Source organism: Rhizobium sp. YIM 134829 (genome assembly GCF_046546455.1).
Map to the genome: position 1 here is coordinate 56,623 of NZ_JBKHKI010000002.1, position 110,755 is coordinate 167,377.

Here is a 110,755-nt window from a genome sequence, read left to right on the forward strand (position 1 = left end):
TCCGTCGCGACCCAAAGCCGTCCTGCGGGGTCGAAGGTAATATTGTCGGGACAGACGAACCAGCCGTTTTCCGATGTCTCCGGATGGAAGCTCGCCTTGGTCGCGGGATCGCCCGGGTTTCCGGCAAGCACGAAGAGATCCCATTGATAGACCTCGGCCGTGTGGTCGGCCTCATTGCCGCGTCCGCCGGGCGGGATGAGCTCGACGATATGGCCCCACAGATTCTCGGGCCTTGTATTGGCCGGGTTCAGCTTGTCCTGTTCCCGCTTTTTGTTCTTGGTCATCACCGCATAGACGCGGCCGGTCACCGGATTGGTCTCCATATCCTCAGGCCGGTCCATCGGCGTCGCACCGACGGCATCAGCCGCCAGGCGGGTTTTCAGCAGAACCTCGGCCTGCGAGCCGAAGCCGTTCTCTGCAGTCAGCGGCCCCTGCCCGTGCTCGAGCGGCAGCCAGTGCAGCGTCCCGTCGGCGTCGAAGCGGGCGACGGAGAGCGTGCCGGCATCGAGGATGTCCCGCCCGGTTTCCGGCTTGGCGGGATCGAAGACACCCGCACTGACGAAGCGATAGGTATATTCGAAATAGTCGTCGTCCCCCATATAGACGACCACCCGGCCGTCCTTGTTGAGCACGACGGTCGAGGCTTCATGGCTCATTCGCCCGAGCGCGGTGCGCTTCACCGGGGTCGAGGTGGGATCATAGGGATCGATCTCGACCACCCAGTCGAAGCGGTTCGGCTCGTTCGGCTCCTTGCTCATGTCAAAACGGTCGTGGAAACGGGCGCGGCCGTAGATGTCGGAGCCGTCGAAGCCGTAGCGCTCGAGGACGGCGGCGATCGGCGAACCATCCGGCTTGCCACCGAAGGTGTCGGAGGCGCCCTCCTCGCAGGTCAGCACTGTGCCCCAGGGCGTGACGCCGCCGCCGCAATTGTAGTTCGTGCCCTTGACGAGGCGCCCTTCCGGATCCGCCTTGGTCTTGACGAGATCATGACCCGCAACCGGACCCGACAGCCGCATCTCGGTCTCGAGCGTCAGCCGACGGTTAAGCGGGCTGTCGGCCACGGCCGTCCAGCGTCCGCCCTCGAACTTGACCTCGAGGATCGAGTGGCCCATGGCCGCCATGCCGAAGGCGACCTGCTCGGCCGTCATCCGCGAACCTGCATCGTCCTCGGTCATGCCGGGGAAGATGACGTTGGGGGAGATATATTCATTGTTGACGCAGAGTAGCCCGTGGTCCGAGCGCCCCGAACCCTTGGGCAGCGGCATGAAGGCGATGTAGTCGCAATTATAGCCGAAGCGGCGCTCCTGTTCGGAGGCGGTCGGCACCGTCCCGTCAAAGGCAACGGCGCCGGCGGTGAGCGGATCGCCCCAGCGGGCGACGACATCGGCGCGGTAGCCCGGCGCGACGGCCATGTCCTTGTCATAGACACGCTTGAGCTCGGTGAAGCCGAGCGTCGAAGCGGCGGAGGCCGCAAAACTCTCGCCGGCAAAAAGCGACCCGACGAAGCCTGAGCCTGCGAGGCCGGCCAGCCCCGCGGCCGAAGCCTTCAAAATATCGCGCCGGGACGCGCGGGTGGCGATGATGTCGCGGATTGCTGGAGATACGGTATTCGGACGCTCAGCCATGGGGCGCTCCTTCGGCCAGTGGACTGGCGTCTTGATTAGCGCGAGGCGATGACAGGCCGGCGACAGAAAGGGGGCGCGAACGCCCCCTCCTCGGATTAGACAGGATTGTTGAACGTATCGCAGGCGGAAAGTTGCCCGCTGTCGAAGCCGCGCTTGAACCAGGTGGCGCGCTGCTGCGAGGTGCCGTGGTTAAAGCTTTCCGGCACGACATAGCCCTGGGTGCGCTTTTGCAGCGTGTCGTCGCCGATCTGGGTTGCGGCGTTCAGCGCTTCTTCGAGATCGCCCTGTTCGAGCAGGCCCTTCTGCTGGGTGTATTTACCCCAGATGCCGGCATAGCAATCGGCCTGTAGCTCGGTGCGCACGGACAGTGCGTTCGAATCTGCTTCGCTTGCGCCCTGGCGCTGTTCGGTAACGGCCGGCAGCGTGCCGAGCAGGTTCTGCACATGGTGCCCGACCTCATGAGCAACGACATAGGCCTGAGCGAAATCGCCGGACGCGCCGAAGCGCTGCGACAGTTCGTCGAAGAAGGTAGTATCCAGATAGACCTTCTGGTCGCCTGGGCAGTAGAAGGGTCCGGAGGCAGCGGACGCCTGGCCGCAGGCGGACTGGACGGCGCCGGTGAAGAAGACCAGCGTCGGCTCGCGATAAGTCTGGCCATTGGCCTGGAAGATGCCGTTCCAGGTGTCTTCGGTTTCGGCAAGCACGGTGCGGATGAACGCCTTGGTCTCGCCCTGTTCCGGCGTATCGGCCTGCTGGCTCTGCTCATAGCCGGCGGGTGCGACGCCGCCGCCATCCAGCACCTGCATCAGATCGATGCCCATGGCGCGGAAGACGAAATAGATGACGACGAGGAAGATGATCGTGCCGATGCTCAAGCCGCCGCCGCGGCCGGTTCCCATCGGAAGGCGGATCGGCCCGCCACGCCCGAAACCGCCGCGCACGGGTCCCTGCCCGCTGCGATCCTCCACATTGCTCGACTGGCGACGGCCTCTCCATTCCATGCTGGTTCACTCCCGGGTTCAAGGTGCATGAGCGTGTTGCGCGGCGATATAACGCGCCGATCACGCAAATGTATCCCTGAGCGAACTGAAGCAGAGAGTGACGGAAGACAACCGGCTTTGAAGCAGACGTCTAGGCGTCGGCTTACCGGACGCGGGCCCGGCGCTCCGCCAGGCGGAACAGCAGCAGCGCAAAGACGACCGCGGCGACGAGGAGCGTGATCAGGGCGGCAGGCTGCGGCGGCCCTGAAAAGAGCACGGCATGCATGCGCCGTCCGGGCGCAAGGGTGAAGAGACCGGCGCCGAGGATGGCCGCCGCATAGAGAATGCGCACCTGCGTCCGATGGCGGCGGATATCGCCCCGCCGGGCCGCGGAAACGGCCTGCCAGCAGGCGGACAGCGTCAGGACGGAGAGAAGATGGATGGGGCTGAAGCCGAACAGGACGCCGGGCCTGTCATGGATGAAGAAGCTGAGCAGCGCCGTCGTCGCCATCAGGCCGATCCAGACCCGCCCGCCGCGCTTGTGCCAGCGCGTGCCCTTGCGCCCCGCCATCAACAGGGCACCGAGAAGGGCAGCGGGAATGACGGTCAGGACATGGGCCAGAACGACCGGCGGGGCGGAAAGCAGCGGCTCCAGCGTCATGCACACAATATTCCGACGGTTGACAAGCCTTCTTACATTAGCATTCCCTTTCACGGCTGCAACCGATCGAACGTCGGCGAAACGGCCAATCACGCGAGGAAGCCGATCGTCGCTTCCGACGTTCCCACTCGTCAGGCGAGCAGCACGCTCATTCTCGCAAAAGCTGTTGCGGCACCGTGCTTTCCGCGCCCCGACGGAGCGGTCCCAACCCTCTCCCCAGATTTCTCCGGCGACCTTGAGATAAGGGGTTTTCCTCCCGATCCACTTTCCCTATAAGCCGCTTCTAGCCTGAAACAGCCGAGACTGCGCCACCGGCCGACGGACCACACCGTCGGGGCCGGTTTTCCGTGCAGAGTGATTAGCGGAAGTGAACCCATGCCCAAGCGCCAAGACATCAAGTCCATCCTCATCATCGGCGCGGGACCGATCGTCATCGGCCAGGCATGCGAGTTCGATTATTCCGGCACCCAGGCCTGCAAGGCGCTGCGCGAGGAAGGCTACCGGGTCATCCTGGTCAATTCCAATCCGGCGACGATCATGACCGATCCCGGCCTCGCCGATGCGACCTATGTGGAGCCGATCACCCCGGAAGTGGTGGCGAAGATCATCGCCAAGGAGCGCCCCGACGCGCTGCTGCCGACCATGGGCGGCCAGACCGCGCTCAACACCGCGCTCTCCCTGAAGCGCATGGGCGTTCTCGATCGCTACAATGTCGAGATGATCGGCGCGAAGCCCGCGGCGATCGACATGGCGGAAGACCGGGCGCTGTTTCGCGAGGCCATGGCACGCATCGGCCTCGAAACCCCCCGCTCCATGCTGGCCAACGCCACCGACATCAAGGATGCCGACCGCAAGAGCCATGAGGTCGAGCGCCAGAAGCTGAAGGACAGCCTATCGGGCGATGCGCTCGACACCGCGCTCGATGCGCTGGAAAATCAGTGGAACCTCGGCGAGACCGACCGCAAGCAGCGCTATATGAGCCATGCCATGGCGATCGCCGCTCAGGCGCTCGACCATGTCGGCCTGCCGGCCATCATCCGTCCTTCCTTCACGCTCGGCGGCACCGGCGGCGGCATTGCCTATAATCGTTCGGAATTCTTCGAGATCGTCTCCGGCGGCCTCGATGCCTCGCCGACCACCGAAGTGCTGATCGAGGAATCGGTGCTCGGCTGGAAGGAGTATGAGATGGAGGTCGTTCGCGACACGGCGGACAATTGCATCATCATCTGCTCGATCGAGAACATCGATCCGATGGGCGTCCATACGGGCGATTCGATCACCGTCGCTCCCGCGCTGACGCTGACGGACAAGGAATACCAGATCATGCGCAACGCCTCGATCGCGGTGCTGCGCGAGATCGGGGTGGAGACCGGCGGCTCGAACGTGCAGTTCGCCGTCAACCCCAAGGATGGCCGGCTGGTCGTTATTGAAATGAACCCGCGCGTTTCGCGCTCGTCTGCGCTTGCCTCCAAGGCCACCGGTTTCCCGATTGCCAAGGTCGCTGCCAAGCTCGCCGTCGGCTACACGCTGGACGAGCTCGACAACGACATTACCGGCGGCGCGACACCCGCCTCCTTCGAGCCCTCGATCGACTATGTTGTCACCAAGATCCCGCGCTTCGCCTTCGAAAAATTCCCCGGCGCCTCGCCGGTGCTGACGACGGCGATGAAATCGGTCGGTGAGGTCATGGCGATCGGCCGGACCTTCGCCGAGTCGCTGCAGAAGGCGCTGCGCGGGCTCGAGACCGGCTTGACCGGCCTTGACGAGATCGAGATCCCCGGCCTCAACGACGGCGAAGGGTCGCGTGGCGCCGTCCGGGCCGCGATCAGCCGGCCGACGCCGGACCGCCTGCGCATGGTCGCCCAGGCCCTGCGGCTCGGCATGTCGGAAGCCGATGTGCATGATGGCTGCAAGATCGACCCCTGGTTCATCGCCCAGCTGAAGGCGATCGTCGACATGGAGGCCCGCATCCGCGAGCACGGCCTGCCGCAGGACGCCAAGAACCTGCGCATGCTGAAAGCCATGGGCTTCTCGGATGCGCGGCTCGCGACGCTGTCCGGCAAGCGGCCGAAGGAAGTGGCGGAGCTCCGCAACAGCCTCGACGTGCGCCCGGTCTTCAAGCGCATCGACACCTGCGCCGCCGAATTCGCCTCCCCCACCGCCTATATGTATTCGACCTACGAGACACCCTTCGTCGGCCAGGCCCGCTCGGAAGCCGAGATCTCCGACCGCAAGAAGGTGGTGATCCTCGGCGGCGGCCCGAACCGCATCGGCCAGGGCATCGAGTTCGACTACTGCTGCTGCCACGCCGCCTTCGCGCTGAAGGATGCCGGTTTCGAAGCGATCATGATCAATTGCAATCCGGAGACGGTCTCGACCGACTACGACACCTCCGACCGGCTCTATTTCGAGCCGCTGACGGCCGAGGATGTCATCGAGATTTTGAAGGCCGAGCAGGAAAAGGGCGAAGTGGTCGGCGTCATCGTCCAGTTCGGCGGCCAGACGCCATTGAAGCTCGCCGAAGCGCTGGAGAAGAACGGCATCCCGATCCTCGGCACCGCGCCAGATGCGATCGACCTTGCCGAAGACCGCGACCGGTTCCAGAAGCTTCTGATGAAGCTTGATCTGAACCAGCCGAACAATAGCATCGCCTATTCGGTCGAGCAGGCGCGCCTCGTCGCCTCCGAGATCGGCTTCCCGCTGGTCGTGCGCCCCTCCTATGTGCTTGGCGGCCGGGCGATGCAGATCATCCATTCGGAAGGCATGCTGCAGAGTTACCTGCTCGACACCGTGCCGGAACTGGTGCCGGAAGATATCAAGCAGCGCTATCCGAACGACAAGACGGGGCAGATCAACACGCTGCTCGGCAAGAACCCGCTGCTCTTCGACAGCTATCTCACCAATGCGATCGAGGTGGATGTCGACTGCCTTGCTGATGGTTCGGACGTCTATGTCGCCGGCATCATGGAACATATCGAGGAGGCCGGTATCCATTCGGGCGACAGCGCCTGCTCGCTGCCGCCGCGCACGCTGTCGGAAGAGCTGCTCAACGAGCTGGAGCGCCAGGCGAAGGCCATGGCCAAGGCGCTGAAGGTCGGTGGCCTGATGAACGTGCAGTTCGCGATCAAGGACGGCACGGTCTATGTGCTGGAGGTCAATCCGCGCGCTTCGCGCACCGTGCCCTTCGTCGCCAAGACCATTGGCGCGCCGATCGCCAAGATCGCCGCGCGCGTCATGGCCGGCGAGACGCTGGAGGCCGCGTTCGCGGCCTATGGCGAAAAGCCCGATCCCCGTGCGCTGAAGCACATTGCCGTCAAGGAGGCGGTTTTCCCCTTCGCGCGTTTCCCCGGCGTCGACATCCTGCTCGGGCCGGAAATGCGCTCCACCGGCGAGGTCATCGGGCTCGATACCGATTTTGCGCTTGCCTTCGCCAAGGCGCAGCTCGGCGCTGGCGTCGATCTGCCGCGCGAGGGCACGGTCTTCGTCTCGGTGCGCGACGAGGACAAGACGCGGGTTCTGCCCGCCGTCCGCCTGCTGGTCGAGTCGGGCTTCAAGATTCTGGCAACCGGCGGTACCGCCCGCTACCTCGAGGAAAATGGCCTCACCGCCACCAAGATCAACAAGGTGCAAGAGGGCCGGCCGCATATCGAGGATGCGATCCGCAACCGCCAGGTCCAGCTCGTCATCAACACGACCGATAGCAACAAGGCGATCTCCGACTCCAAGTCGCTCCGCCGCGCCACGCTGATGCAGAAGGTGCCCTACTATACCACCATGGCCGGCGCCGAAGCTGCCGCCGCGGCGATCAAGGCGCTGAAGGCCGGCAATCTCGAGGTGCGGCCGCTGCAGAGCTATTTCTGAGAAGATGCTGAAAAGGATCACTTATCCCAAACATGCGCTGACCGTTATTGACCAGCGCTAACTCGAATTGGAATGGGTCGTGTCCACGATCAGGCATCCTGATTGGAGAGAGCCAGACAAGCGGGATCCGCAAGTGGAGCGAAGGTTCAAAGCTACTCCAGCCTAGGGTGGGCGAGTGCTGCGCATTGCTTGTGTTGAAAGTGCCGCGGAGATTCATGGGATCTCGGCCTTCATTGACCGAAATGCGAGGCTGCTGGCATGAACCCGATCGTTGAATATGATCCTTCCGTTTATGCCGCCTCTATCCGGTTTTCGAGCGAAGCTGTGATCGAGAGTGCAGAGGTCGCCGAGGACATTGTGCTGGATTATGACGAGGCTGGCCGCATTGCGGGCATGGGAGTCCTTGATGCGACCAAGCATCTCTCGCCCTCGATACTGAAAGTTGCGTGACGTCAGTTGCGACGAATCCCTTATCTCGCTTGTCCCCTTCTGCCCGACGGGACCACATCGCCCATGATTTTGCTGCACCGCATGAAATTCTGCATTGCGGAACACCCTAATACAGCGTTACCTTGATCCTGCAACGTGGAGGGGTCTGCGATGGGTGGTGCTGCAGCTGGAGATGCTGGGGAGACGGCGCTTCCCACCTATAGCCGGGCGTCCTTCATCCTCGATCCCGCGCAGGACTGCGACATGATCATGCAGGGCGGGATTACCTCCGGCCTGGTCTATCCCTTCGCCATCCTGAAGATCGCGACGCGCTACCGCTTCCGCTCGATCGGCGGCACCTCGGCCGGCGCGATCGCTGCCGCCTTCGCGGCGGCTGCTGAATATGGGCGCCAGTCCGGGCGGCCGGAGGCCTTCGTCACGCTGCAGGACTATGCCCGAGACCTGCCGAACTGCCTTTCGACCCTGTTCCAGCCGAGCCCGGATGTGGCACCAGCGGCCAAGCAGCTGGCGTCCTTTATCCTCCCCGCCAAGTCCAGCACCGGCCTCGTCGCCCGGCTCCGGTCGTGGAAGTGGCTGCCGCTGCTGCTGCTGGCCCTCGTCGGTCTCATCATCGGTGGTCTCGGCGCTTGGTACCTGCTCAACCTTAGCGGCGCCAACCGATCGGGCGCGGTGCTCGGAGCAGTCATGGGCGGCCTGCTTGGCTTGCTTCTGACGCCGATCGGCTGGCTGGGATGGAGGATGGGCTGGCCGCTCTACCGTGCTTTCAAGCGCCTGCCAGCAACGCATTTCGGCTTCTGCACCGGCAAGACCCAGCCAGGCAGCACGGCGCCAGCCTTGACGGACTGGATTCACCGCGCCCTCCAGCACATCGCTTTCGGCGACCCGAACCACCCGACACCCCTCACCTTCGGTGACCTGCGTCAGGTCGGGGCCGACCCGATCCGCCTGCAGATGGTCACCACCAACCTGTCGATGCGCCGGCCACACACCTTGCCGGCTCTCGGCCTCAAGGCGCGGTTTTTGAGGAGCGAATGGCGCGCGCTGTTTCCACACCACGTCCTCGACTTCATGATCGGCAAGGTCGGCGAGCCGGATGGCGAGGACCGTTTCTCCTTCCCGGACGAGGACGCGCTGCCGGTGGTGGTGGCGGTGCGCATGAGTCTCAGCTATCCGCTGCTTTTTACCGCCGTCCCGCTCGAAATGGAGGATTCCCAGCCGGCCGCGCCCGAGGCTGCCGCCGTTCAGGCCGATCATCCGGCACCGTTGCGCAAGGCGCTGTTTTCGGATGGCGGCATCAGCAGCAATTTCCCGATCCACCTCTTCGATGCACCGCTGCCGAGCCGGCCGACCTTCGCGCTCAGCCTCGGCCGCTTGGCGGCGACAAGCAACGCGACGCAGCGCGCCGTTCTGCAGACGGGCAAGGTGGAGGGCACGGGTGTTCCGGTGGAAGAAATCCAGTCCCTCAAGCAATTCGGCTGGCAGATCCTGGGCGCTGCGACCGACTGGCAGGATCAGCTGCTCTCCGAGCTCGAGGGCCAGCGTGACCGCATTGCCCGTATCTATCTCAAGGACGGTGAGGGCGGATTGAACCTGTCCATGGGATCTGCTCAGTCCGAAGCGCTCATGGGGTTCGGGGCCCAGGCGGGCGAGCTTTTCACCAGCTCCAATTTTAGTTTCGACGAGCACCGCTGGCACCGTCTCCTCAGTCTTTACAAGACCTTGGACGCCTACTTGAATGCGCTTTCATTGAAGTGGCATGGTGGTTTCGATCAATGGCAGGCAGGAAAATTGACCGCCGTCGGTGCCAGTTCTCCTCTGACGACGACCGATCGCGCCAAGATCATCAATGATCTGCGGTCCCTGATCGGCCGCGCGGAGGCCAATGCGCTGATCTCGACGTCCATTCCCGACGCCAAGTTTCCGGATCATCTCGGCAAGATGCGGATCGGCCCGGACTCTTGAGGCGGCGCGCCGGCGCCGCCTCGCATGGGCCCAAGGGCCCTGCCGTCCTCAAACCTGCGTCGGCCGGATCGTGCCGACGGACACGGTGCCTTCCACGACACCGCGCGGACCCGTCTCGGCATGGCCGGCCTCCTCCACTTCGATCACCGTATAGAGCTTCTCGTCGCGAAACACGCTGGCCATGCGCGTGTCGGTGCCCTCGGCGGGCTTGGCGTCGATCTCGGTGAAGTCGAGTTCGGCCTCCGAGGCCACGAGCCGGGCGTCCGCCGGCGATTCCGCCCGAACCAGGATTTCGCCCTGGTTCTCGGCCTTGTCCCAGCGCGGATCTTCCGCCCGAGCGACCGGCACCTGCCGATAGAGACGAAGCACCGGCGCCTCGGCTCGGTCATTCGCCGAAGGTGGGAAATGGGAATTGTCTGTCATGTGAATCTCCTCTCGAAGGAACCGGCAATCAGGGACCGGTCTGGCCGCGGCTGGCGGCGCGGGCTTCGGCTCGGGTCAGCGCCGCCTTGAGCACCGACTGGATTTCCTCATTGGCGATCTCCTGTTCGGCGAAACCGACATCGGGAAGCACGCCCGGATCCTCCTCATGATCGGCCACAGTCTCCGTGTCGGCGAGGATGGCGGAAATGAGGGTGCGCCCGTCCTCGCGCTCGGCAAGATGGGTGAAAAGGCCAATAAACAGGCGGCGGTAGGCGTTGAGGCGGGCGTCGATCGTTTCAGGCGACATTGGGTCCATCCGGGTTCTCCTTCTTGCGCTGGCCAACGGCTGATCCGCCGCCTTGGTTCCCCTTGCGCCACCATGGCCGCCAGCGCTTCCCGTACTGCCCATTGGGATGTGACAAGCGCCACGCGAAAAATCTGGCTTCCCGGCTGCGATCTCTGCTATATCTATCGCCCTGCGTTGCAGCCCTCCCCGCCACTCAGCCGGGACGCCGCAGGGTCGTCGGGCCGGAGGCATCGCCGGAACCGATCCCTGGATCGGGCTCAGCGAGTTTGAAGGCAGGACGCTGGATGGTTCCGGAGTTTCCGCTCCGGGGCCTGTTTTCTTTTGCGCCGGGCTCCTTAGGCCCATCGCGGCAGCAGAGCTGCCCGGGCCCGGCGCGCACCGTTGAAGGACTTTGAGAATGGTCGAAAAAGTACCGATGACTGCGAATGGGTTCGTGAAGCTGCAGGAAGAGCTTCGCTGGCGCCAGCAGGAAGAACGTCCGCGCATCATCGAGGCGATCGCCGAAGCGCGCGCCCATGGCGACCTTTCGGAAAATGCCGAATATCATGCCGCCAAGGAAGCGCAGAGCCATAATGAAGGCCGGATCGGCGAGCTCGAGGATTTCGTCGCGCGGGCCGAGGTGATCGATCTGTCGAAGATGTCGGGATCGAAGATCAAGTTCGGCGCCACCGTCAAGCTGGTGGACGAGGACACGGACGAGAACAAGACCTACCAGATCGTCGGCGATCAAGAAGCCGATGTGAAGGCCGGGCGGATCTCCATCTCCTCCCCGATCGCCCGAGCGCTGATCGGCAAGGAAGTCGGCGATTCCATCGAGGTCGTGGCCCCCGGCGGCTCCAAGGCCTACGAGATCCTGGCGATCAACTGGGGCTGAGTAAGCGGCCGGCGCCGCCGGCCCTTGTCATCCTTGCGGAACAGCCGCTGCCTCCGCGCGCCTGCGAGCTGTTCCGCCCCCGCCTGCCTCCACCCCTCTCCGCCCTCTCCCTCAATGACGGACTGCCCGATCAGCACCATGGAGACGCTTGGCGACACCGAGATCCTTGCGCCGCATTTCAAGCGGCGCCTGTCCGGCGTCACCTCGTCGATCATCCAGCTCGTGCCGGCCCAGCGCCGCCATGGCGACAGGGTCGCGACCATCGGCCCCGGGCTGCCCGCCTTTCTCCCGCACCTGCCGCTGACGGCACTGCTTGGCCTGTGGAGCCCGCCGCGCCGGCGCGCCGGCCGCATCTGGCATGCGCGCCGCAATATCGAGATGCTGCCCGGCATCCTGATGCGCGACCTGTTGCGCATGAAGCTGACCTTGCTCTTCACCTCCGCCGCCCAGCGCCGCCATTCTGCCTGGACGCGCTTTCTGATTGGCCGCATGGATGGCGTCGTCGCCACCTCGGCCCGCTCCGGCTCATTCCTCGAAGTGCCACACCGAGTCATCCGCCACGGCATCGATCTCGCCCGCTTCCATCCACCCGCCTCGCCGGAGGATGAGATGGCCGCGACCGGCCTGCCCGGCCGCCACCTGATCGGCTGTTTCGGCCGGATCCGCCACCAGAAGGGCACCGACCTCTTCGTCGATGCGATGATCGCCCTGCTTCCGCGCTATCCAGACTGGACGGCGATCCTCTGCGGCCGGATCACCCCGGAGCATACGGTCTTTGGCGACGCTCTGAAGGGCAAGATCGCTGCCGCTGGTCTTGCGGAACGCATCCTGTTTCTGGGTGAGGTCGAGGATGTGCGGCCATGGTATCGCCGGCTGTCGCTCTATGTCGCCCCGTCCCGTAACGAGGGCTTCGGATTGACGCCGCTCGAAGCCATGGCCTCGCAGACGGCCGTGGTCGCGTCCGATGCCGGCGCCTATGCGGAGATGATCCTCGAGGGCGAGACCGGCGCCGTGGTGCCGGCCGGCGACGGCGACGCCCTCACCCGGGCGATCGAACCCTATCTTGCCGATCCGGCGCGGGCCGAGCTCCATGGCGAAAGGGGCCTTGACCATGTCCGCGCCCACTTCGCCATCGAGCGTGAGGCGGCCGCCCTCTCTGAGGTTTACGAAGCGCTCTTTGCGGGACGTCCAGTCGCCGGCTGAGGCGTCTCCTTCTCCAGACCGGATCGACGCGGCGCAATCCCTGATTGTCTTGCCTGAACCGGTGAATCAGGGAAGCTGCGATGGCTCCCGTTTCCGCTCTTCCGGGCCATATTTTGAGTCAGAAATTTTTAACAATTTTGCCCCTGTGGACAGGTTCGAAAAACCCTGATTGCTGAATCGTTTATCGACTCCCGCTGAATCATTTTCCAAAGCATACAACCGCCCCTCCACCGGTTTTTTACGCTTCAGGGCTGGTCTCACGAGTCGCGCGTTATAGACTGATTTTACAAGATGATTCGGAACGGATCGCAAAGGCCGAAAGCGGGTGACCGCTCCAGGCCAGAGCTGCTCCTCCGATCTCATCGACCCCGTGTCTCTTCCGGTGTGTTGCGTCCTGCGTCGGTCCCGCTGTCTTGCGCGGGCGACGTTCTGCTGCCCGGAGCGATGCCAGCAAGGTGAAGCATGAGCTTGATGGAACTGGAACTGCAACGTCAATCAAACCCGGTCGACATGATCGAGTTCGTAGCTGCCAATAATGACTGGAGCTTCGAGCGCTCGGGTGAGGACGAGATTGCGATGACGGTGGAAGGGCGCTGCGCCGACTATCACGTCTCCTTCGCTTGGATGGAGGAGTTCGAGGCGCTGCATCTCTCCTGCGCCTTCGACATGAAAATTCCGGACAGCCGCGCCAACGAGGCGATCCGCCTGCTCTCCCACATCAATGGCCAGGTCCTGATGGGCCATTTCGATCTGTGGCGGCAGGAAGACGTGGTGATCTTCCGCCAGTCGCTGCTGCTCTCCGGCGGTGCGGAGCCGACCAACCGCCAGGTGGAGGTGCTGCTCTCCAGCGCACTCGATGCCTGCGAGAGCTATTTCCAGGCCTTCCAGTTCGTCGTCTGGTCGGGCATGGCGGCCGAAGCCGCAGTCGAAGCTGCCCTGTTCGAAACTGTCGGCGAGGCATGAGCCGCATGGGCGCAACGACCGGTTCAACCCCCCTCGTTCTCATCGGCGCCGGCAATATGGGCGGCGCCATGCTGGCGGGCTGGTTGAAGAGCGGCCTGCCGGGCGCGGATATTCTCGTGATCGATCCCGGTCCGCGCGAAGCGCTGGCCACCCTGATCGCCGAGAAGGGTGCTGCGCATCTCACGGCTGCACCCGAGGGAGTCACGGCCGGCGTACTCTTTCTTGCCGTCAAGCCGCAGCTGATCGACAGCGTTCTGCCGCCACTGAAGCGGCTGGTCGGTCCGGGTACGGTGGTGGTCTCGGTGGCGGCCGGCAAGACGCTCGCCACGCTCGAGCACCATCTCGGGCCTGCCGCCATGGTGCGGGCCATGCCCAATACCCCCGCCATGATCGGCCGCGGCGTCACCGGTGCCTTCGCCAATGCGCGCGTCACGCCGGAGCAGAAGTCCTCGGTTCATGCGCTGCTGCAGGTCTCCGGCCCCGTTGAATGGGTGGAGAGCGAGGCCGAGATCGACGCGGTGACCGCGCTCTCCGGCAGCGGGCCGGCCTATGTTTTCTATCTCGTCGAATGCATGGCGGAAGCCGGCCGCAAGGCCGGTCTTCAGGCGGACCTCGCCATGCGTCTCGCACGGGAAACCGTCGCGGGGGCTGGTGAATTGCTTCACCAGTCCCCCGATGACGCCGCCACGCTGCGCCGCAACGTCACCTCCCCCGGCGGAACGACGGCGGCAGCTCTGGAGGTTCTGATGGCGGAGGCCGGGATGCAGCCGCTCTTCGACCGCGCCATCGCCGCCGCCAAGACGCGTGCCAGCGAACTGGCAGGGTAAAGCGATGACCGACAGCAAGAGTGCCTCCGAAATCACCTTCGCTGATTTCGAGAAGGTCGATATCCGCACCGGCACGATCGTCGAAGCTGCCGTCTTCCCTGAAGCGCGCAAGCCGGCCTACAAGCTGCTGATCGACTTCGGCCCGGAGATCGGGCTGAAGAAATCCTCGGCCCAGATCACCGCGCATTACACGCCGGAGACTCTGGTCGGCCGCCAGATCATGGCAGTGGTCAACTTTCCCCCCCGCCAGATCGGGCCCGTCCGCTCGGAAGTCCTGACCCTCGGCTTCACCGACGAGACGGGTGCGATCGTGCTTGCCGCGCTGGAGCGGCCGGTGGCGAATGGGCAGAAGTTGATGTAGCATCCCGCTGAGCCGCATAGGCCGTGTTGAACGGAATGCAGCGAACAAGGTGCTTAATCCCGACAGTGGTCATTTCCAGTCCGCGTCCTTTGCAAGCCTGGCTCGACGATCAGATCGGCGAAGGACAATGCGCCTCGATGAGCGATGACGTCTGCACCCTGATCGAAAAAGAACAGGCAAGGACGGCCGCGGTTGCCAAGGTCCAGTCCCTGATCAATGAAGGCCTTGCGAGCGGGATCAGCGATCGCTCACCGGAGCAGATCTTGAAAATGGCGCGTGGAGGGGCTGCATCCCGCCATTCATGACCTGGCGGACAACGCGATCAGCCGACGACGATCTCGCGGCGAGGCTCACGCCGGCACGCGGGCGATGGCACGCAGGCCGCCGAGCGGGCTGTCGGCGAGCGTCAGGTGGCCGCCATGGCTTCGGGCGATGTCGAGCGCGATCGAGAGGCCGAGGCCGGTGCCGCTCGAATCGAGGTTGCGCGCCTCATCCAGCCGGAAGAATGGCTTAAAGACGTCGTCGCGCGCCGATTGCGGAATGCCCGGCCCGTCATCGTCCACCGTCAGCGTCAGCCATTTCTGGCTGTGGCGCGCCTCCACCTGCACCGTGTCGGCATAGCGATAGGCGTTCGAGGTCAGGTTGACGACGAGACGGGTGAAGGCGTTCGGGCGCACCCGCACCTCGTCCTCCCCTTCCACAACCGTGGTCAGGCTCTTGCCATGCAGCTCCGCCTCGGCCGTGAGGCGGATCATCAGGTCGGAGAGGCTGAGCGTGCCCAGATCCTCCTCCGCCTCGCCGCGGGCGAAGGCCAGATAGCCTTCGAGCATGCTCTGCATGTCATTCACATCCTGCTGCAGAGGCTCGAGATCCGGGTTGTCGCCGGCGAGCGCGAGCTGCAGCTTGAAGCGGGTGAGAATGGTGCGCAGATCGTGGCTGACGCCGGAAAGCATGGTGGTGCGCTGTTCGATCTGCCGCTCAATGCGCTCGCGCATCTGAATGAAAGCAAGACCTGCGCGACGGACCTCCTCCGCTCCGCGCGGCGAGAAATCGTCGATCTTCTGCCCCTTGCCGAAACTTTCCGCCGCACGGGCCAGCTGCAGGATCGGGCGGATCTGGCCGCGCAGGAAGAGGATGGCGATGGTCAGCAGCACCAGCGAGGCGCCAACCATCCAGACGATGAAGATATGGGTGTTGGAAGCATAGGCGAGATTGCGCCGGGCGGAGACCCTCAAGACCCGATCGCCGTCGATCTTGATGCGGATATCGACATAGTCCGGGCTGGAGATCGTATCCAGCCAGTAGGGCCGGTCGATCTGGTCCTCGATCTCGTCGCTGAGGATCTGATAGAGAATGTCGAAGAAGGGCTTGCGGGTCGGCAGCGGCAACTCGCCATTGTGCTCGATTGCGATGCGCAGCCCCAGCTTCTCGCGGGCGATCCGCTCGATCGTTGCACCCTGATCGGCGGGCATGGTGTCGATCAGCTGGATGATCGCGGCGATATCCGAGGTCACGGCAGCGGAGAGGCGCTGCGTGACGAGCTGCCAGTGGCGCTCCATGAAGACGAAGGCGATGATCGACTGCAGCAGCACCATCGGGATGATGACGATGAGCAGCGAGCGGGCATAAAGCCCCATCGGCAGGCGGCGACGCAGCCAGCGGCCGAAGCCGGTGCGTGGCCGGCGGCCGCCGATTCGCCGCCGCTCCGGCACACGCTCACCGGATGGGCCCGCGGCGTTGGGCAGGCCGGGCGGGGGCAGCATGGATTCGGCCATCGCCTCTCCTTAATCGACGCTCAGCCGATAGCCGATGCCGCGTACGGTCTGCAGCCAGACGGGGTTGGAAGGGTCATCCTCGATCTTCCGGCGCAGCCGGTTGATCTGCACGTCAATCGTCCGCTCGCCGACCTCGGCATCGTCGCCGACAAATTCGTGGCGGGGGATGGTTTCGCCGGCGCGCTGCGAAAAGAGCATCATGATCTCCTGTTCGCGGTCGGTCAGGCGGATCGGCTCCGGGCCGCGGCGCAGCTCGCGCCGGGTGACGGAAAAGGTGAAGGGTCCGAAGATCACCTGCTCCACCTTCGGCGCCTGGGCGGGCGCATTGCGCCTCAGAATATTGTTGATGCGCAGCACCAGTTCGCGCGGGTCGAAGGGTTTCGGCAGATAATCATCCGCCCCGGCCTCCAGCCCCTCCACGCGCGCATTGGTCTCGGCGAGTGCCGTCAGCATGATGATCGGGACGCTCTTGATGCGCCGCAGGCTCTGGGTCAGCGAAACGCCCGTCTCGCCCGGCATCATCACGTCGACGATCAAGAGATCGAAGTCGATGCCGGCCAGCCGCCGCCGCGCTTCCGCGGCATCGGCGGCCATGGTCACGCGGAACCCCTGATCAACCAGGAAGCGGCTCAACAGGTCGCGGATGCGCCGGTCATCATCCACCACCAGCAGATGCGCCGCATCGTCAGCGATCCGCGTCGTCTTCGTCATGCTCGTCCTCTCCCGCGCTCTCGTCCGCCCGGCCGGCCGCTTCGTCCTCGCCGAGGCGGAGACTGGCAAGGAAGCGGCAGATGACTGGCCGCGCCTGCGGCCCCGCAGCGGCGAGCGCCTCGGCTATGCGGCGCGATTGCGGCTCGGCCAAGGCGCGGGCAAGGCCGCTGCCCTTGGGTGTGGCGTAAAGCTTGCGCTGGCGCCGATCCTCCGGGCCCGCTACCTGGCGAATATAGCCTGAATCGATCAGCTGCTTGAGCACGCGCGCCAGGCTCTGCTTCGTGATCTTCAGCGTCTCCAAGAGGTTGGCCACCGTCATGCCCGGCTCGCGGTCGACGAAATGCAGGACGCGGTGATGCGCCCGCCCGAAGCCGCGCTTCTCGAGAATGACGTCGGGATCGGAGGTGAAGGCGCGATAGGCGAAGAACAGAAGCTCGATCATCTCGTAATCGATCGCCTCCTCGGTCTCCCGCCTCGCCGCCTCTGTCGCCCCTGCCTGCCCTGCCACGCCAATCCCCGTTACTTGCCTGTCCGCACTGTCGCGCGCCGGCCCCTTGATCGTCTTTCTACGCGGTCTGTTCCACCTCTGCCAGAGGCGAGCGAGCAAAGGCCGTGGGTTCTGCCTCACGGTTGAACGGGAGGGGGGCCGCGGCCGCGGCGCAGTGCTGTGTTCCTAAGGTCACACATCCCGTCGCTCACCGCGCCTTATCAAGGATCCGCACCGGTTTTTCGGAACCAAAGCCGGTGGTTTTTCATTGACCCGCCGAACAGACTAGGACCCGTCACATGCATACCGCCGACTTTGATTCCTCGCTCGTTGCCGACCTGCCGAAAGTGTCGCTCAGCCCCGAGCAACAGCTGCGCCCGGTTGTCATCACCGTCATCTGTGCCAAGCTCGCCGTCTTCGCCCTGTTGATGACCACGCTGAACATGCCGCTGCGCCCCGCCCTGGAAACGGCGCCGATCGAAGCCTATGCGATCGGCGACATGCAGCTCGCGGCAATGCGCTGAGGTACCCTTTTCGCCGCCGCAGCAACCGCCTATAGCTCGCTCTCATTCATTCGTTCTCTCAAGGACATGAGGAAAGCCGATGGGCATGTTGCAGGCGGGCGTGATCCCCGTGACGCATTTCGAGCAGAACTGCACGATCCTCTTCGATGCAGAGACCAAGGAAGGCGTCGTCGTCGATCCGGGCGGCGATGTCGAGGTCATCCTGCAGACTGTGCGGGAGAATGGGATCACGCTTCAGGCGATCTGGCTGACCCATGGCCATATCGACCATGCCGGTGGCGCGAAGGAACTCGGCACGGCGCTTGGCCTGAAGATCATCGGTCCGCACAAGGACGACCTACCGCTCCTCGAGCGGCTGGAAGCCCAGGCGGAGCGCTTTGGCCTCGCCATGAAGGTCGAGAATGTCCTGCCCGATCAATGGCTGGACGATGGCGACCAGCTGAGCTTCGGCGAGCATGTCTTCGACGTGCTGCATTGCCCCGGCCATGCGCCGGGCCATGTCGTCTACATCAATCACGCCCAGCGGTTCGCCCACCTCGGCGATGTGCTCTTCCACGGCTCGATCGGGCGAACCGATCTGCCGGGCGGCAATCACCAGCAACTTCTCGACAGCATCCGCACCAAGATCCTGCCGCTCGGTGACGATTTTGGCTTCATCTGCGGCCATGGGCCGGGCGGGCAGATCGGCGAGGAGCGCCGCAACAATCCCTACCTGCGCGGCCTGTAAGAGCCGACCGGACGACGATCGACTCGAAACGAAAGGCCACGCTCGGCAGAGCGTGGCCTTTGCCATTTCAAGAGACTGGAGGTGCCTCAGCCGGCGCGGCAGAAATATTCGCGGCCATCATAGCCGACGAAGGTACCGGAGCGCGGGTCGAAAGAGCGGTAGCGGCGCTCGCAGTAATCATACCAGGCAGGCGTCCAGGGACGAAGGCCGTAGCTCTGAACCACGACGGGGCGCGGGCGATAGACCGGTGCCGGCTCGTAGTAATCGACCGGAGGATCGATATAGACGCGTTCGCCATAGCGCGGCGGCGGCGGAGAGGCGAGCGCGCTGCCGAGCACGACGCCGGTTGCGAGACCAATGGCGCCGAGCGCAAGGCCGTCGCCGCGGTCATAGCCATGGTGGTAGTGGCGCCGGCGCCAGTCATCGGCATGGGCAGGCGAGAGCGCGGGTGCGACCGTCGCCAAAGTCGCGAGAGAAAGAACAGCTGCTTTGAGGAATGTCTTCATGGCGGTGATCCCTATTCGAGAAGCGCAACGACCTCGCTTCATCATGAACAGCATCCTAACGGCATGAAACTGAATGCAGACTGAACAAGAAACCCGGCGGATGGCCGGGTCCGTGGATTGTCGATAGCGCTCAGCCTGAACGGCCCGCCAGTACGCTGCCGGGTTCAAGCAGCTCTCCGGGCCGTTCTCTTGTCTCAGCCGGAAACGTGCAGGTTAACGGCCTTGGGGCCCTTGCCGCGACGATCCGGCTCGGTGTCGAAGCTGACCTTCTGGTTCTCGGTCAACCCGTTCAGGCCGGAAGCCTGCACGGCAGAAATGTGAACGAAGATGTCTGCGCCGCCATTGTCCGGCTTGATAAAGCCGAAGCCCTTGTCGGTGTTGAAGAATTTTACAATGCCAGTCTCGGCCATGCGTCAGGTCCTTTTTCCTCTGCCCGGAAGCGGCGGGCAGCATCACGAAAGTATTGCCCTAGGGGCGTGCGGCAGGCAGGTCTCGAGTGCGAGGAAAGGAACCCGTTATTGCCACCGTGCGAGCCAGAGCCGACCCGGCAACCCGGAGAATTTTGCGTCTCCAGCACGCATCGATTGAAGGTCTTCCCGTGTTCGTAGATTGCCCGAACGGAGTAAGCTTGCTGCGTTTATTTTGAATTGGCAAGCAAAAGTTTCTTGAAAGCAGTGCATGCTTTCGTTTTGTTCAGAATCTACCCAAATAGCTGAATGTGCCTAAAAATTAGAGCGCTCTACAAGACATTGATTCCACATCCGTTCGCTTCAAACACTGCCCAGATTTTGGGCGTCCGACCGCAAATCCGCGGCTCGAAAAAAGCGTATTGGCGCTGCTCATGACAGCGCTGCACAGTGCTTCGCAAGCCAAGTTTAACGCTCGGCTGTTCTATCGGCTGAGTGTTCAAGCCATGCTTGCGTCTGTGCTTGGGAGCGCTGGCGCGTTCTGCCCCGCGATAGGCGGAACACGCGCCGATCGCTTCGCAGACGAGGCTGAGGACGCAACTGCGGTGATGACGGAAGGAGGATCGGCTTTAGCGATCGAGGAACGCGAGCATCTGTGGCGTCGTGCCGGAGGCGGAATCGATGCGGCTCTTCAGCATCAGCCCCTTGCCAACCAGCAGGGCACCGCCGAGCGCGACGAGAATGATCGCAGCGATGACCAGCGTTTCGAGCGGATTGAGGTTGGAGAGGAAGCCGCCATGTTCGCGGGTTTCAGCGGCGTGCGGGTCGGCGGCGGAACGGGAGGCGACCTTACGCGGCATGCGACCGCCCTCCCCGCAGGCCGTCCTCGACGGCCGGGTGGAAACCGCGGACTTGCCAGCGCCAAAGCCCGAAGCTGACCGAAGCCATGGCGGCGACGGCGAGCAGCATGAGGCCAACAAGGATATGCCGATCGGCGGCAAGCGAGAGGGGCGAAACGGGTAGGCGGAAGAGTGGCGGCGTCGCCATGATCGCACTGGTCGAGATCGCGCCGGTCGAGATGGCATCCGGCGCAAGCGTCGAGGCATCGTCCCGCCAGAGGCGCGCCTGTGGCTGTCCGGTGTCCGTCGCCTCGATCATGGCCGGCGGCATGCCGATCGGAAAGACCGTCTCATCGCTTCGGGTCACGGACAGGTCGGCCGCCGCAGCCGGGCCTGACGCCGCAAGCAGAAGGGCCGCCGCCATGCCGAGCGCGCTCTGCCGTCTGAAGGAAGAAGGGCGGGATGAGGGAATGGGCGGCATGATCGGACACCTTTGGGACATCGTCGAAGCGGGCACGGCGGGAGGCTGTAAGAAGACCTGCACAAATCGACCTGATCAGGACGAAATTGGGGCAGTCGGCGCATTTTCCCGTGGCAAAAGCGAGGCTGGGGGAGAATGGGGAAACAATTGATCTTGTTAACAAATTGGAAACAATGCGTGAGCCGCCCGGCGCCCGCTCGGCAAGCCATGCGATGTTCCCGATTCGGCCTCGTTTCATTCGTGTCGGTGATGGCTTTGTTGAATTTGCGTCATGGGCCGGGTCGAAGGCCCGCAGGTGCTGGCTTTCCGCTTGAATTGCGGGGCGAGTTTCGACATACAGCGGAGCGCACGGGCAATGGCGCCCCTGCGCGCGCATGAGCCTCCGCAAGGCTGCGAGACCCATGCCGGTCCCCACTGCACTTTGACAGCCTGCAACCGTTCAGGATCTTGCTCCGATGGCCTTTCTTGCCGATGCCCTTTCCCGTGTGAAGCCCTCTGCCACCATCGCCGTCTCGCAGAAGGCGCGTGAGCTGAAAGCCAAGGGCCGCGACGTCATCGGGCTCGGCGCCGGCGAGCCCGATTTCGACACGCCGGACAATATCAAGCAGGCAGCCATCGACGCCATCAACCGCGGCGAAACCAAATACACGCCCGTCGCCGGCATTCCGGAGCTGCGCGAGGCGATCGTGCGCAAGTACAAGCGCGAGAACAATCTCGACTATACCGCAGCGCAGACCATCGTCGGCACCGGCGGCAAGCAGATCCTGTTCAACGCCTTCATGGCGACCCTGAACCCTGGCGACGAAGTCGTGATCCCCGCGCCCTACTGGGTTTCCTATCCGGAAATGGTGGCGCTCTGCGGCGGCACGCCGGTCTTCGTTGAAACGACCCAGGCCAATAATTTCAAGCTGACGCCCGAGGATCTCGACAAGGCGATCTCGCCGAAGACCAAGTGGTTCATCTTCAACTCGCCGTCCAATCCGTCCGGCGCCGCCTATAGCCATGCCGAACTCAAGGCCCTGACCGACGTGCTCTTGAAGCACAGCCATGTCTGGGTGCTGACCGACGACATGTATGAGCACCTGACCTATGGCGACTTCACATTCGCCACGCCGGTCGAAGTCGAGCCTGGCCTTTACGACCGCACGCTGACGATGAACGGCGTCTCCAAGGCCTATGCCATGACCGGCTGGCGCATCGGCTATGCCGCCGGTCCGCTCGCGCTGATCAAGGCAATGGACATGATCCAGGGCCAGCAGACCTCGGGCGCCTGCTCGATCGCCCAGTGGGCGGCCGTCGAGGCGCTGAACGGCACCCAGGACTTCATTCCGGAAAACAAGAAGATCTTTGAGGGCCGGCGCGATCTGGTGGTGTCGATGCTCAACCAGGCGACCGGGATCGAATGCCCCTCGCCCGAGGGCGCCTTCTACGTCTATCCCTCCTGCAAGGGGCTGATCGGCAAGACCGCACCCTCCGGCAAGGTGATCGAGACCGATGAGGACTTCGTCTCGGAACTACTCGAAGCGGAAGGCGTTGCGGTGGTCCACGGCTCGGCCTTCGGCCTCGGCCCGAATTTCCGCATCTCCTACGCCACGTCGGAAGAGCTGCTCGAAGAGGCGTGCAAGCGCATTCAGCGCTTCTGCGCCGCCTGCAAGTAAGACAAAGGCCGCGCTGCCGCGGCCGCGCATGAAACGAGAGCGCATGAGGCTGGCCCAGCATCAGAGATTGTATCTCTGCTTCTTCCTGTTCGCGGTCAGCCTCGGCGCGCTTCTGGCGCGCATGCCGGACCTGCAGACGGCGCTCGGGGTAACGAAATCCGAGCTCGGCCTGACGCTGATCGGCATGGCGATCGGCGCGCTGATCGCCCTCACCGTCTCCTCGCCGCTGATCGAGCGGCTGGGCTTGAGGGTCACCGCCTCCATCACCATTCTCGGCACCGCCGCCTGCTATGCGCTCGCGCCGTGGATGCCGAACGCGCCGATGGTCTTCGTCGTGCTCTTCATGGCCGGTCTCCTAGCGGGCGCGCTGGAGATCAACCTCAACGTCGAACTCGGACGGATCGAGACCGCGACCGGTCGGGCGGTGATGAACCGCGCGCACGGTTTCTGGAGCCTCGGCTTCTTCGTGACCGCCCTGCTCGCCTCCTTCATCCGTCAGGCCGGCGTGTCGATCGAGGCCCATACGGGCGGCGCCTTCGTCCTCGTCCTGCTGGTCGGTCTGATCGTCCTTTCGGGCCTCAGGCCGACACCGGCGGCGCCAGGCAGCGAGGCGCCGAAAGCCGAGGCCTTCGCCTTCCCGACCCTCGGTCTTCTGCCGCTCTGCCTGATCGGCATCGCCGCCTTTCTCGTCGAAGGCGCCGGCATCGACTGGTCGGCGATCTACATGCGCGACGTCTACCAGTCGGCGCCCTTCATCGGCGGGCTGGGCCTGACGCTCTTCACCTTCTTCATGGCTCTGGTCCGTCTTTTTGCCGACCCGATCGTCGACCGCTATGGCAGCCGCGCCGTCGCGTTCGTCCTGCTGCTGCTCTCCTGTGCCGGGATCGCCGCCGTCTGGCTCTCGCTCCATCCCGCCATGGCGCTGACGGGCTTTGCGATGATGGGCGCCGGCTGCAGCGCGGTCTATCCGCTCGCCGTTTCCGCCGCCGCGCAGCGCACTGACCGGGCCGCCCATATCAACGTCGCAGCCCTCGGCCAGGTGACCTTCATCATCTTCTTCCTGGCGCCGCCTCTGCTCGGCTTCGTGGCAGAACAGGCCGGCATCCGCACCGCCTATCTGATCTGCCTGCCGCTGGTCGTGGCCGCCCTCTTCTGCGTGCCGGCACTGGGCGGGCGTGCCTCCCGCTGATCGAGTTTCGGCGCAAGGGAAGCGGCTACCCCCTCGTTCTAGTCCCGGGCCGCGCGCCCGGCACCATAGGCCAGCAAACCCTCGGCCAGCGCATCATAGACGGCACGGCAGCGAGGATTGGCACGTTGGGTCTCGTGCAGCACGAGATGAACGGGCAAGAGGAATGCGAACTCCGCTTTGAGCACCCGCTCCAGCGCCGGGTCGCGTGCGGCGAGCCGCACCTGGCAGCCGCCGATGCCGAAGCCAGCGCGGATGGCGGCGAGCTGCGCGAGGTTACTGTCTGTCCTGAGCGCGAAATCGATCGAGCCGAACACGGGAATACGGCGCCGCATGGCCTGGATGAAAGCCGTCTCGCGATCGAAGCCGATGATCCTGTGCCGAGCCAGATCCGCCTCCGATTGCGGAACCCCATGCCGCTCCAGATAGCGCCGATGGGCGAAGAGGCCGATTTCCACCGAGCCGAGCGCCCGGGAGACCAGCGCCTCCTGCTGCGGCGCGACCATGCGGACCGCAATATCTGCCTCGTGGCGAAGCAGATCCTCGACCCGGTCCGAAACGGATAACTCGACAACGAGCCGTGGATGACGCTCGACGATCTCAGCAAGGATCGATGGCAGGACTTCAACGGCCATGATCTCGCTGGCCGTGACCCGGACGCGACCGGCCATCTCGCCCGCAGCATCCTCCGCCTGGCGCAGGAAGGCTGCGGCTCGTGTGGCGATCTCCTCGGCGAGCGGCGCCAGCGACAAAGCGGCGGGCGTCGGCGTCAGGCCGGAAGCGGAGCGCAGGAAGAGCGGCGCGCCGACCGCCGCCTCCAGCGCATCGATCTGCCGCCCGACGGTCGGCTGCGTCAGACCCAGGGCGCGGGCCGCAGCGGAGAGCGAGCCCTCCCGCATCACATGCAGGAAGACCCGGTAATGATCCCAGCTGGGCTCCGATGCGGTCATACAAATCTGTATAGCCGCTCTAAATCTTTATGCAATTTTCTTCCTGCCCCGACGGCGTCATCTTTCCCCCATCGAACCACGAAGGAGACGATTGTCATGACACGAATTGGACCGAAGACCACTGCTTTGGTGCTGGGCGCAACGGGCGGCATTGGCGGCGCGGTGATGGAAGGGCTGGTCGGGCGCGGTGCGACGGTGCGGGCGCTGTCGCGCAATGCCGGCGCGGCTGCCGACCGCAACCGCCTCGTCGATTGGCGCCAAGGCGATGCGATGGAGGCTAAGGACGTTCTGGACGCCGCCAAGGGCGTGGACATCATCGTCCATGCGGTCAACCCGCCGCGCTATCGGCACTGGGACCGGCTGGTCCTGCCCATGCTGGAAAACACGATCGCTGCGGCGCGTGCGACCGGGGCGACGATTCTTCTGCCGGGCACCACCTATAATTTCGGCCCCGACGCCTTTCCGCTGATCGAGGACGATGCACCCCAGAACCCGATGACGTCCAAAGGCCGGATCCGAAAGGCGATGGAAGACCGGCTGCGGGCAGCGGCAGACGAGGGCGTGCGCAGCATCGTCCTGCGCGCCGGCGACTTTTTCGGTGCAGGCGCCGGCAACAGCTGGTTTGCCCAGGTGCTGGTCTCGCCGGGTCGCCCGGTCAATACGATCACCCTGCCGGGCGATGCGGGCATCGGCCATCAATGGGCCTATCTGCCCGATGTCGCCGCCGCCATGTTGGGGCTCCTCGACCGGCGCGACAGCCTGAATGCCTTCGAGGCTGCCCAGTTCGGCGGCACCTGGGATGCGGATGGCCTAGTGCTCGCCCGCAGCATCAGCCGGGTTCTCGGCCGGTCGGACATCAAGCTGCGCGGCTTTCCCTGGTGGACCCTGCCCTTTGCAGCGCCCTTCTCCGAAACGGTGCGGGAGATCCGCAAGATGCGCTATCTCTGGCGCCAGCCGGTGCAGATGGACAATGCCAAGCTCATCTCGCTCATCGGCGAGGAGCCGCAGACGCCGCTCGACCAGGCGGTCTATGCCACCCTGCGCGGTCTCGGCTGCCTTCAGCCGGATCATATGGTCCGCCGGGCCGGCGAGCCGCGCGCCTTGCTCGGCTGACCGGGCAGCCGCCTGACATGGAAAGACCCGCGCCGAAGCCGACGCGGGTCGAGAGACGGTGAAGATGCGGTGTTTATTCGGCGGCGATCTGGGTCAGCGTCGGGTAGTCCGTGTAGCCCTTGGCGCCGCCACCATAGAAGGTGTTGTTATCGGGCGTGTTGAGCGGGGCATTCTGCCGCAGCCGCTCGACGAGATCGGGGTTGGCGATGAAGGGCTTGCCGAAGGCGACGAGGTCGACCCGGCCGCTTTCCACAGCCTCGATCGCCAGCGCCCGGTCATAACCGTTATTGCCCATCCAGGCGGCCTTGCCGCCGGCCTGATGATAGGCCGTCCGCAGCGCCTCGAAGCTGAAGGGCGCGCCGTCCTGCTGGAAGTTGCGGTCGCCGCCGGTGGCACCCTCGATCACATGGATATAGGACAGCGCATAGCGGGCCAGGCCCTTGACCACATGGTCGAACAGCGGCTGCGGATCGGAATCCGAGGCATCGTTGGCCGGAGTGACGGGAGACAGGCGGATGCCGGTGCGCCCGGCGCCGATCTCGTCGGTCACAGCCTCCACGACCTCGAACAGGAAGCGCGCGCGGTTTTCGATCGAGCCACCGTAAGCATCGGTGCGCTGGTTGGAGCCCGAACGCAGGAACTGGTCGATCAGATAGCCGTTCGCCGCGTGGATCTCGACGCCGTCGAACCCGGCATCGATCGCCGCGCGGGCGGCACGACGGTAGTCCTCGACGATGCCCGGGATCTCGCTCAGTTCCAGCGCGCGCGGCTCGGAGGTATCGGCAAACTCGCCGGTGCCATCCTCATGGACCAGATAGGTCTTCGACTTGGCGCGAATCGCCGACGGCGCAACCGGCTGGCCGCCATTCGGCTGCAGCGATGTGTGCGAGATCCGGCCGACATGCCACATCTGGACGACGATCTTGCCGCCGGCCTTGTGCACGCCGTCCGTCACCTTGCGCCAGCCCTCCAGCGCTTCCGCCGTGTAGAGGCCCGGCACATCGGCATAGCCCTGGCCCTGATGGCTGATCGGGGTGGCCTCGGTGATGATCAGGCCGGCGCTGGCGCGCTGCTCGTAATAGGTGGCGTTCAGCGTGTTCGGCACGGCGCCCGGCGAACGGTTGCGGGTCAGCGGCGCCATGACGATGCGGTTCGAAAGAGCGATGTCGCCGATGGTGATCGGGTCGAAGAGGGTGGGCATGGGTTTGGTCCTATTGTGGTGGGGAAGATCGGAACGCGTCACAAGGTGGTTCTCAACTCGTCGAGGAAGCGGTCGATCACGGTCTCGTTCCGCTTGTAGAGCACCCATTGGCCGACGCGCTGGGTGGTGACGAGACCTGCACGCTGCAGGCTCGCCAGATGGGCCGAGACGGTGGATTGCGACAGGCCGCAGCGTTCGAACTGGCTGGCACAGACGCCGAGATCGAGCGGCAGGTGCTGGCCGTTGAAATGCGCCTCCGGCTCCTTGAGCCAGCCGAGCATCTCCACCCGCTTAGGATGTGCCAGCGCCTTCAATATGTCGTCCCTGTTCGTCTCGTCGTCGGTCATGTCCATCGTCTCCGAACGATTTATATATCGTTCATAACCGATACGTGGTCTGCGAAGGGACGATCATCAAGGGGCGAGACAAAAAAAAGGACCGTCGGAAATCCGCGGTCCTTGAGATGTGAAGGTTCATAACCTCCAGAGGGGAACAGCAGAAGCGCGACGTGGGAGGGATCAAAGTCGCCAACGCGCCTGCTGTATTTAATATGGACGCACAGAAAAACTTTTCAAGAGCGGACAGTGAAAATCGATTGAAGAAGAAGAGAATTCTCTCGGACATCCGAAAACGCCGGATTACCGAGCAGGACGTTCTCCCCAGGTCGGTGGGCAGAGAGAGGGTCGAAGAGGGCAAAAAAAAGGGCCAGCGCAAGAAGCGCGGCCCATAAGGTGTGAAGGTATCCAACCTCCAGAGGGGAACAGCTGCTGCGGTGGCACTGGGAGGAAAAGCCACCAAAGATGCATCAGCTGCCGTCCATATGCTGGTTTCTTGGGCTGCTCGCAATCAATTCCTGTGCATGACAGCCATGTCTTGGGCGCATCCCTGCTCCAAAAAGCAGCAGAATCCACACTGCACGACGCCACGTCGCTCCGACAATCAAAAGAATGAAGTGAAATCAGGCAATTGCCGGTTGCACGAAATTCGCGCAGTGGCGGCCGCGCCGTCAGAAGTTCCAGTTACGGGCCTTGGCGACGATGAAATCGCGGAAGACTTTGAGCTTGGCGGCGTTCTTCATTTCGTCCGGATAGCAGAAATAGGTATCGAAGGACGGGATGTCGGCGCCGATTGGCAGCTGGATCAGGCCCGGATCGCGCCCGACGATATAGTCCGGCATCATCGCGATGCCGATTCCAAGCAGGCAGGCGCGCTTGATCGAGGTCTGGCTGTTGATCTGCAGATGGGAGACGCGTGGATTGTCGCTGTCGCGCCCGGCGATCTCCAGCCAGTTCACATCGAGCAGATAGTTGGGGGCCGGCTCGCCGAAGGTGATGATCCGGTGATTGTCCAGATCCTCGATCGATTGCGGCTCGCCATGCTTGTTGATGTAGGAGGGCGCGGCATAGAGATGCATATGGACGGTGAAGAGCTTGCGCTGGATCAGGTCCGATTGCTGCGGCTGGCGCAGGCGGATGGCGCAATCGGCATGGCGCATGTTGACGTCCAGCTCCTCATTGTCGAGGATCAGCTGCACCTGCATGTCCGGATAGAGCGCCAGGAATTCCTGCACCTTGTCGGTGAGCCAGCCCTGGCCGAGACCGACGGTCGTGGTGATGCGCAGCTTGCCGGAAGGCTTGTCGGTCGTCTCGGTCAGTTGGACCTTGACGCCTTCGAGCTTCATCAGCACCTCATGCGCGGTGCGATAGAGGATCTCGCCCTGTTCGGTCAGGATCAGCCCGCGCGCATGGCGATGGAAAAGCTTGATGCCGACATCCTGCTCCAGCGAGGAGACCTGGCGGCTGATGGCCGATTGCGACAGATGCAGTTTGTCGGCGGCGTGGGTGAAGGACCCCGCTTCTGCCGCGGCATGGAAGATCCGAAGTTTATCCCAGTCCAGCGGCATCACACCTCCCCTTTGCCAGCGCCGCGCGCTTGAACCACGCGTCTTGAACGCCGTCTCTTGCCGGCCCGCCGGCTCTGCCTATACGCACCGCGATCCACAAGCGCCGCATGACGCGTCGTGCGCGTCCCGATGCCGCCCAGCGCCGTCATCGCTCCATTCGCCCGTCGGACGCTCGGGCGACTATTCAGCCGCAATCGCGACCGGCATATGGCCGGCCAGATATTTTTCCGCCTCCAGCGCCGCCATGCAGCCCATGCCGGCGGCGGTGATCGCCTGACGATAGACATCGTCGGTCACGTCGCCAGCGGCATAGATGCCGGGCACGTCGGTCGCCGTCGAATCGGCGGCTGTCCAGAGATAGCCGTTGGACTTGAGCCGAAGCTTGTCCTTGAAGAGCTCGGTCGCCGGCGCATGGCCGATCGCCACGAAGACGCCGTCGGTCGCCATCTCGCGGGTCGCGCCGGTCAGCGTGTTGCGCAACGTGACGCCGGTCAGCGAGGCCGGGAAAGGCGGCTTGGCCGGCGTGCCGGTATAGGCCAGCACCTCGTGATCCCAGAGAACCTTGACGTTCTCCTTGGCGAAGAGCCGCTCCTGCAGGATGCGCTCGGCCCGGAACGACGCCCGGCGATGGATGACGGTGACGGTCTTGGCGATATTGGAGAGGTAGAGCGCCTCCTCGACCGCGGAATTACCGCCGCCGACCACGAGGACGTCCTTGTTGCGATAGAAGAAGCCGTCGCAGGTGGCGCAGGCCGAGACGCCGAAGCCCTTGAAGGTCTCCTCCGTCTCGATCCCCAGCCACTTGGCCTTTGCCCCGGTGCAGATGATCACCGTATCCGCGGTCCAGTCCGTGCCGCTGTCGGTCGTCAGGCGGAAGGGCCGGACAGTGACGTCGATCGAGGTCACGAGATCATTGACGATCTCGGTGCCGACATGGATCGCCTGCTTGAGCATCTGCTCCATCAGCCAGGGACCCTGCACCGGATCACCGAAGCCCGGATAATTCTCGACATCGGTGGTGATCATCAGCTGGCCGCCCTGCTCCAGGCCGGCGATCAGCACCGGCTGCAGCATGGCGCGCGCCGCATAGATCGCCGCCGTATAGCCGGCCGGGCCGGAACCGATGATGAGCACCTTGGTGTGGCGGGAGGTCATGGTGTCTGATCCTGAAACGGGTCGCGTTGCCGCGCATGGCGGGCCTCAAGAGCCCGATCGTTCCTGCTCATTTATGAGGACAGCCCCCTCAAGTTCAAGCCCATCAGGGCTTTTACCAACAGGCCCGCCTGTTTGCGAAGGCCAAAACCGCTTTTCCCGCCCTGAAACAAGGGTTCCGACGGCATCACGCTCCGCGCCGACCCTCGCGATCGGCAAGGGTCGAGATGGATCAGCGCCGCCGAGGCGAACAGCGGCCCGGCGGACGCAAGCCCGCGGGCGCCAGAGCCCGCAGAGAGCCGGGCCGGACGGCCTTAACTGACGCAATTGTACATGCGTAACCCATAAGATAAAACATTAGAAAGTCTTACATTTTTTAATATGTAGCTTACTAAATTGATTGCCGACATATAAACTCCCGCTCGCGGCCGACGCCGCATGGACGGGAGACATTCTGATGGCATCGGACAGACCACTGAACCGAAAGGTGGTGAAGCTTGCGGTTCAGCTGCTGCGCGGAAGAAGCAGCGCTCATTATTATGACAGGTTTCCCGGCCTCATGCTCCGCCGCGAGGCGGACGGAAGCGGCGCGATCCTTTATCGCGGGCTGAATGCCGGCCGGCTGCTGCCCTCCGATGCGCTGAACCGCTTCGCGGGCGAGGAGATAACCATCGTCGGCTCCGGCCCTTCCGCCGGCCAGGCGGCGTATTCCCGCCTGCCGCCGCGGAGCGCACTGCTGCTGAACGGCGCCCTGGTACTGGCGCCGGCAAGGATCCGCGCGCCCCTTGCGGTAGCGATCGAGGACGACCGCTTCGTCTATCGCCATTTCGACCGGTTCCTCAAGGACCTGGACGCCACCCTCCCCTGCCTCCTCTCCGTCTCCGCGATCCGTGCGCTTCTCGAGCAGGATCGTCATTGGCTAAGCGAGCGGCCGGTGATCCTCATCGACAATATCCTCAAGCCCTATGGCGCACGGCGGCGCCGTCTGGCCGATCTCGCCGGCGCGCCCGACATCCTCGTCAATCCGGCGGGTACGGCGGGCCTGTCGCGCAATCCCGGGCGCGGCGTCTTCCAGGCCGGCAGCGTCGCCGTCTCCGCCCTGCAATTCGCGCTGGCCTGCAGGCCGAGGCAGATCGGCTTCATCGGCGTCGACATCACCAATGCCAGCCAGCCCCGCTTTTACGAAAGCAATGGCGAGAGCGCCTTTTCCGGCATTGCCGATGCGGAAGCCCGCATTCTCGAGCATATGCTTCTGGGCATGCAGCTGGCGGAAGAGAGCGACATCGTGCTCGTCAACTATTCGCCCGTCTCGGCCCTCGCCAAATGCGGCCTACCTTTCAACGATCGGTTGATGAGTGCTTGACGGCCCAGGCGAGTAGCCGGATCTATCACAACCTGTCGCGCAGGCGGAATTTTGTTGCGCGCCACCAGCTCCTCAGGCAGAAGCTCAACCGTCCGAAGTGAACAGGGAACGCGACATCCGTGCTACGCGCCGATCTCGACCAGATCGACATCAAGATCCTGCGTGAGCTGCAGGCCGATGGGCGGATAACTAATGTAGAACTGGCCGCGCGCGTCGGCATCTCGGCGCCGCCCTGCCTGCGCCGGGTGCGGCGGCTGGAAGAGTCGGGCATCATCGAGGGCTATCGCACCGTTCTCAACGGGCCGGCGCTGGGGCTCGATCTCGTCGCCTTCTGCATGGTCGGTCTCAAGCACCAGTCGGACGCCAATCTGAAAGCTTTTTCGGCGGCAACCGCCTCCTGGCCGCTCGTCCGCCAGGCTTGGCTCGTCAATGGCGACAGCGACTTCCTGCTCCATTGCGTGGCGCAGAACCTGACCACCTTCCAGGATTTCGTGATCGAAGTCCTGACGGCCAACGAGCATGTCGATACGGTTCGCACCATGCTAACCATCCGCCAGGTCAAGAAAGTCGGCCTGGTCGAGATTTGAGGCACCATGGACAAGGCCGCCAGCCCAGCGATTGCCCTGTCAGCGCCCTCTATCGCTGAGTTCGTCAGCTCCAAATCTCAAAAGTCAGAACTTTCGCTCGTTCGGCGTGTCATTGCTTACGATAGCAGTGATAATACTTATACCATAATTTAGTATTTTAAAGATTTAAGAATACATCATAGATAGAGGCGGATCACGTCTCCCGCGGATCCCACGCGGGCTTTCGAGCGACACTGGGGTGCATGAATGGGCAAACTTCCTCTCTCGGCTTTCATCATCTGCAAGAACGAGGAGATCTATCTGGGGCCATGCATCGAGAGTCTTGCGAATTGCGGCGAGATCGTCATCGTCGACTCCGGCTCCACGGATGGCACAGTCCCGTTGATCCAGGATTTCATTGCCAGAGGCTGGCCGATCCGGTTCTTCGCCGAGAGCTGGCGCGGCTATGCGGCCCAGAAGCAGTTCGCGCTGGAGCAATGCCGCGAGCCCTGGTGCCTAAACATCGATGCAGATGAGCGGCTCGACACGGCGCTTCGCGATCTTCTCCCGCAGCTCCTCAAGGCTCCGCCCGAGATCGTTGGCTGGCGTCTGGCGCGCCGCCCCTTCCTGATCGGTTACGGCTATACGCCCGAGCATGTCCGCGAACGGAAAAACCTCCGCCTTATCCGGAACGGCCAGGGCGCCTATGATCTGACCCAGGCGGTCCATGAGGGCATCGTGCCCGCCGGCACGGTTCGCAACGCGTCGCGCGGCAGCCTGTTGCATTTCAGGCCGCTTCAGATCGACGAGCAGATCCTGAAGGAAAATCACTATTCGACGCTCAAGGCAGACCAGCGGTTTCGAGGCGGTCGGCGCGGAAGGACGCTCGACCTGATCTTCTCGCCGCCGATCTATTTCCTGCGGCTCTACTTCCGAAACGGTCTCTGGCGCTGCGGCACCTCCGGCTTCATCCAGGCGATGACCGGAGCCGTCTACGCCTTCCTCACCCAGGCAAAGCTGCAACAGCGACAGGCCCTCCGCCATGGTCCAAGCATCGACGACGCGCGCGAAAGATAGACGATGAAGGTCTTCCACTTCCACTTCGGGAAGGACGGCGGCGCCGAGACCTTCTTCGTCCACCTTATCGGTGCGCTGGGGAGAAGAGAGGTCGAGCAGCTGGCTGTGATCCGCAAACAGCGCGCGTGGCGGACAAAGATTGCCCCCTATGCGGAGATCATCGAGTCGAACTTCCGCAATCTGTCGATCGACCGGCTGGCGCTTCCCTTGAAGGTGCGCGCGCTCGCGCGCGAGCATCAGCCGGAAGCGATCATGTCCTGGGCGACGCGGGGCAGCCGGCTGATGCCGCCCTACCGCGCCGGCATCACCCTCTCTCGGCTCGGCGATTACCCCACCCATCTCGGTTATTTCCGCAATACGGACGTGCTGATCTGCAACACGCCGGGCATTGCCGATCACGTGCGCCGGATCGGCTGGACACGCGGCGTCGAGGTCATCTCGAACTTCACGGCGACCGAACCCGTCCCGCCCGCCGCGCGCACCGATCTCAACACGCCGGCAGATGCCCCCGTCGTCATGGCGATGGGCCGTTTTGTGAAGCGCAAGGGCCTGAATATCCTTATCGAGGCCGCCGCCCTTGTTCCCGACATCTACCTGTGGATCGCCGGCGACGGCGAGGAGCTTCCGGCTCTGGAAGCACTGGTCGCGGAGCGGGGTCTCGCGCATCGAACGCGGTTCCTTGGCTGGCGACAGGATACGCGCCCCTTCGTCGCGGCGGCGGATCTCTTCGTCATGCCGTCCTTCCATGAACCCCTCGGAAACGTCATTCTCGAAGCTTGGGCGCAGAAGCGGCCGGTCATCTCGACCCGCTCCGAAGGCCCCTCCTGGTTCATGACGGACGAGGAGAATGGCCTGCTGGTGCCGATTGCCGACAAGGACGCCCTCGCTGGGGCGATCTCTCGGCTTCTCACGGATGCAAGCTTGCGGCGCGGTATTGCGGAGGCCGGCCACAAAGCCCTGATCGACCGGTTTTCCGAGGAGGCGGTGGCGGGCGCCTATCTCGACCTCTTCAAGAGACGACCGGCCTGGCGCTAAGACGGAGCAACTGTCGGCGCGGTGGCCTGTGCGGCCATTCGCATCCGCCCCTCGCAACGCGCCCGAAGGCCGGCCCCAAGCTACCAAGGGTCAGGCCAGGGGAAGCGTCCGGTCGCAAGCCAACCGGCCGGCAAAAAGGGCCCGACGCTGCCGCCGGGCCCTTCTGCAATACAAGTGCTTCGGACTCAGTGCCTATCGCCGATCAGAAGGACGACGGGCTGCCTTCGCCGCCGGCAAGCTTGGCTTCGAGCGCGGCGATGCGGGCGAGCAGCGCGTCGTTTTCCTCACGCGCCTTGATCGCCATCTCGCGCACCACTTCGAACTCCTCGCGCTTGACGACATCCATCGAGTTCAAGAGGCGCTCGGCCTGAGCGCGTGCGGCCGTCTCCACCTCGCGGCGAACGCCCTGTGCGGCGCCGGCGGCATCGGTCATCAGCTTGGCCAGATCGTCGAAAATGCGGTTGGCACCCGTCGTGGTCATGGTCTGTCTCCGGCTTTGATCCGCGATCGTCACGGCTTCTTCCCTTGAGGTAGGAGCCAAGCCTCGGTCTTGCAAGCAAAAACCGGTGAATCATCATTGAGCATTGCTCCGGGCGGCTTGACCCTTCCTGCAGTGCGGGGGATGGTCGCCCCGGGCGCGGCACAGTCTGCTCGGCCCGGCAGGACAATCACGGCCATCCGGTCTCGCGGCACGTCACGTGCCTCGTCCCTGCGGCCCTCAAGCGACGTGGCACAGTTGGAACCCTTCCTCAGTCTCCTCTCGATCCTGCCCTTTCCGGACATCGACCCGGTGCTGATCGCCATCGGCCCGCTGCAGATCCACTGGTATGGCCTGGCCTATGTCGCTGGGATCGTGCTGGGCTGGCTCTATGCCCGGGCCATCGTGCGCAACGCCCCGCTCTGGGCTGGAAACAGGCCTGCGCTCAACGAGCAGGATCTGGACGACTTTCTGCTCTGGGTCGCGGTCGGCATCGTCGCCGGTGGCCGCCTCGGCTATATCTTCTTCTACGATCTGCAGTCGGTCATCGAAAACCCGGTGCGCGCCATCGAGATCTGGAACGGCGGCATGTCCTTCCATGGCGGGCTGATCGGGACCATCCTTGCGATGACGCTCTTTGCTCGCCGCCGGTCGATCCCGCTCTGGAGCCTTTTCGACGTGGTCGCTGCCGTGGTGCCGATCGGCCTGTTCTTCGGCCGCATCGCCAATTTCATCAATGGCGAGCTCTGGGGCCGGCTCTCCTCCGCGCCCTGGGCGATCGTCTTCCCGACTGGCGGCCCTTTTTCGCGCCATCCGAGCCAGATCTACGAGGCCCTGCTGGAAGGCGTCGTGCTGCTCACCGTCCTCGCGCTGCTCGTCTATCGCGGCCGGGCGCTCGCCCGGCCCGGCTTTGTGGCTGGTGTCTTTGCCACCGGCTATGGGCTCGCCCGCATCACGGTGGAATTCTTCCGCGAGCCGGATGCGCAGCTCGGCTACCTCTTCGGCGGCTGGCTGACCATGGGCATGCTGCTCTCGCTGCCGATGGTGCTGATCGGCCTTTGGGCGATCTGGCGCGCGCGCCGAGCCGCGGCAACGGCGGAGACGCCGCGATGAGCACGCCGCTTGCCGAGAAGATCAAGGCGATCATCCGTGCCTCCGGGCCGATCAGCGTCACCGACTTTTTCGCGCTCTGCCTGGCAGACCCCGAACATGGCTACTACAAGACCCGCGACCCCTTCGGCCGCGACGGCGACTTCATTACCGCGCCGGAGATTAGCCAGCTGTTCGGTGAGGTGATCGGCATCTTCCTCGTCGAGGCCTGGCGCCGCCATGGCGAGCCGAGCCCGGTGATCATCGCCGAAATCGGGCCCGGCCGCGGCACGATGATGTCCGACATCCTGCGGGTCATCGAGCGGCTCTCCCCGACGCTCTACGAGGCAGCCAGCGTGCATCTGGTGGAGACGAGCGAGCGGCTGCAGAAGGTGCAGAGCCAGACGCTGGTCGCGCACAAGTTCAAGATCGCCTGGCATGAGAGCTTCGATACACTGCCGGACGGGCTGCTGCTGCTCGTCGCCAACGAGCTGTTCGACGCGATCCCCATCCGCCAGTTCGTCAAGACGTCGCAGGGCTTCCGGGAGCGCCTGGTGGGGCTCGATGCGGAGGATGCTCTCACCTTTGCCGCCGGCGTGGCGACCATCGATCCCGCTCTCCTGCCACCCTCGGCGACGGACGTGCCGCTCGGAACGATCTTCGAAATCGCCCCGGCCCGCGACGCCGTCATGGCGACGATCTGCGCACGGTTGAAAGCCAGCGGTGGATCGGCACTGATCATCGACTACGGCTTTATGGCCACCAATTTCGGCGAGACGCTGCAGGCGGTGCGCGATCATCAGTTCGATCCGCCGTTGCGCCATCCGGGCGAGGCGGATCTGACCAGCCATGTCGATTTCGAACAGCTGGCCCGTCGGGCGGTCGCCGAAGGGTTGCGCATCAACGGACTGACCTACCAGGGCGATTTTCTTCTTGCCATGGGCATCCAGGAGCGGGCCGAAGCGCTCGGCCGCGGCAAGGACGCCGGCATTCGCGAGAGCCTTCAACAGGATGTCGACCGGCTGACCGGCAGCGGCGACGGGCGGATGGGCGAGCTTTTCAAGGTGCTGGCGGTGAGCCATCCCGACGTGGCGCTTGTTCCCTTCCAGCGATAGGTGCGAGGCAGACTGTCCGGACGCGGGCGATTGACAAGCGTCGATGTCGAAGGTCAACATCCGCGCCGAATGATCACGAGGCAAATCACCTCCGCGCGGCAAGCAGCCAACCCTCCCCTTCCAGAACCGCCTCGCGGACCCAGCCACACATCGGCTCTGAGGCGTGCCGCGAGCGACCTTTTTGATCCCGACATTTGATCCTCGAGATGCGGACTCTCCCATGACCGACCTTCCCTTTCCGATCGAAAGCCCGCTGCTGAGCGATGCCGCCGCATCCGTCATTGCCCATGGCTTCTTCACCCGCCAGGGCGGCGTGTCCGAGGGGATCTATGCGAGCCTGAATGTCGGTCTCGGCTCTGAGGACGACCGGGCGTCGGTCGCCGAGAACCGCAACCGGGTCGCCGCCTGGTTCGGCCAGAGGCTGGAGCGGCTCGCGACAGTCAACCAGGTCCATTCGCCCCGCGCGGTCGTCGTTGATGATGCTTATCGCGGCGAGCGGCCGGAGGCCGATGCCCTGGTGACGGCGACGCCAGGCCTGGTGCTCGGCGTGCTGTCAGCCGATTGCGGCCCGATTCTCTTTGCCGATCCACATGCCCAGGTGATCGGCGCGGCCCATGCCGGCTGGAAGGGCGCCTTGACCGGCGTTCTCGAGGCGACGATCGAGGCAATGATCGGTCTCGGCGCCGCGCGCGACCGCATCGCCGCCTGCCTTGGTCCCTCGATCACTGCTGCGCATTACGAGGTCGGCCCCGAATTCGTGGCCCGCTTCCTGGAGGCAGACGAGAGCTATGACCGCTTCTTCACGCCGTCTGCCCGCGCCGGCCATGCGATGTTCGACCTGCCGGGCCTGACGCTGAAGCGCCTGACGGAGGCCGGGGTGAAGGCGGAGACACTCGGCCTCTGCACCTACGTCGATGAGGAACGCTTCTTCTCCTATCGCCGCAAGACCCATCGCAATGAACCAGACTACGGCCGCCAGATTTCGGCCATCAGCATCAGGGAGGCATGACATGGCGCTGCATTTTTCCGACGACGAATTCGCCGAGCGCCTCGCACGCCTGACGGCGGCGATGAAGGAGGAGAAGCTCGACGCGCTGCTGATCTTCGCCCAGGAGAGCATGTACTGGCTCACCGGCTATGACACCTTCGGCTACTGCTTCTTTCAGACGCTCGTGGTGAAGGCCGATGGCTCCATGGTGCTCCTGACCCGGTCTGCCGATCTGCGCCAGGCGCGCCACACCTCGAACATCGAGCGGATCGAGATCTGGGTGGACCGGGTGAACGCCGATCCGACCATGGACCTGAAGACGCTGTTGAGCGAGCTCGACCTGCTCGGCTGCCGCATCGGGGTGGAATATGACACGCATGGCATGACCGGCCGCATCGCGCGTCTCCTCGACAACCAGCTTTCGAGCTTCGGCAAACTCGTCGATGCCTCGCTTCTGGTCGGCCGTCTACGGCTGATCAAGAGCCCGGCCGAGATCGCCCATGTGGAACGCGCAGCAGCGCTCGCCGACGACGCGCTCGATGCGGCCCTGCCTTTGATCGGCCCCGGCGGCAGCGAAGCGGCAATCCTCGCCGCCATGCAGGGTGCCGTCTTTGCCGGCGGCGGCGACTATCCGGCCAATGAGTTCATTATCGGCTCCGGCGCGGATGCCCTGCTCTGCCGCTACAAGGCTGGGCGACGTCGTCTCGATGCCGAGGATCAGCTGACGCTCGAATGGGCCGGCGTCAGCGCCCACTACCATGCAGCTATGATGCGCACCATCGTCATCGGCCCGCCGACCAACCGGCATCGCGAGCTCTACTCCGCCTGCCGAGAAACGATCCTCGCCGTCGAAAAGGTGCTCCGCCCCGGCAATACCTTCGGCACGGTCTTCGACGTGCATGCCCGGATCATGGACGATCGCGGCCTCGCCCGCCATCGGCTGAACGCCTGCGGCTACTCGCTCGGCGCCCGCTTCTCCCCCTCCTGGATGGAGCAGCAGATGTTCCACCTCGGCAATCCGCAGGAGATCCTGCCCGACATGTCGCTCTTCGTGCACATGATCATCATGGACAGCGATACCGGGACCGCCATGTCGCTCGGCCAGACCTACCTCACCACCGACGCCGCGCCACGGCCCCTCTCCCGCTTCGGCCTCGACTTCATCGAGGTCTAAGGCATAATATTAGTATTTTCGAATTCATTTGGAACTGCTATGGTGACGAGGTCGATCTCCTTGACCTCGTCACGGTTCCGTCCTTTCATGTCCAAGATCTTCGATCCAGAAAACAGGTTTCCCGCAGCGCTTGCCGAAAACGAGGGTTTGGGTGGCGGAGGCGGTGCCTCTGCAGCCACGGGCCGGCCGAAACAGGATCCCGACATGCCGAGCAGGGATGAACTCGACGCGAAAGCCGCGACCATCGACGCCAAGCTGAGCGCCACCGAGGCGCGCATCGAAGCGTCGATGAGCAGCATGCGGACCTCGTTTGCCGAGCATACTGCTCATGTCAATCAAGCTCTGACGAGGATGCAGGGTGACGTCTCAGCAATCCAGGTCGAACTCAAGCACATGCCGACCACCTGGACGATGATCACCACCATGGGCGGCTTCTCGGCGGCGGTGGTCGGGGTCATCCTGGGCGTCATGTCTTTTGCCTCAGACCGGTTCGATGGTGGTTTTGCCATGGGGTCCGGGCTGTCCGCGCCCTTCGAGGCGATCCGGGCGGAAAACCGGCAGCTGGTGGCCGAGCAATCAAAACGCATCGACGCCCTCGACCGCAAGCTCGATGTCCTGATCGACGCGGTGCAGCACAATCAGACATCGCAAAAGCCCTGAATTCTCGCCAGGAACGATTCACTGGCAGGTAAGATCCTCGGCCTATCATTCCTCCTCTGGTCCGCCGGGCGGCCGTTTCGGTCGCCTCGTTTCTGGAGGAGATCGGCACGATGCGCATCCTGATCACGCTGACGGCGGGCATTGGCCTTGCAACGGCGCTTGCCGGCTGCAACAGCCTGGATGCGCTGACGCCGCCGGCCGACGTGGGCAGCACCGGCCTTGCCCAATCTTCGCCCCTCAATGACCGCGACATGTCGACCATGGCCGAGCAGCAGCCGGTCGTGCAGGCGGCGCCCTCCGGAGCGATTGCCCGGACTCCGCTGCAATCAAGCAGTGATGCGCCGCACATGGCTTTTTCCGGTGACGGCGGCGGCAACGCCGAGGCCGTGCCCTATGCGACCGGGTCCACACCCTACCGCGACCCGGCCGGATCGCTGGAGGCACAGGCAAGCCAGCTTGCCCATGGCTCCGCCTCGTCAGCACCATCCGAGACGGCGCACGAAAGCATGAATGCCTTCCCGGCCGAGACCGATCCCGTCCGCTCGAGCGAGGGGCGACTTTCTGAAAAGCGCCTGCCGAAGCTCGCCGACGAGGAGACAGCGGAGCCCGCGAGCGAACCGACGACGCCGAAGGCCGAAGCGGCCACCGACACCCCGGCCAAGACCGCGGCGCGCAGTCCGGACGCAGCCGCCGCGCCCGCCAACACCATTCGCTTCCTGCCGATCATCGGCGCGCCCGTAGAGGCCGTGAAGCCGCTATCCGAGGAGCTCGGCGCGGATGCGCGCGCCAACGGCCTGACGATCAAGACGGCAGCCGATCCCGTCAGCCGCCATATGCTGAAGGGCTATTTCTCCGCCTTCAAGGACGGGCGAAAGACGGTGATCGTCTATGTTTGGGATGTGCTGGACGGCGCGGGCAACCGGCTGCACCGCATCCAGGGCCAGGACAGCGTCGAGGCTCCGGGCAAGGACGTCTGGTCCGGCGTGCCGCCGCAGGCGATGCGCGATATCGGCCGCAAGAGCATCGCCGCCTATCTTGACTGGCGCGATGGTCAGTCGGGCTGATCCCTTGCGCACCGATGATTTGGTAAAGCAGCCCGCCTTAACGATGCGCGCGCGACAATCTTTTTCGGATAAAGCCCCGCTATCAGCGGCATAGCGCTTGCATTCGAGTTCAGTGGCGTTATGAAGCCGCAAAGGCCGGCCGCCAGACGCGGGCAAGCCGAAGGCAGACGGAATTTAGCCGGACGGATCAGCGCTCCCACGCAGCCTTCCGGGCGGAGACGGGCGGACCATCGATGAAGGTTTTCGCAGGCAATTCGAACCGGCTTCTGGCCGAAGCGATCTGCAACTATCTCAATCTGCCGCTCGGGCGCGCAACGGTCAGGCGCTTCGCTGACCAGGAAATCTTCGTCGAAATTCAGGAAAATGTGCGCGGCGAGGACGTCTTCGTCGTCCAGTCGACCTCCTTCCCCACCAATGACCACCTGATGGAACTGCTGATCATGATCGACGCCATGCGTCGCTCCTCGGCCCGTCGCATCACCGCGGTCATCCCCTATTTCGGCTATGCCCGCCAGGACCGCAAACCGGGTCCACGCACGCCGATCTCCGCCAAGCTTGTCGCCAATCTCATCACCGAGGCGGGTGCGGACCGCGTGCTGACCCTCGACCTGCACGCCGGGCAGATTCAGGGCTTCTTCGACATCCCGACCGACAATCTCTATTCCGTGCCGATCCTGACGCGCGACATCAAGGATCACTATGCGCTGAGCAATGTGATGGTCGTCTCGCCTGATGTCGGCGGCGTGGTGCGGGCGCGTGCCCTTGCCAAGCGGCTCGACTGTCAGCTCGCCATCGTCGACAAGCGCCGCGAGCGCGCCGGCGAATCCGAGGTGATGAACGTGATCGGTGACGTGACCGGCAAGGACTGCCTTCTGATCGACGATATCGTGGATTCCGGCGGCACGCTGTGCAACGCCGCCGAAGCCCTGCTCAAGAACGGCGCGACCAGCGTCACCGCCTATATCACCCATGGCGTGCTGTCGGGCGGCGCGGTGGCGCGTGTCACCTCGTCCAAGCTCAAGGAACTGGTGATCACGGACTCGATCCAACCGACGACCGCGGTCCAATCCGCCCATAATATCCGGGTGATCTCGACGGCCAATCTGATTGGCGAAGCGATCAACCGGACGAGCCAGGAAGAATCGGTCTCGAGCCTGTTCGACTGACCCAAACTCCGGTTGGACAAGAGCGACCGAGAACGATCCCCACCGCGTTCTAGCGGCCGAAGACCAGCCGCGAATAGCCGAGATAGGACAGTGCCATCGCAGCCGCGGAGCCGACGGCGAGCGCCAGGATCGGCGGCAGCCAGGGCATCAGAAGAAGAAGCGCCGAATAGACGGCGAAGCTGACCGCACTGGTCGCCAGGCCGACGCCGCCATAGCGCCCGCCTTCGGCTGCGAGAGAGCGCGTACTTGGCCCGAAGGTCAGGCTACGGTTCAGCAGCCAGGTGACGGTCAGCGCCACCAGGATCGCCGCCAGCCGCGCGGGCAGCGGCCCAAGCCCGGCCGTGATCAGCACGAGCAGCACGCCGGCATCCACCAGAAAGCCGACCCCGCCGACCAACAGGAAGCGCAGGACCCGGCTCATGCCGCGTCGGCGCTGGCCGCCCGCTCCTCGAGGACCGCAAGCCCAGCCCCTTGGCGAGCGGTGGGGCGCGCGTAGAGGCAGGGCAGTGCCAGATAATGCATGCGCAACTGCTCGGCGCGGGCGCGGGCCAGCGAATCGAGGATCAGCCCGGCGGTGAAAAGCATGAAGGCGATCATGGCCAGCCCGACCGAGAAGACCCAGGTCGGCAGCCGCGGCACGAGCCCGGTCTCGAAGAACTCGATCAGCACCGGCGTCATGAAGCAGAGGCTCGCCAGCATGAACAGCCCGCTCAGCGTGCCGAAGAAGGCGAAGGGGCGCGTCTCCTTCAGCAGAACCGCAAACATGCGCAGGATGCGCGCGCCATCGCGGACGGTCGAGAGTTTCGACTGCGAGCCCTCCGGCCGCCGGCCATAATCCAGTGCCAGTTCAACGACGGTCAGCCGCAGGCGCATCGCATGGACCGACATTTCCGTTTCGGTCTCGAAGCCCGGCGAGACGGCCGGGAAGCTCTTGGCGAAGCGGCGCGAGAAGGCCCGGTAGCCGGAGAAGATGTCGGTGAAGTCACTGCCAAACAGGGCCGTATAGAGGCGGTTGAAGATGCGGTTGCCAAAGGCATGGCCGTGCCGACCGGCATCGGCTGTCACCCCGCGCCGCGTTCCCACGGCCATGTCGGCGCGTTCGGCGAGCAGGGTGCGGATCAGCTCTGGCGCATCCTCCGGGCGATAGGTCCCATCGCCATCGGCCATCAGATAGATATCGGCCTCGATGTCGGAGAACATCCGCCGGACGACATTGCCCTTGCCCTGGCGGGTTTCCCGGATGACGGTCGCGCCGGCCAGCTTCGCCTTCAAGGCCGTGTCATCGGTCGAGTTGTTGTCGAACACATAGATCTGCGCCTGCGGCAGCGCTGCGCGGAAGCCGAGCACGACCGGCAGGATCGTCGTGGCCTCGTTGAAACAGGGGAGAAGGACGGCGATCTCGAGATCGGAGGGCAGGCTGTCGCTCATCGAAAGGATCCATGGTCCGTAAGGGGCCGGTGACGAGCATGGCGGCCAAGCGTTAAAGTCCGGTTGAAAGGGGCGCCGCCTGCCGCCTTTGGTGGTTGCGAACCGTTTCTTCACCATCCCCGGCTACCGTCCGAACATCGACCGGACCCAAGCGATCCCCAACGACGAGGCGACATCGGATGACGACCTTCGAGCCCGACCTGGCGGCCGCGCCCGCGTCTGCCTGGCAGGCGCGTCTTGCCAGGCTCGCAGGCATCTGGCCGCTGGCGCTCATCGGCTGGACGATCGTCGCGCTCGGTGGGCTGCGCGCCACCGCCGGTCTCAGTGACTATGTCGGCACCGACAATGACGATGTGATGCGGCTGGTGGAGGTGCGCGACTGGCTGGCAGGGCAGAGCTGGTTCGACCTTGTTCAACCCCGGCTTGGCCTCGAAGGCGGGACGCTGATGCACTGGTCCCGCTTCGTGGACTTGCCGATCGGCCTCTTGATCCGGTTCTTCGACCTGTTCCTCAGCAGCGAGGCGGCGGAGGCAGCGGCGCTGACGGCCTGGCCGCTCCTGCTGATCCTGCCGGTCCTGCTCGCGATCGGCCGCGCCTGCCGGTCGATCGGCGGTCAGCCGGTCATGCTGGCGGGCTTCGTGCTCGGCACGCTGTCGCTGCTCAGCAATCCGCGTTTCCAGCCCGGCAATATCGATCATCACAATGTGCAGATCCTGCTCGTGACGCTGATGGTCATGGGCCTGGTCGAGAGAGGACGGCCGGTTCTCGGTCACGCCGTCACCGGTCTTGCCGCGGGTCTGGCCATTGCAGTCGGCGCGGAGACGACGCCGCTCGTCGCCGTAGTCTGCGCCATCGTCGCCTGCCGCTGGGCCGTCCACGGCGCCCGGCTGCGCGACGAGGCGACCGCCTTCGGGCTGACGCTGGCGATCACCGTTTCCGCAGCCTTCTTCGCCACAACCCCACCCCACCTCTATTCGACGGTCACCTGTGACAATCTCTCCCTCGGCTTCTTCACGCTCGCGACTGCCGGCGGCAGCCTTCTGGCCTTGTGTTCGCTGACCGTCAGCGCCAAGTCGGCCCGTATCCGTCTGGGCGCGCTCGCTTTGGCCGCGGTGGGTCTTGCGGCACTCGCTGTGGCCGTCGCGCCGCAATGCCTGCAGAGCCCGCTCGCGACACTCGATCCGCTTCTGAAAAGCCTGTGGCTCTCCCATGTCGAAGAGGCGCAGTCGATCCTCGCGATCGCGGAGACACGCCCATCCTTCCTCGGCTTCGGCTATGGCGTCGGCCTGCTCGGCACGCTGATCTGCCTGCTGCGCGCCTGGCGCGGCGAGCGGCGGGAGCTGCATCTCATCTTCCTGGCGCTTGTGCTTTCCGCCTTGTTGATCGGCATGGTCCAGGCGCGTGGCACCGTCTTCGCCAGCCTGCTTGCGCTCTATCCTCTTGCGCTCGCCATCATCGACCTGCGCCGTCACGCCCATGGCCCGCCCAGGCGCGCCAGCGCAGAGCTCGCCTTCGCACTGCTCGTCCTCCTCTCGATCCCGAGCGTCTGGGGGCTCGGAACCATCGGTCTGATGACGGTAACGGGCAAGGAAACGGAGTTGACTGGCGCGCGGTCGGCAGGCGCTTGTACCGGTCGCGACGCCATGGCGCCGCTCGCAGCCGAACCGACGGGCGTTGTCGCCGGCCCCTCCAATCTCGGAGCCAGCATTCTGCGCTTCACCGCTCATCGCGCGCTCTCGGGCCCCTATCACCGCAACCAGCAGGGCCTGCTCGCAGGCCTGCGAGCAGGCATGGAGCCGCCCCCGGCCGCGGCGCGCCTGCTTCAAGAGAGCGGGGCAACCCTGCTCGCCTTTTGCCCGTCCGATGGGGAGGTCGCACTTCTGAGCAGCACCTATCCCGATGGGCTCTACGCCGCTCTTCTGCGCGGTGAGGTGCCCGCCTATCTGACACCGGTAAACGGCAGCCGCGACGCGCCGTTGCGGCTTTACCGGGTTGCGGCGGGTCGGTGATCGCGGAGCGGCAGGGCGCAGGCCTCGCCGCCGGAAAAGAGCCGTGACCGTGTGAGGAAGCGCCGTTCGCGACCATTGTCGAGCGAGAACATGCCACCACGTCCCGGCACGACATCGATGATCAGCTGGGTGTGTTTCCAGACATCGAACTGGCTGGCGCTGATATAGACCGGCGCGCCGCCGATCTCGCCGAGTTTCACGTCTTGGTCGCCGACGATGTAATCATCGGCCGGATAGCACATGGGCGACGATCCATCGCAGCAGCCGCCCGACTGGTGAAACAGGACCTGCGGATAGTCCGCCTGGATCTCCTTGAGGAAAGCGAGCGCCGCCTCGGTGGCGAGCACGCGTGGCTGCCCGTCGATCTGTCCGGCTTCCCCTTCTGCTGCAAGAGCGCTCATGGTTCGCTGTTCCCTTCATAAAACTGTGACATTGGTGCCACGCTATCGGGGAAATCGTTGCACGGACAGGCACATTCCCGCCCTTTGATGCAAAGACCCCTAAATTTAGCGATGGCGCGCGCAGCGATTATCTCGCATCCAGATCGTCGAGTTCCAGGTGGAGGAGGACCCCTGCATGACGTACCGCGCCGAATGCTACACGCTGTGCCTGGCCATGTCCCTTCTCCTGTGGAACGTGCTCGCTTACGGACTTCTCCGAGGTCTCTGACCAAGCAAGCGCCCTCCCCGCGCTGTGCGGGAAGGGCCATGTTCCGTTTCAGTCTCAGAAGAATCCGAGCGCCTTCGGGCTGTAGCTGACCAGCATGTTCTTGGTCTGCTGGTAGTGGTCGAGCATCATCTTGTGCGTCTCGCGCCCGATGCCGGACTGCTTGTAACCGCCGAAGGCGGCATGGGCCGGATAGGCATGGTAGCAGTTCGTCCAGACACGACCGGCCTGGATGTTGCGGCCGAACTGATAGCAGCGGTTTGCATCGCGGCTCCAGACACCGGCCCCCAAGCCATAGAGCGTGTCGTTGGCGATCTCCAATGCCTCGTCCTCATCCTTGAAGGTGGTGACGGAGACGACCGGGCCGAAGATCTCCTCCTGGAAGACCCGCATGCGGTTGTGGCCCTTGAACACGGTCGGCTTGACGTAATATCCGCCCGAAAGCTCACCTTCGAGCATGTTGCGCTCGCCGCCGATGAGGACTTCGGCGCCTTCCTGCCGGCCGATATCGAGGTAGGAGAGGATCTTCTCCAGCTGCTCGGACGAGGCCTGGGCACCGATCATCGTCGACATGTCGAGCGGATTGCCCTGCTTGATCGCCGCGACACGCTTGATCGCCCGCTCCATGAAGCGGTCGTAGATACTCTCCTGCACGAGCGCGCGGCTTGGGCAGGTGCAGACCTCGCCCTGGTTGAGCGCGAACATGGCGAAGCCTTCGAGCGCCTTGTCGAAATAGTCGTCATCCTCGTTCATCACGTCGGCGAAGAAGATGTTGGGCGACTTGCCACCAAGCTCGAGCGTGACCGGTATCAGGTTCTGGCTGGCATATTGCATGATCAACCGGCCGGTCGAGGTTTCGCCGGTAAAGGCCACCTTGTTGATGCGCGGATTGGCGGCGAGCGGCTTGCCGGCCTCCAGCCCGAAGCCATTGACGATGTTGAGCACGCCGGCCGGCAGGAGATCCCCCACCAGCTCTGCCCAGAGCAGGATCGAGGCCGGCGTCTGTTCGGCCGGCTTCAGGATCACGCAATTGCCCGCGGCAAGCGCCGGTGCCAGCTTCCAGGCCGCCATCAAGAGCGGGAAGTTCCAGGGAATGATCTGGCCGACCACGCCGAGCGGCTCGTGGAAGTGATAGGCGATCGTGTCATGGTCGATCTCGCCGATCGACCCTTCCTGGGCGCGAACGCAGGAGGCGAAGTAGCGGAAATGGTCGATGGCGAGCGGCAGGTCGGCCGCCATCGTCTCGCGCAGCGGCTTGCCATTGTCGAAGGTTTCGGCCCGTGCCAAGAGCTCGATATTGTCCTCCATGCGCTGCGCGATCTTCATCAGGATATTGGCGCGCTCGGTGGTCGAGGTGCGGCCCCATTTGTCCTTGGCGGCATGGGCGGCATCGAGCGCCGCTTCCACATCCGCCGCGTCCGAACGGGCGATCTGGCAGAGCACGCCGCCGGTGACGGGCGTGGTGTTGTCGAAGGTGCGGCCGCTCAAGGCCTCGCGCCATTCGCCACCGATGAAGTTGCCGTACTTCTGCTTGAACGGGTTCTCGACGATCTTCTGGTGCAACATGATGTTCTCCTCCTCAGAACAGACAAGGGATCTGTCGGAGGTCATGCTGCGCTGAAATGCGGGCGGACGACAGCCGGGGGGCGGGGCCAGCTCCGGCCAACTGTCTCACATCTGCGACAGCCGCAGCGCCCATTCCATGCTGCAATGCAGTGGCGTACCCCGCTGGCGCATTCAGTTGATCGAGAGCTTCTTCATCTTCCGGTAAAGCGTGGCGCGGCTGATGCCGAGGCTGTCGGCGGCGGCCGAGACATTCCCCTGGGCGCGAGACAGCACGCGACGCAACGCCGCCCGCTCGGCATCGTGCAGGCTCTCCTCGCCCGCCGCAGTCGTCTCATGCAGGAGATCGGAGGCAGGCACGCCACAGGCGATCCGGGCGTCGTCGAGGCCGAGAACGAGGCGCGCTGTGCGGGTGGCACCGAGCACGAGGTCGTCGCGGTCGATGGCGAGCAGGGCCGGCGTCGCCTTGCCTTCGGCGGGGACCAGCAGGATGCGGTGGCCGGCAAAGGCGCGGCGGAAGAGATTGCCCTCAATCCTCGCGGCCGCATCGCGCACGGCCTGGGACAGGATCGTCATCGCCATCTCGCCGGCATCCTCGCGGCAGGTGGAAATGTCGATCGCGGCGGCGATCCGGCCGCGATGGTCGCGGATCGGCGCGGTGGCGCAGGAGAGCCGCGTGTTCTGGCTCAGGAAATGCTGGTCGCGATAGATGACCACCGGCCGCTCATCGGCAATCGCCGTGCCGATGCCATTGGTGCCGACCGAAGCCTCGCTCCAGACCGTGCCGGACCAGAGGCCGACGCCGCGAAAATCCTTGTCGTCGCTGGCCGCGCCGCGCCGCTCCAGCGCCACGCCATTGCCATCCGTCAGCAGCAGGCAACATCCGGCGCGTCCGAGGGTCGAGAACAGCCGGTCGATCTCACCGCTCGCCTCCTCGATCAGCGTGCCGCTCGCCTCGCGCGCCTGGCGCAGTTCCGCTTCGCTCAGGCGGATCGGCGAGCGCGCCTCTTCCGGCGAGAGGCCATGCACGGTGAGGCAGCGCCGCCAGGAGGCGGCGACAGGCGAACTGGCGGCGGCCGAGGCATGCAGCGCCACGGCCTGGACATGGTCTGAATGGTTCATCGGCTCTCCTCCCCGAAAGCTGACGGTGAGCGAGTATAAGCGAAAATCGAAAAAGCGTCCACCTCGCCACTTACGGATCTGGCCCTGACGTCTCGCGAGGCTGCGCGACGTCGTTTCGTCGGAAAAGCAAGCATCGGTGGTATGGAGACCTTCCGGCGGCGGCATGGCTGGTCTACAGCGGTTGAGACTGTCCCTCCCGCCTCGCCTCACGGATCCCCATGCTGCGCACCCTCTCCCTCCAGAGCTCCTTCATGGGGCTGCTCGCCGCCTTTGTCGGCTTTGCCAGCTCCTTTGCCGTCGTGCTGCATGGCCTGCGTTCCGTGGGGGCGAGCGAGGCCGAAGCCGCTTCGGGGCTTATGGCGCTGTCGCTCAGCATGGGGCTCTGCGCGATCGTGCTGACGTTCAGGTTCCGGATGCCGATCAGCATCGCCTGGTCGACGCCGGGCGCGGCACTGCTGTCCGGCACGGGGGCGATCGAGGGCGGCTTTCCCGCCGCGGTCGGCGGCTTTCTGATGGGCGGGCTGCTTTTGGTGGCAGCGGGGCTCGTGCGGCCCTTCGGCCGGCTGGTGGCGCGCATTCCCGCGCCGCTTGCCAATGCCATGCTCGCCGGGGTCCTCGTCAATCTCTGCTTCGCTCCGGTGCGCGCGGTCGGGCTCGACTGGCGGCTCGGCCTGCCGATCGTACTCGCCTGGGCCCTTGTCGCGCGGATCAACCGGCTGCTTGCCGTCCCCGCCGCGCTTCTGACCTTCGGGCTGGTCGTGATCTTCGGCGTCGGCATTCCCGATGATGCCGGAACCCGGCTGATGGCGGCGTTGCTGCCGCATCCGCTGCTGATCGCGCCGGTCTTCAGCCTCTCCGGCTTTCTCTCGATCGCCCTGCCACTCTTCGTGGTCACCATGGCCTCGCAGAACATTCCCGGCATCGCCGTCCTGAAGGTCAACGGCTTCACGCCGGAGCCGGGCCCGCTCTTTGCCACCACAGGTCTCTTCTCGATCCTCGCCGCGCCCTTCGGCGGCCATGCAGTCAATCTGGCGGCGATCACCGCCGCCATGTGCGCAGGCCCCGACGCCCATGCCGATCCGGCCAGGCGCTATCCCTCGGCGATCATCGCCGGTGTTTTCTATCTGCTCTTCGGCATCTTCGCCGCGACGGTGACAACGCTCGTCGGGCTCGCGCCGCCGATCCTGATCGAGGCGGTGGCAGGCCTTGCGCTGATCGGCGCCTTTGCGAACTCGGCGCTCCACGCCTTCGAGGAGCCCACGGCCCGGGAAGCAGCGGCAATCACCTTCCTCGTCACCGCGTCGGGCCTCAGCTTTGCCGGCGTCTCGGGCGCGCTCTGGGGGCTGATCGCCGGCGGCCTTATCCTGGCGCTCAGTCGCATGCGGAAGACCTGACCCTTAGGCGGCGGCCGTCGAAGGGGCCGAGGGCTCCCCGGCCTCCAGGCTCTCGACCACGCCCTGCAGAAGAGCGCCGGCAAAGGCATGCAGCGGCTGCGGACGGCCGAAGAGGTAGCCCTGCACCTGGGCGCAGCCTTCCTCGGCGAGAAAAGCAAGCTGCTCCTGCGTTTCCACGCCTTCGGCCAGGACCGGGATCCCGAGGCTCTCGGCAAGGATCAGCGTCGAGCGGACGATCGCCGCCGATTGCGGGTTGCGCGTCACGCCGTCGATGAAGCCGCGGTCGATCTTGATCTTGTCGAAAGGGAAGTTCTGCAGGGTGGAAAGCGAGGAATAGCCTGTGCCGTAATCGTCCATGGCGATCGAAATGCCGAGGCCTTTGAGCTGCTGGACGAGATGCAGGGCGTGGTTCTGATCGGCAATGATGCCGCTTTCGGTAATCTCCAGCTCCAGCCGTTCGCCCGGCAGGCCAGTTGCCGCCAGGATTTCAGCGACGCGGGCGGGAAAGCCGCTGTTGGCGAGCTGCGCCGGGGCTACATTGACGGCGATGCGGATCGGCTCCGGCCAGGCGGCGGCCTCGCGGCAGGCCTGGGCGAGCACCCAGTCGCCGAGCGCATCGATGAGACCGGTGCGTTCGGCGATCGGGATGAAGTCGGATGGCGGCACGAAGCCGCGCGTCGGATGGCGCCAACGCAACAGCACTTCATAACCGGTGACGGCCTGGGTCGTGCAGCAGTTCTGGCGCTGGTAGTGCAGCTCGAACTCACCACGCTTCAGCGCATCACGCAGGTCGATCGACAGGCGCGAGCGGTCGCGCGTCTCGTCCATGGACCGGTCGTAGAAGCAGATGGTCTGCCGGCCACTGGTCTTGGCGCGCAGCAGCGCCTGGTTCGCCTGCCCGATCAGATCTTCTGCCTCGCGGCCATCGGCGGGAAAGAGCGCGACGCCGAGGCTCGCCTCGACGGAAAGCAGCCTGCCCTCCTCCCAGGCAACCGGCTTGCACACCTCCTTGAGCAGGCGGGCGGCAAAGGCGCGAGCCTCGCTCTTCATGAAGAATTCGCTGCTGATGGCCACGAATTCATCGCCGCCGACCCGCGCTAGAAATTCACCCTCCTGCATCGAGGCGGACAAGCGGCTGGCAACGCTGCGGAGCATGTGGTCGCCGGCGGCATGGCCGTGGGCGTCGTTGATCTCACGCAGGCGGGCAAGATCGAAGGCGACCAACGCCAGGCGCGCCGTCTCGTCGCTTCCCCGCCGCAGTCTTTCATTCAGGGTTTCAAGCAGTGCGGCGCGGTTGGGCAGACCAGTCAGCGGATCATGCAGCGAAAGATGCCGAAAGCGCTGGGCGGCCTGTTCGGTTGCCTGCAGGTCAATCAGATAGGTCGAGGCGCCGAGCGCCAGCATGAGCAGCACGACGGTGAGGACCATCGCGAACAGCACCGCATCCGGCATGACACCGGCGGAGACGGCCTGCGTCGGATCCGGCGTGATCGACACGGCGCCCATGGCGGTGAAATGCATGGAAGCAATGGCAAGGATGAAGCAGATCGCCCCACCATATTTGCAGAAGCGATTGACGGGCCGCGCGATCCGGCTGGTGGCGACCGCCGACAACAGCACGCCGAGGACAACGGAGGATATGACCAGCGTATGATCCCAGCTCTTCACCCCTTCGACCTCAAAGGCGGCCATGCCCATGAAATGCATGGTCGCGATGCCGAGCCCGATCAGCGCGCCGCCGAGCTCGACCAACACCGTCCCCGGCCGGACGACCGCCAGCGAGAAGCCGACGAGGCTGAAGGCGATGGCGACGACCAGCGAGGCGATGGTGAGCGCCGGCTGATAGGCATGGGCGACCGTCGGCTGGAAGCTGAGCATGGCAAGGAAATGGGTGGTCCAGACGCTGGAGCCGCCGATCAGCGCGGTGAGGAACAGCCAGTTGAGTTGCTGTCCGCCATGGGTGCGTCGCGCACGCGCGAAGAGCCGCATGGTCAGCACGGCGCCGAGCGCACAGACACCGACGGCAAGCGCCAACATGGAGGGATTGTGGTCGAAGGCGATGCAGGAAATGACTTTGAACATGGAACACCGGAAAAGGGCAGGCTCCAGGTTTAAGGGGCGTTCGACACCGATCGGTTAACGCGGCTCGGCAGCGTCTGTGAAAGGTTAGCGGAAACTGAACAAGTGTGAGCGAAGGCGCGTGGCGCCCGGTCTTGCCAAACCGGGCTTTCTCCTCTAAGGAGCCCGCGTCCGCACAGACACCCTTGGAGGCGCTGCGGATGGGGCTCTGGCCCCTCGTCGCGCGGGCGCTTGGAAAGCGGCGCGAGACTGCTTCACAACGAAACGAAAGGCAATGCCATGAGCCAAGCAACGTACGAGCTCAAGGCCGAAACGCGCGAACGGGTTGGTAAGGGGTCCTCCCGTGAACTCCGTCGCAACGGCCTCATTCCTGCTGTCATCTATGGTGACAAGCAGCCCCCGATTTCCATCGCTCTGCCGTCGAAGGAAGTGACGCTCAAGATCCACGCCGGCGGTTTCATGACCACCGTCGCCACGATCGACGTGAACGGCGAGAAGATCCGCGTCCTCCCCAAGGACTATCAGCTGGATCCGGTCCGCGACTTCACCATGCATGTCGACTTCCTGCGCGTGACGAAGAACAGCGTCGTCGACGTCGAGGTCCCGGTTCACTTCATCAATGAAGACCAGGCCCCCGGCATCAAGGAAGGCGGCGTTCTCAACATCGTGCGCCACACGGTCGAGCTCAGCGTTCCCGCCGACGATATCCCGGATTCGCTGACGGCCGACCTCGCTGGCCTCAAGGTTGGCGACGGCATCCACATCTCCGACATCGTTCTTCCGAAGAATGCGACGCCGACGATCACCGACCGCGACTTCACCATCGCAACGATCGCCGCCCCGGACGTCCTCACCGAGGAAGAGGAAGGCACGGACGCCGCAGCAGACAGCAGCGACGAATAATCCACAGCTTTCCTCTGAGATTATCGAGGGCCCGTTCCGCAGCCGCGGGGCGGGCCCTTTGCATGCGCGCGTTTTGGCGTCGGACTCATTAAGTCTCCGGTTCGCCGTCAGGGGCCTTTTAAGGTTTTCATGATTTAAGGCCATGACGAAGGGCCGATTTCGCGGCTTGCTTGATTAGGGTTTGGGAACGTCTGCTGATGCATTCTGTTGAAAAACGCTTTGTCGCGATCGTGTGCGGCGCGCTCCTCGTCTTCGTGACGCCCCTGGTCATCCTCTTCCTGCTGCTTTCGGCCGAGCGGATCTGGCGTGAGCGCGTGCAGAGCATGGAAGCGCTGGTGGAAGCGAGCTCCAAGACGCTCGGCAAGCCGATCTGGAACAGCGATGCGGAAGCGGTTGCCGACAATGCGCGCGCGCTTGCCGCCAATCGCAATGTGCTGGCCGTGCGCGTCTATGACTTCGACAACACGCTCCTGTCTTCCTCCCCGGAACAGCCGCCCGAGGCCGAAAACGGGTTCGCCGTGATCGAACAGCCAATCCTCTACAGAGTCGCCTCCCGGGAGATCGTGGTTGGCCGGGTGGAGGTACTCCTCCTCCAACCCGGCCTGTTCACCCGCTTCAGCCGCGACGAATTGAGCATCGTGGCCATTCTCCTGACCGCAGTCACCATCGTGGTCGCGGCGGCGCTGATCGGCAACCGCGTGACCGTCAGCCGCCCCCTGATGCGGCTGATGGCGGCGATCGATGCGACGCGGCTCAAAGGCGGGCGCCAGCAGGTGGACTGGGATTCGGACGATGAGATGGGCGCGCTGGTGCGCAAGTTCAACGAGATGCAGCAGCAGCTGGAGGACGAGGAAAGCGCCCTGATGCAGGCGCATCAGCGCATCAACACCATCTACAACACCACCCCGGCCATGCTGTTTTCGATCGATCACGCCGATCGGATCGTCGCCGTCTCCGATTACTGGCTCATGGCGACGGGCTTCACACGCGATGCCGTCGTTGGCCGCGCCTTCGTCGACTTCATCGATCCTGCTGCGACCAAGGATTATCTCGGCCGGCATAAGGAACGCCGCGTCGGCGGCACCTGCGCGGTAACCGTCCCCTTCCTCCGCGCTGACGGAACGGTGATGATCGTGCTCATTCTCGAGACCGCGGTGCGCCACGCCATGTCGGAGGAGGATACGGCACTGGCCGTGATGACCGACGTGACCGCACTCAAGCAAGCGGAGAGTGACCGGCACCGGCAGGCGCTGACCGACCACCTGACCGGGCTGCTCAACCGGCAGGGCTTCGAGGCGGCGCTCGATCAGTCGATCCTCGCTGCCAACGAACAGGACGCGGAACTCGCCTGCCTGTTCATCGATCTCGACCGGTTCAAATGGATCAACGACAATTTCGGCCATGCGACCGGCGACGCCGTGCTGCGCATCGTGGTGGAGCGCATGCGCGCCGCGCTCCGGCCGGAGGACCGCATCGCGCGGCTCGGCGGCGATGAGTTCGCGATCCTGATTGCGGTGGAGCATGGCGCACAGGCGGCAAGCCTGACGGCGCAGCGCATCCTCGACGCCTTGGAACGGCCGATGGTGATCAATGGCGTGGACCTCACCGTCAGCTGCTCGATCGGCATCGCGCTCTATCCCGCCCATGCCGAGAGTGCCTCGGATCTGCTGCTGAAGGCCGATATGGCCATGTATGCCCGCAAGCGCGACGGCAAGAGCGGTTCGCGCGTCTTCGATGCCGCCATCATCGAGGCAGCGCGGCAGCGGCGCGAGATCGAGGACTGCATCAAGGACGGCCTGAAGAACGATTGGTTCGACATCCATCTGCAGCCGATCGTCGCCATGGCCGATGGCCGCATCGTCGGCTTCGAAGCGCTCATGCGGCTCGACCATCCGAAGACAGGGTTGCTGACACCGGCCGAGATCGTCCGCGTCGCGGAAGAGAACGGAACGATCCCGAGCATTGGCAGCCGCATCATCGAGAGGGCCGTCGCGCATCTCGCCCGGATCTCACGCCTGGAAGGCGCCGGCGATACCTATATGGCGCTCAACCTTTCGCCGCTGCAATTCGAAAGCACCCTGCCCCATCGCCTTGCCGCCCTGCTGCTCGAACATGAGATCATGCCCCGACGCATCGTGATCGAAATCACCGAGGCGGTGCTGATGCTCGACAATCCGGAGGTGCATGGGGTGCTGAGACAGCTGAACGAGTTCGGCTGCCGCATCGCGCTTGACGATTTCGGCACGGGCTACTCGTCGCTGAGCTACCTCAACCGATTCCCCGTCGACATCGTCAAGATCGACCAATCCTTCGTCCGCTCCCTGAACGGCCCCGCACCCGAGATGCGGCGCAAGAGCCGGATGCTGATCAAGGGCATCCGCACCATTGCCAGCCAGATGGGCTGCAGCACGGTGGCCGAGGGCGTCGAGACGACACAGGACTGGGAGGCGCTGAAGAAGCTCGGCATCCAGCATGGGCAAGGCTTCCTCTTCAGCCAGCCGCTGGCGATCGAGGCGATGATCGCGCTTCTGGAACATGGCACGGAGGCCAAGGAGAGCCCCGTGCGCCAGCGGCGTCCCATTTCCGCCTGAGCGCCGAGGCGCTTGACAAGACCGGGCGAAGCGGGTGCAACAGCCCGCCGCCGGGGCACGAGGCCGCGGCCAGCAAGACGCGGGAGCGCGACCATGCAGATCTTCGCCGGGCTCGGCAATCCGGGTTCATCCTACGCCCGCAACCGCCACAATATCGGCTTCATGGCGCTCGACGCGCTCTATCGCCGCCATTCCTTCTCGCCCTGGTCGAAGAAGTTCAAGGCGGAGATCGCCGAGGGGGAGATCGCCGGCGAGCGGGTGTTGCTGCTCAAGCCCCAGACCTTCATGAACCTTTCGGGCGAGGCCGTCGGCGAGGCCATGCGCTTCTACAAGGTGCCGGTCGGCGCCGTGCTGGCGATCCATGACGAACTCGACCTTGCACCCGGCCGCGCGCGGTTGAAGGTCGGCGGCGGCCATGGCGGGCATAATGGACTGAAATCCATGGACGCCCATTGCGGCAAGGACTATCGCCGGCTGCGGCTCGGCATCGGCCATCCGGGCTCCAAGGAGCGCGTCAACGGCCATGTGCTCGGCGATTTCGCCAAGGCGGATCAAGCCTGGCTGGAGCCGTTGCTCGACGCGATCGCCGACCATGCCGACATGCTGGTTAGGGGCGAGGACTCGCAGTTCCTCAACAAATTGGCGCTGGCGACCGGCGCCCCGCCGGAGCCCGAGGCCGCCAAGCCGGCAAAACCCGCAAAGCCCGCCGGCCAGTCGCATATCCGCCAGGCCCGCGGCTCCGGCACCAAGCCTCTGCCGGCCACCGGCCCGATGGCCGAGATGCTGAAGAGGATGTTCGGCGCCAAGGACGACTGAGCCGACCCGCTCAGCCCTGAACGGCCTACTCTTCCGGCTCGGTCGTGAACATCAGCGGAAAGCCGGCCTCCTTGGCGAGATCGGTCGCCTCCGTCGCCTTGGTTTCCGCAATATCGCGCGCGCAGACCACGATCACGCAGGTCCCGAGCTTGTGCGCCGTCATCATCAGCCGATAGCCGGTCTCTTCCGAAAGCGAGAAGACGGCTTTGAGCACGAAGATGACGAAGTCCCGCGGGGTATAATCGTCGTTGACGAGAATGACCTTGTAGAGCTTCGGCCGTTCGAGCTTCGGCTTGGTGACGGTTTTTCGGATGACGTCGAGATCGCTCATCGGATTCTCCCGGCGAAGGGGCCCGTTTCATTTGGCCCGTTCTAACCGAAGAGTGTCGAAATGGGAATGATCGAAAGGATTGCGCCCCCGGACTGCCTTCACCGGACTATCATCGGGCAGGGTCGCGCGCGACGTGAGAGGCGGGAACAGGCTTTCCGTCCCGCCCGTCCCACGTCGTGAACCTCAGGGTGCCAGATCGTCGAGGTGGGGCAAACCCACCAGAGGGGTAACATCGGCACCGTCAGTAATGGGCGACGCGTCACCCAATTCAGGCGTTGCAAGATCGATCGTAAAGGTGATCTCTGAGAGTTCCCCGTCAAGAGGCGCGGTTTCCGTCGCGGGAATCAAATCGGTGAAATCAAAACTGTCACTCGCCTCGAAGGGAAGGCTCGAGAGGTCGACCGGATCGGTGTCCGCTCCGTAAAAATCGTCTGCTGGATAGGTGTCCGACATAGTAGGCTCCGTCTTTACATTTGATATTTAGAATATACTCACTTATTCTTGTGCGAGGCTGTCGGATCGCGCGCCGTTGTCGCGATCGGGCGAGAGGGGGCTCGCGGCGATGCGGGGCAGGCCAGCGGATGCTTCAGTCGCCGAGGCTTGACCGGCTGCGGCGTTTCGCCCATAGCGACCGCAATGGCCCTCAGGGCCCTCATCAGGTCACGACGGATTATCTTCATGGGCTTTAAATGCGGTATCGTCGGACTGCCGAATGTCGGCAAGTCCACGCTCTTCAACGCGCTGACGAAGACGGCGGCGGCGCAGGCGGCAAACTACCCCTTCTGCACGATCGAGCCGAACACGGGCGAAGTGGCGGTCCCCGATCCGCGCATGCGCAAGCTGGCCGACATCGCCAAGTCGAAGGAAATCATCCCGACGCGCATCTCCTTCGTCGACATTGCCGGCCTGGTGCGCGGCGCCTCGAAGGGCGAAGGCCTCGGCAACCAGTTCCTCGCCAATATCCGCGAAGTCGATGCGGTGGTGCATGTGCTGCGCTGCTTCGAGGATGACGACATCACCCATGTCGAAGGCAAGATCGACCCGGTCGCCGATGCCGAGACGATCGAGACGGAGCTGATGCTGGCCGACCTCGAAAGCCTGGAGCGGCGCACCGAGCAGACGCGCAAGCGCGCCACTGGCAAGGACAAGGACTCGCTCGCCGCACTGCCGATCATGGAGGCGTCGCTTGCCCTGCTCAACGAAGGCAAGCCGGTCCGCACCCTGCTGTCCAAGCTCGACGCCGATGGGCTGCGGGTGCTGAAAAGCCTCAATCTCCTGACCTCGCACCCGGTCCTCTATGTCTGCAACGTCGCCGAGGGCGACGCCGTGGACGGCAACGAACACACCCGCGCCGTCGAGGCCATGGCCAAGGCGCAAGGTGCGGAAACGGTGGTGATCTCCGCCGCTATCGAGGCGGAGGTGGCGCAGCTTCCGGAGGAGGAGGCACGCGAGTTCCTGGAGGCACTCGGGCTGCACGAAGCCGGCCTCGACCGGCTGATCCGCGCCGGCTACAAGCTGCTCGACCTCATCACCTATTTCACGGTCGGCCCCAAGGAAACGCGCGCCTGGACCATCGAACGCGGCACCAAGGCGCCGCAGGCCGCCGGGGTGATCCACTCCGATTTCGAGCGCGGCTTCATCCGCGCCAACACGATCGCCTATGACGATTATATCCGTCTCAACGGCGAGAACGGCGCGAAGGAAGCCGGCAAGGCGCGCGACGAAGGCAAGGAGTACGTCGTCCAGGACGGCGACGTGATCCACTTCCGCTTCAACACCTGATCGCGTTTAGTCTCAACGCGCCGGCGGCAGCCGCCGGCTCAGCTCCCCTGGCATTCGGTCGAGCAGGACCCGGCGCAAAGGCGACCAGAAGAGACCAATCGCCAGCACGATCACCCCCACGACCACCGCAACGGCAGCCGAGTTTGCATCGACCACAGAGTGCAGGCCCTGCTGCATCAGGACAGCCAACGCAGCGCCGAGCGAGAGAAGACCGGACGTCACGAAGGCGCGCCGGTCGATGATGAGCCCGACGAGCATGACCAGGATCGTGGCTGCGACGACGAAGGCCGCCGTCGAAGGGTCGTCAAGACTGGGCAGAAAATCGGTCGCGCCCGAAACAAGACCGACCAATGCATGGAGAACAAGCGGGGCGGCGCCGAGATGCAGCCAGAAGGCGACATCGGAGCGTCGGGTCAATCGCTGCGGATCTGAGAGATCATACGCAAGTGCTATGGCAAAGAGGGCGAGGCCAATCGCCGCGAGAAGCCAGCTTACCGATACATTGCCATGACGGGAAAAGTCGAAATCGATCCACCCGAAGATAAGGGTCAGCACGACAGCAAAGACGAGGAAACCAGCGCCGTAATAGACGCCTGCCAGGCTGATCGGCGTGCGGTAGCGCCAGTGATAGAGCGCGGCGGCGAGCGTTAAGATCGCAGCCAGTCCAATCAGATAAGACCCGGTTTCGTCGTCGCCGAGAAAAGAACCGGCAGCCGCCGCGGCGCTGGAGACCGCGATGACGGAAAGAACGACCGAAGGCAGAGCAAGCCGCTGACGTCTGACGAAAATTTCCGACAGGGCGATCGAAACCGGCAGGGCGATGAGCGCGCTCCCCAAACCGAGTGTCCCTGCCGTCAACACGAGAATGCCGATGGTAATCAGGATGTCGTGAAATCCCCGGACGAAGTGCGGCTGCTCGCTATCCTCCAATGCGGTGCCCGCCTCCGCCTGTTTCGATGGGGACGAGACGAGGCCGCGCGCCTGAAGGAAATGTGTCAGCTCCCCTGCCCGTCCAGGAACGACCAGTCCCTTCTGTTCGGCTTCGGCAACTATCCGGTGGATGCCCGTCTGCATCCATCTCATCCTTCGCTGGCATGCTTCATTGGAGCCAGGCAAAGTCCTATCCCGTGCATGAGCGGGCGCTCAAGAGCCGAGCGAGAAGAAAATGAGAAGCATGCGGGATCCGTAGATCCGCCTGCGGGACTTTTCCGCGTCAGTGCCCCGCGAACTCCACCAGCGTGCGCACCTCGACGCCGAGTGCCTCGATCTTCTTGCGGCCGCCGAGGTCGGGGAGGTCGATGACGAAACAGGCGGCGACGATGTCGGCGCCCATCTGCTGGAGGAGCCGGCAGGCGGCTTCGGCCGTGCCGCCGGTGGCGATCAGGTCGTCGGAGAGGATGACCTTGTCACCCGGCACGATCGCGTCGCGGTGCATTTCCATCTCGTCGACGCCATATTCCAGCGAATAGGCGATGCGCACGGTCTCGTGCGGCAGCTTGCCCTTCTTGCGGATCGGCACGAAGCCGGCGGAGAGCTGGTGGGCCATGGCGCCGCCGAGAATGAAGCCGCGCGCCTCGATGCCCGCAACCTTCTCGATCTTCTCCCCCGCATAGGGATGGACCAGCTCGTCAATGGTCCGGCGGAAGGCGCGCGGATTGCCGAGCAGGGTGGTGATGTCGCGAAAGAGGATCCCGGGTTTCGGATAGTCGGGAATGGTGCGGATGGCAGCAGTGAGGTCCTGCTCGAGCGTCGGTCTCATGGAATCGGGCGTGTCCTGATTATCGGGCGGCGTCGCCGTTCCATAGCACCGCCGCTGCCGGCGCCCTAGCTCAATCATGCACTGGGAACGCCCGGCAGTAGGAAGAGAGAGGGGAACCACCGGCCGCCCCTCCCACCTCGATCTAGTTCGCCGCGGGTGCGGCGCTGCGCAGATTGTTCTGCACCTTCTGCGCCACGGCCGGATCGGCTTGGGCCGCGGTGATGATCGTCTTGTACTCTTCGAGCGACATGTCGGGCGCCGTCTCCACCGCCTCGATCATCTTCTGGTTGGCCTCGGTCTTCAGGCTCTGGCGGGCGGTCTGGTCCTTCGTCCCGCCGATCCTGGCAGTATAGTCCTGCCGCACCTTGTCGACCTTCAGATAGGCGACCGCGAAGGCCTTCAGCTTTTCGTCGCTGAGACGCGAGGAGGGTTCGGCCTGCGCGGGGGCCGGTCGCGGCGGAGCAGCCTCTTGCGCCGTAGCTTGGCCGGCCAGTCCAGCAAGGAGAACGGAGCCGAGGAGTGCGGTCCGGGAGAGCGTGGGTCGGATGGTCATGGCAGTCCTTTCCATGTTTCGGGGCGACCGGTTGCCGGCCGCCTTTGCGTTTCTCAGCCCGGAGGAACCATGCCCGAGAGATCGGGCGAGAATGTGATCCTGCGCTTACCGAGACCTGGCGGAGGAACCAAGCAACGGGTCCGGTCGTTCGACCTGAAGCCCGAGGAGAGGCGAAACAGGGAAAACCAGGAGGATCAGATGCGACTGTTCGAATGTGGAACTTTGGTGCCCGGCTGCGACTGGCACAGCCGCGCCGAAACGGATGGCGAGCTCGTGCGCCGCACTGTCGAGCACATGCGCAAGGCGCATGGCGAAACGCAGATCCGCGAGAGCATGGTGGAGAACATCAAGGCGCGGATCATCGACGAAAAGCAAGCCGCTACAGCTTGAAATGCAGCCTTCATCCGGCCGGGGCTGGTTTGTCCCGGCCGGTGCAGAATATGGACGGCGAAAAAGCGCTCAGTCAAGGCTGGCCTTGAGCCGATCGAGCAGCGCCGTGCGGTCTTCACGGAAATTGCCGGCCAACCAATGGGCCTCCAGCATGGCGAGCTTGGCGCCGACCTGCGGGCCCGAGGGCACCCCGGCGAGAACCACATCGGCCCCAGTCAAGGGAAAGCGCGGCTTGGTCCAGACTTTGGCCCGCGTCAGCAGCCGCTGCAGATGCGCGAGCTTTTCCAGCCCGTCCGCCTCCCCCTCAGCGCGGGGCAGGAGATTGGCGATCGAGAGCTGCAGCCGCGCCATGACCCCGACTGCCCCTTCCACATAGAGCTGCCGGTCGAGCGCCGTTTCCGCCAGCCGGTCGGCAATCGGCTTGGAGGCGGCCCAGGCTTGAAAGAAAGCGGCCTCCGCCTTGGAAAGCCGCAGACGCTTGGCCATAGCCGCCAGCCGTTCCGGATCGGGCGGGACGATCGCCGCTAGCCGCAGCAGCGGGTCGGGGTTCCAGCCATAGGCGCGCTCGGCAGCGATCAGGCCCGGAATGGTGTCGATCCCCCATTTCTCGCTCTCGGGCAGCACGGCGGTCAGCACGCCCGCCTGGCGCATCCAGAGCAGGGCCCGGGTCGGATCCTCCGCCGACAGCAATTTTCGAAGTTCCGACCAGATCCGCTCTGCCGACAGTGTCGAAAGCTTGTCCTTGGCGCGCGCTGAGGCGCGCAGCCCGTCGGCATCTGGCCGCCCCTCGCCGTACCAGGCGAAGAAGCGGAAGAAGCGCAGGATGCGCAGGTAATCCTCCGCCACCCGCTCGGAGGCCTCGCCGATGAAGCGCACCACATGCCGCTCCAGATCCTTCATGCCATCGACAAGGTCGATCACGGTTCCCTCGGCATCGGCATAGAGCGCGTTGATGGTCAGGTCGCGCCGCTGCGCATCGACCTGCCAGTCCGTGCCGAAGGCGACCTCGGCATGGCGGCCGTTGGTGGAGACATCGCGGCGGAGCGTGGTGACCTCGAAGGGCTCGCCCTCAATCACCAGGGTCACCGTGCCATGGGCGATCCCGGTCGGCACGGTCTTGATGCCAACGGCCTCGGCGCGTGCGACCACCTCCTCCGGGCGCAGCGTGGTGGCAAGATCCACCTCCGTCACGTCGCGGCCCATCAGCGCATTGCGTACCGCGCCGCCGACGACGCGCACCTCGCCGCCCTCGGCATTCAGCAGCGCGAAGATGCGCCGGAGCGCCGGGGCTTCGAACCAGGGCTGGCCGGAGACGGAGGGGGTCATGCATAGAGCCTTTCATAGAGCATGCGGACGATGCCGGCGGTGATGCCCCAGATGCGCCGGCCTTCATAGGGCATGGCATAATAATGCCGCTCCGCCCCCTTCCACACGCCGCTGCCGCGGCCATGATTGGCCGGGTTCATCAGGAAAGAAAGCGGGACCTCGAAGACCTCCGCCACCTCGTCCGGGTTGAGGGTCAGGGCGAAGCCGGGACGCACGATGCCGAGCACCGGCGTGATACGGAAGCCCGAGAGCGCCATGTAATGCGGCAGGCGGCCGACGGTGCTGACCAGATCGGGCCGAAGGCCGATCTCCTCCTCGGCCTCGCGCAGCGCCGCGCGTTCGGGCGTCTCGTCGCCGGGATCCATGGCACCGCCCGGAAAGGCGATCTGGCCGGAATGTTTGCGCAGCGTCGTGGTGCGTTGGGTGAAGATGACGCGGGCATCCGGCCCCTCGTCGATGACAGGCACCAGCACGGCCGCATCGCGCAGGGCCAGGCGCTCCAGATCATCGGCCATGGTGGGGTTGAGCAGGAAGTCGCCATGCTCGCGCCAGGCCTGCGCGCTCGTGCCGCCGGACTGGCTGGCGGCGCGGCGGGCGAAGTCGGCGGCGGTAAAGGCCGGCCCGCGCCATTCCGGCGATGCACTGGTGCTCATACGCGCTTGGCCTCGAGGTCGCGCGCTATCCGCACGGGAAAGACCGCACCGCCGGAACGGAGCGCGATCACGGCCTCGCCGTCGATCTCGACCTCCTCGAACCAGTCGGCCAGCTCATAAAGCACCGGGCGAGAGATCAGCGCTTCCAGCCGGCCGCGCACCAGGAGATAGGGCTTCAGCTGGGCCTGCTCTCCCGCCTCGACGAAGCGCAGCGGATGGTCGGCGCCAGCTTCCACCACATCGCCGACATTGGTGCGAAAGGTCAGCACCGGCTCACCTTCTCTCCACGTTCGGGTCACCTCGACGGCCAAAAACGGAGCATCTGCGACCCGAATGCCGACTTTCTCGGCGGGCGTGACGAGATAGGTGCGGCCATCGGCATCGCGCCGGAGCACGGTGGAGAAGAGCCGCACCAGCGGCTGCCGGTCGATCGGCGTGCCGAGATAGATCCAGCGACCATCCGCCTTGATCTCCATGTCGAGATCGCCGCAGAAGGGCGGATCCCAGCGTTCGACCGGTGGCAGCGTCCGCGCCGACCCATCGGAGCGATGGCCGACATCGCCGGCTGCCCGGGCGATCAGCGCCGCCAGGCCCGTTGCGTCGCCCGGCTGCGAGGCCGAGCTCGTGGGTCCGTTTTCCGATCCTGCCATTGTTCCGTCCCGATTGGCCCTGATCTTGCGTAAGGAAAACAGGCGAAAGCCATGCTGTGATTCTCACGAGATAGTGCGCCTGCCGCGTCTTGTCAGCCAGAGAGCACCGGCTAGTTTGAAATACGTGCCCTGCCTGCGCCAAGCCCGCGATTCGCTTGCTGGCGCAGAGCCGGCCAAGCTCGAGGGAGACAGACCATGGGCATCGTCAATTCCACCGAGAGCCCGCTCGACGAGAAGGCGATCGTCGCCGCCGCCGAACGGGCTTTGTCCGAGATTGCGCTTGTGCGGGCCGAGGTCGGCAAGGTGATCTTCGGCCAGGAAAGCGTCGTCGAACGTACTCTGCTCGCGGTGCTGTCCGGCGGCCATGCGCTGCTGGTCGGCGTGCCGGGCCTCGCCAAGACCAAGCTGGTCACAACGCTTGGCACGGTTCTGGGGCTCGATTCGAGCCGCATCCAGTTCACCCCGGACCTCATGCCGTCCGACATTCTCGGCACCGAGGTGATGGACCAGGACGAGAACGGCCGCCGCTCCTTCCGCTTCGTCCACGGGCCGATCTTCACCCAGCTCCTGATGGCGGACGAGATCAACCGCGCGAGCCCGCGCACCCAGTCGGCTTTGCTGCAGGCCATGCAGGAATATCACGTGACCGTCGCCGGCCAGCGCAACAACCTGCCGCAGCCTTTCCACGTGCTTGCCACCCAGAACCCGCTGGAGCAGGAAGGCACCTATCCCCTGCCCGAGGCCCAGCTCGACCGCTTCCTGATGCAGGTGGATGTCGATTATCCCGAGCTCGCCGCCGAGCGCCGCATCCTTCTCGAGACCACCGGTCTCAACGAGAGCGAGGCGCGCGCGGTGATCGATGCGGCCAAGCTGCAGGAGATCCAGCACCTGATCCGGCTGATGCCGGTGAGCGAAACCGTCGTGGAGGCCATTCTGGCGCTGGTCCGCTCGGCCCGCCCCGGCCATGGCAATGCCGCGACCGACAAGAACGTCGCCTGGGGCCCCGGCCCCCGCGCCGGCCAGGCGATGATGCTCTGCGCCCGCGCTCGGGCGCTCTATGACGGGCGGTTGGCGCCCTCGATCGACGATGTCGTGGCGCTGGCCGAACCGGTGCTGCAGCATCGCATGGCACTGACCTTCGCCGCCCGCGCCGAAGGCATGTCGGTGCGCGATGTCATTGCCGGGCTCGTCAAGAGCCTGAGGGCCTGATCCGGATGGCGTCGATCGGCCAGACCGTCGAGCCGACCCCCTCCGGTGATGTCCTCGCCCGGGCGCAGGCCCGCGCGCTGCTGATCCCCGACTGCATGGTCGAGGCGCGGCGCATTGCCAATACCGTGATCTCCGGCTGGCACGGCCGCCGCCGGCGTGGCATGGGCGAGAATTTCTGGCAGTTTCGCCCCTATTCCGATGGCGAGAGCCTGTCGCGCATCGACTGGCGCCGCTCGGCGCGCGACGACCACACCTATGTGCGCGACCGGGAATGGGAGGCGGCCCATACGATCTGGCTCTGGGCCGACCTCTCGCCCTCGATGATGTACAAGTCCCGCTTCGGCACCGTCTCGAAGGAGAGCCGGGCGCTGGTGCTGATGCTGGCGCTGGCCGAGATCCTCGCCCGCTCCGGCGAGCGGATCGGCTGCCCCGGCGTCATGGAGCCGGTCTCCTCCCGCAATGCCGCCGAACAGCTGGCGACCGCGCTGATCCACAGCCCCCTGCAGGGTGGCTTGCCGGAAACGCCTATGATCCGCGGCTGGAGCGATCTGGTGCTGATCGGCGACTTCCTCGATCCCGCCGAGCGCATCATGGGCCGGCTGGGGCCGCTCGCGCGGCGGGGGCTGCGCGGCCATGTGGTCGAGATCGCCGATCCGGCGGAAGAAAACTTCCCCTATGCCGGCCGCACCGAATTCACCGACCCAGAGACCGGGGAGAAGCTGACGGCGGGACGGGCCGAAATCCTGCGCGAGGCCTATCGCCAGGCCTATTTCGCCCGCCGCGACGGTCTTGGCGAAAGCCTGCGTCATATGGGCTGGATCTTTACGCCGCACCGCACCGACCATCTCGCCTCTGAGGCGCTGGTGGCCGTGCATATGTATCTCTCCGGCATGCCCGGCCGCGCGACGCATGGGGGGCAGTTGTGAGCTTTCTCGCCTTCGCCTTCGCCAACCCGCTGGTCCTCGCAGCCCTCGTGGCGCTTCCCGCCATCTGGTGGCTGCTCAGGCTGACACCGCCGAAGCCGGTGACGGAAGTTTTCCCGCCGCTCGCCATCCTCGCCGGGGTGCTGAAGCGCGAGGAAACGCCCTCGAAGAGCCCCTGGTGGCTCACTTTGCTGCGAATGCTGATGGCGGCTGCCATCATCCTCGCCATCGCCGATCCGGTCTTCAACCCGCGCACACGCACGCTTTCCGCGGATGGACCGCTGGCCCTGATGGTCGACAATGGCTGGGCGACGGCCGAGGACTGGGAGCGGCGCCGGCAGACGGCCGATGCGCTGATCGACGAGGCGGAGGCGCGCGACCTGCCCGTCTCCTTGGTCCTGACCGCCGATCGTCAGCAGGATGCAACACTCGGGACCGCAACGGCCGCCCGCGCCCGCCTTGCCGCCGCCCGGCCTCAGCCGCTGATACCGGACCGCACCCGCGCTGTGGATGTGCTGCGCACCGGGCTTAACGGGACCCGCCCCGGCACGCTCGCCTTCCTCTCCGATGGCATCGCCACAGGCGAGGACAGCGTCATGCGCGATCTCGCAGGGCTCGCCCCCGCCTCGCTGCGCCTGATCGAGGGCGATGGCGGCGAGGCCGTGGCGCTGACCGGCGCGGTCAACGAGGCCGATGCCATGCGCGTCAGCGCGAGCCGGCTGGATGCGACGCTGCCGCGCGCACTGGCGGTGACCGCCTATGACGCGCGCGGCCGGGCAATTGCCAATGGCACGATCGCCTTCGGCCCCGGCGAGAAGGTGGCGAGCGGGCTGTTGCCGGCGCCCTTCGAGCTGCGCAATGATTTCGCCCGGATCGGCATCGACGGCCTTTCGACCGCCGGCAGCACCTATCTGCTCGACGATGGTTTCCGACGCCGGCGCGTGGCGCTGCTCTCCGGCGAGGCGCGCGACCAGTCGCAGCCGTTGCTGTCGCCGCTCTACTACATCAACCGGGCACTCGCCCCCTTTGCAGACCTGATCCAGCCGAACGAGGCGGATCTGGCAGTCGCCATCCCGCAGCTTCTCGAACAGAAGCCCTCCATGCTGATCATGGCCGATATCGGCCGCCTGCCGGAAGAGACCTATCCGGCGGTGACCCAATGGCTGCAGAATGGCGGCACGCTGATCCGCTTCGCAGGTCCGCGCCTTGCCGCCGCGCCGGCCGACGATCCGCTGGTGCCGGTGCGCCTGCGCCAGGGCGAGCGGGCGCTCGGCGGCGCGCTCTCCTGGTCCGAGCCGCAGCCGCTCGCCGATTATCCGCCCGCGAGCCCCTTTGCCGGCATGCCGCGGCCGGAGGGCATTACCGTCAACCGCCAGGTGCTGGCAGAGCCGACGGCCGATCTTTCCGAGCGCACCTGGGCGAGCCTTGCCGACGGCACGCCGCTCGTCACCACCCGTACGCTCGGCGCCGGGCGGATCGTGCTCTTCCATGTGAGCGGCGAGGCGACCTGGTCCAATCTGCCGATTTCAGGCGATTTCGTCGAAATGCTGCGGCGGACGGTGCAACTGTCCCGCAGCGGTGGTGTCGAAGGCGGCGCCGGAGCTGGGGCCTCGGCCCCGCTGCCACCCTATCGGCTGATGAATGCCGACGGCGTGCTGACGGCCGAGACCGCCGGCGCCCGGCCGCTGGAGCTCGGCCCCGGCGCCGTGCCGCCGGCCAGCCCCGACCATCCTCCGGGGCTCTACGGCTCGGAAGAAGGCTTCACCGCCGTCAATCTGATGGCAAAGGATGCGACCCTGAACGCGATCAATCGTACGGATCTGAGCATGGCCTATGAAAGCGAGCGCCTGATCGGTGCGGAGGCGCTCAGCCTGCGGCCGGCGCTCTTCACGCTCGCCATGCTGCTGCTGCTTCTCGATACGCTGGTGGTCCTGTTCATGGCCGGCGCCTTCTCGCGCCTGCGTGCCGGCCGCGCGGCGGCGACGGTGCTGATCGCCCTCATCGGCCTCTCGGCCCTTGCCCCTGACACCGTCCGGGCGGATGATTCCCGGCCGGGCGACGAGGCGATCCTCGACAAGCTGGACAATACCCATCTCGCCTATGTGGTGACCGGCGAGAGCGAGGTGGACCGGATCTCCGAGCGCGGGCTGGTGGGGCTGACTGAATTCCTCACCTACCGCACGACGCTGGAGCCCGGCGCGCCGGTCGGCCTCGACCTCACCAAGGACGAGCTTTCCTTCTATTCGATCATCTACTGGCCGATCTCGGCCAGCGCGCCCATGCCGAGCCCGGCCGCGATCAACCGCATCGATGCCTATATGCGCGCTGGCGGCACCGTGCTGTTCGACACGCGCGACCAGATGTCGGCTCTGGGCGGCGGTGGCGCCAGCCCCAATACCGAGCGGCTGCAGGCGATCCTTGCCGATCTCGACATACCCGCGCTGGAGCCCGTTCCGACCGACAATGTGCTGACCAAGTCCTTCTACCTGCTGACGAGCTTTCCCGGCCGCTATGCCGGCAGCCCGCTCTGGATCGAGGCACAGCCGCAGGCGAGCGCCGAGGAGCCGAGCCGCCCTGCCCGTTCGGGCGATGGCGTGACGCCGATCATGATCACCGGCAATGACTTCGCCGGCGCCTGGGCGGTCGATGGCAACGGGGCACCGCTCCTGCCGACCGTGCCGCCGGACGAGATACAGCGCGAATATGCCTACCGCGCCGGCGTGAACATCATGATGTACATGCTGACCGGCAACTACAAGGCCGACCAGGTGCACATCCCTGCCCTGCTCGAGCGGCTGGGCCAGTGACGACCCGGCATCCACGCCTGGCCCGCGAAGCGAGACGAACAGCATGACGATCGATTTCTCTCCGCTGATCCCCCTCTATGCCCTTGCGGTCCTGGCAGGCGTGGCGCTTCTGCTTGCCGGGCTTTCGCTCTGGCGCGGCACGCGCGGCGCGGTGCTGCGCACCCTGGCGCTCGCTGCGCTCTGCCTGGCACTGGCCAATCCCGTTCTGAACCAGGAAGAGCGCGAGCCGCTCTCCACCATCGTCGCCGTCGTCGTCGATCGCAGCCAGAGCCAGGACGCCGCCGGCCGGCGCGAGGCGACGGACCGCGCGCTGGCGACGCTGAAGGATCGCTTCGCCCGCTTCCCGGCCATCGAGCCGCGCATCGTCGAGGCCGCCGATGGCGCGGACACCGAGACCCCCTCGACCCGGCTTTTCGCAGCCCTGTCCACCGCGCTCTCCGACGTGCCGCCCGGCCGCGTCGGCGGCGCGATCTTCATCACCGACGGCCAGATCCACGACGTGCCCGACGTCAACCGCCCGCTTGGCTTCGATGCGCCGGTCCATGGCCTGATCACCGGCCAGCCGAACGAGTTCGATCGCCGCATCGAGATCGTCAGCGGGCCGCGTTTCGGCATTGTCGGCGAGGAACAGGCCGTTACCTTCCGCGTCATCAATGACGGGCCGGTGCCGGCCGGACCGGCGGAGGTCCGCATCAGCCTGAACGGCAACGAGATCGCCACCGAACAGGCGGAGCCCGGCACCGATCTGCCCTTCCGCTTCACCGTGCCGCGCGGCGGCAACAATATCCTCGAATTCGCCGTGGCACCGACACCGGGCGAGGTGACGGAGGCGAACAACCGCGCCGTCCATGTGCTGGACGGCATCCGCGAGAACCTGCGCGTGCTCCTCGTCTCCGGCGAGCCGCATTCCGGCGAGCGGGCCTGGCGCAATCTCCTGAAGTCCGACGCCTCCGTCGATCTCGTGCATTTCACCATTCTGCGGCCGCCGGAAAAGCAGGACGGAACGCCGATCAACGAGCTGTCGCTGATCGCCTTCCCGACCCGCGAACTCTTCGTCGAGAAGATCAAGGAATTTGACCTGATCATCTTCGACCGCTACCAACACCGGGGCGTGCTGCCGATCATCTATTACGACAACATCGCGCAATATGTCGAAAACGGCGGCGCACTGCTGATCGCCGCCGGGCCGGAACATGCGGGGCCGGATTCGATCGCCTCGACCCCGCTCTCTGCCGTGCTGCCGGCGAGCCCGACGGGGACGATGGACGACAAAGCCTTCTATCCGCGCCTGACGGACGAGGGAAAGAAACATCCGGTCACCCGCGGGCTGACCGGCGCCGACAGCGAGCCGCCGCATTGGGGCCGCTGGTTCCGCACCGTCGATGTCGACCGGCCGCAGGGCCAGACCGTGATGCAGGCTGCCGACGGCAAGCCGCTGCTCGTGTTGAATCGGGTCGGCGAAGGCCGCGTCGCCATGCTGCTCTCCGACCAGGGCTGGCTTTGGTCGCGCGGCTTCGAGGGCGGCGGACCCAGCGTCTCGCTCTATCGCCGCACCGCGCATTGGCTGATGCAGGAGCCGGCCTTGGAGGAAGAGGCGCTGACCGCGCGGGCCTCCGGCCGCACCCTTGAAATCTCGCGCCAGACTCTGAAGGGCGATCCAGGCCCGGCCCGCCTCACCCTGCCCTCCGGCGAGACACAGCAGGTGACGATGACGGAGGCGGAACCGGGCTTGTGGCGCGCTTCGCTGCGCACCGGCGAAACCGGCCTGTTCGAGGTGGCGAATGGCGATCTGACGACGCTTGTCCATGTCGGAACTGTGGACGCACCGGAGTTCAAGGCGACAATCTCCACCGAGGAGACGCTGCGGCCGCTTGCCGAGAAGACCAAGGGCCTCGTCCATCGCGTGGCGGCAGCCGGCGGCATCGACGTGCCGGCGCTGCTCCCCGTGCGCGGACCGGTGCGCGTCGCCGATGACGACCGCCTGTCGCTGCGCATGACCGACGAGACGGTGCTGAAGGGCGTCAATTCGCTCTCCCTCTTCACCGGCCTCCTCGGCCTCGCCGCCCTGCTCCTGATCCTCTCCGCCACCTGGGCGCGGGAGGGGCGGTGACCAGGCGCCCGATCGTCTGCTTTGATGTCGTTAAAATGCAAACCGCCTTTTTCCGCGCCAGAGCTTGCCCTTTTCCGCGTCATCTTGTAGAGAAGCGGCCATGACGAAGTCTGGCGCAAAAGTTTTGGCAACGATGTCCCGCGGTCGCGAAGCCGCTCGGGCCCGTTCGCGCGCCTTTACCACGCTTCTTCTTCTCGGCCTTACGCGCGGTTGCCGGGTTCTTTAAGGAGCGCCCGGCGGCCGAAAAGCCTGCCGGCACCAGCTCCTTGACCTTCCCGACCTGACCCTTGAACCTTCCCCGCGAGCACGATAAGCCGACGCCCGAGATGGCATCGATCGGCGCGAGCCAGCGGGCCTCGAAGACGAAGAGAAGCGCGATGATCCTGAAATCCCACACCGTCAAGCACGGCATGCCGCAGGCCGCCGAAAAATATCAGCCCTATCCGCAGATCGACCTGCCGAACCGGACCTGGCCGTCCAAGACCATCGCCAAGCCGCCCGTCTGGTGCTCGGTCGATCTTCGCGACGGCAACCAGTCGCTGGTCGATCCGATGGGGCATGACCGCAAGGCCCGCATGTTCCAGCTGCTGCTCGACATGGGCTTCAAGGAAATCGAGATCGGCTTCCCTTCGGCCTCGCAGACCGATTTCGACTTTGCCCGCTGGTGCGTGGAGGAAGGAAACGTCTCGGCCGATGTCTCCCTGCAGGTGCTGGTCCAGTGCCGGCCGGAGCTGATCACCCGTACGTTCGAGGCGCTGGAAGGCGCCAAGCGGCCGATCGTCCACTTCTATAATTCGACCAGCGAGCTGCAGCGCCGCGTCGTCTTCGGCAAGGACGTGGCCGGCATCAAGCAGATTGCCACCGATGCCGCCAAGATGATCACCGACATGGCTGCCAAGGCCGGCGGCGACTTCCGCTTCGAATATTCGCCGGAAAGCTTCACCGGCACAGAACTCGAGGTGGCGCTGGAAATCTGCAATGCGGTGAGCGAGATCATCCGCCCCACGGCCGAGAACAAGCTGATCCTCAACCTGCCCTCGACGGTGGAGATGGCGACGCCGAACATCTATGCCGACCAGATCGAATGGATGTGCCGCAATCTCGACAACCGCGAGAACCTGATCATCTCGCTGCATCCGCACAATGACCGCGGCACCGGCATCGCCGCCACCGAGCTCGGCCTGATGGCGGGCGCGGATCGCGTTGAAGGCACGCTGTTCGGCAATGGCGAGCGCACCGGCAATGTCGATGTCGTCACCCTGGCGCTGAACATGTTCACGCAAGGTGTCGATCCCGGCCTCGACTGCTCGGATATCGAGCGGATCAAGGATGTCTACGAATATTCCAATCAGATGGCGGTTCCGGAGCGCCACCCTTATGTCGGCGAGCTGGTCTATACGGCCTTCTCCGGCTCGCATCAGGATGCGATCAACAAGGGGATGAAGGCGATCAAGGTCGCCAACAAGCCGCTTTGGGAAGTGCCCTATCTGCCGATCGACCCGCGCGATGTCGGCCGCTCTTATGAGGCGATCATCCGCATCAATTCGCAATCCGGCAAGGGCGGCATCGCCTATATTTTGCAGGAGGATTACGGCATCAACCTGCCGCGCGCGCTGCAGGTGGAGTTCCGCGAGGACATCCAGCGGATCACCGACGAGGGGGGCAAGGAAGTACCGTCGAAGGCGATCTACCAGCGTTTTCTCGAGCGCTACATCGAGCAGCCGGGCGCGCGTCTGCGCTATGTCGACCACACGACCCTGCCGCTCGGCGAGCATCGCGGCGCGCGCATCGTCACGGCCGAGATCATCGACGGGGGCGAGCCGAAGACGATCGAGGGGCGCGGCACGGGCCCGATCGACGGCTTCATCAACGCGCTCTCGCTCCATCTCGGGGTCGAGATGTCGGTCGCCGATTATTCGGAGCACTCGCTCCAGCACGGCTCCAATGCTGCGGCGATCGCCTATGTCGAGGTCGAGCATGAAGGCGGCAAGCTGTTCGGCGCCGGCATCAACACCAATATCGTGACCGCCTCGCTGGAGGCGATCGTTTCGGCCGCCAACCGCGTGCTAGAGCAGCGGGGCGTCTGAGAAGCGGGAGGAAGGTCGGCGGCGCAAGGCCGTCGACCGAGGCAGGCAAGCTGGCGAAGACGCTGCTTCAGCTGATGATGAAGTCGTCGGCCGTCAGCGTGGGATGATGATCGAAGGTCGCAACCAGCTGCTTGCCATGCTTGCCGTTGCCGTCATCATCATAATAGAGCTTGCCGGACTTGCTGTCATAGATGAAGCGGTCGTCGGCATCGAGCGCCTTCTTGCCGGTTACGAATTGATCGGCGGAAAGCTTGCCGGTGTCCAGCTCGAAGATCGTATGATCAAAATCGATCTTGTCGACACCCGAAACGAAATCGGTGATGCGGTCGCTGTCCTTGGCGGCGAAGGAATGAAAGATGAAGCTATCCTTGCCCGCTCCACCGGTCAGGATGTCGTGACCCTGTCCGCCGCCGATGCGATCATTGCCATCATCGCCATTGAGAACATCGTTGCCTTTGTGACCGGAGATCCGGTCATTGCCGCCGCCACCGGAAATCGTGTCGGCCTTCCCGGTCCCCTCCAGCTTGTTGCCCTTGTCATCTCCGGTACGCGTGGCCATGATCACCCCTCCTCTAAGGTAGCAAATGCTTACCATAACGCAGGATGGCATTCCAGATGTCGGCCGGTTGACCTGTCAGAAAGCGACATGACACCTGCGGACGGCGCACAGCTGGCTCGTTTTGGCCAGGATGGAGGAACGGCTGTGGCTTGAAGAGGCGCTTGGGACAGCGCACCGACGGAAAACGACAATAGGGTGGGGAGGATGCGGATGCCGCCCCTCCCCGGCTCTGTCTCAGTCCTTGGCCGGCGCCTCGGCCTTGTCGGCGGAGGCGGCGTTGAGCTGGCCGTATTTCTCGGCGCCGATCGAGTTGAACAGCTGCAGCTGGGTTTCGAGGAAATCGATATGGCTCTCCTCGTCGGCCAGCAGCTCCTCGAACAGCTTCATGGTGACATAGTCGCCAATGTCGTGACAGATCTCGCGCGAGAGCTTGTAGGAGGTGCGGGCATCATACTCGCCGGCGAGATCGGCCTCCAGAACTTCCTTAACGTTCTGGCCGATGCGCAGCGGGCCGACGGTTTGCAAGTTGGGGTGGCCATCCAGGAAGATGATGCGGGCGATGATGCGGTCCGCATGATGCATTTCCTCAATCGATTCGGCCCGCTCCTTATGAGCCAGTAAATTATAACCCCAATCTTCCAAAAGACGGTAATGGAGCCAATACTGATTGACGGCCCCAAGCTCCAGATACAGAGCTTCGTTAAGCCGCTCGATGACTTTGATGTCGCCTTTCAAGTTCCGCTCTCCTGCTTTCCTCATGGAATTTTTTGATGCGGCTAATATAGGCGACGATCTCGTCTTCCGTCGAGTGATTCGCAGCGTGATATCGCTCGGTCGTGCGAATGATGATGTCGACGACATTGGGGAAGCAGCCACAGCAGCGGCCGCGCTTCTGCATGGCGTGATAGACCTTGGCCGGCACGATCAGCTGCCAACAGTCTTCATCCAGAAGCGAGGTGATCGTGTCCTCGATCTCCTTTTCGGAGATGAAATTGCAACTGCAAACCAGCATGGCCGTCGAGCCCGGTATGGATGGTGGGTTGGGCGCAGTTAAACTAAAGAGGACATTCTTTGTCAAGAAAAATGGAGGGCAGCAACAGGGCATGTCCCGCCTCTCGCAAGTCTGCCGCAAGGCCGGCATTCGGCGGACGAAAAGCGGCGGCGCGAGGGAGAAACAGGCGACGGCAGAGCGCATCTGTTTAACCCATCATCCGCTGCCCAAGCACTCAGGCGTCGGTTGGAACCCTAGTGAAAATTGCGCCCCTTGGGCATGACGCGGGCGGTTTCCTCCTGGTCGAACAGCGAGGGTTCGGGCAGCGCCCGATCGCTCTGGCGGGGCGTGCCGAAGCTGGAGGCGGCCGCCTTGCGGGCGAGCGCCTGGCTGGCGCCTGCCTCGCCGGCACCTGCCGCGCCGCGATCATCCGCCTCATGCCCGCCGGATGCGCCGTGGAGAGAGTGGTCGCATGCCGCCGCTTCCCGCTCGCCCGCCCGCCGCGCGCCCTTCTGCCGCTGGTCGATGGTCGGCCGCAGCACCTCGTCGGCTCGCTCGTTCACCGCGAAGCGCCGCTCCTCGCCCTTCAGCAGTCCCAGCGCCGCGGTCATGTCTTCCAGCCGTTCGGCGATCACATGGATCACGCCGCTCTGGCTCTGCAGCCGGCCGGTGACCTTGACCAGACGTGCGCCCATCACCACCGGGCGGTACTGCGCAAAGACGGTTTTCCAGACGATGACATTGGCGACGCCGGTTTCGTCCTCGAGCGTCATGAAGATCACCCCCTGCGCCGTGCCCGGCCGCTGGCGAACGAGAACGAGGCCGGCAATGGTGACGCGCCGGCCCGGCCGGGTGTCGAGCAGGGCGCGCGTGGTGAGGATGCCGGCGCGGGTAAAGGCCTCGCGCATAAAGGACACCGGATGGGCCTTGAGCGACAGAGTTAGCGCGCGATAATCATGGACCACCTGTTCGCCGGGCGGCATCTCCGGCAGGGTGACGGCGGGATCGGCGATCAGATCCTCCTCCGCCCCGGCAAAGAGCGGCAGCCGCTCGGCCGCCCCTCTCTCGTCCAGCGCCTTGACCGCCCAGAGCGCCCGCCGCCGGTCGAGCCCGATCGAACGGAAGGCATCGGCATCGGCCAGCCGCTCCAGGACCGCTCGGCTGAGGCCGGAGCGCACCCAGAGATCATGCACCGAGCGATAACCGGCGCCACGACGGGCGGTGAGCGCCGCCATGTCGGTTTCCCGGAGGCCCTTGACGATGCGGAAGCCGAGCCGGACGCTGCGCGCGGTCAGGATCACATCCTGCATGGCGCGGTGGCGCGGGTCGATCCGCCTTTGGTCGAAGGCCTCTCCCTCCTCCAAAAGCGTTTCCCAGTCCGAATGGTTGATGTCGACGGGCAGCACCTCGACCCCATGCTCGCGCGCATCGCGCACCAGCTGGGCCGGCGCATAGAAGCCCATGGGCTGGGCATTGAGCAGCGCGGCACAGAAGATGTCCGGATAGAAGGTCTTGAACCAGGAGGAGGCATAGACGAGCAAGGCGAAGGAGGCGGCATGGCTTTCGGGGAAGCCATATTCGCCGAAGCCCTTGATCTGGTTGAAGCAGCGCTGGGCGAACTCGCGGTCATAGCCGTTTTCCACCATGCCCTCGATCATCCGCAGCTCGAAATTGGCCACCTGCCCCGTGCGCCGGAAGGTCGCCATGGCGCGGCGCAGCTTGTCGGCCTCGGAAGGGGTGAAATTCGCCGCGGTGATGGCGATCTGCATCGCCTGCTCCTGGAAGAGCGGCACGCCGAGCGTGCGCTCCAGCACGCTTTTCAGCTCCGGCTTGGCATAGTCCGGCTCGATGCCATGGCGCAGAAAGGCCTCGCGCCGCTTGAGATAGGGATGGACCATGTCGCCCTGGATCGGCCCGGGCCGCACGATCGCCACCTCGATGACGAGGTCGTAGAAGACGCGCGGCCGGAGGCGCGGCAGCATGCTCATCTGCGCCCGGCTCTCGATCTGGAAGACGCCGATCGTATCGGCGCGGCAGATCATGTCGTAGACCTTTGGATCCTCGGTCTCGAAAATATGCCGCAGCGTCTTCTGCTTGCCGTAATGGGTTTCCAAAAGGGTGAAGGCCTTGGCAAGCGCCGTCAGCATGCCGAGCGCCAGCACATCGACCTTCAGAATGTTGAGAACGTCGAGATCGTCCTTGTTCCATTCGATCATGTAGCGGTCGGGCATGGCGGTCGGCATGATCGGCACGATCTCATCCAGCCGGTCGCGGGTAATCACGAAACCGCCGACATGCTGGGAGAGATGGCGGGGAAACTCCATCAGCATGCCGGCATAGGTGAAGAGGCGGGAAACAGTGGGATCGGCAAGATCGAGGCCGGCGGCCTTGGCCTGATCCTCGGTGAAGCCCGAGGTCCACCAGCCCCAGATCGAGCCGGCAAGGGCGGCCTGCACATCCTCCGAAAAGCCGAAGGCCTTGGCCACCTCGCGGCCCGCCGAGCGGGCGCGATAGCTGATGACGGCCGCCGCCAGCCCCGCATGTTCCTTCGTATAGGTGCGGTAGAGGAACTGGATCACCTCCTCGCGCCGGGCATGTTCGAAATCGATATCGATATCGGGCGGCTCGTCGCGGTCGCGCGAGAGGAAGCGGTCGAAGAGAAGCGTGAACTTGATCGGATCCACCTCGGTGACGCCGAGGCAGAAGCAGACGGAGGAGTTCGCCGCCGAGCCCCGCCCCTGGCAGAGAATGCCTTGGCTGCGCGCAAAGGCGACCATGCGGTCGACGGTCAGGAAATAGGGCTCATATTGCTTCTCGTGGATCAGCTCCAGCTCGTAGGCCAGCTGCTTTTCCACCTTCTCCGGCACACCGTCCGGATAGCGCACCGCCGCCCCTTCCCTGACGCGGCGCTTCAGCGCCTCGGCCGGCGTCTCGCCCGGGCCAGTCTCGTCGGGGTAATTGTGCTTGAGCTCGTCGAGCGAGAAGCGCAGGCCTTTGAAGAACAGGCGCGTATTGGCAAGCGCCTCCGGACAGTCGCGAAAGAGCCGCGCCATTTCCGCCGGGCTCTTCAGAAAGCGCTCGGCATTGGCAGCGAGCCGCAAGCCTGCCTCCGCCACCGTCACATGCTCGCGAATGGCGGTGACCACATCGGCCAGCGGCCGGCGGCCCGGCTCATGATAGAGCACGTCATTGCTGGCGATGGGGCGCAGGCCGAATTCGCGCGCAAGCGTCATCAGGCTTTCCAGATGCAGCCGGTCGAAGCCGTCATAGCGCGGCACCAGGGCGAGATAGAGCCGGTCGCCCGCGGCCGCCTTCAGCTTTGCCAGGCAGTCTTTCAGCGCCGTCCAGTCGATTGGCGCCGGGCCGGGCATCAGGATCAGCTGCAGCTCCGCCTGCCACTCCAGGAGATCGTCGAGGAACAGCGTGCAGCTGCCCTTTTCGCTGCGCAGATTGCCGGCGCTGAGCAGCCGGCAGAGATGGCCCCAGCCGGCGCGGTTGCGCGGATAGGCGAGAATGTCCGGCGTGCCATCGGCAAAGACCAGCCGGGCACCCGGCTGATAGCGGCTGCGCTCGAAGCTGGCCTTGGCATGGCCGCGCACGACGCCGGCGAGCGTGTTGCGATCGGCGATGCCGAGCCCTGCAATGCCGAGCATCTTGGCGGAGACCACCAGTTCCTCCGCACTCGACGCGCCTTCGAGAAAGGAGAAATGGGTGCGCACCCCGACTTCGTAGAAGAGTGGGTCGGGCGCCGGGCTCATGCGAAGATGCCATGCATGAACCAGCCGGGATGGGCGCATTCGCGCCCGAACAGCCCGTTGCGAAACATCCAGAACCGCCGGCCGGCCTCGTCCTCGATGCGGAAATAATCGCGCGTCGGCGCCGCCTCGCCATCGATCCACCATTCGGCGGCGATGCGCTCCGGCCCTTCCGCCCGCGTGACGCGATAGACGGCGCGCCGCCAGGAAAAGCGCTCCGGCGGCCCATCCGGCACATGGGCGGCATGCACCTCGACCGGCTCGGGGTGCTTGAGCATCCGCAGGGGGCGGATCGGCATGCTCTCCACCGGCCAGACCGGACAATCGCCGGCCGGCAGGCTGCGCCCGGCCGGCACGAAGGCCGAGAGATCCTGCCGCATCGCCGCGGGCCCCGCGGCAGAGAGCGCCCGGCCGGCCGGCTGGCCGAACTCTGCCAGCCAGTCGCCGAGCGGGCGGATGGGCGCGGCGCGCTCCGGCACATGGCTGGCGGTGGGCACGCTGACCAGGAGGCTGTTCGCCCCGAAGCGGGCCATGACGCGATCGGCGAAATCGGCAAGCGACCGCCCCTGGTCCGGCCGGCCGGAAAAATCATCCTGGACGGCGGCAAAGGCCTCGGCCTTCAGCACGCAGAGGCGCAGCATCTCGAAGCCGAAGCCGGCATCGAGCGCATCATGCACGGCGGTCAGCCGCTCGCGGTAGAGCGCGGCGATGCGCGGCGGATCGCGCAGCGGTGTCGAGGTGCCGGCCTTCAGCCGGAAGACCTTGCCATCCACGCGAAAGAGCAGGAGCTCGAACAGCCGCCCGCCCTCGCCCCGCTCCTCGAGCCGCGTCTTCAGCCCCTGGGCGAGCTTCAGCGCAAGCCCCAATATATCTTCCTCGCTCGACACCGGCTCGGCAAGCCGCCGCTCGACCGAGAGGCTGGCAACCGGCAGCCGCGGCGAGAGCGGCTCCTCGTCGAGCCCCAGCGCCTGGTCGAGGCGGAGAAAGGGCATGGGGCCGAAGCGGCGGGCAAGGGCGGCGCGCGGCGCCTGCAGGAGATCGGCCGCATGGGTGAGGCCAAGGCGGATCAGGAGATCAACGGTGGACTGGGGCAGACGAAGGGCCGCGACCGGCAAGGGCGCCAGCGCGGCCTCCTCCTCCCCCGGCGCCACCACCCCCTGCCTCCCCTGGCGAGCCAGCGCGCCGGCGAGCGCCGCGGAAGAGGCGATCGCGCCGCGGGTTTCGACGCCGAGTTCGAAGAGCCGCGCCAGCACGTCCTCGATCAGCGCCTCTTCGCCGCGATGAAGATGGGCACAGCCGGTAATGTCGAGATGCAACCCATCGGCGCCGTCGAGCGCGATCAGCGGCGTGTAGCGGTCGCACCAGTCGGCAAGTGCATTCAGGAAGGCGGCATCGGCCACCGGATCGGCCGGCAGGACCTCCAGATCGGGATGCATGGCGCGCGCCTCGGCAATGCCCTGGCCGCGAGCGAGCTTCAGGCTTTCGGCATGGCCATCGAGCGCGGCAATGCGCATGGCATTGTTCTCTTTGGCGGAAAAGACGATCGGCGGATGGTCAGGACGCCCGTCTGAAAGCCACGACCGCCCCCAGCGCGCCCGCGCGATCCGGTCCGTCGGCAGATGCGGAAAGTGGAGCGACAGGATGCGCTGCGCCGGCCGGAACAGGCTCCGTGTCGAAGAGGGCGAGGCTGCCAAGCGGTGCGAGGGGATAGAAGCGGCGCTCATGAGCACTCCATTCCAGATAGGCGTCGACGGGGGCGAAGGCGCGGCTTTTTTCCGCGACCACGTGGAAGACCGGATTGCCGATGCTGCCGGCCAGCGGACGGCCGTCCGGCAGAAGGCGGGCAGCGGCCGGCGCCGGCAGGACGGACAGGCGAAAGAGGGCGCCGCTTGCCTCCTCCTCGCCCGCCTGGCGCACGAGCAGCAACGGCACGCCGCCACCGCGCGCCCGCACCTGCAGCCGCCGGCTTTCCTGAAAACCGAGCGCGGCGGGATTGCCGCGCATTTCGAGAACCACGGCTGCAAAGACCGGAAAATTCAGCGCGGCTTCGGCGATCCACAGCGCCTCCTTGAGGCTCTTTGGGCTCGAGAGCAGCGCCCGCGACAGATCGACCCCATGACCGACCAGGCCGATGCCATAGGGAGCGCCGGCCTCCTTCAGGGCCATGCCTTCGGCGATCCAGAGAACGGGGCCAAGCTCGCCACCCTCGCGCCGGCGTGCCTGGCAGAGGGCGGCGAGCGCCAGGGTGAAGCCGATGCCGGCCCCCGCATCGCGCGTTTCACGGACGCGGATCTCCGTCATGCCACGCAGCGGCAGGCCGCCGGCCAGCGCCTGATCCAGCGCCGGCACGCCGAGCGGCAGAACCGGCTCCGCCTTGCTCATGCCGTCTTCCCGCAGAATGGTAGCGGGCGGTTCATCGCGGTTCAAACGATGAAAGCCCGCCTCCTCGCCGGCCCGTTCTGCGGCGCGCGTTCCGGTGCCTCTCTCCAGTCGGGCGATGGCATCGCGCAGGGCGCGCACCGTCTCCCGCGGCACAGCCTTTTCAGCCATGGCGGTCAGCTCCTGTCTGCGTGTTCACTTTATGTTCTTATTGATTCCAGAAGGTGAAGAAAGAGTCAACGCGCCATGGAGAAGACTCTTTTCCGAAGAGAATAGGAACTTCTTCCTCTTTCAACCACGCGTTGGCAGGTTCCGACATGGCCAAGTGCCCTGCTTGCAGAAGCAGGACAGATTGGGCTCGGCCTCACGTTCGGCAGATGGGAGGGGTCAGGTCATCCGAAGAGAGGACCGGTCGCCAAACCCTCAGCTTCGATAGAGCGTGTCGGGATAGACGTCGGTCTCGGGAATGGTCGCGTTCCCCTCGCCGAGCTCCAGCTGCATGATCACCGTATCCAGCCAGCGGCCGAATTTGAGGCCCGTCCCCGGCATGGTGCCGCAGAGCGCGAAGCCTGCCGCCCGGTGGACGCCGATCGAGGCCGGATGGGCGCCGCCGATCACCGCCACCATCTGGCGGAAGCCGAGCGCCGTGCAGCGGCGGATGAGATCGTCGAGCAGGGCGCGGCCCACACCCTGGCCCCGTGCCTCCGGCGCGAGATAGATGGAATCCTCGACCAGGAAGCGATAGGCGCTGCGCAGCCGGAAGGCCGAGGCATAGGCATAGCCAAGCACGCGGCCCGCCTCGTCGACAGCGACGGTATAGGGATAGCCGAGCCCGGTGACGGTGGAGAAGCGGCTGGTCATCTCTGCCTCGTCCGGCACGGCGACCTCATAGGTCGCCACGCCGTTCAGCACGGACTCCTCGTAGATCGCGGTGATGGCAGGAAGATCGGCAAGCGTGGCGTCGCGCAGAGTGAAGGAGGGCATGGGGATATCCGTGGCAGGCCTGAAAAGCTCCGCCCCTCTCCCACACTCTCCCCGGCCGATCAAGCCGATGCCGGCCTTCCGCGCCGACCTACCCGGCAAAAGCCCCCTCAAACGCAAAAAGGCGGCCGAAGCCGCCTTTCCGAAGTCTCGATGTCCGTTCGATCAGTTGCGGTTGCCGAGGAAGCGCAGCATGAACAGGAAGAGGTTGACGAAGTCGAGATAGAGCGTCAGCGCGCCCATGATCGCCTTGCGGCCAGCGGTTTCAACGCCATCGCTTTCGAAATACATTTCCTTGATGCGCTGCGTATCCCAAGCGGTCAGGCCTGCGAAGATCAGCACGCCGATCGCCGAGATGGCAAAGGTGACGGCCGAGGACTGCAGGAACAGATTGACCAGCGAGGCGATGATCAGGCCGAACAGGCCCATGACCAGGAACGAGCCCATGGCCGAGAGATCCCGCTTCGTCGTGTAGCCGAACAGCGACAGCGCGCCGAAGGAGGCGGCGGTCACGAAGAACGTCTGCACGATGCTCTGCCCGGTATAGACCAGGAAGATCGAGGAGAGCGACAGGCCCATCAGTGCCGCATAGATCCAGAAGGTCGTCTGCGCGGCCGCCACACTCATCTTATGAATGCGGAAGCTCAGGAAGAAGACCATCGCCAGCGGCGCCAGCATGACCACCCATTTCAGCGGGCTCACATAAATCGCCTGACCGAAGGTCGTCAGCTCACCATTGGCGAAGGACAGCTGGAAGGCGCCGAAGGCGGCGACGCCGGTGATGGCGAGGCCCAGCGCCATCAGATTGTAGACGCGCAGCATGTAGCTGCGAAGGCCTGCATCGATCGCGGCGCCCGCCCGGCCGGCTGCGGCCTGCGCGCGATAATTGCGAAAATCAGCCATGGTTTCCCTTTCAAGCCCCGATGGACGAGAGGTTGAGGGGGATCCGGAAGACCACGTCCCTCCCAGGCGCCGCTGCGGGGCTCAGCATGCCTGAGGAGAATATGGGCCCCATGCACCGGAATCACAAGGCCTGACGGCTGCCAAGCGGCCGGCATGACCAAATTGTAATCCACCAACCCGCGCTTGAAAGTCCAGCCTGCTCAAAGCTCGCGCAGCACGGGCGCTGCCTTTTGCCCCAGTACCCGCCAGGTGCCGACAAGCCCGATGCCGACGGTGAGGATGAGTGCCGCGATAATGGTGCCGACGGCCACATCCGGCAGGAAGCTCGAAGGCAGCGTCATGATGCGGGAGACGACGAACCAGGCCGCCACGCCGCCGGCAAAGAGCGCAAAGAGCGCGGTGGAGAGGCCGAGCATGGCATATTCGTAGCAGAAGGCGCGGATCAGGGTCGCCCGCGTGGCGCCGAGTGTCTTCAAGACCACGGCATCATGCAGTCGCGCCCGGTTGCCGGCGGCAAGCGCGCCGGCCAGCACCAGCACGGAGGCGACCAGCGCCACCGCGGCCGCCGCGCGGATGGCGGTCGCCAGCTGGCCGAGCAGCCCATTGACGATGTCGAGTGCATCCTTGACCCGGACGCTGGTGATGGTCGGGTAGGTGTTGGTGATGGCCTTCAGCGCCGCCGCCTCTTCCGCCTCGCTCGCCGCCGGATCGATGATGGTCGCGAGCCAGGCATGCGGCGCGCCAGCGAAGGTGTTGGGCGAGAAGACCATGACGAAGTTGATCGACAGCGATTCCCACTCCACCGTGCGGAAATTGGCGATCCGCGCGGTGATGTTGCGCCCGAGAACATTGACCGTCACCGTATCGCCGATCTTCAGCCCGAGCTCCTTGCCCTCCTTTTCGGAGAAGGAGACCAGCGGCTCGCCGGCATAATCCTTCGGCCACCATGCGCCATCGACCAGCGAGGAATTTTCCGGGATGTTCTGCGCATAGGTGATGCCACGATCGCCGCGCAGCACCCAGCGCGCCTCCGGCGCCACCTCGCGCTTGGCGACGTCCTCACCGTTGAAGGCAAGGATTCGTCCCCGCAGCATCGGCACCTCGATGATCTTGCCCTTCGGCATCTCGCGGGCGAGTAGGCCGCGGAAACCCTCGATCTCGCTGCCCTGGATATCGACGAAGAAGAAGTTGGGCGCGCGCTCGGGAAGCGTGCCGGTCAGCTGGTTGCGGAGGTTCCCGTCGATCAGCGCCAGGGTGACGAGCAGCGCCAGGCCGAGACCGAGCGAGAGGACGACCGAGGGCGTCAGCGCGCCCGGCCGATGGATATTGCCAATCGCGAGCCTGAGCGCCGGCGAGGAGACGCGCGGCGCCCGCTTCGCCAGCCATTGCACCAGCCAGGAGACGCCGCGGAGCACGAGGAAGGCGAAGAGGATCGCGCCGAGGAAGGTCAGCGAGATCCGCCGCTCCTCCGCCGTGACGACCGCGAGCAGGGCGATGGCGCCAAGGCTTGCAAAGGCGCCACCGAGATAGGCCCAGGCCGGGCGCCGGGCACGGCCAATATCCTGATCGCGGAAGAGCGCCGTCGCCGGCACGGAGCGGGCCCGGCCGAGCGGTAGAAGCGCGAAAGCGAGCGCCGTCAGCACGCCGAACAGCGCCGCAAGGGCGAGCGCGGACGGATAGACAGCGGCACTGGTCGAGACGGGTAGGACATCGGCGAGGAAATAGCCCGCCACCGGCGGCACCAGCGCGCCGATGACGAGCCCAATAAGGATGCCGATCGATGCGATCAGCAGGATCTGGATGAGATAGATGGTCGAGACGAGTCCGCCCGGCGCACCCAGGCACTTGAAGGTGGCGATGACGGCACGCTTGCCGTCGAGATAGGCGCGCACCGCATTGGCGACGCCGACCCCGCCGACAATGAGCGCGGTGAGGCCGACCAGCGTCAGGAATTGCGAAAAGCGGGTGATGTTGGCGGTGAGCGACGGGGCGGCATTGCGGCTGGAGCGGATCGACCATCCGGCTTCGGGAAAGGCGCGCTCGGCCTCGGCGCGGATTGCCGGCACGGCCGAGGGATCGGCGACCTTGAGCTTATAGGCATATTCGACCAGGCTGCCGGTCTGCACGAGACCGCTCGCGCCGAGGGCCGCCTCGGAGACCAGGAGCCTTGGAGCAAAGCCGAAACCGTCGGAGACGGCGTCGGGCTCGCGGGCGATCGTGCCGGAGATCCTGAGCCGCGCATTGCCGATCAAGATCTCGTCGCCGACGCTGACACCCAGCCGGTCGATCAGCAGCGGCGCGACCAGCGCCCCATAGGCACCGTCGCGCTCGGAAAGCTGCGCGCCAAGCGGGGCGGTCGGCTCGCTTTCCACCGCGCCGTAGAGTGGATAGGCCGCATCAACCGCCTTCAGCTCGACCAGCGCCTGATTGGACCCGTCCGGCAGGCGGGCCATCGAGCGCAGGCCCGCGCTAACCGAGACCTGCCCCTGCTCGGCCAGAAAGGCGCGTTCCGCCTCGCTCGCCTGGCGATTATTGAGCTCGAAGCGCAGATCACCGGCAAGCAGTTCCTGGCCTTGAGCGGCGATCGAGCCGGTGATCGACTGTGACAACGAATTGACGCCGGCAATCGCCGCCGTGCCGAGCGCAATACAGGCGAGGAAGATATAGAAGCCACGCAGGCCGCCGCGCATTTCCCGCAGCGCCAGGCGAAAGGCAAGCCGGAGATTGGGCAGCCGCATGGCATCGCGCGACAGCAGACGCCCGCTCATGCGCGGATCGCCTCGGCCGGCGCGCGCAGGTCTGCGGCACCATCGTCGACGATTTGGCCCGAGCGGACCTTGACCTGCCGGGCGCAGCGGGCGGCGAGGTTCGGATCATGGGTCACGAGCAGCAGCGTCATGCCGCGCTCGCTCTGCTTGGAGAAGAGCAGGTCGGCGATCTGCCGGCCGGTCTCGCCGTCGAGATTGCCGGTCGGCTCGTCGGCGATCAAAAGTTTCGGCGATGGGGCGAGCGCCCGGGCGATCGCCACGCGCTGTTGCTCCCCGCCCGACAGCTGGCCCGGATAATGCGACAGCCGCTCGCCGAGCCCAACGGCGGAGAGCTCGCGCGCCGCAATCGCAAAGGCATCCGGCACATTGGCAAGCTCCAGCGGCACGGCGACATTTTCGAGCGCGGTCATGTTGGGGATCAGATGGAAAGACTGGAAGACGATGCCGATATTGCGGCCCCGAAACTCGGCCACCTGGTCCTCGCTCAAGCCTTGCAGGGGTGTGCCATCGATGACGATCTCGCCACCATCGAGCCGCTCCAGACCGGCCAGCACCATCAGGAGCGTCGACTTGCCGGAGCCGGAGGGACCGACGATCCCGACCGACTGGCCTGCATCGATCGAGAGCGACATGCCCTTCAGCACATGGACGGAGGCTGCGGCGCTGCCCAGCGTCAGATCCGCATTTTTCAGTTCGATCATGGTTTTTGCCACGCGCTGCCGCCCTATATGCTGTGATGCTGCATCTGCTCAGTTGAGCCGATTTAGGAGGGGCGCGATGCGATTGAAAGGCTTGATCCCGGTTTTCATGACTGCTCTCGCAGTGTTGATCGCCGCCACCTCCTCCGCGCGCGCCGCCTCGCTGTCGATCGTCGGCTTCGGCGACAGCCTGATGGCCGGCTACCAGCTGCCGCAGGCGGAAGGCTTCACCGCCAAGCTCGAACAGGCGCTGAAGGCCAAGGGCCACGATGTGACGGTGGTCAATGCCGGTGTCTCCGGCGACACGACCTCGGGCGGACTGGCACGACTCGACTGGTCGGTGCCGGACGGTACCAGTGGCGTCATTCTGGAGCTCGGCGCCAACGACGCGCTGCGCGGCATCGCGCCGGAGCAGAGCCGCAAGAATCTGACCGCCATGCTCGACAAGCTGAAGGCCCGCAATATTCCGGTCCTGCTCGTCGGAATGCTGGCGCCGCCCAATATGGGCGGCGACTATGCCGAGCGGTTCAATGCGATTTATCCCGAGCTCGCCAAAACCTATGGCATTGAACTCTATCCATTTTTCCTCGATGGCGTCGTCGAGGACGCTCAGCTGAAGCTGGAGGACGGCATGCATCCGAACGCTGCCGGCGTCGACCGGATGGTCGAGCGGATGCTGCCTTCGGTCGAGCGCTTTCTCCAGAAGCTTGCCGATTGAGAGGGCGAACGGGGCCGCGCGTTCAGCTTTCGTTAATCCTCGTGGACAAATATTGCAGGTGCGAATTACCAGTTGCGTCAGGCTCTCAGGCATGATCGGCTGACAGTGTCGCAAACATTCGGGGAGACCTCGCCATGCCGAGATTGTTCACCGCCCTCGAAATTCCGCGCAGCGCGGCCATGAGCCTCTCTCTGCTGCGTGGCGGACTGCCTGGCGCCCGCTGGATCGACGTCGAGAACTACCACATTACTCTGCGCTTTATCGGCGATGTCGACGGCCGCACCGCTGACGAGATCGTCGATCGGCTGGACCGGATCGAGCGGCCGGAATTCCAGCTGCAGCTCAGCGGCACCGGTGCCTTCGGATCGAAAAAGCCGCATTCGGTCTTTGCCGGCGTGACCACCCCACCCGCGCTTTTCCAGCTTCAGGCCGAGATCGAGCGCATCTGCCAGCGCGTCGGCCTGCCCCCTGATCCGCGCAAATTTACCCCGCATGTAACGCTCGCCCGGCTGCGCTCCTCGCGCATCGAGGATGTCGTCACCTATCTCTCCGGCCGCGGCGGCTTCATGACCAATGTCTTTACGGTCTCGCGCTTCGTGCTGCTGTCCTCGCGCGATTCGGTCGGCGGCGGGCCTTACCTGACGGAAGAAGTCTTCTCGCTGCACGAGCCGCCGGGCCCGAGCTTCTCGATCAGCGCCGAACAGCCCTCAAAGAGCATGGTGTAGACGGTCTCGAACCCGTCCTCGGCGCCGAAATAGGGATCGGGCACATCCTCCGCCCGCCCCAGTGTCTCCTCCAGGAACAGCGCGAGCCGCGCCTTGGCGCCAGCTGGCGCTTTCGCCCGAAGCGCGGCGAGATTGCTGCGGTCGAGCGCCAGGATCAGGTCGAACCGGGCGAAATCCTGCGCCGCCACCTGCCGGCCACGCAGGGCTGCGATATCGACGCCCTTTCTAGCCGCGGTCGCGATCGCCCGAGGATCCGGCGGATCGCCCAGGTGCCAGCGGCCGGTGCCCGCCGAATCGAACTGCAGCGGCTGCGCACAATCCGCCTGCTCCGCCAGATGCCGGGCGATGCCTTCCGCCATCGGCGAGCGGCAGATATTGCCGAGGCAGACAAAAAGAATGCGGCGTTCGGGCGCGGTCATGCAACTCTTCCTGTCTCGATGCTTTTCACTTCACGCTGAATAAAGGGAGCGGGCCGATGGCGAAACCGGAAAAATTGGATCCTGCCACGATCGAGGAGAAGCTCGCGGCAAACCCGGGCTGGACCTTGACCCGGGAGGGCACGGCGATCGAACGCCGCTTCCGCTTCAAGAGCTTCGTCGAGGCCTTCGGCTTCATGAGCCAGGCGGCGCTGGCGGCCGAAAAACTCGACCACCATCCGGAATGGTTCAACGTTTATAACCGGGTCGAGGTGACGCTGACCACCCATGATGCCGGCGGGCTGACCGAGCGGGATTTCGCGCTCGCCGCGCGGATGGACAAGGCAGCGGCGGGCTTTTCCTGATGCCGGCAGCGATTTGAATTGCTGTCTCGCTCCCCCATATTGCCGAGACAACCAGGAACGAAGGAAGCGACCATGCCCGAAACGAAGAGCGGACTGGACGAGGTGAAGATCGGCGAAATCCTGCTGCCAGGTGACAGGGCCGAGCAGGACGACAAGGCACGCCGCGTCGAGCGCCGCTTCTGGCCGACGCTCAAGCGCGCAATCCGGCACATTCCCTTCGCCCGCGACCTTGTGGCCGCCTATTATTGCGCCTTCGATCCCAAGACACCGCTGCGCACCCGCGGCATCCTGCTCGGCGCTCTCGCCTATTTCGTCCTGCCCTTCGATATCGTGCCGGATTTCGTGGCCCTGATCGGCTTTTCCGACGATATCGCCGTGCTGACCGCGGCCTTTGCGGCGATCAGCGGCCAGATCAACGAAGAGCATTATGCCAAGGCTGATGCGGCGCTGCGCGACGGACTGGCGAACTGAGCCGGCTCGACGCTCACATGGCGTCCGAGACCGTATCCGCCAGTTGCCTGAGCCTTGCGGCAGCCGAGGGGCCGACGACGGCGAAGGAGCCGGCCGGCGTTGCCCAGGAGATCATGGCGAGGTCGTCGCGCATGGTTTCGCTGACGCGGCCCTGGCTGTCGGCCATGCCGATCTTCAGGAAATAGACGGCGAAGAGGTCGCCCGTCGTATCCCGGTAGAAGAGCTGCCCAGTCGGCTGGCCTTCCACGACCAGAAGCCGGCCACCCTGGAAGGTCAGGCCGCTGCGGGTCAGATCCGGCACGGCGAAGGGAATGCCGGTCGATCCGGTCAGCCAGGCGCGAACCTCGTCGCGCTCTCCGCCGGGCACCTCGACCAGGTGACGCTGTTGGCGGACATAGATGCGATGCATGGCGGCGATATCGTCGAGCCAGCTGCGCGCATCGACCCCGCCGATGTCCGCCAGAGGCGCGCGATCATCGACCGTGCTGCCGATCAGATAGCCGGCAAGGCCGCCGACCAGCAGCATGCCGAAGGAGGCGCCGAGCAGCTTCGGCCAGAGCTTGGACCGCTTACGCTTCGGCGCGCCCACCACCCGCTCGTTGCGCGGCGAGACATCCACGCCCTGGCGGATGCGGCGAACCAGCGACAACGGCACGGGGTCGTTGAGGAAGCCGTCCAAAGCGGTGCGGCCAAAAGCGGTTCCCGTCTTCAGCCGGTCGAGCAACCGGCGCGCCTCTTCATCGCGCGCCACCAGTCGCTCGAGCGCCGCCCGCTCCGCCTCGTCCACGGCGCCGTCGAGATAGGCGGACAATCTTTCCTCGAGTGCCAGCGCGTCTGCCATTGCCAAAGATCAGGCCCTTCTCATCGTCGACGCTGCGGTCATGGCTGCAAGCCGCAATCGTGCGGCGCTCACATGTTTCGCCACCGTCTCCGGCGGGATATCGAGGACCGCGGCAGCCTCTGCATAGCTGTAATCTTCGACGGCGACGAGCAGGAAGGTGCTGGCATAGCCCTCCGGCATGGCAAGGATCAGCGCCTGAACCTCGCTCGCCTGCCCCTGGGCATCGGCGCCGGCCGGCGAAGCCGCCCGGTTCTCGCGCCAGGCGCGGGGCTCTTCGGCATGCACCGAGCGGGTCAGCGTGTAGATCCAACCGTCCAGCCGGCCGCGCCCATCCCAGCTGCTCCCCTGGCCGATGGCGCGGCTGCAAACTTCCTGGACGAGCGCATCCGCCTCGCCGGCATCGCGCGTCAGCGTCAGTGCGAACCGGCGCAGACGCGGCAGCAAGCCGGAGAGCTCCCGCCGAAAATCCTTCGCATCTGGTGCAGGGCGCATAATCGTTCCAAATCCCTCAAGGCCGTCAGATCGGTCTCCGCCGGAGGCTTCGATCCGCTGCCCTTGCTGGTTTCCTCGCGTCGGACGCCGCGTCATGAGGTGGCGCAGCAGCGATGATATGACTCCATTCCCGCAAGCCGCGCAACCCGCGCCTTGTTCCATCACCGAATTTTGCGAGGCGCCCGCGCGGCTTGACAGCGTTCAAAAGCGCGTCGTTTCCGCAAGCCGCACAGTCGATCCACCCGCCTGCCCGGCCCCCGCAGTCAGCTCGAAGCGCTCGCGCGTCAGGTTCCACTGGCCCGGGCTGCCGGCGATGGAGAAAAGGTTGAAGGAGGCCGGCGGCTTGGAACCTCCGGGCCCTTGCGAGGCCGAGGCGATGCCGACCACGGGCACCGGCTTGCGCTGACCGCGCAGCTGGTAGACCGTGTTGAGATGCGTATGGCCATGGAGGACCAGTTCGGCACCACCTGTGGATACCACCGCTCCGAAGCGGCGGATGCCGATCATGCGCTTGTGCATCGACGCCGCACCGCGGATCGGCGGATGATGGATAAGGACGACGCGGAACAGCCCCGCCTCGCCCGCGGCGCGCAGCAGGTTGACCGTCTCGCGCGCCTGGCGCCGTCCGAAATAGCCGCTGGCGGCAAAGGGTGGCGTCGCGACCGCGGTGGAGCAGCCGATGATCGCCACCGGGCCGCGCACACGCAGATAGGGATAGCAGTGAAACTCTTCGTCCCACTCGGCAGGCCCCGCCTCGCCACGCATATAGGGATACCAGGCCTTGGTCGCCTTCTCATAAGCCCCGGGCACATAGGCATCGTGATTGCCGGGAATGACCGAGATGCTGTCGGGTTCGCCCGCCGCATGCAGCCACTCGGTGACCGCCACGATCTCGCGCTTGGAGGCGAGATTGACCATGTCGCCGGTGATCGCCAGATGATCGGGATCGATCCGCTCGATCTCGTTCATCAACACGTTCAGCGTGTCGCCAGCCATATGGCTGCGCCGGTTGCGGTGCCAGTTGATGAAGCCGGTGATCCGCTTGGAAAACAGTTCCTTGAACGAAAGGTCCGGCAGCGGTCCGAGATGGATGTCGGAGATATGGGCGAGCTTGAACATGCCCGATACCTAGCGCATCCGGGTAAAAATGGTATCACGGCCTTTCCCTTTTCCATGACAGGGCACGCCGCGATGAGCGAGAGAACCAAGGATCCGATGAGCTGGCGCGAGTGGCTGGTAACCCGAATCCTCCACCGTTATTTCGCCTTGTCACGCGGCATGACGCTCGGCGTGCGCGCTGCCTGTTTCGACGATCAAGGTCGCATCTTCCTGGTGCGCCACTCTTATCTGGCGGGCTGGTATCTGCCCGGCGGTGGCGTGGAGCGCGGCGAGACCTGCTTCATGGCGCTCGAAAAGGAAATCCGCGAGGAAGGTAATCTGCGCCTCGGCGCGCCGCCGCAGCTCTTTGCCGTCTATCACAATCGGCACGTCAGCATCCGCGATCACGTGCTCCTCTATCTCTGCCGCGGCGTCACGCAGACCGGCCCACGGGCGCCGGATCGCGAGATCGTCGAGAGCGGCTTCTTCCCCCTCGACGCCCTGCCGGACGGCACGACGCCGGCGACATTGCGCCGGCTCGCCGAGATCCGCGGCGAGAGCGTGCCCGACGCCTATTGGTAACCTCGATCAGCCGAGCCGCTCGCGACCGTGCGGCGTATCGAGATCGAGGATCGGCCCGAGCGGCACGATGCCGGTCGGATTGATGAAACGATGGCTGGCGTAATAATGCGTCTTGATGTGATGGAAATTCACCGTCTCCGCGACACCCGGCACCTGGTAGAGGTCCTTCAGATAGGCGCTGAGGTTCGGATAGTCGGCGAGCCGGCGGATGTTGCACTTGAAATGGCCGACATACACGGCGTCGAAGCGGATCAGCGTGGTGAAGAGCCGCCAGTCCGCCTCCGTCAGCCGGTTACCGACGAGGTAGCGCGACGTTGAGAGCCGCGTCTCCAGCCTGTCCAGCATGGCGAAGAGCGCGGTGACGGCCTGGGCATAGGCGTCCTGCGTGCTCGCGAAGCCCGCCTTGTAGACGCCATTGTTGACGGCATCGTAGATCTCGGCATTGAGCGCATCGATCTCGCCCCGCAGCGCCTGCGGGTAGAAGTCGCGCGTCGAGCCGGTCAGGCCGTCAAAGGCCGAATTGAACATGCGGATGATCTCGGCGGATTCGTTGGAGACGATGGTCTTCTCCACCTTGTCCCACAGGACCGGGACGGTGACGCGGCCGGAATAGGCGGGCTCGGCCTTGGTGTAGATCTCCCAGAGCGCGCGGGCGCCGATGATCGGATCCTGCGTGCCGCCCTCGACACCCTTGAACTCCCAGCCGTTCTCCATCATGTGCGGATCGACGATCGCCAGGCTGATCAGGTCTTCGAGCCCCTTCAAAGCGCGGAAGATCAGCGTGCGATGCGCCCAGGGACAGGCGAGCGAGACGATCAGGTGATAGCGCCCGGCCTCGGCCTTGAAGCCTCCCTTGCCGCTCGGGCCCGGCGCGCCGTCAGCGGTCACCCAGTTGCGGAAGACGGAATCCCAGCGTTTGAAATGTCCGCCCGTCGATTTCGTATCATAGCCGACATCCTTCCAGACGCCGTCGACCAGCATGCCCATGGATCGTTCCTCCTTGGCTTGACGAGGCGCTCCGGCATCGTCTTGGAGGCAACCATAGCGCAAGGGCGTCGAGGCGACAGGCCTTGGGCGGTGAACGCTGCGTTTTTGCTTGGAGCGCCTAAACTTTTCTGCTAGTGGCGACGCGCACACTGCGAAAGGTCGTGGCCGATGCGCCGCAAGGGAACCGAACGACGACGCTGAACAACCGACTCACCCCGTCGGGTGCCGCTTCACGTCCTGTCTCGTTCCGCTTTTCGAGTTTCCCCATGTTCATGCCCAAGCACGACCTCGTCTATCTGACGGAAGACTCCTCGCACGACGCCATCATCGAGCTGATCAATGAAGAAGCCTTCGGCCCCGGGCGCCATGTCCGCGCCGCGGCGCGCATTCGCGAGCAGGGTCCGCATGACCGGAGCCTCTCCTTCGTTTGCACCGATGACGGGGAGACGATCGGCTCGGTGCGGATGACACCGGTGATGGCCGGCGGGGTCAAGGGCCATCTGCTCGGGCCGCTCGCCGTGCGCCCCTCGCACAAGAACCGCGGCATCGGCCGCGAGCTCGTGCGCATCGCCGTCGAGGCGGGACGGCGCAAGGGGTCGGAAGCGATCATCCTGATCGGCGATCCGCCCTATTACCAGCCGCTCGGTTTCGAGCCCGTCGCGACCCACGCCCTGACCTTCCCCGGCCCCGTCGACCCCAGGCGGGTGCTCGTCGTGCCGATCGCTGCCGATACCCATCAGCGGCTGAAGGGCGAGATCGTTTGGCGGGCCGAGGGCTGAGCGCCACATCGGCAGTCCGAAGACATGAAAAAGCCCCGCAGGCGGTGCCGGCGGGGCTTTGATGGTTCAACCGGGTGATCGGCTCAGGCGCCGATTTCGCCCTGGTTGCTGATGATCTTCGAGACCAGCCCATAGGACTTCGCCTCTTCGGCCGACAGCCAGTAGTCGCGGTCGGTATCCTTGGCGATCTTTTCGATCGGCTGGCCGGTGGCTTCGGCGAAGATGCGGTTCAGCCGCTCGTTCATCTTGATGATTTCGCGCGCCTGGATCTCGATGTCCGAAGCCATGCCGCGCGTGCCGCCCGAGGGTTGATGCAGCAGGAAGCGGGTGTTGGTCAGGCAGAGGCGCCGTTCCTTGGGCGCGGCGACATAGATGAGCGCGCCGGCCGAGGCGACCCAGCCCGTGCCGATCATCCAGACCTTCGGCTTCACGAACTTGATCATGTCGTGGATGCTATCGCCCGATTCGACATGGCCGCCCGGCGAATTGACGAAGATGCGAATGTCTTCGTCGCTGGCCGAGGACAGCGCCACGAGCTGCGAGCAGACCTTCTGCGCCAGTTCCTGGTTGATGCCGCCATAGATGAAGATCGACCGCGATTTGAACAGGTTCGCCTCGGTCTCCTTGCCCAAAGGCAGTTCCGTCTTCTTGTCGTCTTCGTCTTCGTTCATGCGCGTTCTCCCGCGGATCATCGTGGCGTGTGCTGCTGTGAGATAAGGCTTCTCGCGAGGGATGACAATGCGTGACATGCGGTGAAGCCCGATCACGGCTAACGGAGGACAGGAGCCGCGATCCGCGTCATTTACCGTATGGACAGGGGTCGGCAGGCCGATAGGATGGCGGGGGTGATGACCGTGGCGCGGCCCCTCCTCCCGCTGCGCCCAAAGCCCGGGGACCTGACCATGACACGACGCCTGACCGCCGCCCTTTCCGGCCTTGCCCTCTCCACGCTGATGCTCTCCGCCGCGCCGGCCTTCGCCCATATCGATCCGGTGGCGCATGGCACGGCACTGAGCGATGCCGCCCATGGCGCGCTGCACCCCCTCTCCGGCCTCGATCATGTGCTGGTCATGGTGGCCGTCGGCCTCTGGGCCGCGCAGCGCGGCGGGCGAGCGATCCTCGCCGTGCCGGCCGCCTTCGTCGCGGTCATGGCGCTGAGTTTCGGACTGGCCCTCTCCGGCCTGTCCCTGCCCTTCGTCGAGCCGGCCATCCTTGCCTCCATCGTCGCGCTCGGTCTGCTGGTCGCGATGGCCGTGCGCCTGCCGGTGGCGGCCGCGGCCGGCGTGGTCGCCGTCTTCGCGCTCTTCCACGGCGCGGCTCATGGCGGCGAACTCGGCTCCGCCGATGCGCTCGCCTTCGGCCTCGGCTTCGTCGTGACGACCGCTGCGCTGCACCTTGCCGGGATTGGCGCGGGCCTTGCCCTCGCGCGGTTCGGCAGCGGGGCATTGGCGAGGATTCTCGGCGGTGCGACGGCCCTGATCGGCGCGGCCTTGCTGCTCGGCGCGTAAGCGGCCGGGCAGCCGGTTTATCAGCTTACCGAAATGCAATCGAGATCCGGCTTGGAAAAGCCGGATTCTCCGCACTACCTCCTTCTCCGGGCGTCGTGCCCCCGCAGACCGGCTCGCCGTTGGCTGCGGTTTCAACCGGTTGGGTGCCGATCGGCACCCGTAAGGAGACGGGACCATGTCACCGGAAGAACGCCAGCTTCTCACCGCCCTGTTCGACAGGGTGAAGACCGCCACCGCCACGCCGCGCGACCGCGAGGCCGAGGCACTGATTGCAGATGCTATCCGCCAGGAGCCCGCGGCGCCCTATTATCTGGCCCAGGCCGTCATCGTACAGGAAAAGGGCCTGGAGGCCGCAGCCGCCCGCATCGAGGAGCTCGAGCAACGACTCCGGCGCGCCGAAAGCAGCACTGCCGCGCCTCAGCATGAGGAAGGCGGCGGCTTCCTCTCCTCGATCTTCGGCTCGCGCGACACGCCGCGCCGTGCCGATCCCCCGCAACCGAGCGGCTATGGCCAACGCCCTGTCGCCCAGCAAGCCCCTACCGGCCCTTGGGGTCGCGCCCCCGATCCAGGCTATGGCGCACCCCCGGCCGGCTATGCGGGAGGCGGCTATGGTGGTGCACCGGTCGGCTATGGCGCCCCGCAGGGCGGCGGGCTGTTTAGCGGCGGCAACCGCAGCGGCGGCGGTTTTTTAAGCGGCGCCATGACGACCGCGGCCGGCGTGGCGGGCGGCATGCTGCTTGCCAATTCACTGAGCGGCCTCTTCGCCAACCACATGACCGGGCTTGGCCTCGGCAATGCCGTACCGGCTGACTTTCCGGTCGAAGAGACGGTGATTAACAATTACTACGGCGACGACGCGATCACCCAGGCCAACGACGATACCGGCGCTCTCAATGATGGCGGCTTCCAGCAGGCGAGCGACGATGGCGGCCAGGCAGACCCGGGCTATGACCAGGATGCCGGCTTCGACCAGGACTTTGGCGGAGACGATTCGGGCAGCATGGACGTCTAAGCGTCCCTGCTCTTCCAGCTCAGCGGTGGCGCACGCGATGCGCCGCCGTCTCAGCCGCGGCCGCGATAGGGCTGCACGCCCTGATCAGGGAGCCAGACACCCTCTGGCGGCGTACCGGTCTGCCAGAAGACGTCGATCGGGATGCCGCCACGCGGGTACCAATAGGCACCGATCCTCAGCCATTTCGGATCCAGCAGATCGACCAGACGCTTGGCGATGTCGAGCGTGCAGTCCTCGTGGAAGGCGCCGTGATTGCGGAACGAGGTCAGATAGAGCTTCAGCGACTTCGATTCGACCAGCCATCCGTCCGGCACATAATCGATGACGATATGGGCGAAGTCCGGCTGGCCGGTCATCGGGCAGAGTGAGGTGAATTCCGGCGCGGTGAAGCGCACGACGAAATCGGTACCGGCATGGGTGCTCGGCACCTTCTCGAGCACGGCTGCCTCTGGGCTCGCCGGCGTTTCGACGGACCGGCCGAGCTGCGAGAGGCCGGAAACATCGGTTTGACTCATCGATCTACTCCTTCATGACCTTGACGCGGATGCCGTGGGCCTTCTCGCTTTCCGGCTCGATATGAATGGCGATCTGCGCCGCCGCATTGACCGCCCGGATCGCATCCTCCAGCCGGTCGCAAATATCATGGGCCTGGCCGACCGTCATATCGGCGGGCACCACCATGTGGAAATCGACGAAGATGGCCGCCGCCGCCTGGCGGGTCTTAAGATCGTGCACCCCAAGCGAGCCGGCGGCATTGGCGGCGATGGCCGCCTGGATCGCGGCATCCTCTTCGTCCGAGACCGCCCGGTCCATCAGACCGCTGACCGAACCGGCGATCACCTTCCAGCCCTGGAAGAGAATGTTGCAGGCGACGATGACGGCCAGCAGCGGATCCAGGATCGCATAGCCGGTGACGATCGCCAGGATGAGGCCGACCAGCACGCCGACCGAGGTGACGACGTCCGACAGGATATGATGGCCGTCGGCGGTGAGCGCTGGCGAGCGATAGGCCCGCCCGGCACGGATCAGCACGGCCGCCCAGGCCGCATTCACGAGGCCGGCGGCGAAATTGATGGCAAGCCCCAGCGTCGGCGCTTCGATCGGCATTGGATCGAGCACCGCGGGCACCGCTTCATAGACGATGAGCAGGGCCGCGACGACGATCAACACACCCTCGATGACGGCTGAGAAATATTCCGCCTTGTGGTGTCCGAAGGGATGGTCGGCATCGGCCGGCTTCGCGGCATAGCCGATCACCACGAAGGCGACGACGGCCGCCACGACGTTGACGATCGATTCGAGCCCGTCGGACAAGAGGGCCACCGATCCGGTGAACCACCAGGCCGACAGCTTCATGCCGAGCACGAGGATGGAAAGCGGAATCGTCCAGAACGCAAGTCTCTGGGCCGATCCGACCGCGGATGTGCCATTGTTCATGCTGGCGGCCCTTGTTGTCACGAAAGAAGGTCGAGCCTTGGCCCAAAAGCAAGACCCGCGCGAACGGGGCCTCCGTGCACGCGGGAACGGGCGCGTCCTAACAGGCCGCGCCTTGCCGGGTCAAGCCGCGGCGACACCCTCGGCGACGACCGTTGCCAGAAAGGCGACGATGGCGGCAATGGCCGGATGGCCCCGCCAATCCTCGTGCCAGCCGATCCAGACATCGCGGACAAAAACTCGCCGCTCGGGATCCGCCTCGACCAACGCGAAGCGCTTCGCCACGAAGGCCGGCAGCACGGCGATACCGGCACCACCGGCGGCGGCGGCGGCAAGGCAGGCGAGATCGTTGCTGGTCATGGCGAAGCCTGCTTCCGGCCCGGCGATCTCCATCATCCACCGGTCCTGTGGCAGGTTGCCGAGCGATGGGTCGAAGCGCAGGTAGCGGCGCTCGGGCGGAGGCACGGCGGCGAGATACTCCGCCTTGGCGTAGAGACGGTAGTCGAGATGACCGGCCTTCCGCGCAATCAGCGCCGCTTCCGTCGGCCGGCCCAACCGCAGGACCACATCCGCCTCGCCGCGCCCAAGCGAAGAAATCCGGGTCTCGCCGATGAGCGCCACCGTCAGTCTGGGATGGGTGGCAAGGAACGGCCCCATGCGCGGCGCCAGCCAGGTGGCGGCGAAGAAGGGCGGCGCGCTCAACGAGAAATGGCCGCTGAGCGTGCCGCTTTCGGCGGCGAGCGCGCGGGTCAGCGCCTGCGCCTCCTCGTCCATCCGCCGGGCGTGATCGAGAATGCGGCACCCGGCTTCCGTCAGCGCCAGACGGCGGCCACGACGGTCGAGAAGCTTCACGCCGCTCTTCGATTCGAGCGCTGCAATGCGGCGGGCGACCGTCGCGTGATCGGCGCCGAGCCTGCGCCCTGCCCCAGAGAGCGTCCCATCGACGCCGAAGGCTGCCAGAAATTGGAGATCGGTCCAGTCCAGCATGTGCAGAATTCCCCATTGAAGGTGCGCTGATGGAGAATTTCGCACGGGAGCCGGCAGGCGCATAGTGCCCGCACCTCATTCAAGGAGATGTGCCATGACCAATCTGCTTATGACTTTTCGTCCCCACCGCCTGCCCGCCAGCGCGGCCCATGTGCTGACGCCGATGATCCTGTCCTTCTTCATGTCGGGACTGGTGGCGCTGATCGCGACGCTGCGCGCGACCGGACTTTCGCCGGACCTGCCGGAGCAGGCCCTGCATGCCTGGATGCTGTCCTACCCGGTCGCTTTTCCGGCCGCCCTCGTCGTGCTGCCGATGGTTCGCCGCGTCGTCAGCCTCCTGGTGGAGCCGCCGGCCCGCTGAGCCGGCGACATCGCGTCATGGAAGATCTTCAGGCGGCCTTGACCTTGGCGCGCTTGGCGAGCTTCTCGACCACGTTCTCGATCATCCGCATACCGGCATCGCCGCCGAGCGTCATGATCGATTCCGGGTGGAACTGCACAGCCGCCACCGGCTCCTTCATGTGCTCGATGCCCATGATCGTGCCGTCCTCGCTCTCGGCGGTGATCATGAATTCGCGCGGCAGGGTCGAGGGATCGGCGAAGATCGAGTGGTAGCGCCCGACGGTGACCTCGCGGCCGAGGCCGGAAAAGACCAGGCCCGGCTCCAGCACCCGGATGCGCGATGGCTTGCCGTGCATGGGAATGGCAAGCTGGCGGAGATCCCCGCCATAGGCTTCCGCCAGGGCCTGCAGGCCAAGGCATACCCCGAAGATCGGCAGGTTCCGCGCCCGCGCCTTCTTGATCGTCGCCTTGCAATCGAAATCCTTCGGCGTGCCAGGACCGGGCGACAGCACGATCAGGTCCGGCGCCACGCTTTCCAGCGTCTCCTCGGCCACCGGCGATCGCACGGTGGTGACCGTCGCTCCGGTCTGGCGGAAGTAGTTGGCGAGCGTGTGCACGAAGCTGTCCTCATGATCGACCAGCAGGATCTTGACGCCGGCGCCGACCGGGGCGACGTCGCGCGCCTGCTTGGCGCGGCTCGAGGACTTGGCGTCGCGGATGGCGGCGATCATGGCGGAGGCCTTCAGTTCGGTTTCGGCTTCTTCCTCATGCGGATCGGAATCGTTGAGCAGCGTGGCGCCGGCCCTGACCTCTGCGATGCCGTCCTTGATGCGGATGGTGCGCAGCGTCAGCCCGGTGTTCATGTCGCCGTTGAAGCCGACCATGCCGATCGCCCCGCCATACCAAGCGCGCGGGCTTTTCTCGTGGCTTTCGATAAAGCGCATGGCCCAGAGCTTCGGCGCGCCGGTGACCGTCACGGCCCAGGCATGGCTCAGGAACCCGTCGAAGGCGTCCATATCGTCGCGCAGCCGCCCTTCGATATGGTCCACGGTGTGGATGAGCCGCGAATACATCTCGATCTGCCGCCGGCCGATGACCTTTACTGAACCCGGCTCGCAGACGCGGCTCTTGTCGTTGCGGTCGACATCCGAGCACATGGTCAGCTCGGATTCGTCCTTCTTGGAATTGAGCAGCTTGAGGATCTGTTCGCTGTCGGCGATCGGATCGTCGCCGCGCTTGATCGTGCCGGAAATCGGGCAGGTCTCGATCCGCCGGCCGGAGACGCGCACGAACATTTCCGGCGAGGCGCCGACCAGATATTCCTGATTGCCGAGATTGATGAAAAAGGAATAGGGCGACGGATTGATCGCCTTCAGCCGGTTGGAGATTTCCGACGGGCGGCTTTCGCAGCGCTCGTAAAACTTCTGACCGGGCACGACCTCGAACAGATCGCCGCGTCGGAAGCTCTCCTTGGCCTTGACGACCAGCTCGGCATATTCGCCGGGCCGGTGGTCGCCATGCGGCGGGATGCTGTCGACGGTGCGGAAGGGTTCAGGCGCGATATCGCCCGCCTTGCCGGCCGTCGTCACGCCGCCCTTCGCGAAGTCGTAGCGGTCGATCCAGGCCTTGGCGGAGTAATGATCGACCACGAGGATCTCGTCCGGCAGAAAGAGCACCATGTCGCGCTGGTCGTCCGGCCGCTTGAGCTTGAAATCGATCGCATCGAACTGGAAGGCAAGGTCGTAGCCGAAGGCGCCGTAAAGACCGAGGCTCGCATCGTCCGATGAGTGAAAGAGGCCGGTGACGGCGCGCAGCACGGTGAAGACGGTCGGCTTCTTTGAGCGCTCCTCCTCCGTATAGATCCGGGCCGGCTCGTTGATCGTCAGATCGAGCCGGGTTGCGGTCCGCGCGCCAAGCGTCAGGTCGGCAACCGAACGCAGATGCTCTGCGATCATCGAGAGCAGCACCTCGCCGCGCGCGTTATAGGCCTCCAGCCAGACGGCGCGGCCGAAGGAGGAGATGGAGAGCGGCGGATCGACGACGGCCGTATCCCAGCGCGTGTAGCGGCCGGGATATTCGTAGTTCGACGAGAAGACCGCGCCACGGCGCTCGTCGAGCTTGTCGACATAGCCGGCGATCGCATCCGCATAGGCGGCATCGCGGCGCTTGCGCGTCACCGTGATCCCGCCATCGGTCACGTAGGATTCCGAACCGTCTTCCAGAAGTGTCGTCGCCATGTCTCGCTCCGTTCAGGCCCTTGGTCCCCCCGCGGCCTGAATACAAAAAAGCCGCCTCGAGGATGTCGGGCGGCTTGTCGTCTCAATCACGCAGGACTGGTCAAGGCCGCTTTCAGCGAGCCCACCACCAGACGAACAGGGTGCGTGCGTTTTCCATGGCAAAACTGTTAGCGCGGGTGCGCCCCTTGCGCAAGCCGGCAGCGGCCCGATGCCGGCGATTTTATCGGCTCGCTTGCACTGGATCGGCGGGATCGCAGTCCTGCGGCCGGTCTTAAGGGACAGTCGCGCCGCATGGAGCGCCCGGCAATGGCCCGAGGAGGGCCGCGACAGTGGTCAATGAACCCGGGGGCGGTCTTTCGCGTTGATGCTGATGAACCCGCCGATCCCTCCGCTTCTGGCTTCCCCATGACCTCTCGCGCTCTGCCTCTGCTCGCCCTCCTGCCCGTGATGCTGCTGGCCGGGGGCGCGAGCCTTCCGGAGGACGGACCCGTTCCGCTGAAGAAGCCGGCTGAGGCCGCAGCCCCGGCGGCGAACACGGAGGGCGCGGCGAAGGCCGATCCGTCGACGGAGCCGGCGGCCGGCGACGTCGCCGCACCGGACGTGCCGCCGACGGAGGCGGTGCCGACGCCGAAGGAGAAGCCGGCCGAGCCCGCGCCCTCACCGACGGATGCCAAGCCTCAAGTCAAGCCGGCCCCGGACACGCCCGCCGCCGGCGAGGCCCAGCCGGGAGACGGCACCAAACGGGAGGCAGCACCTTCGGCGCCCCCGAAGGCTGACGGCAAGCCGGAGGCCGCCCCGGAGCAGAAACCGGACGCCGCTCCACCGGTGGCGCTCACCATCGAGCCCGAGGACAGCAAGGCCTATGCGCAGTGCCTCGCGGACTTGAAGGCGATGGGTGCAACCTTTGAGGAACGGCCGCGGATCGACGAGGGCAAGGGCTGCGGGATCGACAAGCCACTCGACGTCACCGCCATCCTGCCGGGCGTCGACGTCAAGCCAAAGGCTACGATCCGCTGCGAGACCGCGCTCGAACTCGCCCGCTGGACGCGCGAGGCCGTTCTGCCGGCGGCGAGCACCGCCGTGCCGGACGACGGGGCGCTGACCACGCTCAACCAGGCATCGAGCTATATCTGCCGGCTGCGCAACAATGCCGCCACCGGCAAGATCTCCGAACATGCGCGCGGCAATGCCATCGACATCGCCTCCTTCACCTTCAAGTCCGGAAAGACGATCGCCATCCAGCCGCGCGACGAGGACGGCACGCTGACCGGCGCCTTCCAACGCGCCGTCACCGCCACCGGCTGCCTCTATTTCGAAACGGTCCTCGACCCCGGCAGCGACGAAGCCCACGAAAACCACCTGCATTTCGACGTGCTGCAACGGCGCGGGGGGTATCGCTACTGCCGGTAGGTGGCGAGCGATTTCAAGGAGCGACGCTGAGTGCCAAAAACCCCCTCTGGGCTGCCGCCCATCTCCCCCACAAGGGGGGAGAGACCCAGCCGCGACCACACTGCCCCAAACCTGCCAAGCAATCGACCGCTGCCATTTGCGACATCCGGAAATAGACCTGAGATCAGGCCCATGGTCTCTCTACCCTTCTGGGGGAGACGGCCGGCAGGCCAAAGGGGGACCCGGCTGCCCGGGAACGAGAGGCCGATCAGGGTAATGGAAGAAGATCCCCCATCACCACAAGATTTCAGCGCCCGCGTCTAACCATGGATCGAAGGTCAAGCCCCACGGTCTCTCCCCCCTTGTGGGGGAGATGGCCGGCAGGCCAGAGGGGGTCTTCTCGCAGCAGCAGAACCCCGCTCAGCGCGCCAGAATATCCCGCATCTCCACCAGGTTCGAGCGGACGCGCAGGATGTAGAAGCCCATGGTGGCGAGGTGGGTGGGCATGATCCAGCCATCTTCACGGCCGTTGGAGATGATGGCGGGCTGGATGCGCAGTGCGGCGCGCAGCTGCTTCAGGCTCTCGCCCCAGATCGGTGCCAGCCCGCGCTGCGTGATGACGGCATCGAAGTCGGCACCGGCCGCCGCCATGATGCCGTAATAGCCATAGAGCTGGCCATAGGCGAACCAGAAGCGGTCGTCGGCCCGCGTATCGAACCAGCCACCATTGTGGTTCTCCGAGCGCTCGCGGATCATCGCCGAGGTGGAGCCGATGTCGTTGGAGATGCGGTCGAGGAACTCGATCAGATTGTCGGCCCGCGCGTCGAAGGTGGCGTTGCAGTTGGCAAGCGTGGTGTTGAAAGCCTGCAGGTCGCGCATGGCGGAGCGATAGTAGCTGGGGGTTGGCGTCTTCGGTCCGAATGGGTCGAGACCGAAATACCAGGAGCCTTCGTCGAACTGCATGTTGGAACGGGCGCGCTGCAGATTGGAGTCAATGCCCGAGGTGCCGCGCACGCGGCCGAGCGAATCCACCAGCTCCACCGTGGTGCGGCGGATCGCCTGGTTCACGCCGCGCTGGAACGAGGCCTTGTTGTCGAGAAAGGGCGTCGAATCCCAGTCGAGCCCGAAGAGCCCGGCCTTGTAGAGCAGCATGGAGGAAATCCAGGCATTCTCGTCGACATTGAAGGCAATCAGATCGCTCGTCACATCGACGATGCCGGAGCGCTGGCAGACCGGCGCGGCGGGGGCCGCCTGCCCCTCCGCCACCGGCACCGGCAGGCCGGCATCGAGCTTGCGGGCGGCAAAATTGTAGTGGCCGGGATAATCGGGATCGAAATTCGTCCAGGCCTGGGTCTGCCAGAAGAAATAGCCATAGAGACCGATGAAGAGGAGGACGAAAGCCAGCAGCGGCGCCTTGATGAGCAGGCCGCGCCGGCTGGAGATGCCAGGGCCTGCCCGGAAGGGCCGGAGGAGCGCGGCCGACAGCCACCCGCCCAAGCGCGAGATCCCTTGCCGGATCGACTGAAAGAAACCGGTCAGACTGTCACGCATCAGCTTATTCCTCATTGCGGTGCAGCCCTACACATAAGGAGCGCAGGCGCCAGCGGCAACAAGACCTTGCAATAACGCTAAAGGACACTAATAGTCGCGACCGCTGGCTATCCAAAGCGCTTTGGTTACCGCTGCGCCAGTGTTTCGAGAGGATATCATGAAAAACAAAGTGCAGCTGATCACCTATGTTGACCGCCTGACGGCGGGCGGTTTCGCCGATCTCAAGCAGCTTCTGGATGGCAAGCTGGAGGGCGCCTTCGGTGGCGTCCATCCCTTGCCCTTTTTCCTGCCGATCGACGGCGCAGACGCCGGCTTCGATCCGGTGGATCACACGCTGGTCGATCCGCGCCTCGGCACCTGGGAGGATGTGAAGGCCCTCTCGCAATCGGTCGAGATCATGGCCGATCTCATCGTCAACCATGTCTCGGCGGACAATCCCTCATTCCGGGATTTCCTCGCCAAGGGCGCCGCATCCGATTTTGCCGATATGTTCATGACCTATGGGAAGGTCTTCCCGAACGGCGCAACGGAGGCCGATCTCCTGTCGATCTATCGCCCGCGTCCCGGCCTGCCCTTCACAAAGACGACGCTGGGGGATGGCACGCAGCGCATGCTCTGGACCACCTTCACCCCTCAGCAGATCGATATCGACGTCTTTTCGGAAAAGGGCGCGGCCTATCTCGACGCCATCCTCGCGCGCTTCTCGCAGTCCGGCGTCACCGCGCTCCGCCTCGATGCCGCGGGATATGCGATCAAGAAGCCGGGCACCAGCTGCTTCATGATCCCGGAAACCTACGCCTTTCTTTCGGAACTGGCCGACAAGGCCCGCGCGCTCGGCATGGAAGTGCTGGTCGAGATCCACTCCTATTATCGCGACCAGATCGAGATCGCCCGCAAGGTCGATCGCGTCTATGATTTCGCCCTGCCGCCGCTGGTGCTGCACGCGCTCTATTCGGGCGAAGCCGGCCCGCTGGCGGAATGGCTGAAGATCAGCCCGCGCAATTGCATCACCGTCCTCGATACCCATGACGGCATCGGCGTGATTGATGTCGGCGCCCACAGCGACGGGCGCCCCGGACTGCTGCAGCCGGCAGCGATCGACCGTCTGGTGGAGACCATGCATGAGCGCAGCGGCGGCCAGAGCAGGCAGGCCACCGGTGCCGCGGCCTCCAACCTCGATCTCTACCAGGTCAACTCCACCTATTTCGATGCGCTCGGCCGCAACGAGACCGACTATCTCATCGCCCGCGCGGTGCAGTTCTTCGCTCCCGGCATCCCCCAGGTCTATTACATCGGCCTGCTCGGCGGGGTGAACGATATGGAGCTTCTTGCCAGAAGCCGTGTCGGCCGCGACATCAACCGGCATTATTATCAGGCGGAAGAGGTGGATCAGGCGCTGGAGACCCCGCTCGTGCGCAGCCTTCTCGCGCTGATGCGGCTGCGAAACGAGCATCCGGCCTTCGATGGCGAGTTCACGCTGGACGAGGTTTCGCCTTCCGCTGTCGCACTCATCTGGACGAAGGGCGAAGACAGCATCCGACTCGATGTCGATTTCGCTGCGCGCAGCGCCGTCATCTCCGCCGCCGGCTCGGCCGGTGAGCGCCGCCTGGCCGTCGATCTGACCCTGGCGGGCTAAGCCTCAGGCGGGTTCGGCCGAAAAGGGGCCGTTCATCGCATCGTCCCAATGTCGGCGGCAAAGCGAGACATATTTCTCGTTGCCGCCGATTTCGATCTGAGCTCCCTCATGCGCCACCTGGCCATCGGGGCCGAGGCGGACGACCATGGTGGCCTTGCGGCCGCAATGGCAGATCGTGCGCACCTCGCGCATCTCATCGGCAATGGCGAGAAGTGTCTGCGAGGCCGGGAAGAGCTTGCCCTGGAAATCGGTGCGCAACCCATAGGTCATGACCGGAATGCCGATCCGATCGGCAATGCGCGCCAACTGCCAGACCTGCACCTCTGAGAGGAACTGCGCCTCATCGACGAAGACGCAGGCGATCGGCTCTTCCGCATGCAGGCGGGTGACGGCCGCAAACAGATCGTCCCCGGGATGAAAGGGCATGGCATCGGCGGAGAGGCCAATGCGCGAGGAGATGCGCCCGAGCCCGGCGCGGTCGTCGAAGGCGGCGATGAACACGGCCACCCGCATGCCGCGCTCCTGGTAATTGTAGGAGGCCTGCAGCAGCATGGTCGACTTGCCGGCATTCATTGTCGCATAGTGGAAATAAAGCTTCGCCACCCCTGCCCCCGTTCTTGGCCTGTCTCGCCTGCCGCTCAATGACCCGTGATCGGCGCTTGCGAAAGTCCCTCTTTACGAAACACACAGAAAAGCAGATTCTTTCAAAAGGATCGCTCCGGCAACGGCAATGCGACACCGCGTGTCGCGAGACGGGACGCGTGGTCGTGCGGTCTCAATACACTGCCTTGTCATCAAGCGGGTTGAAACGGCCCGGAATTGATGATTGGCTGACGTCATACGATAAGGGAACAACACGATGACAAGAGCTTTCACCCAGACCCTCCTGCTGACGACGGCTTTCACGGCCGCCGCCTTGACCGGCACTGCGGCATTGGCCGCCGATCCGGAAAGCTGCGCGACCGTGCGCTTTTCCGACGTCGGCTGGACCGACATCACCGCGACCACGGCAACGACCGCGGTCGTTCTGGAAGCTCTCGGCTATACGCCCGACATCAAGGTCCTCTCGGTCCCGGTGACGTATCAGTCTCTCAAGAACAAGGACATCGACGTCTTCCTCGGCAACTGGATGCCGGCGCAGCAGAAGGACGTTCAGCCCTATCTCGACGACAAGACCGTGGAATCGCTCGGCGCCAATCTGGAAGGCGCGAAATATACGCTTGCCACCAATGCCAAGGGCGCCGAACTCGGCATCAAGGACTTCTCCGACATCGGCAAGCACAAGGACCAGCTCGACGGCAAGATCTACGGCATCGAGCCCGGCAATGACGGCAACCGCCTGGTCATGACGCTGATCGAGAAGAACGAGATGGGCATGGGCGGCCTGGAAGTGGTCGAAAGCTCCGAACAGGGCATGCTGGCCCAGGTGGCCCGCGCAGAAAAGGACAAGAAGCCGGTAGTCTTCCTCGGCTGGGCACCGCATCCGATGAACACGAGCTTCCAGCTGACCTATCTGACGGGCGGCGACAGCACCTTCGGCCCGAACTTCGGCGGCGCGACGGTCTACACGAACACCCGCGCCGGCTTCGTGCAGGAATGCCCGAATATCGGCAAGCTGATCTCTCAGCTGAAATTCACGCTAGACATGGAAAATCACATCATGGGCAAGATCCTCAATGATGGCGAGGATCCCAAGCAGGCCGGGACGGAATGGCTCAAGGCCAATCCGGGCGTGCTCGAGCCCTGGCTCACCGGCGTGACGACGCTCGACGGCAAGGACGGCCTGGCCGCCGTCAAGGAAAAGCTCGGGGTCTGAGACCAAAATGTGAAAGACGGGGCCCTCCCCGTCTTTCCGCTTTTGCCGGACTGGATCATGATGGGCAGCGACCGCGATCGTGCGGCCGTGCCTTTCTGCATGTGGGTCCGGCGGCTCCGGCCATCTCCGCCCGCTCCGTCACTTCACGAAGGAAATGATCGTCCATGGATTTCCTGACCGGATATCGCGTTCCGATCGGCATGGGGGCGAAAGCCTTCGTCGACTGGCTCACCACTCATTTCAGCCTCTTCTTCGACCAGCTTTCCGCCTTTCTCGCCAGTGTCGTCGCCGGCATCCTCGTCGTTCTCCAGACCCCGCACCCGCTGATCGTTGTCGCCCTGGTGACCGCCCTGTCCTTCTGGCTGCGCCGCTCGATCGGCATCGCGCTCTTCACCCTGCTCGGCCTGCTGCTGATCATCAACCAGGGCTATTGGAAGGAAACGACGGAGACATTGGCCCTGGTGCTTGCGGCCAGCGCGGTCTCCATGGCGGTCGGGATCCCGCTCGGAATTGCAGCGGCGCGGCGGCCCTGGTTCTATGCCTTCCTGCGGCCGATCCTCGACCTGATGCAGACCATCCCGACCTTCGTCTATCTCATTCCCGCGCTCATTCTCTTCGGCCTCGGCATGGTGCCGGGCCTGATCGCCACCGTTATCTTCGCGATCCCCGCGCCCATCCGCCTGACACGGCTCGGCATCATCTCCACGCCGCCGGCGCTGGTCGAAGCGGCCGTTTCCTTTGGCGCCACCTCCTGGCAGGTGCTGCGCAAGATCGAGCTGCCCTTTGCTGCGCCGCAGATTATGGCCGGGTTGACGCAGACCATCATGCTATCGCTCTCGATGGTGGTGATCGCCGCGCTCGTTGGCGCCAACGGGCTCGGCGTGCCGGTGCTGCGGGCGCTGAACACGGTCAATGTCGCCAAGGGCTTCGAGGCCGGGCTCTGCATCGTCATCCTCGCCATCATCCTCGACCGGCTGTTCCGCGTGGCGGATGAAGGAGAAGGCGCATGAGTGAGGCCGTTTCCTTCCGCAATGTCGATATCGTTTTCGGCAACAAACCAGACCGCGCCCTCTCCATGATCGACCAAGGCAAGACGCGCGACGAGATCGGCGCAGCGACGGGCCTGGTGCTCGGCGTTGCCGATGCCACGCTCTCGATCCGGGAGGGCGAGATCCTCGTGCTGATGGGCCTGTCGGGTTCCGGCAAATCCACGCTGCTGCGCGCTGTCAACGGACTGGCGCCGGTCGTGCGCGGCTCGGTCGACGTGCGCACCGTCAATGGGCCGATCAACCCCTACAAGGCGGGCGCCAAGGCGCTGCGCGACTTCCGCATGCACACCGTTTCCATGGTCTTCCAGCAGTTCGCCCTCCTCCCCTGGCGGACGGTGGAAGACAATGTCGGCTTCGGCCTCGAGCTCGCCGGCGTCAGTGATGCGGAGCGCAAGCGCAGGGTCGGCGAACAGCTGGAACTCGTCAATCTCGCCAAATGGTCGAAGCGCAAGGTGCAGGAGCTTTCGGGCGGCATGCAGCAGCGGGTGGGTCTCGCCCGTGCCTTTGCCACCGGTGCGCCGATCCTCTTGATGGACGAGCCCTTCTCGGCGCTCGACCCGCTGATCCGCACGCGGCTGCAGGATGAGCTGCTCGAGTTCCAGCGGCGGCTGAAGAAGACCATTCTCTTCGTCAGCCACGATCTGGACGAGGCCTTCCGGATCGGCAATCGCATCGCCATCATGGAATCGGGCCGCATCATCCAGTGCGGCACGCCGCGCGAGATCGTCCGCAACCCGGCCAACAGCTATGTGGCGGATTTCGTGCAGCATATGAACCCGATCGCCATGCTGACGGCGAGCGACGTGATGCGTCCGGGTGCGCCGCAAGCCGGGATGGCCGCCGGGGTAACCGGAACCGCCCAGCCGGAGACCCCGCTCGTCGCCATTCTCGACGCGATGACCGGACAGCCGGGGGCGATCGGTGTCGTGGAGAACGGGACGATGATCGGGACGATCACTGCCCAGAACATTCTTGAAGGTCTGACCCAGCACCGCAACCGGGGTGGATAAGGCGGCGTGTTCGATTCCGACGAAACTGCCTTTTCCGCGGCTGTTCTCGAACTGTCCTATTGCTGACACTTTTATATTTGATTTCTCGAATATAAATTCGAGGCAGTCAGCAAGGATTTAGTCGTGACGCGGACAGAGGCCACTATACGCGAGACGGACCAGGCGGCAATCGCGCTGGCGCGCCGGCTCGTCCGGACGGCCCAATCCGGAAGCCTGGCGGTTCTCGATCCCGATCAAAGCGGATTTCCCCATAGCAGCCGCGTCACACTTGGGCTGGACACGGACGGCGTGCTGTTCACCCTGGTTTCCGCGCTCGCGCCGCATCGCCGGGCGATGGAGCAGGATCCACGCTGCTCCCTCCTGGTTGGTGAGATCGGCAAGGGAGATCCCCTCGCCCATCCGCGCCTCAGCCTTCGCTGCCTGGCTCAGCCGGTCGACCGGGAGACACCGGAGCACAACCGATTACGCGACCGGCATCTGCGGCGACAACCGAAAGCAGCGCTTTACATCGACCTGCCAGACTTCCGATTCTTCCGACTAACGCCGATTTTTGCATCCTTGAATGGTGGGTTTGGAAGAGCTTACCGAATCGAGCCCGACGATCTTCTCATTAGTTCTCGTATACGAGAAGCCCTTGCAAAGGACGAAGATCGTCTTTTAGAATTGTTAAATGAACCCATTTCGAAGCATGCTCAGCGACTTGCAACGATGCAGACCGGTCAATCATCATCGTCGCGCTGGTTGATCGTCGGCCTTGATGCCGCCGGCTTGGACCTGCGATCGGAAGAGCAATTTCTTCGTGTAGAGTTCAACCGAGAGTTAGCATCTACTGACGAATTGACTTCTGAGCTTCACAAACTTTACGGTTAATTCGCGAAAGCTACCCCTAAATTTCGCAGTGCCCTGTTGTTCGCTTTATGTCTGATGCCTAATTGTCTGCTCTCCCACCTCGTTTCGTATGGGTGGTCTGTCCCTTCGTCCGTCCGGACGATCGAATGCATGGAGTATAGGAATGGAAGCGATCCCTCACCAAGAACATGAGCGTGCCGAAGTTGCGGCTGAATTTCTGTCGGCGATGGCCAATCCGAAACGCCTCCTGATCCTGAATGAATTGGTCAAGGGCGAAGTCGCGGTTGGCGCTCTGGCCAATCAGGTCGGGCTGAGCCAGTCGGCGCTCTCGCAGCACCTCTCGAAGCTGCGCGCACAGAATCTCGTGACGACCCGTCGCGATGC

At 64.9% G+C, this 110,755-nt stretch carries 109 protein-coding genes (2 of these 109 running past the window's edge); 54 read left to right on the forward strand and 55 right to left on the reverse strand.

The features are described from left to right. The 3 genes from ACLE20_RS05155 to ACLE20_RS05165 all read right to left on the reverse strand — a co-directional run. Nucleotides 1-1,625 carry the 5' portion of a PhoX family protein gene (locus ACLE20_RS05155; protein ID WP_410939198.1) on the reverse strand. It extends 286 nt beyond the left edge of the window, so only the first 1,625 of its 1,911 coding nucleotides appear in the window; it begins with the start codon at nt 1,623-1,625; its stop codon lies beyond the left edge, outside the window. 95 nt (nt 1,626-1,720) lie between these two features. Continuing rightward, complete coding sequence (locus ACLE20_RS05160) at nt 1,721-2,626, reverse strand: neutral zinc metallopeptidase (protein ID WP_410939199.1); 906 nt, start codon at nt 2,624-2,626, stop codon at nt 1,721-1,723. A 142-nt stretch (nt 2,627-2,768) separates the two neighbouring features. Beyond that, nucleotides 2,769-3,266: a DUF2306 domain-containing protein gene (locus ACLE20_RS05165; protein WP_410939200.1), complete on the reverse strand. Its 498-nt coding sequence runs from the start codon at nt 3,264-3,266 to the stop codon at nt 2,769-2,771. A 375-nt stretch (nt 3,267-3,641) separates the two neighbouring features. Between ACLE20_RS05165 and carB the strand changes: the two genes are divergently transcribed. From carB to ACLE20_RS05180, 3 genes are all read left to right on the forward strand, one after another. Continuing rightward, the gene (carB, locus tag ACLE20_RS05170) at nt 3,642-7,127 is read left to right on the forward strand and encodes a carbamoyl-phosphate synthase large subunit (RefSeq protein ID WP_410939201.1); all 3,486 of its coding nucleotides are present in this window, start codon (nt 3,642-3,644) and stop codon (nt 7,125-7,127) included. A gap of 258 nt (nt 7,128-7,385) precedes the next feature. Continuing rightward, a complete protein-coding gene (locus tag ACLE20_RS05175) occupies nt 7,386-7,577 on the forward strand; it encodes a DUF2283 domain-containing protein (RefSeq protein ID WP_410939202.1) in 192 nt (63 codons plus the stop codon). Nucleotides 7,578-7,727: 150 nt separating this feature from the next. Further along, nucleotides 7,728-9,539 (forward strand): patatin, encoded by a 1,812-nt coding sequence (locus tag ACLE20_RS05180; protein WP_410939203.1) that lies wholly within the window; start codon nt 7,728-7,730, stop codon nt 9,537-9,539. A 48-nt stretch (nt 9,540-9,587) separates the two neighbouring features. Here the strand turns inward: ACLE20_RS05180 and ACLE20_RS05185 are convergent, their stop codons facing one another. Together ACLE20_RS05185 and ACLE20_RS05190 are read right to left on the reverse strand one after the other, a co-directional pair. Then, a complete protein-coding gene (locus ACLE20_RS05185; RefSeq protein ID WP_410939204.1) occupies nt 9,588-9,962 on the reverse strand; it encodes a hypothetical protein in 375 nt (124 codons plus the stop codon). 28 nt (nt 9,963-9,990) lie between these two features. Continuing rightward, nucleotides 9,991-10,278, reverse strand: coding sequence for a hypothetical protein (locus tag ACLE20_RS05190; RefSeq protein ID WP_410939205.1), 288 nt, complete (start codon nt 10,276-10,278; stop codon nt 9,991-9,993). 388 nt (nt 10,279-10,666) lie between these two features. On the opposite strand from ACLE20_RS05190, the gene greA reads away from it, so the two are divergent. The 6 genes from greA to ACLE20_RS05220 all read left to right on the forward strand — a co-directional run bounded on the left by greA (nt 10,667) and on the right by ACLE20_RS05220 (nt 14,802). After that, nucleotides 10,667-11,143 (forward strand): transcription elongation factor GreA, encoded by a 477-nt coding sequence (gene greA, locus ACLE20_RS05195; RefSeq protein WP_323104172.1) that lies wholly within the window; start codon nt 10,667-10,669, stop codon nt 11,141-11,143. A gap of 138 nt (nt 11,144-11,281) precedes the next feature. Beyond that, nucleotides 11,282-12,346: a glycosyltransferase family 4 protein gene (locus tag ACLE20_RS05200; protein WP_410939206.1), complete on the forward strand. Its 1,065-nt coding sequence runs from the start codon at nt 11,282-11,284 to the stop codon at nt 12,344-12,346. A 462-nt stretch (nt 12,347-12,808) separates the two neighbouring features. Further along, nucleotides 12,809-13,309: a YbjN domain-containing protein gene (locus ACLE20_RS05205; protein ID WP_410939207.1), complete on the forward strand. Its 501-nt coding sequence runs from the start codon at nt 12,809-12,811 to the stop codon at nt 13,307-13,309. A 5-nt stretch (nt 13,310-13,314) separates the two neighbouring features. Continuing rightward, complete coding sequence (proC, locus tag ACLE20_RS05210; protein WP_410939208.1) at nt 13,315-14,136, forward strand: pyrroline-5-carboxylate reductase; 822 nt, start codon at nt 13,315-13,317, stop codon at nt 14,134-14,136. A 4-nt stretch (nt 14,137-14,140) separates the two neighbouring features. Further along, nucleotides 14,141-14,497, forward strand: a complete 357-nt coding sequence (locus tag ACLE20_RS05215; protein WP_410939209.1) for a tRNA-binding protein — start codon at nt 14,141-14,143, stop codon at nt 14,495-14,497. Nucleotides 14,498-14,634: 137 nt separating this feature from the next. After that, nucleotides 14,635-14,802: a hypothetical protein gene (locus tag ACLE20_RS05220; protein ID WP_410939210.1), complete on the forward strand. Its 168-nt coding sequence runs from the start codon at nt 14,635-14,637 to the stop codon at nt 14,800-14,802. 45 nt (nt 14,803-14,847) lie between these two features. On the opposite strand, the gene ACLE20_RS05225 is transcribed toward ACLE20_RS05220, so the two are convergent. The 3 genes from ACLE20_RS05225 to ACLE20_RS05235 are packed head-to-tail and all read right to left on the reverse strand — an operon-like array spanning nt 14,848 to nt 17,491. After that, a complete protein-coding gene (locus ACLE20_RS05225; RefSeq protein ID WP_410939211.1) occupies nt 14,848-16,272 on the reverse strand; it encodes an ATP-binding protein in 1,425 nt (474 codons plus the stop codon). Between the two features lie 9 nt (nt 16,273-16,281). Beyond that, on the reverse strand, nt 16,282-16,983 hold the full coding sequence (locus ACLE20_RS05230; protein WP_410939212.1) for a response regulator: 702 nt from the start codon (nt 16,981-16,983) through the stop codon (nt 16,282-16,284). Beyond that, nucleotides 16,958-17,491, reverse strand: coding sequence for a MarR family winged helix-turn-helix transcriptional regulator (locus ACLE20_RS05235; RefSeq protein WP_410939213.1), 534 nt, complete (start codon nt 17,489-17,491; stop codon nt 16,958-16,960). Before ACLE20_RS05235 ends, ACLE20_RS05230 begins: the two co-directional genes overlap by 26 nt. 278 nt (nt 17,492-17,769) lie before the next feature. On the opposite strand from ACLE20_RS05235, the gene ACLE20_RS05240 reads away from it, so the two are divergent. Then, on the forward strand, nt 17,770-17,994 hold the full coding sequence (locus ACLE20_RS05240) for a hypothetical protein (protein WP_410939214.1): 225 nt from the start codon (nt 17,770-17,772) through the stop codon (nt 17,992-17,994). A gap of 85 nt (nt 17,995-18,079) precedes the next feature. Next, nucleotides 18,080-18,721 (forward strand): MBL fold metallo-hydrolase, encoded by a 642-nt coding sequence (locus ACLE20_RS05245; RefSeq protein WP_410939501.1) that lies wholly within the window; start codon nt 18,080-18,082, stop codon nt 18,719-18,721. A gap of 86 nt (nt 18,722-18,807) precedes the next feature. Here the strand turns inward: ACLE20_RS05245 and ACLE20_RS05250 are convergent, their stop codons facing one another. From ACLE20_RS05250 to ACLE20_RS05265, 4 genes are all read right to left on the reverse strand, one after another. Beyond that, nucleotides 18,808-19,227, reverse strand: a complete 420-nt coding sequence (locus ACLE20_RS05250) for a BA14K family protein (protein WP_410939215.1) — start codon at nt 19,225-19,227, stop codon at nt 18,808-18,810. Nucleotides 19,228-19,421: 194 nt separating this feature from the next. After that, a complete protein-coding gene (locus ACLE20_RS05255; RefSeq protein WP_410939216.1) occupies nt 19,422-19,637 on the reverse strand; it encodes a cold-shock protein in 216 nt (71 codons plus the stop codon). A 626-nt stretch (nt 19,638-20,263) separates the two neighbouring features. Then, the gene (locus ACLE20_RS05260) at nt 20,264-20,494 is read right to left on the reverse strand and encodes a hypothetical protein (protein ID WP_410939217.1); all 231 of its coding nucleotides are present in this window, start codon (nt 20,492-20,494) and stop codon (nt 20,264-20,266) included. Continuing rightward, on the reverse strand, nt 20,484-20,897 hold the full coding sequence (locus ACLE20_RS05265) for a hypothetical protein (RefSeq protein ID WP_410939218.1): 414 nt from the start codon (nt 20,895-20,897) through the stop codon (nt 20,484-20,486). Before ACLE20_RS05265 ends, ACLE20_RS05260 begins: the two co-directional genes overlap by 11 nt. On the opposite strand from ACLE20_RS05265, the gene ACLE20_RS05270 reads away from it, so the two are divergent. The 3 genes from ACLE20_RS05270 (at nt 20,896) to ACLE20_RS05280 (ending at nt 23,801) form a co-directional block, all read left to right on the forward strand. Then, nucleotides 20,896-21,105 (forward strand): hypothetical protein, encoded by a 210-nt coding sequence (locus ACLE20_RS05270; RefSeq protein ID WP_410939219.1) that lies wholly within the window; start codon nt 20,896-20,898, stop codon nt 21,103-21,105. The two genes, ACLE20_RS05265 and ACLE20_RS05270, sit on opposite strands and share 2 nt — an antisense overlap. Before the next feature lie 304 nt (nt 21,106-21,409). After that, nucleotides 21,410-22,612, forward strand: a complete 1,203-nt coding sequence (locus ACLE20_RS05275) for a pyridoxal phosphate-dependent aminotransferase (RefSeq protein WP_410939220.1) — start codon at nt 21,410-21,412, stop codon at nt 22,610-22,612. Between the two features lie 43 nt (nt 22,613-22,655). Further along, nucleotides 22,656-23,801, forward strand: a complete 1,146-nt coding sequence (locus ACLE20_RS05280) for an MFS transporter (protein WP_410939221.1) — start codon at nt 22,656-22,658, stop codon at nt 23,799-23,801. A gap of 38 nt (nt 23,802-23,839) precedes the next feature. Here the strand turns inward: ACLE20_RS05280 and ACLE20_RS05285 are convergent, their stop codons facing one another. After that, a complete protein-coding gene (locus ACLE20_RS05285) occupies nt 23,840-24,748 on the reverse strand; it encodes a LysR family transcriptional regulator (RefSeq protein WP_410939222.1) in 909 nt (302 codons plus the stop codon). Between the two features lie 96 nt (nt 24,749-24,844). On the opposite strand from ACLE20_RS05285, the gene ACLE20_RS05290 reads away from it, so the two are divergent. Next, entirely contained in the window at nt 24,845-25,861 is a 1,017-nt protein-coding gene (locus ACLE20_RS05290; RefSeq protein ID WP_410939223.1) for an NAD-dependent epimerase/dehydratase family protein, read from the forward strand. Nucleotides 25,862-25,934: 73 nt separating this feature from the next. Here the strand turns inward: ACLE20_RS05290 and ACLE20_RS05295 are convergent, their stop codons facing one another. The 4 genes from ACLE20_RS05295 to trxB all read right to left on the reverse strand — a co-directional run bounded on the left by ACLE20_RS05295 (nt 25,935) and on the right by trxB (nt 30,120). Next, nucleotides 25,935-27,062 carry an alkene reductase gene (locus ACLE20_RS05295; protein WP_410939224.1) on the reverse strand — a complete coding sequence of 376 codons (1,128 nt, stop codon included), beginning with the start codon at nt 27,060-27,062 and terminating at the stop codon, nt 25,935-25,937. A gap of 38 nt (nt 27,063-27,100) precedes the next feature. Further along, nucleotides 27,101-27,409, reverse strand: coding sequence for an ArsR/SmtB family transcription factor (locus ACLE20_RS05300; protein WP_410939225.1), 309 nt, complete (start codon nt 27,407-27,409; stop codon nt 27,101-27,103). Nucleotides 27,410-28,068: 659 nt separating this feature from the next. Beyond that, entirely contained in the window at nt 28,069-28,965 is an 897-nt protein-coding gene (locus ACLE20_RS05305; RefSeq protein WP_410939226.1) for a LysR family transcriptional regulator VtlR, read from the reverse strand. 180 nt (nt 28,966-29,145) lie between these two features. Beyond that, the gene (trxB, locus tag ACLE20_RS05310) at nt 29,146-30,120 is read right to left on the reverse strand and encodes a thioredoxin-disulfide reductase (RefSeq protein ID WP_410939227.1); all 975 of its coding nucleotides are present in this window, start codon (nt 30,118-30,120) and stop codon (nt 29,146-29,148) included. A 454-nt stretch (nt 30,121-30,574) separates the two neighbouring features. Here trxB and ACLE20_RS05315 point away from each other — a divergent pair, with 454 nt between their 5' ends. The 4 genes from ACLE20_RS05315 to ACLE20_RS05330 all read left to right on the forward strand — a co-directional run bounded on the left by ACLE20_RS05315 (nt 30,575) and on the right by ACLE20_RS05330 (nt 34,158). Further along, the gene (locus ACLE20_RS05315) at nt 30,575-31,480 is read left to right on the forward strand and encodes a glycosyl transferase (RefSeq protein ID WP_410939228.1); all 906 of its coding nucleotides are present in this window, start codon (nt 30,575-30,577) and stop codon (nt 31,478-31,480) included. A gap of 119 nt (nt 31,481-31,599) precedes the next feature. After that, nucleotides 31,600-32,067, forward strand: coding sequence for an Lrp/AsnC family transcriptional regulator (locus ACLE20_RS05320; RefSeq protein ID WP_410939229.1), 468 nt, complete (start codon nt 31,600-31,602; stop codon nt 32,065-32,067). A gap of 246 nt (nt 32,068-32,313) precedes the next feature. Next, on the forward strand, nt 32,314-33,123 hold the full coding sequence (locus ACLE20_RS05325; RefSeq protein ID WP_410939230.1) for a glycosyltransferase family 2 protein: 810 nt from the start codon (nt 32,314-32,316) through the stop codon (nt 33,121-33,123). A gap of 3 nt (nt 33,124-33,126) precedes the next feature. Further along, a complete protein-coding gene (locus ACLE20_RS05330) occupies nt 33,127-34,158 on the forward strand; it encodes a glycosyltransferase (protein WP_410939231.1) in 1,032 nt (343 codons plus the stop codon). Nucleotides 34,159-34,360: 202 nt separating this feature from the next. On the opposite strand, the gene ACLE20_RS05335 is transcribed toward ACLE20_RS05330, so the two are convergent. Next, nucleotides 34,361-34,639: an accessory factor UbiK family protein gene (locus ACLE20_RS05335; RefSeq protein WP_410939232.1), complete on the reverse strand. Its 279-nt coding sequence runs from the start codon at nt 34,637-34,639 to the stop codon at nt 34,361-34,363. A gap of 255 nt (nt 34,640-34,894) precedes the next feature. Here ACLE20_RS05335 and lgt point away from each other — a divergent pair, with 255 nt between their 5' ends. From lgt to ACLE20_RS05370, 7 genes are all read left to right on the forward strand, one after another. Continuing rightward, entirely contained in the window at nt 34,895-35,749 is an 855-nt protein-coding gene (gene lgt / locus ACLE20_RS05340) for a prolipoprotein diacylglyceryl transferase (RefSeq protein WP_410939502.1), read from the forward strand. Further along, nucleotides 35,746-36,840 (forward strand): class I SAM-dependent methyltransferase, encoded by a 1,095-nt coding sequence (locus ACLE20_RS05345; protein ID WP_410939233.1) that lies wholly within the window; start codon nt 35,746-35,748, stop codon nt 36,838-36,840. The genes lgt and ACLE20_RS05345 overlap by 4 nt, the downstream gene beginning before the upstream one ends. Before the next feature lie 220 nt (nt 36,841-37,060). Beyond that, nucleotides 37,061-37,849, forward strand: a complete 789-nt coding sequence (gene pgeF, locus ACLE20_RS05350; protein WP_410939234.1) for a peptidoglycan editing factor PgeF — start codon at nt 37,061-37,063, stop codon at nt 37,847-37,849. A gap of 1 nt (nt 37,850) precedes the next feature. After that, on the forward strand, nt 37,851-39,002 hold the full coding sequence (locus ACLE20_RS05355) for a M24 family metallopeptidase (protein ID WP_410939235.1): 1,152 nt from the start codon (nt 37,851-37,853) through the stop codon (nt 39,000-39,002). 87 nt (nt 39,003-39,089) lie between these two features. Next, nucleotides 39,090-39,662 (forward strand): hypothetical protein, encoded by a 573-nt coding sequence (locus tag ACLE20_RS05360; protein WP_410939236.1) that lies wholly within the window; start codon nt 39,090-39,092, stop codon nt 39,660-39,662. Nucleotides 39,663-39,772: 110 nt separating this feature from the next. Further along, entirely contained in the window at nt 39,773-40,726 is a 954-nt protein-coding gene (locus ACLE20_RS05365) for a hypothetical protein (RefSeq protein WP_410939237.1), read from the forward strand. A gap of 233 nt (nt 40,727-40,959) precedes the next feature. After that, complete coding sequence (locus tag ACLE20_RS05370) at nt 40,960-41,892, forward strand: ribose-phosphate pyrophosphokinase (protein WP_410939238.1); 933 nt, start codon at nt 40,960-40,962, stop codon at nt 41,890-41,892. 49 nt (nt 41,893-41,941) lie between these two features. Here the strand turns inward: ACLE20_RS05370 and ACLE20_RS05375 are convergent, their stop codons facing one another. Together ACLE20_RS05375 and ACLE20_RS05380 are read right to left on the reverse strand one after the other, a co-directional pair. Then, nucleotides 41,942-42,313, reverse strand: a complete 372-nt coding sequence (locus tag ACLE20_RS05375; protein WP_410939239.1) for a GtrA family protein — start codon at nt 42,311-42,313, stop codon at nt 41,942-41,944. After that, nucleotides 42,310-43,320 carry a glycosyltransferase gene (locus ACLE20_RS05380; RefSeq protein WP_410939240.1) on the reverse strand — a complete coding sequence of 337 codons (1,011 nt, stop codon included), beginning with the start codon at nt 43,318-43,320 and terminating at the stop codon, nt 42,310-42,312. The genes ACLE20_RS05375 and ACLE20_RS05380 overlap by 4 nt, the downstream gene beginning before the upstream one ends. A gap of 179 nt (nt 43,321-43,499) precedes the next feature. On the opposite strand from ACLE20_RS05380, the gene ACLE20_RS05385 reads away from it, so the two are divergent. After that, entirely contained in the window at nt 43,500-45,329 is a 1,830-nt protein-coding gene (locus ACLE20_RS05385; RefSeq protein WP_410939241.1) for a hypothetical protein, read from the forward strand. Here the strand turns inward: ACLE20_RS05385 and ACLE20_RS05390 are convergent. The 3 genes from ACLE20_RS05390 to ACLE20_RS05400 form a co-directional block, all read right to left on the reverse strand. Beyond that, on the reverse strand, nt 45,305-45,730 hold the full coding sequence (locus tag ACLE20_RS05390; RefSeq protein ID WP_410939242.1) for a DUF779 domain-containing protein: 426 nt from the start codon (nt 45,728-45,730) through the stop codon (nt 45,305-45,307). The genes ACLE20_RS05385 and ACLE20_RS05390 overlap by 25 nt on opposite strands. A 322-nt stretch (nt 45,731-46,052) precedes the next feature. Beyond that, a complete protein-coding gene (gene adh / locus ACLE20_RS05395; RefSeq protein WP_410939243.1) occupies nt 46,053-47,561 on the reverse strand; it encodes an aldehyde dehydrogenase in 1,509 nt (502 codons plus the stop codon). A 171-nt stretch (nt 47,562-47,732) separates the two neighbouring features. Beyond that, complete coding sequence (locus tag ACLE20_RS05400; protein WP_410939244.1) at nt 47,733-48,680, reverse strand: helix-turn-helix domain-containing protein; 948 nt, start codon at nt 48,678-48,680, stop codon at nt 47,733-47,735. 218 nt (nt 48,681-48,898) lie between these two features. On the opposite strand from ACLE20_RS05400, the gene ACLE20_RS05405 reads away from it, so the two are divergent. Next, on the forward strand, nt 48,899-50,074 hold the full coding sequence (locus ACLE20_RS05405; RefSeq protein WP_410939245.1) for a benzoate/H(+) symporter BenE family transporter: 1,176 nt from the start codon (nt 48,899-48,901) through the stop codon (nt 50,072-50,074). Nucleotides 50,075-50,077: 3 nt separating this feature from the next. On the opposite strand, the gene ACLE20_RS05410 is transcribed toward ACLE20_RS05405, so the two are convergent. Then, nucleotides 50,078-52,156, reverse strand: coding sequence for a putative bifunctional diguanylate cyclase/phosphodiesterase (locus ACLE20_RS05410; protein WP_410939246.1), 2,079 nt, complete (start codon nt 52,154-52,156; stop codon nt 50,078-50,080). Between the two features lie 276 nt (nt 52,157-52,432). On the opposite strand from ACLE20_RS05410, the gene ACLE20_RS05415 reads away from it, so the two are divergent. From ACLE20_RS05415 to pth, 3 genes are all read left to right on the forward strand, one after another. Beyond that, entirely contained in the window at nt 52,433-53,056 is a 624-nt protein-coding gene (locus ACLE20_RS05415) for a 50S ribosomal protein L25/general stress protein Ctc (protein ID WP_410939247.1), read from the forward strand. Between the two features lie 194 nt (nt 53,057-53,250). Next, nucleotides 53,251-55,647: a putative bifunctional diguanylate cyclase/phosphodiesterase gene (locus ACLE20_RS05420; RefSeq protein WP_410939503.1), complete on the forward strand. Its 2,397-nt coding sequence runs from the start codon at nt 53,251-53,253 to the stop codon at nt 55,645-55,647. A 93-nt stretch (nt 55,648-55,740) separates the two neighbouring features. Then, the gene (gene pth, locus ACLE20_RS05425; protein ID WP_410939248.1) at nt 55,741-56,463 is read left to right on the forward strand and encodes an aminoacyl-tRNA hydrolase; all 723 of its coding nucleotides are present in this window, start codon (nt 55,741-55,743) and stop codon (nt 56,461-56,463) included. A 25-nt stretch (nt 56,464-56,488) separates the two neighbouring features. Here the strand turns inward: pth and clpS are convergent, their stop codons facing one another. Continuing rightward, nucleotides 56,489-56,794, reverse strand: a complete 306-nt coding sequence (gene clpS, locus ACLE20_RS05430) for an ATP-dependent Clp protease adapter ClpS (protein WP_410939249.1) — start codon at nt 56,792-56,794, stop codon at nt 56,489-56,491. Between the two features lie 183 nt (nt 56,795-56,977). Continuing rightward, a complete protein-coding gene (locus ACLE20_RS05435) occupies nt 56,978-57,247 on the reverse strand; it encodes a hypothetical protein (RefSeq protein WP_410939250.1) in 270 nt (89 codons plus the stop codon). Between the two features lie 225 nt (nt 57,248-57,472). On the opposite strand from ACLE20_RS05435, the gene ychF reads away from it, so the two are divergent. Further along, entirely contained in the window at nt 57,473-58,576 is a 1,104-nt protein-coding gene (gene ychF, locus ACLE20_RS05440; protein WP_410939251.1) for a redox-regulated ATPase YchF, read from the forward strand. A 12-nt stretch (nt 58,577-58,588) separates the two neighbouring features. Here the strand turns inward: ychF and ACLE20_RS05445 are convergent, their stop codons facing one another. The 3 genes from ACLE20_RS05445 to ACLE20_RS05455 form a co-directional block, all read right to left on the reverse strand. After that, entirely contained in the window at nt 58,589-59,650 is a 1,062-nt protein-coding gene (locus ACLE20_RS05445; protein WP_410939252.1) for a hypothetical protein, read from the reverse strand. A gap of 139 nt (nt 59,651-59,789) precedes the next feature. Continuing rightward, on the reverse strand, nt 59,790-60,335 hold the full coding sequence (locus ACLE20_RS05450; protein ID WP_410939253.1) for an adenine phosphoribosyltransferase: 546 nt from the start codon (nt 60,333-60,335) through the stop codon (nt 59,790-59,792). Nucleotides 60,336-60,477: 142 nt separating this feature from the next. Then, complete coding sequence (locus ACLE20_RS05455; protein WP_410939254.1) at nt 60,478-60,888, reverse strand: DUF4168 domain-containing protein; 411 nt, start codon at nt 60,886-60,888, stop codon at nt 60,478-60,480. 198 nt (nt 60,889-61,086) lie between these two features. Here ACLE20_RS05455 and ACLE20_RS05460 point away from each other — a divergent pair, with 198 nt between their 5' ends. Then, nucleotides 61,087-61,278, forward strand: a complete 192-nt coding sequence (locus ACLE20_RS05460) for a DUF1059 domain-containing protein (RefSeq protein ID WP_410939255.1) — start codon at nt 61,087-61,089, stop codon at nt 61,276-61,278. Between the two features lie 69 nt (nt 61,279-61,347). Here ACLE20_RS05460 and ACLE20_RS05465 read toward each other — a convergent pair whose 3' ends face one another. Genes ACLE20_RS05465 through ACLE20_RS05475 form a run of 3 tightly spaced genes read right to left on the reverse strand, consistent with a single transcriptional unit; the run spans nt 61,348 to nt 63,907 of the window. Beyond that, the gene (locus ACLE20_RS05465; protein WP_410939256.1) at nt 61,348-62,604 is read right to left on the reverse strand and encodes a CCA tRNA nucleotidyltransferase; all 1,257 of its coding nucleotides are present in this window, start codon (nt 62,602-62,604) and stop codon (nt 61,348-61,350) included. Next, nucleotides 62,601-63,257, reverse strand: coding sequence for a CoA pyrophosphatase (locus tag ACLE20_RS05470; RefSeq protein WP_410939257.1), 657 nt, complete (start codon nt 63,255-63,257; stop codon nt 62,601-62,603). The genes ACLE20_RS05465 and ACLE20_RS05470 overlap by 4 nt, the downstream gene beginning before the upstream one ends. Further along, nucleotides 63,254-63,907, reverse strand: a complete 654-nt coding sequence (locus tag ACLE20_RS05475) for a DUF1285 domain-containing protein (RefSeq protein WP_410939258.1) — start codon at nt 63,905-63,907, stop codon at nt 63,254-63,256. Before ACLE20_RS05475 ends, ACLE20_RS05470 begins: the two co-directional genes overlap by 4 nt. A gap of 195 nt (nt 63,908-64,102) precedes the next feature. Between ACLE20_RS05475 and ACLE20_RS05480 the strand changes: the two genes are divergently transcribed. Genes ACLE20_RS05480 through ACLE20_RS05495 form a run of 4 tightly spaced genes read left to right on the forward strand, consistent with a single transcriptional unit; the run spans nt 64,103 to nt 70,956 of the window. Further along, complete coding sequence (locus ACLE20_RS05480) at nt 64,103-65,116, forward strand: AAA family ATPase (protein ID WP_410939259.1); 1,014 nt, start codon at nt 64,103-64,105, stop codon at nt 65,114-65,116. Nucleotides 65,117-65,121: 5 nt separating this feature from the next. Continuing rightward, a complete protein-coding gene (locus tag ACLE20_RS05485) occupies nt 65,122-66,042 on the forward strand; it encodes a DUF58 domain-containing protein (RefSeq protein WP_410939260.1) in 921 nt (306 codons plus the stop codon). Next, complete coding sequence (locus tag ACLE20_RS05490) at nt 66,039-68,846, forward strand: DUF4159 domain-containing protein (protein ID WP_410939261.1); 2,808 nt, start codon at nt 66,039-66,041, stop codon at nt 68,844-68,846. The genes ACLE20_RS05485 and ACLE20_RS05490 overlap by 4 nt, the downstream gene beginning before the upstream one ends. Nucleotides 68,847-68,889: 43 nt before the next feature. Further along, nucleotides 68,890-70,956, forward strand: coding sequence for a hypothetical protein (locus tag ACLE20_RS05495; RefSeq protein WP_410939262.1), 2,067 nt, complete (start codon nt 68,890-68,892; stop codon nt 70,954-70,956). 79 nt (nt 70,957-71,035) lie between these two features. Here ACLE20_RS05495 and ACLE20_RS05500 read toward each other — a convergent pair whose 3' ends face one another. Continuing rightward, entirely contained in the window at nt 71,036-71,359 is a 324-nt protein-coding gene (locus ACLE20_RS05500) for a hypothetical protein (RefSeq protein ID WP_410939263.1), read from the reverse strand. On the opposite strand from ACLE20_RS05500, the gene leuA reads away from it, so the two are divergent. Continuing rightward, nucleotides 71,334-73,043, forward strand: coding sequence for a 2-isopropylmalate synthase (leuA, locus tag ACLE20_RS05505; protein ID WP_410939264.1), 1,710 nt, complete (start codon nt 71,334-71,336; stop codon nt 73,041-73,043). The genes ACLE20_RS05500 and leuA overlap by 26 nt on opposite strands. A 67-nt stretch (nt 73,044-73,110) precedes the next feature. Here leuA and ACLE20_RS05510 read toward each other — a convergent pair whose 3' ends face one another. The 10 genes from ACLE20_RS05510 to ACLE20_RS05555 all read right to left on the reverse strand — a co-directional run bounded on the left by ACLE20_RS05510 (nt 73,111) and on the right by ACLE20_RS05555 (nt 86,092). Then, complete coding sequence (locus ACLE20_RS05510; RefSeq protein ID WP_410939265.1) at nt 73,111-73,602, reverse strand: M10 family metallopeptidase C-terminal domain-containing protein; 492 nt, start codon at nt 73,600-73,602, stop codon at nt 73,111-73,113. A gap of 234 nt (nt 73,603-73,836) precedes the next feature. Continuing rightward, nucleotides 73,837-74,337: a bacterioferritin gene (gene bfr, locus ACLE20_RS05515; protein WP_410939266.1), complete on the reverse strand. Its 501-nt coding sequence runs from the start codon at nt 74,335-74,337 to the stop codon at nt 73,837-73,839. Next, complete coding sequence (locus tag ACLE20_RS05520) at nt 74,303-74,707, reverse strand: (2Fe-2S)-binding protein (protein ID WP_410939504.1); 405 nt, start codon at nt 74,705-74,707, stop codon at nt 74,303-74,305. Before ACLE20_RS05520 ends, bfr begins: the two co-directional genes overlap by 35 nt. Before the next feature lie 140 nt (nt 74,708-74,847). Beyond that, nucleotides 74,848-78,351 (reverse strand): error-prone DNA polymerase, encoded by a 3,504-nt coding sequence (locus tag ACLE20_RS05525; RefSeq protein ID WP_410939267.1) that lies wholly within the window; start codon nt 78,349-78,351, stop codon nt 74,848-74,850. Further along, complete coding sequence (locus ACLE20_RS05530; protein ID WP_410939505.1) at nt 78,348-80,012, reverse strand: Y-family DNA polymerase; 1,665 nt, start codon at nt 80,010-80,012, stop codon at nt 78,348-78,350. Before ACLE20_RS05530 ends, ACLE20_RS05525 begins: the two co-directional genes overlap by 4 nt. Beyond that, the gene (locus ACLE20_RS05535; protein WP_410939268.1) at nt 79,903-80,898 is read right to left on the reverse strand and encodes an ImuA family protein; all 996 of its coding nucleotides are present in this window, start codon (nt 80,896-80,898) and stop codon (nt 79,903-79,905) included. The genes ACLE20_RS05530 and ACLE20_RS05535 overlap by 110 nt, the downstream gene beginning before the upstream one ends. Before the next feature lie 252 nt (nt 80,899-81,150). Beyond that, nucleotides 81,151-81,711 carry a GNAT family N-acetyltransferase gene (locus ACLE20_RS05540; protein WP_410939269.1) on the reverse strand — a complete coding sequence of 187 codons (561 nt, stop codon included), beginning with the start codon at nt 81,709-81,711 and terminating at the stop codon, nt 81,151-81,153. A 162-nt stretch (nt 81,712-81,873) separates the two neighbouring features. After that, nucleotides 81,874-82,611: a Bax inhibitor-1/YccA family protein gene (locus tag ACLE20_RS05545; RefSeq protein WP_410939270.1), complete on the reverse strand. Its 738-nt coding sequence runs from the start codon at nt 82,609-82,611 to the stop codon at nt 81,874-81,876. A gap of 200 nt (nt 82,612-82,811) precedes the next feature. After that, nucleotides 82,812-85,379, reverse strand: a complete 2,568-nt coding sequence (locus ACLE20_RS05550; protein WP_410939271.1) for an ABC transporter permease — start codon at nt 85,377-85,379, stop codon at nt 82,812-82,814. Then, the gene (locus tag ACLE20_RS05555; RefSeq protein WP_410939272.1) at nt 85,376-86,092 is read right to left on the reverse strand and encodes an ABC transporter ATP-binding protein; all 717 of its coding nucleotides are present in this window, start codon (nt 86,090-86,092) and stop codon (nt 85,376-85,378) included. The genes ACLE20_RS05550 and ACLE20_RS05555 overlap by 4 nt, the downstream gene beginning before the upstream one ends. Nucleotides 86,093-86,156: 64 nt before the next feature. Here ACLE20_RS05555 and ACLE20_RS05560 point away from each other — a divergent pair, with 64 nt between their 5' ends. Beyond that, nucleotides 86,157-86,795, forward strand: coding sequence for an arylesterase (locus ACLE20_RS05560; protein ID WP_410939273.1), 639 nt, complete (start codon nt 86,157-86,159; stop codon nt 86,793-86,795). A gap of 134 nt (nt 86,796-86,929) precedes the next feature. Further along, complete coding sequence (thpR, locus tag ACLE20_RS05565; RefSeq protein ID WP_410939274.1) at nt 86,930-87,520, forward strand: RNA 2',3'-cyclic phosphodiesterase; 591 nt, start codon at nt 86,930-86,932, stop codon at nt 87,518-87,520. On the opposite strand, the gene ACLE20_RS05570 is transcribed toward thpR, so the two are convergent. Beyond that, entirely contained in the window at nt 87,430-87,939 is a 510-nt protein-coding gene (locus ACLE20_RS05570) for a low molecular weight protein-tyrosine-phosphatase (protein WP_410939275.1), read from the reverse strand. The genes thpR and ACLE20_RS05570 overlap by 91 nt on opposite strands. A gap of 56 nt (nt 87,940-87,995) precedes the next feature. Between ACLE20_RS05570 and ACLE20_RS05575 the strand changes: the two genes are divergently transcribed. Then, a complete protein-coding gene (locus ACLE20_RS05575; protein WP_410939276.1) occupies nt 87,996-88,301 on the forward strand; it encodes a 4a-hydroxytetrahydrobiopterin dehydratase in 306 nt (101 codons plus the stop codon). Nucleotides 88,302-88,394: 93 nt separating this feature from the next. Beyond that, a complete protein-coding gene (locus ACLE20_RS05580) occupies nt 88,395-88,772 on the forward strand; it encodes a YkvA family protein (RefSeq protein WP_410939506.1) in 378 nt (125 codons plus the stop codon). A gap of 13 nt (nt 88,773-88,785) precedes the next feature. Here the strand turns inward: ACLE20_RS05580 and ACLE20_RS05585 are convergent, their stop codons facing one another. From ACLE20_RS05585 to ACLE20_RS05595, 3 genes are all read right to left on the reverse strand, one after another. Next, on the reverse strand, nt 88,786-89,613 hold the full coding sequence (locus ACLE20_RS05585) for an anti-sigma factor family protein (RefSeq protein ID WP_410939507.1): 828 nt from the start codon (nt 89,611-89,613) through the stop codon (nt 88,786-88,788). A gap of 9 nt (nt 89,614-89,622) precedes the next feature. Then, on the reverse strand, nt 89,623-90,105 hold the full coding sequence (locus ACLE20_RS05590; protein WP_410939277.1) for an RNA polymerase sigma factor: 483 nt from the start codon (nt 90,103-90,105) through the stop codon (nt 89,623-89,625). A 201-nt stretch (nt 90,106-90,306) separates the two neighbouring features. After that, nucleotides 90,307-91,224, reverse strand: a complete 918-nt coding sequence (locus tag ACLE20_RS05595) for a metallophosphoesterase family protein (RefSeq protein WP_410939278.1) — start codon at nt 91,222-91,224, stop codon at nt 90,307-90,309. A 72-nt stretch (nt 91,225-91,296) separates the two neighbouring features. On the opposite strand from ACLE20_RS05595, the gene ACLE20_RS05600 reads away from it, so the two are divergent. Further along, complete coding sequence (locus ACLE20_RS05600) at nt 91,297-91,785, forward strand: NUDIX domain-containing protein (protein ID WP_410939279.1); 489 nt, start codon at nt 91,297-91,299, stop codon at nt 91,783-91,785. Nucleotides 91,786-91,791: 6 nt separating this feature from the next. Here the strand turns inward: ACLE20_RS05600 and ACLE20_RS05605 are convergent, their stop codons facing one another. Continuing rightward, nucleotides 91,792-92,772 carry a glutathione S-transferase family protein gene (locus ACLE20_RS05605; RefSeq protein ID WP_410939280.1) on the reverse strand — a complete coding sequence of 327 codons (981 nt, stop codon included), beginning with the start codon at nt 92,770-92,772 and terminating at the stop codon, nt 91,792-91,794. A 272-nt stretch (nt 92,773-93,044) separates the two neighbouring features. Between ACLE20_RS05605 and ACLE20_RS05610 the strand changes: the two genes are divergently transcribed. Continuing rightward, nucleotides 93,045-93,551 carry a GNAT family N-acetyltransferase gene (locus ACLE20_RS05610; RefSeq protein WP_410939508.1) on the forward strand — a complete coding sequence of 169 codons (507 nt, stop codon included), beginning with the start codon at nt 93,045-93,047 and terminating at the stop codon, nt 93,549-93,551. 83 nt (nt 93,552-93,634) lie between these two features. On the opposite strand, the gene ACLE20_RS05615 is transcribed toward ACLE20_RS05610, so the two are convergent. Continuing rightward, nucleotides 93,635-94,222 carry an ATP-dependent Clp protease proteolytic subunit gene (locus ACLE20_RS05615; protein ID WP_410939281.1) on the reverse strand — a complete coding sequence of 196 codons (588 nt, stop codon included), beginning with the start codon at nt 94,220-94,222 and terminating at the stop codon, nt 93,635-93,637. A gap of 231 nt (nt 94,223-94,453) precedes the next feature. Here ACLE20_RS05615 and ACLE20_RS05620 point away from each other — a divergent pair, with 231 nt between their 5' ends. Further along, nucleotides 94,454-95,059 (forward strand): HupE/UreJ family protein, encoded by a 606-nt coding sequence (locus ACLE20_RS05620; RefSeq protein WP_410939282.1) that lies wholly within the window; start codon nt 94,454-94,456, stop codon nt 95,057-95,059. 175 nt (nt 95,060-95,234) lie between these two features. After that, the gene (locus ACLE20_RS05625; RefSeq protein WP_410939283.1) at nt 95,235-96,071 is read left to right on the forward strand and encodes a DUF2076 domain-containing protein; all 837 of its coding nucleotides are present in this window, start codon (nt 95,235-95,237) and stop codon (nt 96,069-96,071) included. 50 nt (nt 96,072-96,121) lie between these two features. Here the strand turns inward: ACLE20_RS05625 and queF are convergent, their stop codons facing one another. The 3 genes from queF to ACLE20_RS05640 form a co-directional block, all read right to left on the reverse strand. Continuing rightward, a complete protein-coding gene (gene queF, locus ACLE20_RS05630; RefSeq protein WP_410939284.1) occupies nt 96,122-96,586 on the reverse strand; it encodes a preQ(1) synthase in 465 nt (154 codons plus the stop codon). A gap of 4 nt (nt 96,587-96,590) precedes the next feature. Beyond that, the gene (locus ACLE20_RS05635; RefSeq protein ID WP_410939285.1) at nt 96,591-97,508 is read right to left on the reverse strand and encodes a cation diffusion facilitator family transporter; all 918 of its coding nucleotides are present in this window, start codon (nt 97,506-97,508) and stop codon (nt 96,591-96,593) included. Between the two features lie 120 nt (nt 97,509-97,628). Next, nucleotides 97,629-98,492, reverse strand: coding sequence for a LysR family transcriptional regulator (locus ACLE20_RS05640; protein WP_410939286.1), 864 nt, complete (start codon nt 98,490-98,492; stop codon nt 97,629-97,631). Between the two features lie 94 nt (nt 98,493-98,586). On the opposite strand from ACLE20_RS05640, the gene ACLE20_RS05645 reads away from it, so the two are divergent. After that, nucleotides 98,587-98,853: a DUF2798 domain-containing protein gene (locus ACLE20_RS05645; protein WP_410939287.1), complete on the forward strand. Its 267-nt coding sequence runs from the start codon at nt 98,587-98,589 to the stop codon at nt 98,851-98,853. Between the two features lie 28 nt (nt 98,854-98,881). On the opposite strand, the gene ACLE20_RS05650 is transcribed toward ACLE20_RS05645, so the two are convergent. After that, complete coding sequence (locus ACLE20_RS05650; protein ID WP_410939288.1) at nt 98,882-101,071, reverse strand: anthranilate synthase; 2,190 nt, start codon at nt 101,069-101,071, stop codon at nt 98,882-98,884. A 405-nt stretch (nt 101,072-101,476) separates the two neighbouring features. On the opposite strand from ACLE20_RS05650, the gene ACLE20_RS05655 reads away from it, so the two are divergent. After that, on the forward strand, nt 101,477-102,481 hold the full coding sequence (locus ACLE20_RS05655) for an extensin family protein (protein WP_410939289.1): 1,005 nt from the start codon (nt 101,477-101,479) through the stop codon (nt 102,479-102,481). Between the two features lie 399 nt (nt 102,482-102,880). On the opposite strand, the gene ACLE20_RS05660 is transcribed toward ACLE20_RS05655, so the two are convergent. After that, nucleotides 102,881-104,011, reverse strand: a complete 1,131-nt coding sequence (locus ACLE20_RS05660; RefSeq protein ID WP_410939290.1) for a DUF2333 family protein — start codon at nt 104,009-104,011, stop codon at nt 102,881-102,883. 157 nt (nt 104,012-104,168) lie between these two features. On the opposite strand from ACLE20_RS05660, the gene gtfA reads away from it, so the two are divergent. After that, complete coding sequence (gene gtfA / locus ACLE20_RS05665; protein ID WP_410939291.1) at nt 104,169-105,647, forward strand: sucrose phosphorylase; 1,479 nt, start codon at nt 104,169-104,171, stop codon at nt 105,645-105,647. Between the two features lie 3 nt (nt 105,648-105,650). On the opposite strand, the gene ACLE20_RS05670 is transcribed toward gtfA, so the two are convergent. After that, entirely contained in the window at nt 105,651-106,250 is a 600-nt protein-coding gene (locus ACLE20_RS05670; protein ID WP_410939292.1) for a thymidine kinase, read from the reverse strand. Nucleotides 106,251-106,506: 256 nt separating this feature from the next. On the opposite strand from ACLE20_RS05670, the gene ACLE20_RS05675 reads away from it, so the two are divergent. From ACLE20_RS05675 to ACLE20_RS05695, 5 genes are all read left to right on the forward strand, one after another. Beyond that, the gene (locus ACLE20_RS05675; RefSeq protein ID WP_410939293.1) at nt 106,507-107,463 is read left to right on the forward strand and encodes a choline ABC transporter substrate-binding protein; all 957 of its coding nucleotides are present in this window, start codon (nt 106,507-106,509) and stop codon (nt 107,461-107,463) included. Between the two features lie 164 nt (nt 107,464-107,627). Beyond that, a complete protein-coding gene (gene choW, locus ACLE20_RS05680) occupies nt 107,628-108,473 on the forward strand; it encodes a choline ABC transporter permease subunit (protein ID WP_410939294.1) in 846 nt (281 codons plus the stop codon). Continuing rightward, nucleotides 108,470-109,522, forward strand: coding sequence for a choline ABC transporter ATP-binding protein (gene choV, locus ACLE20_RS05685; protein WP_410939295.1), 1,053 nt, complete (start codon nt 108,470-108,472; stop codon nt 109,520-109,522). The genes choW and choV overlap by 4 nt, the downstream gene beginning before the upstream one ends. A gap of 123 nt (nt 109,523-109,645) precedes the next feature. Further along, entirely contained in the window at nt 109,646-110,392 is a 747-nt protein-coding gene (locus ACLE20_RS05690) for a HugZ family protein (RefSeq protein ID WP_410939296.1), read from the forward strand. Between the two features lie 142 nt (nt 110,393-110,534). Further along, nucleotides 110,535-110,755 carry the 5' portion of an ArsR/SmtB family transcription factor gene (locus tag ACLE20_RS05695; protein WP_410939297.1) on the forward strand. 115 nt of this gene lie beyond the right edge of the window, so only the first 221 of its 336 coding nucleotides appear in the window; it begins with the start codon at nt 110,535-110,537; the stop codon falls past the right edge of the window.

What these genes read in the sequence shown, in the direction of transcription:
- ACLE20_RS05160 (WP_410939199.1), bottom strand. Translation starts at nt 2,626, where the DNA reads ATGGAATGGAGAGGCCGTCGCCAGTCGAGCAATGTGGAGGATCGCAGC.
- ACLE20_RS05165 (WP_410939200.1), bottom strand. Translation starts at nt 3,266, where the DNA reads ATGACGCTGGAGCCGCTGCTTTCCGCCCCGCCGGTCGTTCTGGCCCAT.
- carB (WP_410939201.1), top strand. Translation starts at nt 3,642, where the DNA reads ATGCCCAAGCGCCAAGACATCAAGTCCATCCTCATCATCGGCGCGGGA.
- ACLE20_RS05175 (WP_410939202.1), top strand. Translation starts at nt 7,386, where the DNA reads ATGAACCCGATCGTTGAATATGATCCTTCCGTTTATGCCGCCTCTATC.
- ACLE20_RS05180 (WP_410939203.1), top strand. Translation starts at nt 7,728, where the DNA reads ATGGGTGGTGCTGCAGCTGGAGATGCTGGGGAGACGGCGCTTCCCACC.
- ACLE20_RS05185 (WP_410939204.1), bottom strand. Translation starts at nt 9,962, where the DNA reads ATGACAGACAATTCCCATTTCCCACCTTCGGCGAATGACCGAGCCGAG.
- ACLE20_RS05190 (WP_410939205.1), bottom strand. Translation starts at nt 10,278, where the DNA reads ATGGACCCAATGTCGCCTGAAACGATCGACGCCCGCCTCAACGCCTAC.
- greA (WP_323104172.1), top strand. Translation starts at nt 10,667, where the DNA reads ATGGTCGAAAAAGTACCGATGACTGCGAATGGGTTCGTGAAGCTGCAG.
- ACLE20_RS05200 (WP_410939206.1), top strand. Translation starts at nt 11,282, where the DNA reads ATGGAGACGCTTGGCGACACCGAGATCCTTGCGCCGCATTTCAAGCGG.
- ACLE20_RS05205 (WP_410939207.1), top strand. Translation starts at nt 12,809, where the DNA reads ATGAGCTTGATGGAACTGGAACTGCAACGTCAATCAAACCCGGTCGAC.
- proC (WP_410939208.1), top strand. Translation starts at nt 13,315, where the DNA reads ATGGGCGCAACGACCGGTTCAACCCCCCTCGTTCTCATCGGCGCCGGC.
- ACLE20_RS05215 (WP_410939209.1), top strand. Translation starts at nt 14,141, where the DNA reads ATGACCGACAGCAAGAGTGCCTCCGAAATCACCTTCGCTGATTTCGAG.
- ACLE20_RS05220 (WP_410939210.1), top strand. Translation starts at nt 14,635, where the DNA reads ATGAGCGATGACGTCTGCACCCTGATCGAAAAAGAACAGGCAAGGACG.
- ACLE20_RS05225 (WP_410939211.1), bottom strand. Translation starts at nt 16,272, where the DNA reads ATGGCCGAATCCATGCTGCCCCCGCCCGGCCTGCCCAACGCCGCGGGC.
- ACLE20_RS05230 (WP_410939212.1), bottom strand. Translation starts at nt 16,983, where the DNA reads ATGACGAAGACGACGCGGATCGCTGACGATGCGGCGCATCTGCTGGTG.
- ACLE20_RS05240 (WP_410939214.1), top strand. Translation starts at nt 17,770, where the DNA reads ATGCATACCGCCGACTTTGATTCCTCGCTCGTTGCCGACCTGCCGAAA.
- ACLE20_RS05245 (WP_410939501.1), top strand. Translation starts at nt 18,080, where the DNA reads ATGTTGCAGGCGGGCGTGATCCCCGTGACGCATTTCGAGCAGAACTGC.
- ACLE20_RS05250 (WP_410939215.1), bottom strand. Translation starts at nt 19,227, where the DNA reads ATGAAGACATTCCTCAAAGCAGCTGTTCTTTCTCTCGCGACTTTGGCG.
- ACLE20_RS05255 (WP_410939216.1), bottom strand. Translation starts at nt 19,637, where the DNA reads ATGGCCGAGACTGGCATTGTAAAATTCTTCAACACCGACAAGGGCTTC.
- ACLE20_RS05260 (WP_410939217.1), bottom strand. Translation starts at nt 20,494, where the DNA reads ATGCCGCGTAAGGTCGCCTCCCGTTCCGCCGCCGACCCGCACGCCGCT.
- ACLE20_RS05270 (WP_410939219.1), top strand. Translation starts at nt 20,896, where the DNA reads ATGCCGAGCGCGCTCTGCCGTCTGAAGGAAGAAGGGCGGGATGAGGGA.
- ACLE20_RS05265 (WP_410939218.1), bottom strand. Translation starts at nt 20,897, where the DNA reads ATGGCGGCGGCCCTTCTGCTTGCGGCGTCAGGCCCGGCTGCGGCGGCC.
- ACLE20_RS05275 (WP_410939220.1), top strand. Translation starts at nt 21,410, where the DNA reads ATGGCCTTTCTTGCCGATGCCCTTTCCCGTGTGAAGCCCTCTGCCACC.
- ACLE20_RS05280 (WP_410939221.1), top strand. Translation starts at nt 22,656, where the DNA reads ATGAGGCTGGCCCAGCATCAGAGATTGTATCTCTGCTTCTTCCTGTTC.
- ACLE20_RS05285 (WP_410939222.1), bottom strand. Translation starts at nt 24,748, where the DNA reads ATGACCGCATCGGAGCCCAGCTGGGATCATTACCGGGTCTTCCTGCAT.
- ACLE20_RS05290 (WP_410939223.1), top strand. Translation starts at nt 24,845, where the DNA reads ATGACACGAATTGGACCGAAGACCACTGCTTTGGTGCTGGGCGCAACG.
- ACLE20_RS05295 (WP_410939224.1), bottom strand. Translation starts at nt 27,062, where the DNA reads ATGCCCACCCTCTTCGACCCGATCACCATCGGCGACATCGCTCTTTCG.
- ACLE20_RS05300 (WP_410939225.1), bottom strand. Translation starts at nt 27,409, where the DNA reads ATGACCGACGACGAGACGAACAGGGACGACATATTGAAGGCGCTGGCA.
- ACLE20_RS05305 (WP_410939226.1), bottom strand. Translation starts at nt 28,965, where the DNA reads ATGCCGCTGGACTGGGATAAACTTCGGATCTTCCATGCCGCGGCAGAA.
- trxB (WP_410939227.1), bottom strand. Translation starts at nt 30,120, where the DNA reads ATGACCTCCCGCCACACCAAGGTGCTCATCATCGGTTCCGGCCCGGCC.
- ACLE20_RS05315 (WP_410939228.1), top strand. Translation starts at nt 30,575, where the DNA reads ATGGCATCGGACAGACCACTGAACCGAAAGGTGGTGAAGCTTGCGGTT.
- ACLE20_RS05325 (WP_410939230.1), top strand. Translation starts at nt 32,314, where the DNA reads ATGGGCAAACTTCCTCTCTCGGCTTTCATCATCTGCAAGAACGAGGAG.
- ACLE20_RS05330 (WP_410939231.1), top strand. Translation starts at nt 33,127, where the DNA reads ATGAAGGTCTTCCACTTCCACTTCGGGAAGGACGGCGGCGCCGAGACC.
- ACLE20_RS05335 (WP_410939232.1), bottom strand. Translation starts at nt 34,639, where the DNA reads ATGACCACGACGGGTGCCAACCGCATTTTCGACGATCTGGCCAAGCTG.
- ACLE20_RS05345 (WP_410939233.1), top strand. Translation starts at nt 35,746, where the DNA reads ATGAGCACGCCGCTTGCCGAGAAGATCAAGGCGATCATCCGTGCCTCC.
- pgeF (WP_410939234.1), top strand. Translation starts at nt 37,061, where the DNA reads ATGACCGACCTTCCCTTTCCGATCGAAAGCCCGCTGCTGAGCGATGCC.
- ACLE20_RS05355 (WP_410939235.1), top strand. Translation starts at nt 37,851, where the DNA reads ATGGCGCTGCATTTTTCCGACGACGAATTCGCCGAGCGCCTCGCACGC.
- ACLE20_RS05360 (WP_410939236.1), top strand. Translation starts at nt 39,090, where the DNA reads ATGTCCAAGATCTTCGATCCAGAAAACAGGTTTCCCGCAGCGCTTGCC.
- ACLE20_RS05365 (WP_410939237.1), top strand. Translation starts at nt 39,773, where the DNA reads ATGCGCATCCTGATCACGCTGACGGCGGGCATTGGCCTTGCAACGGCG.
- ACLE20_RS05370 (WP_410939238.1), top strand. Translation starts at nt 40,960, where the DNA reads ATGAAGGTTTTCGCAGGCAATTCGAACCGGCTTCTGGCCGAAGCGATC.
- ACLE20_RS05375 (WP_410939239.1), bottom strand. Translation starts at nt 42,313, where the DNA reads ATGAGCCGGGTCCTGCGCTTCCTGTTGGTCGGCGGGGTCGGCTTTCTG.
- ACLE20_RS05380 (WP_410939240.1), bottom strand. Translation starts at nt 43,320, where the DNA reads ATGAGCGACAGCCTGCCCTCCGATCTCGAGATCGCCGTCCTTCTCCCC.
- ACLE20_RS05385 (WP_410939241.1), top strand. Translation starts at nt 43,500, where the DNA reads ATGACGACCTTCGAGCCCGACCTGGCGGCCGCGCCCGCGTCTGCCTGG.
- ACLE20_RS05390 (WP_410939242.1), bottom strand. Translation starts at nt 45,730, where the DNA reads ATGAGCGCTCTTGCAGCAGAAGGGGAAGCCGGACAGATCGACGGGCAG.
- adh (WP_410939243.1), bottom strand. Translation starts at nt 47,561, where the DNA reads ATGTTGCACCAGAAGATCGTCGAGAACCCGTTCAAGCAGAAGTACGGC.
- ACLE20_RS05400 (WP_410939244.1), bottom strand. Translation starts at nt 48,680, where the DNA reads ATGAACCATTCAGACCATGTCCAGGCCGTGGCGCTGCATGCCTCGGCC.
- ACLE20_RS05405 (WP_410939245.1), top strand. Translation starts at nt 48,899, where the DNA reads ATGCTGCGCACCCTCTCCCTCCAGAGCTCCTTCATGGGGCTGCTCGCC.
- ACLE20_RS05410 (WP_410939246.1), bottom strand. Translation starts at nt 52,156, where the DNA reads ATGTTCAAAGTCATTTCCTGCATCGCCTTCGACCACAATCCCTCCATG.
- ACLE20_RS05415 (WP_410939247.1), top strand. Translation starts at nt 52,433, where the DNA reads ATGAGCCAAGCAACGTACGAGCTCAAGGCCGAAACGCGCGAACGGGTT.
- pth (WP_410939248.1), top strand. Translation starts at nt 55,741, where the DNA reads ATGCAGATCTTCGCCGGGCTCGGCAATCCGGGTTCATCCTACGCCCGC.
- clpS (WP_410939249.1), bottom strand. Translation starts at nt 56,794, where the DNA reads ATGAGCGATCTCGACGTCATCCGAAAAACCGTCACCAAGCCGAAGCTC.
- ACLE20_RS05435 (WP_410939250.1), bottom strand. Translation starts at nt 57,247, where the DNA reads ATGTCGGACACCTATCCAGCAGACGATTTTTACGGAGCGGACACCGAT.
- ychF (WP_410939251.1), top strand. Translation starts at nt 57,473, where the DNA reads ATGGGCTTTAAATGCGGTATCGTCGGACTGCCGAATGTCGGCAAGTCC.
- ACLE20_RS05445 (WP_410939252.1), bottom strand. Translation starts at nt 59,650, where the DNA reads ATGCAGACGGGCATCCACCGGATAGTTGCCGAAGCCGAACAGAAGGGA.
- ACLE20_RS05450 (WP_410939253.1), bottom strand. Translation starts at nt 60,335, where the DNA reads ATGAGACCGACGCTCGAGCAGGACCTCACTGCTGCCATCCGCACCATT.
- ACLE20_RS05455 (WP_410939254.1), bottom strand. Translation starts at nt 60,888, where the DNA reads ATGACCATCCGACCCACGCTCTCCCGGACCGCACTCCTCGGCTCCGTT.
- ACLE20_RS05460 (WP_410939255.1), top strand. Translation starts at nt 61,087, where the DNA reads ATGCGACTGTTCGAATGTGGAACTTTGGTGCCCGGCTGCGACTGGCAC.
- ACLE20_RS05465 (WP_410939256.1), bottom strand. Translation starts at nt 62,604, where the DNA reads ATGACCCCCTCCGTCTCCGGCCAGCCCTGGTTCGAAGCCCCGGCGCTC.
- ACLE20_RS05470 (WP_410939257.1), bottom strand. Translation starts at nt 63,257, where the DNA reads ATGAGCACCAGTGCATCGCCGGAATGGCGCGGGCCGGCCTTTACCGCC.
- ACLE20_RS05475 (WP_410939258.1), bottom strand. Translation starts at nt 63,907, where the DNA reads ATGGCAGGATCGGAAAACGGACCCACGAGCTCGGCCTCGCAGCCGGGC.
- ACLE20_RS05480 (WP_410939259.1), top strand. Translation starts at nt 64,103, where the DNA reads ATGGGCATCGTCAATTCCACCGAGAGCCCGCTCGACGAGAAGGCGATC.
- ACLE20_RS05485 (WP_410939260.1), top strand. Translation starts at nt 65,122, where the DNA reads ATGGCGTCGATCGGCCAGACCGTCGAGCCGACCCCCTCCGGTGATGTC.
- ACLE20_RS05495 (WP_410939262.1), top strand. Translation starts at nt 68,890, where the DNA reads ATGACGATCGATTTCTCTCCGCTGATCCCCCTCTATGCCCTTGCGGTC.
- leuA (WP_410939264.1), top strand. Translation starts at nt 71,334, where the DNA reads ATGATCCTGAAATCCCACACCGTCAAGCACGGCATGCCGCAGGCCGCC.
- ACLE20_RS05510 (WP_410939265.1), bottom strand. Translation starts at nt 73,602, where the DNA reads ATGGCCACGCGTACCGGAGATGACAAGGGCAACAAGCTGGAGGGGACC.
- ACLE20_RS05520 (WP_410939504.1), bottom strand. Translation starts at nt 74,707, where the DNA reads ATGCCCTGTTGCTGCCCTCCATTTTTCTTGACAAAGAATGTCCTCTTT.
- ACLE20_RS05525 (WP_410939267.1), bottom strand. Translation starts at nt 78,351, where the DNA reads ATGAGCCCGGCGCCCGACCCACTCTTCTACGAAGTCGGGGTGCGCACC.
- ACLE20_RS05535 (WP_410939268.1), bottom strand. Translation starts at nt 80,898, where the DNA reads ATGGCTGAAAAGGCTGTGCCGCGGGAGACGGTGCGCGCCCTGCGCGAT.
- ACLE20_RS05540 (WP_410939269.1), bottom strand. Translation starts at nt 81,711, where the DNA reads ATGCCCTCCTTCACTCTGCGCGACGCCACGCTTGCCGATCTTCCTGCC.
- ACLE20_RS05545 (WP_410939270.1), bottom strand. Translation starts at nt 82,611, where the DNA reads ATGGCTGATTTTCGCAATTATCGCGCGCAGGCCGCAGCCGGCCGGGCG.
- ACLE20_RS05550 (WP_410939271.1), bottom strand. Translation starts at nt 85,379, where the DNA reads ATGAGCGGGCGTCTGCTGTCGCGCGATGCCATGCGGCTGCCCAATCTC.
- ACLE20_RS05560 (WP_410939273.1), top strand. Translation starts at nt 86,157, where the DNA reads ATGCGATTGAAAGGCTTGATCCCGGTTTTCATGACTGCTCTCGCAGTG.
- thpR (WP_410939274.1), top strand. Translation starts at nt 86,930, where the DNA reads ATGCCGAGATTGTTCACCGCCCTCGAAATTCCGCGCAGCGCGGCCATG.
- ACLE20_RS05570 (WP_410939275.1), bottom strand. Translation starts at nt 87,939, where the DNA reads ATGACCGCGCCCGAACGCCGCATTCTTTTTGTCTGCCTCGGCAATATC.
- ACLE20_RS05575 (WP_410939276.1), top strand. Translation starts at nt 87,996, where the DNA reads ATGGCGAAACCGGAAAAATTGGATCCTGCCACGATCGAGGAGAAGCTC.
- ACLE20_RS05585 (WP_410939507.1), bottom strand. Translation starts at nt 89,613, where the DNA reads ATGGCAGACGCGCTGGCACTCGAGGAAAGATTGTCCGCCTATCTCGAC.
- ACLE20_RS05590 (WP_410939277.1), bottom strand. Translation starts at nt 90,105, where the DNA reads ATGCGCCCTGCACCAGATGCGAAGGATTTTCGGCGGGAGCTCTCCGGC.
- ACLE20_RS05595 (WP_410939278.1), bottom strand. Translation starts at nt 91,224, where the DNA reads ATGTTCAAGCTCGCCCATATCTCCGACATCCATCTCGGACCGCTGCCG.
- ACLE20_RS05600 (WP_410939279.1), top strand. Translation starts at nt 91,297, where the DNA reads ATGAGCGAGAGAACCAAGGATCCGATGAGCTGGCGCGAGTGGCTGGTA.
- ACLE20_RS05605 (WP_410939280.1), bottom strand. Translation starts at nt 92,772, where the DNA reads ATGGGCATGCTGGTCGACGGCGTCTGGAAGGATGTCGGCTATGATACG.
- ACLE20_RS05610 (WP_410939508.1), top strand. Translation starts at nt 93,045, where the DNA reads ATGCCCAAGCACGACCTCGTCTATCTGACGGAAGACTCCTCGCACGAC.
- ACLE20_RS05615 (WP_410939281.1), bottom strand. Translation starts at nt 94,222, where the DNA reads ATGAACGAAGACGAAGACGACAAGAAGACGGAACTGCCTTTGGGCAAG.
- ACLE20_RS05620 (WP_410939282.1), top strand. Translation starts at nt 94,454, where the DNA reads ATGACACGACGCCTGACCGCCGCCCTTTCCGGCCTTGCCCTCTCCACG.
- ACLE20_RS05625 (WP_410939283.1), top strand. Translation starts at nt 95,235, where the DNA reads ATGTCACCGGAAGAACGCCAGCTTCTCACCGCCCTGTTCGACAGGGTG.
- queF (WP_410939284.1), bottom strand. Translation starts at nt 96,586, where the DNA reads ATGAGTCAAACCGATGTTTCCGGCCTCTCGCAGCTCGGCCGGTCCGTC.
- ACLE20_RS05635 (WP_410939285.1), bottom strand. Translation starts at nt 97,508, where the DNA reads ATGAACAATGGCACATCCGCGGTCGGATCGGCCCAGAGACTTGCGTTC.
- ACLE20_RS05640 (WP_410939286.1), bottom strand. Translation starts at nt 98,492, where the DNA reads ATGCTGGACTGGACCGATCTCCAATTTCTGGCAGCCTTCGGCGTCGAT.
- ACLE20_RS05645 (WP_410939287.1), top strand. Translation starts at nt 98,587, where the DNA reads ATGACCAATCTGCTTATGACTTTTCGTCCCCACCGCCTGCCCGCCAGC.
- ACLE20_RS05650 (WP_410939288.1), bottom strand. Translation starts at nt 101,071, where the DNA reads ATGGCGACGACACTTCTGGAAGACGGTTCGGAATCCTACGTGACCGAT.
- ACLE20_RS05655 (WP_410939289.1), top strand. Translation starts at nt 101,477, where the DNA reads ATGACCTCTCGCGCTCTGCCTCTGCTCGCCCTCCTGCCCGTGATGCTG.
- ACLE20_RS05660 (WP_410939290.1), bottom strand. Translation starts at nt 104,011, where the DNA reads ATGCGTGACAGTCTGACCGGTTTCTTTCAGTCGATCCGGCAAGGGATC.
- gtfA (WP_410939291.1), top strand. Translation starts at nt 104,169, where the DNA reads ATGAAAAACAAAGTGCAGCTGATCACCTATGTTGACCGCCTGACGGCG.
- ACLE20_RS05675 (WP_410939293.1), top strand. Translation starts at nt 106,507, where the DNA reads ATGACAAGAGCTTTCACCCAGACCCTCCTGCTGACGACGGCTTTCACG.
- choW (WP_410939294.1), top strand. Translation starts at nt 107,628, where the DNA reads ATGGATTTCCTGACCGGATATCGCGTTCCGATCGGCATGGGGGCGAAA.
- choV (WP_410939295.1), top strand. Translation starts at nt 108,470, where the DNA reads ATGAGTGAGGCCGTTTCCTTCCGCAATGTCGATATCGTTTTCGGCAAC.